This window comes from Mycobacterium sp. 3519A (genome assembly GCF_900240945.1).
In the GTDB taxonomy this organism is placed as follows: Bacteria; Actinomycetota; Actinomycetes; order Mycobacteriales; family Mycobacteriaceae; genus Mycobacterium.
Map to the genome: position 1 here is coordinate 169,019 of NZ_OESG01000012.1, position 109,171 is coordinate 278,189.

The following is a 109,171-nucleotide window of genomic DNA, read 5'->3' on the forward strand; positions in this document are numbered from 1 at the left end:
GACACCGCCACCACCGCCGCCCCCTCCTGCGGGCAATACGTTCCTACACGGACCGCCGCCGCCCGGTGCCCCCGCGCCGCCGCACCCGCCCGCGGATCCCCACGCGCCGCCACCCCTGCCACCGCGCCGCCGCCACCGCCCGCGGATCCCACCGCGCCGCCGCCACCGCCCGCGGACCCGAACGCGCCGCCGCCACCGCCCGCGGATCCGAACGCGCCTCCGCCGCCTGCGCCCGCGCCGCCGTCGGAGCCGGGTCGGGTGGACAACGCCGCGGGCGGATTCAGCTACGTCGTGCCCGCGGGCTGGAAGGTGGCCGACGCCACCCAGTTGTCCTACGGGCAGGCACTGCTGAACAAGATCCCGGCCGAGGCCACCGGGCCCAACGGTCAACCCGCACAGCCGCCGAGCGACACCAGCGTGCTGCTGGGCAGGCTCGACCTGAAGTTGTTCGCAGGCGCGGAGACTGACAACACCAAGGCGGCGCAGCGGCTTGCGTCCGATATGGGTGAGTTCTTCATGCCGTTCCCCGGTACGCGCGTCAATCAGCAGACCGTGCCGCTGAACGCGGGCGGTATGGAGGGCGTCGCGTCGTACTACGAGGTGAAGTTCACCGACACGAACAAGCCCACCGGTCAGATCTGGGCCGGGGTCGTCGGCTCGCCGACCGCGCCCGGCACGCCGCGCGGCCAGCGTGCGCCCGAGCGGTGGTTCGTCGTGTGGCTCGGCACCGCGAACAACCCGGTGCCCAAGGACGAGGCCGTCACGTTGGCGCAGTCGATCCGGCCGTACACGCCGCCGGCTCCGCCGCCGCCGGACCCGAATGCTCCGCCGCCACCCGCGGGCGGAGTGACCGCGCCAGCGCCGGGGCAGAACCCGAATGTGGGCGTGCCGGTTCCGGTCGACCCGAACAGCGCGCCGGGGATGTTGCCGCCGGCCTGACGGCTAGTGGAGTCGGCCCGTTACGGGCCGACCCACGGCGGTTGGCCGTTCAGATTGTTGGCGTCGACGATGAAGCAGGGCAGACTCCCGCCGAATCCCAGGACGCCGACGGTCTGGCAGCGCTGGAACTTGCCGTCGGGCGCGATGGGTCCGTCACAGATCTCACCGCCGCCCCATGGCGTCCAACCGCTTTGGCACCCGGCGTTCGCCGGCGCCGCTAAGCCGATGCCGCTTGCTACCAGTCCGCTGACCGCCAGTGCGACAAGTGCTTTCATTCTTCACCCCTTATTCCGCTGTACCGGTGCGCACACCGGAACCGACGTCCCCGACCCGTTATATCCAGGTTATGCCGTCGTGACCAGTTAGGAATCAGGATTTTCCCGCGGTTTCGGCTGGCGGCCGTTAACCTGCGAAAACCAGGTCATTGACTGGCAGGAGAGCTGCGATGGACGTGTTTGCGGCAACCGAATTCCTCGCCCGTTCCACCACGCTGACGAGTGTCGGGTGGATCGGCTACATCATCATCGGCGCGATCGCCGGTTGGATCGCCGGAAAAATCGTCAAAGGCAGCGGTTCCGGCATCATCATGAACATCATCATCGGCATCGTCGGTGCCTTGATCGGCGGGTTTCTGCTGAGCTTCTTCCTCGACACCGCCGAAGGCGGTTGGTGGTTCACCTTGTTCACCGCCATCCTCGGCTCGGTAATCCTGCTGTGGATCGTCGGCAAGGTCCAGCGAAAGTCGTAGCGGGCGCGCAACACTCGACGGGCGCGCACCATAGGGATATGTCCGCCCCAACCATGAGCGCGTGGCGGGTTCGCCGCCCGGGCCCGATGACCACCCGTCCACTGGACCGCGTCACCGTCGAGGTGCCCCGACCGGGTCCCGGTGAACTCCTCGTCGCGGTGCACGCGTGCGGCGTCTGCCGTACCGACCTGCACGTCGCCGAGGGCGACCTGCCGGTGCACCGGCCAAACGTGATCCCCGGCCACGAAGTGGTCGGGGAGGTCGCCGCGGTGGGCCCGGATGCCGGCGACGAGTTCACCGTCGGCGACCGTGTCGGCATCGCATGGCTGCGGCACACCTGCGGGCAGTGCAAATTCTGCCTCCGCGGCCAGGAGAACCTCTGCGCCCAATCCCGCTACACCGGCTGGGATGCCGACGGCGGATATGCTGAATTCGCTACTGTGCCAGCCGCTTTCGCGCACCATCTGCCGTCGGGCTACTCCGACTCCGAGCTGGCCCCGCTGCTCTGCGCGGGCATCATCGGCTACCGCTCACTGCTGCGGGCGGACCTGCCTGCAGGCGGCAGGCTCGGCATCTACGGGTTCGGCGGAAGCGCCCATCTGACAGCGCAAGTCGCGATCGCGCAGGGCGCGGAGGTGCACGTGATGACCCGCGGGGAACGGGCTCGTGAGCTCGCGCTGTCGCTGGGCGCGGCGTCGGCACAGGGCGCCGATGAGCGGCCGCCCGTGCCGTTGGACGCGGCGATTCTGTTCGCGCCGGTCGGCGACCTGGTGCTGCCCGCGCTCGAGGCACTCGATCGGGGCGGCACGCTCGCGATCGCAGGTATCTATCTGACCGACATCCCTGCGCTGAACTACGACCGGCACCTGTTCCAGGAACGCCAGGTGCGGTCGGTCACCTCGAACACCAGAAGCGACGCGCGTGAGTTCCTTGCCTTCGCGGACCGTCACCACATCGAGGTGACCAGCCCGGAATATCCACTCGCACAGGCCGATGACGCGCTGTCGGATCTCAGCGAGGGCCGCATCGCAGGCGCGGCGGTGCTGCTGGTCTAAAGCGCCGCCAGCGCAGCGCCGAGCCTGCCTGCCAGGTCGCCCTTGCCGTACCAGTAGAACGGGCCGCTGCCGTCCGAGAGCACCCGGCGCAGCCGCGCCATCCCGCGTGCGCTCACCGGCCTGGGAGAGTGCAGGCGCAGCGTGATCCTGTCGATCAACTCCTCGGAGGCCGAAATGTTCCTGGAATGCAACGGAATTCGCGACGAGAACACCGCACCGGAGCGGGCGTCGTTGACCGCCTGCCGCAGCGACCGGGCGATCGCCTCGCGTTCCTGCCGCGACGTCAACCGTGCCTGGTGAGCCGCCAGCGCGCTGCCTGCGACCGGGTTGACTCCAACGGCAAGCTGATGGTCGAACGTGTCGGCGCGCAACCGCGCGGTCACCCGGGCCACAAGTGACGGCCGCGGCGCCGGCGTCCACCGCAGGGCGTCGCTCGCGGCGGACAGGATATCCGGCGAAATCCTGTTGTTCGACATTGTCATCTACCTCTAACCATTCCGTACCGGCTGAAACCTCGTGACTACTAAACAGGCTATACCGGTCATGCGTAACCAGTCAAATTGATTTACCGGTCATGGCCGCGTAGGCTCGCGTCATGACTCCTGAGCCCACGCAATGGCTCGGCGACGACGAGACGAAACCCGCGCCAGGTCCGCTGCGGCTGGTCCAGGCGCTGGTCAACACGGTCGAACTGCCGGACGGAGCGGACCGGCTCGCCGATGCCGCCGACGCCCGACCGTGGTTGATCGACAACCGCCTACTTACTCCCAACGCCGACCTCGCCCCGATCGATCTCGAACGTCTCCGTTCGGTCCGCGAGGCGCTGCGTGCCATGTTGATCCACAACGCCGGCGGGCCGCCACCGAATAACTCGGCGCTGGCCGTGCTGCGGTCGGTCGCCGAACAGGGCAGGGCCCGAGTCGATCTCGGTGACGACGGCCACATCCGGCTCGCCGCGCCCGGCGATTCAACCAACGATCGACTGGTCGACCTGCTGCTGGTCATCCGCGACGCCCAGCGCGACGGGACCTGGGCCCGGCTCAAGGCGTGCGCGAACGACGAATGCCAATGGGCGTTCTACGACAGGGCCCGCAACCACGGCGGCACCTGGTGCGACATGGCCGCGTGCGGCAACAAATTGAAGAACCGCGCGTTCCGCGCGAGAAGCAGGGCTCGCTAGCGCGACAGGTGCCAGACCAGCGCCGCGGCCAGCGCACCCAGTCCGTTCAGCGACCAGTGCAGCGCGATCGGCGCGATCAGGCTGCCGCTGCGCTTACGCAGCCAGGTGAACACGAAACCTGCGACGGCCGTCGCCGCCACCGCCAGCACCACACCGGCGACGGTGCCGAGCAGGCCGCCGCCGAACAAACGGGTGAAGCCGACGTTGCTGCTGGTCAACCCCAGCGAGGTGGCGATATGCCACAACCCGAACAGCAGCGAACCCGCTGCCGCGACTCCGCGGAAACCCCACGCCCGGTTCAGCGCGCCGTGCAGCACGCCGCGAAACGCCAACTCCTCGGGAATGACGGTCTGCAGCGGGATGATGAGCATCGAGGCGATCAGCGCGCCGGACACCGTTGCGTAGTTGTTGTTCAAGAACATCGGCCGCGTCCAGGGCAGCAGCATGCCGATCGCGATCACCGTCAGCACCACCACAACGGCGGCCACCGCGTAGCCTGCGCCGGCCTTCCAGTGCTCGCGGCTCAATCCCAGTTCGGCCCAGCCGAGGCCGCGCGAGCGGACCAGGATCACCAAGCCGACCGCCGCGGCGGGCACGGTCGCGATGCTGGCCCACGGGGTGGTGAAGTGCGCGATCAGATTCGTCAAGACCAACACCACCACGACCACCCCGATGTCGACGTAGGTGCGGAAGTGGTGCAGCGCCGCCAGTTGCCCCACCACGGGGTGGGGAGTGGGTGCGAGGACCTGGCCAGACATTGCGAGCCAGTTTACCGGCGACTGGAGAACTGCGAGTCCCACGTCCAGCCGGAGATCGCGGGGTCGTCTTCGCCGTGCTCGCGGGTGTAGCGACGGGCCGCCAGCCGTGCGTCGAGCATCCGCTGACGCAGCACCGCGGCACGGTTGGCCAGCCCCTCGACCCGGTCGATCACATCGATCACCAGATGGAACCGGTCCAAGTCGTTGAGCATCACCATGTCGAAGGGGGTGGTCGTGGTGCCACGCTCCTTGAACCCGCGGACGTGCAATTGCCCATGATTCGTTCGGCTGTAGGTCAACCGGTGAATCAGCCATGGATAGCCGTGATACGCGAAGATCACCGGTTTGTCGGTGGTGAACAGGGCGTCGAACTCGTGATCCGACAGCCCGTGCGGGTGTTCGGTCTCCGGTTGCAGCCGCATGATGTCGACGACGTTGATCACCCGCACCGCCAGGTCGGGCAACTCACGGCGAAGGATGTCCGCGGCGGCGAGCGTCTCCAGCGTCGGGATGTCGCCCGCGCAGGCCAGCACCACGTCGGGTTCCGCGGTGGCGGTGCCCGCCCACTCCCAGATGCCAAGGCCGCGGGTGCAGTGAGCGATCGCGGACTCCATGTCCAGATACGTCAGGGCAGGCTGCTTGCCTGCGACGATCACGTTGACGTAGTCACGGCTGCGCAGGCAGTGATCGGCCACCGACAGCAAGGTGTTCGCGTCCGGTGGCAGATACACCCGCACCACCTCGGGTCGCTTGTTCGCCACATGGTCGATGAAGCCCGGATCCTGATGCGACGCCCCGTTGTGGTCCTGGCGCCAAACATGGGATGTCAGAAGGTAATTGAGCGACGCGATGGGCCGCCGCCAGGTCAGCTCGCGGTTGCGGGTCAGCCATTTGGCGTGCTGATTGAGCATCGAGTCGACGATGTGCACGAACGCCTCGTAGCAGTTGAACAGCCCGTGCCTGCCGGTCAGCAGGTAACCCTCCAGCCAGCCTTGGCACAGATGCTCCGACAGCACCTCCATCACCCGGCCCTCGGGCCCGAGGTTCTCGTCGTCGTCGTCGACCTCGGCCAGCCACGCCTTGTCGGTGGCGTCGAGCACCGCCGACAGCCGGTTCGACGCGGTTTCGTCGGGACCCATCAGCCGGAACCGGTCCGGGTTGCGGGCGATCACGTCGCGCAGGAAGGTGCCGAGCACGCGCGTCGCCTCGACCGACTCCGAAGCCGGATTCTCAACAGCCACCGCGTAATCCGCGAAGTCGGGCAAGTCGAGATCGCGCAGCAGCAGGCCGCCGTTGGCGTGCGGGTTGGCGCTCATCCTGCGTTGTCCGCTCGGCGCAAGCGCGCGCAGTTCACCGCGCAACGCGCCGTGCTCGTCGAACAACTCCTCGGGCCGGTAGCTGCGCAACCACTGCTCCAGCTGCGCCATGTGCTCAGGGTTGGTGTGCGTCTCGGACAGCGGCACCTGATGCGAGCGCCAGGTGCCCTCCACCTTCTTGCCGTCCACCTCCCGCGGTCCGGTCCAGCCTTTCGGGGTGCGCAGCACGATCATCGGCCACAGCGGCCTGCCCTTCTCGCCGTCCAGCCGGGCCGCCTGCTGGATCGCGCCGATCTGGTCGAACGCTTCGTCCAGCGCGGTGGCCAACTGCTGATGCACGTTGGCGGGGTCGTCACCGGCGACGGTGATCGGCCGATAGCCGTAGCCGTAGAGCAGCGACTCGAGTTCTTCCTGCGGAATCCGCGACAGCACCGTCGGGTTGGCGATCTTGTATCCGTTGAGGTGCAGGATCGGCAGCACTGCGCCGTCGGTCACCGGGTTGAGGAACTTGTTCGAATGCCAGCTCGCGGCCAGCGGCCCGGTTTCGGCCTCACCGTCGCCGATCACGCATGCGACCACCAGGTCGGGGTTGTCGAACGCGGCACCGTATGCATGCACGAGCGCATACCCCAGCTCGCCGCCTTCGTGGATCGACCCCGGTGTCTCGGCGGCCACGTGGCTGGGGATACCGCCAGGAAATGAGAACTGGCGGAACAACTTTCGCATGCCGTCGACGTCCTCTTCGATGCCCGAGTACACCTCGCTGTAGGTGCCCTCGAGGTATGCGTTGGCCACCAGCCCCGGGCCGCCGTGTCCGGGGCCGGTGATGTAGATGACGTTGAGGTCGCGGTGCCGGATGACGCGGTTGAGGTGCGCGTAGACCAGGTTCAGCCCCGGCGTGGTGCCCCAGTGGCCGAGCAGCCGCGGCTTGATGTGTTCGGGCGCGAGCGGCTCCCGCAGCAGCGGGTTGTCCAGCAGATAGATCTGGCCCACCGACAGATAGTTGGCGGCCCGCCAGTACGCGTTGATCAGGTCGAGTTCGGCGTCGGAAAGCGTGGGGGACAAGGCCTGGGCAGTCATCTGGCTCATCATCGTCTCGGCAGGTGAACAACACGTAGGGCCCTAGTACCCGAATCACAGGAACCTACGCATTAGCCTGACGGGCGTGCTGGGATTCGCGGTGCCGCAGTTCGGTGAGTCCGCCCACGCTGATCTGGCGCGGTTCGCGGCCACCGCCGAGCAACTCGGGGCCGACAGCCTGTGGGTCGGCGACCGGCTACTTGCCGCGGTGCATCCGTCGGTCGGCTACGGCGGCGGCGAGGAGATCCCCACGCAGTTCCGCTCCAGCCTGGACCCGTTGGTGGCGCTGACGGTTGCGGCGACGGCCACCAGCAGGGTGCGGCTCGGCGCCAGCGTGCTGGTCGCGCCCTGGTATCCGGCTACCCAGCTGGCGCGCCAACTGACCAGCATCGACGTGATCAGCCGGGGCAGGCTGATGCCCGGTTTCGGCATCGGTTGGTCGCCGGACGAATACCAGGCCGCGCGGGCGCCGTTCACCAGGCGCGGCGCGCAACTCGACGAGGTGCTCGATGCGCTCGATGCGCTGTGGCTGACCGATCCCGTCGAGTTCCGCGGCGACGGCTGGGCGATCCCGCCGTCGTGGGTCACGTTGAAGCCGGTGCAGAAGCCGCGTCCACCCGTCTATCTCGGCGCGGTCAGACCGCCGGGGCTGCGTCGCGTCGGCAGGCGCGCCGACGGCTGGCTGCCCGCAGTGCGGGTGCCTGCGATGTCCGCCGATGACATGGTGTCGATGCTCGCCGCGCAATGGCGCGCCATCGACGATGCCGCGCGCGCGGCGGGTCGCGACCCGGCGGGCATCCACACCTATGTGCGGGTCAATGTCGCAGCAGGCACCCCGGTCGACAAGGTCGCCGACGTGCTGTCGCTGTTGTCCGACAACGGGTACCCCGACGCCTTTGTCGACCTGCTGTACGTGGCCACCGACACCGACGCTCACCTGCAGTGGGTTCAGCGGTTGGTGGCGCGGTGAGGCCGGGACCGCTCGCGGCGCTTCGGGTGCTCGATTCCGGCGGCGCCGAATCCGACGGCGTCGGCCGGTCGTTCGCCGACCTCGGCGCCGACGTGCTGAAGATCGAACCGCCGCAAGGCAGTCCGGCCAGGGGCCAGTCGCCGAGGATCGACGGCACCAGCGTGTCGTTCGCGCTGCAGAATGCCAACAAGCGCAGCGCCGTGCTCGACCCCGACGACGCTCACGACCGCGACTGCCTGCTGGAACTGGCGTCGGCCGCCGACATCGTCGTGGACGGCGGCAATCAACTGGCGGCATACGGAACGTCCTGTGCCGCACTGGCACAACGGTTCGGCCCCCTGGTCGCGTTGTCGGTCCCCGACTTCGGGACCGAAGGTCCCTACGCCTCGTGGCGGGCCCCCGATGCGGTGCTCTACGCGATGTCGACCGCGTTGTCGCGCACCGGGCCGACGGCGGGCACGCCGGTGCTACCGCCGCTCGGAATCGCTTCCGCGACCGCCGCGACGCAGGCCGCATGGGCGGCGCTGGCCGCCTATTACCGCCGGTTACGTTGCGGTACAGGAGAATTCATCGACTTCTCCCGGCTCGAAGGCGTGCTCCAGTCGCTCGACCCGCCGTTCGGTTCCGAGGGTCAGGCCGCCGTCGGGATGAAGAAATCGAGCGAACTGTGGCGGGGTCGGCCCCGCAACCAGCAGATCTACCCGATCTTCGGGTGCCAGGACGGGTATGTGCGGATCTGCGTGCTGTCCCCGCGACAGTGGCGGGGGATGCGTGGCTGGCTCGGAGAACCGGAGCAATTCGCCGACCCGAAGTTCGACACCATCGCGGCGCGCTACGCGGCGTCGAAGGAACTCAATGCGGCGATGGCGGCGTTGTTCGCCACCGAGACGATGGCCGATCTGGTGGCCGAGGGCCAGCGCCGCGGCGTGCCGATCGCCGCCGTGCTCACCCCCGCGCAGGCGTTGGCGTCGGAGCATTTCCGCGCGGTCGGGGCACTGGCCGACATCGATCTCGCACCGGGTGTGTCCGTGCCGGTACCCGTCGGCGCGTTCGTGGTCGACGGCGCGCATGCGGGCCTGACGACGCCCGCGCCGTCGTTGGGTGCCGACGAAGCAACCTGGGGCACAAGACATTTCGCCGCACGCACTGGTGACGCTGCGGTCCAGCGGCCGTTCGACGGGCTGCGGATCCTCGACCTCGGCGTGATCGTCGCGGGCGGGGAACTGGGCAGGTTGTTCGCGGACCTCGGCGCGGAGGTCATCAAGATCGAGAGCGCGGCCTATCCCGACGGTCTGCGCCAGACACCACCGGGTCTGGTGATGAGCAGGTCGTGGGCGCTGACCCACCGCAACGAGTACAGCCTCGGGCTTGACCTGCGGCACGAGGTGGGCGCCGAGATCTTCGCGAAGCTGGTGGCGGGCGCGGACGCGGTGTTCGCCAATTTCAAACCGGGAACCCTTGCCTCACTTGGTTTTTCGTATGACCGGTTGCGCGAACTCAACCCCCGCATCGTGCTGGCGGAGAGCAGCGCGTTCGGTGCGGACGGTCCGTGGAGCGACCGGATGGGATACGGCCCGCTGGTCCGGGCCACCACCGGGGTGACGTGGCTGTGGAGATCACCGGCTGCGCCGCAGGGCTCCTTTTTCGATGCCACCACCGTCTTCCCCGACCACGTGTCGGCGCGGATCACCGCGACCGCGGCGCTCGCCGCGCTGATCGGTCGTGAACGCACCGGAACCGGCGCGCACGTCCACATTTCACAGGCCGAGGTCGCGGTGAATCAGCTCGCCACCGCGTTCGTCACCGCGGAGGCGCGGGCACTGCAGTTGCCGGTGACCGACGACGCCGTGGTGCACGCAGTGTGCCCGTGCGCAGGCGACGACGAATGGTGTGTGGTCTCGCTGCGCGACGACGCCGACCGGGCCGCGCTGGCCACGGTCACCGGTGGCATCGAACTGTCGGAATGGACACGCGCCCGCGACAAGTCAGACGTCGCGCACGCCCTGCAGGCGGCCGGAGTGCCCGCGGCGCCGATGAACCGCGCGGTGGACGTGCTCGCCGATCCGCAGCTTCGATTTCGCAACCTCTACACCGATATGACGCATCCGCTGTTCGAGGCGCCCATGCCCAGCGAGACCGGTCCCGCACCGTATGTGCACATCCCGCCGGCCCAGCTGCGGCCTGCGCCCATGCCCGGCGAGCACACCCGCGAGATCTGCCACAAGCTGCTCGCGATGGACGCCGACGAGATCGACCGGCTGATCGTCGAGGGCGTCGTGTTCGCGACCCTCAAGTGAATCCGTCTTCTCGGCCCGTCAAACTGGAGCCCATGCCCATCGACCCGCGGACTCCGGTGCTCATCGGCTACGGCCAGGTCAACCAGCATGACGACAATCCCGGCGTGGAACCGGTGGACCTGATGGTGGCGGCGGCCCGCGCCGCGGCGGACCCGCGGGTGCTGGAGGCGGTGGATTCGGTCCGGGTCGTCAACGTGCTGTCCTGGCGCTACCGGGATCCTGGCCTGCTGCTGGCTCAGCGGGTGCGGGCGAAGAACGCCGCAACCCGCTACACCGGGGTCGGTGGCAACGTGCCGCAGACACTGGTCAACCAGGCCTGCCTGGACATCCAGGCGGGGCGCGTCGACACCGTGCTGATCGCTGGTGCCGAAACCTGGCGCACCCGAACCCGATTGCGCGCCAGCGGCGCCAAGCCGCAGTGGACGAGTCAGGACGACACCGTCCCGCAGGCCGAGCGGGTGGACGAGGACATGCAGATGGTCGGCGACGCCGACCTCCGGATCAAGCTGGACCGGCCCGCCTATGTGTACCCGATGTTCGAGCAGGCGCTCCGCATCGCGGGCGGCGAATCAGTCGACGAACACCAACGCCGGATCGGTGAACTGTGGTCACAGTTCAGCGGGGTGGCGGCGAAGAACCCACACGCATGGAGCCGGGAGCCGCTGGCACCGCACCAGATCTGGCAGCCGAGCCCGCGTAACCGGATGATCAGCTGGCCCTACACCAAGTTGATGAACTCCAACAACATGGTCGACCAGGGTGCGGCGCTGGTGCTCACCTCGGCGGAGAAGGCGCGTTATCTGCAAATCCCCTCGGAGCGTTGGGTTTTCCCGTACGCCGGGACAGATGCTCACGACACCTATGCGATCGGCGAGCGCGCCGAGTTCTATCGCTCGCCCGCGATCAGAATCGCAGGCCAGCGCGCGCTGCAGTTGGCTGGTATCGGTGTCGACGACGTCGATCTGGTCGACGTCTATTCGTGCTTCCCGTCCGCGGTTCAGGTGGCCGCCAACGAACTCGGGTTGCCGCTCGGCGAACCGGGCAGGCCGCTGACCGTCACCGGCGGACTGACTTTCGCGGGCGGGCCGTGGAACAACTACGTAACCCATGCGATCGCCACGATGGCCGAGCGGCTTGTGGCCAACCCTGGTCAGCGCGCGTTCATCACGGCCAACGGCGGCTACCTGACCAAACACAGCTTCGGGGTGTACGGCACGCAGCCGCCGACCCACGAATTCCGTTGGGAGGATGTGCAGTCCGAGGTCGACCGCGAGCCGACCAGGCACGCAGTCGTCGAGTGGTCGGGGGTGGGCACCGTCGAGACCTGGACCACGCCGTTCAACCGCACCGGCACCGCCGAGAAGGCGTTCCTCGCGGTGCGCACCGGTGAGGACGCACGCGTGCTCGCGGTGATTTCGGACGCCGCCGAGGCCGAGGCCACCGTCCGCGACGACATCGCAGGCGCCAAGGTGCAGGTCAACGCCGACGGCACCGCGAGCCTGCGCTAGCGGATCGTCACGGCGCGTCGACGGGCACGTCGGTGTATTGCGGCGCGTAGCCGTCCGACGAGAACGTGAAACCCTTGCCACTCGTTTCGCTCAGACACGAGACGCCCGACTCCTGCACGTTGCAACGGAACCCCGCCGCCGCCAGGATCCTGTTGAACTTCAACACTTTCGGCGAATCCGAGGTGGCGGCGAACTCGGATTCGTCGAGGGCGACGAACTGCGGATCGCCCTCCTCGTCGACGACGATCGCGTTGGTCGAGTCCGGTTCGCCTTCCACGCCGAGCCCGGACTGCCAACTGCTCGAGGCCTGACAGCCCGCCTTGGTGTGCGTCAGGATGGCGCACTGCCACTTGCCACTCGGCGTGGTGAAGTAATAGCCGGTGGTGTCGCCCTCGTGCTCGACGAAATCGAATGCGTTGACCAGGTGCGCGTTGCTCGGCGGGGCAGATGGCGGCGCGGTGGTGGTGGCGGTGGGCGGGGCAGCGCTGTCCGATGTGTCTGTCCGATGTGTTGACCACGGTCCCGCTTGAACAACCGGCGGCGAGCAGGACGGTCGCGCCAAGCGTGACCAGGCGGTGGCGGATCAAGCGTCTCCCAATGGTTCGCGGGACCGGATCTGCGACTTGATGTCGTCGAGCCCTTCCCAGATGTTCACGTTCATCCCGGCCAGCACCCGGTCGTCGCGGTCGAGCCAGAAGGCGGTGAATTCGCGCTTGGCGACGTCACCGCGGAACACGACTTTCTCATAGTGCGGGGCGTGGCCGACATACTCCATCCCGAGGTCGTACTGGTCGGTGAAGAAGTACGGCAGCTCGTCGTATTCGGCGGGTTTGCCGAGCATGCCTGCCACCGCGACGGCGGGTTGTTTGAGCGCGTTGGCCCAGTGCTCGGTGCGGATCCGGGTGCCGAACAGCGGGTGCTCGGCCGCGGCGATGTCGCCGACGGCGAAGATGTCCTGGTCGCTGGTGCGCAGCGACCCGTCGACCAGTACGCCGCCGTCGCCGACCGCCAGCCCGGCCTGCTCGGCGATGGCGATGTTGGGCGCCGCCCCGACGGCCACCAGGACGGTGTCCGCGTCGACGGATGTGCCGTCGCCGAGTCGCAGGCCGGTCGCCTTGCCGTCCGCGGTGACGATCTCCTGCACCGACGCGCCGAGGCGGAGGTCGACGCCGTGTTCGCGGTGCAGCGCGGCGAACACCTCGCCGAGTTCGCGGCCAAGGGCGGCCATCAGCGGTAGCTCGGCCGTCTCGACGACGGTGACGTCGACGCCGCGTTCGCGGGCGCCCGCGGCCACCTCGAGGCCGATCCACCCGCCGCCGACGACGGCCAGCGAGGACCCCTCGACCAACGCGGAATTCAGCGCGTCAGCGTCGTCGAGGGTGCGCAGGTAGTGGACGCCGGCGGCGTCGGTGCCGGGGATGGGGGGCCGCCGAGGGCGTGACCCGGTGGCCAGCAGCAGCTTGTCGTACCGCACGGTGCTGCCGTCGGGCAGGGAGACGGTGTGGGTGGCCGGGTCGATGGCCGAGACCTCGGTGCCCAGTTGCAGCTCGACGTGGTGATCGCGATACCAGGATGACGGGTTGACGGTGAAGTCGGCGACCGCCTTTTTGCCAGCCAGGTATTCCTTCGAAAGCGGCGGGCGCTCGTAGGGCAGGTGCTCCTCGGCGGCGAACAACACGATGTGCCCGTCGAAATCCTTGTCGCGCAATGCTTCTGCAGCCTTGGCGCCGGCCAGGCCGCCGCCGACGATGGCGAATGTTGACGACGATGTCATGTCAGCTGAGCCTACTCGCCGCCAGCATCTCCTTGAGGGTCCTGGCGTTGCGAATGGCGTGTCCGCCGAGGTCGTTGTTGAAGTAGACGAGCACCCGCCTGCCGTCCGCATCCCATCCGGCGATCCGGTCGGCCCACTGCCGTAGTTCGGTTTCCGGGTAGGAGCCTGCGTACAGCGAATCCTGCGGCGGTCCGTGCATCCTGATGTACACCAGGTCGCTGGTGGCCCGGGGGATGCACCGCAGTCCGGCGCCGCTCATCACGACGTAGGCGGCGCCGTGGCGCTCCAGCATCGCGTAGACGGCCGGGTCGTCCCACGTCGGATTGCGTAGTTCCATCGCGACGGGAATCCAGTCGGGCATCACGCTCAGGAAGTGGTCGAGACGCGCGTCGTCGCGCTCCATGCCCGGATGCAATTGCACCAGCAGCGCCTCGCGCCGCTCGCCGAGCGCCGTCCAGCACCGCTCGAACCGCTCCACCCACGGCTCCGGGGTGCCCAGCCGCCGGTAGTGCGTCAGTCCGCGGTGGGCCTTGACCGACATGGTGAAGCCGTCCGGTAACCGCTGCCGCCATCCGGCAAACGTCGTGTCCTTCGGCCACCGGTAGAAGCTGGCGTTGAGTTCGACGGTGTCGAACTCCTCGACGTAGCGGGCCAGCCGCTTGGCGACCGGCAGTCCCGGCCGGTACAGCACGCCGGCCCAGTGGTCGTAGGACCACCCCGAGGTGCCGATCCGAATCATCTCGGCTGGCGTACCCGGGCTATTTCGGGGGCAAACTCTTGGCGTAATCGACGCCCCGCGTCACCCAGGACAGCAGTTGGCGTTTGGTTTTCACGCCGTCGCCGGCAACCCTGATCCAACCGCGAGTCTGCCGCCCGCCCATCACCATCGGTTCGACGTGGTTACGGCCGAGGTGTTCGTCGGTCTGCTCGGGCGGCACGCGCACCATCAGGCCGCCGTGACCGCTGGCGCACACCGCCATGTTGCCGTTGATCAGGAACGCCAGCCCGCCGAACATCCGCTTCTCGTCGACGCCGCGCTGGGCGGCGATCAGTTCACGGATGCGGTCGGCCAGGTCTTCGTCGTAGGCCATGCCAGGACGTTAGCGCCCGGCACCGACATTCACTGTCCGTCGGCGCTGACGGTCCACGACCCGACCTTGTTGTAGGCCGAGTCATAGATGTCTTGGTTGTCACCGGCTTTTAAGGCATCGAGGTCCTTCATGGCCCCGGCCCAGTACCGCAGTATCCTGCCAAGCTCGGCGCGGACGTCGGAATCGTCAGGCAGGTCGACGTCAAGGGTGAATCTCACGGCTCAGACTTACCCGAACTCGGCGCCCAGCCCAATTTCGGGCCCAGCTTCTCCGCCATGTCGGTGATGATCTGGACGTAGTCTTCCTCGTCGAAGGTGAACGGCAGCGCGAACGCGACCTCGTCGACGCGCTGAAAACCGGGGTTGGCGTAAAGCTGTTCGGCCAGTTCGTCGGAGCTGCCGACGTAGTCGGGGGAGATCAGCGCGCCGCGGGGGCCCTGTGGTGTCTTCGTGCGCTCGAGCCGCTGCTCCCGGTATGCCCGGTACTTGTCGATCTGGCGCGGCGTTGCCGAATCGGTCGGAATGACCACCAAACCCTGTGACACCCGCGCCTTTTCGCCGTCGGGGTGGTGTGCGCGGAACGCGTCGATCTGTTCGGCCTGGATGGAGGCGAAGTCGCCTGCGGTTGCGCCGTCGGCCGTGACGAGATTGCTGGTCATGTAGTTGATGCCCTGCCGGCCCGCCCAGATCGCCGACGACAGCCCGCCGCCGTACCAGACCCGCGACGCCAAACCTGCGGAATGCGGCTGCACACGCTTGGTGTAGTCCTCGATGCCGACCTTGCCCTCGAAGTCGCTCACCGGGTCGCCGCGTAGACACTCCAGCAGCCGCAGCACCCGGTCTTTCGAGAAGTTCTCCAGCTCATGGGTTTCCGGGTACAGCTTGGTCTTGTAGTGCTCGTAGAGCATCGGCGTTCCGACGGACACGCCGGGGTTGACCCGGCCGCCGGAGAGAAGGTCGACCGTCGCCAGATCCTCGGCAAGCCGCAGCGGATTCTCCAGGCCGAGCGGAATGACCGCGGTGCCCAACTCGATGCGGGTGGTGCGTTGACTGGCGGCGGCCATCATCGCGACGGGGGAGGAGATGCCCGGTTGCAGGTGCCGGCACCGCAGCCAGACGCTGTCGAAGCCGAGCGCTTCGGCGCGCTCGATCATCGACAGCGTCTGCTCGTGCCCAGGGCCTGGATCGGCTTCGTCGAACCGGCCGATGGTCAGGAAGCCGAGCTTGCGCAGGGGTCGGGCAGTCATGGTCAGTACAAACTCCCGCGCTCGCGCAGAACTTCCCTAGGCCGCGACGGTGGCCGCCTCGCCCGCAGGCTCCAGTGCCTGCGCGACGATCTCCGCGACGTCGGTCATCGGCTTGACCTCCAGCGCCTCGAGCACATCCGCCGGGACGTCGTCCAGGTCAGGCTCGTTGCGCTGCGGGATGAAAACCGTTGACAGGCCAGCCCGTTGGGCGGCAAGCAGTTTCTGCTTGACCCCGCCGATAGGCAGCACGCGGCCATTCAACGTCACCTCGCCGGTCATGCCGACATCCGACCGCACCTTCCGGCCGGTGGCCATCGAGACCAGCGCGGTCACCATCGTCACGCCAGCCGACGGACCGTCCTTCGGCACCGCGCCCGCGGGCACGTGCACGTGGATGCGGCGGTCCAACGCCTTCGGGTCGACACCCAACTGCTCGGCGTGCGAGCGGACGTAGGACAGCGCGATCTGTGCCGACTCCTTCATCACGTCGCCCAGTTGACCGGTCAACTGCAGACCGGGTTCACCGTCGGTCGACCCGGCCTCGATGTAGAGCACGTCGCCGCCGAGACCGGTGACGGCCAAGCCGGTGGCGACGCCAGGCACCGCGGTGCGTTCCCGCGACTCGGGCAGGAACCGCGGCCGGCCAAGGTACTCAACGAGATCCGGCTCATCGATGATGATCGTGCCGGACTGGGTGGCCAGCTTCGTGGTGACCTTGCGCAGCGCCTTGGCCAGCAGTCGCTCGAACTGCCGCACCCCGGGCTCGCGGGTGTAGTCGGCCGCGATCTTCCGCAGCGCGTCCTCGGTGAGAGTCACCTCGTCCTCGGTCAGCGCCGCCCGTTCGCGCTGCCGGGGCAGCAGGAAGTCGCGGGCGATCGCGACCTTGTCGTCTTCGGTGTAGCCGTCGATCTGGATCAACTCCATGCGGTCCAGCAGGGCCGACGGGATGTTCTCGATCACGTTGGCCGTCGCCAGGAACACGACGTCGGACAGGTCCAGATCCAGTTCCAGGTAGTGGTCGCGGAACGTGTGGTTCTGCGCCGGGTCCAGCACCTCGAGCAGCGCCGCCGACGGGTCGCCGCGGTAGTCGGAGCCCACCTTGTCGATTTCGTCGAGCAGCACGACCGGGTTCATCGACCCGGCCTCACCGATCGCGCGGACGATGCGGCCCGGCAGCGCGCCGACGTAGGTGCGCCGGTGGCCGCGGATCTCGGCCTCGTCGCGCACGCCGCCAAGCGCGACGCGAACGAACTTGCGTCCCAACGCCCTTGCCACGCTTTCACCGAGCGAGGTCTTGCCGACGCCGGGCGGACCGGCCAGCACCATCACCGCGCCGGAGCCACGTCCGCCGACCACCGCCATACCGCGCTGGGCGCGCCGCGCCCGCACGGCCAGATACTCGACGATGCGGTCCTTGACGTCCTCCAGGCCGTGGTGGTCGGCATCCAGGATTTCCCTGGCCGCCGTCAGATCGGCGGAGTCCTCGGTCTTGACGTTCCACGGCAACTCGAGCACGGTGTCCAGCCAGGTGCGGATCCAGCCGCCCTCGGGGCTCTGCTCGCTGGCCCGCTCCAGCTTGCCGACCTCGCGCAGCGCGGCCTCGCGCACCTTCTCGGGAAGGTCGGCGGCCTCGATGCGCGCCCGGTAGTCGTCAGAACCGTCGGGCTCGCCCTCGCCCAACTCCTTGCGGATGGCGGCGAGTTGCTGGCGCAGCAGGAACTCCTTCTGCGTCTTTTCCATGCCCTCGCGGACGTCCTCGGCGATCTTGTCGTTGACCTCCACCTCGGCGAGGTGGTCGCTGTTCCACTCGATCAACGCCCGCAACCGCTCGGCCACGTCCGGCGTCTCGAGCAACTGGCGCTTCTGCACCTGGGTCAGATACGACGCGTATCCGGCGGTGTCGGCCAGCGCGGACGGATCGGTCAACTGGTTGACGAAGTCGATGATCTGCCACGCCTCGCGCCGCTGCAGATAGGCCAGCAGCAGCTTCTTGTATTCGGCTGCCAGCGCGCGGGTCTCGTCGGTCGCGGCGGGCTCGGTGACCTCGGTCACCTCGACCCGCAGGGCCGGTCCCGGCCCGTTGACGCCTGCGCCGATCTGGGCGCGGCTGTTACCGCGCACCACCGCCGCCGTGCCGTCGCCGGCGACACGACCGACCTGCACGATCGACGCCAACACGCCGTACGACGGGTAGCGGTCGTCCAGGCGCGGCGCGATGAGCAGCTCACCGGACTCGCTGGCCCGCGCCGCGTCGACCGCCGCGCGTGCCGCGTCGTCCAATTCGATGGGCACGACCATGCCGGGCAGCACGATCGAGTCGCTAGTGAAAAGGATGGGCACAACACGCGTTGTCTCATTGGCTTCAGCCATGAATCCTCCAAAGTTCAGTCTGATCGACTCAACCCTGCGGTGTGAGGTTTTGTTCCCCACCTCAATCACCCGTCAGGGCGATGCCCGGCCGCGCTACCGGCGGTCACCCTGACCTGCATGTCTGGCTGGCGGCTGCGCGAATTTCACGACGACGACCTCGATCAGGCGATCTCCGTCTGGGATCAGAGTCGTGGCCCCGATGAGCCGCATCCGGTCTTCGGTGTGTCCGAGGTGATCGCCGCCGCGAAGTCGGGGCACCCCGCCGTCGTGGCCGTGGTGGGTGATGAGTTGGTGGGCATGGCGGCGGCGCAGCAGCACGGAGACCGCGCGTGGATTTCGATGGTCGCGTTGAGCAACCGGTGGCGTAATCGCGGCATCGGCAGTGCCCTGCTCGGCGACCTCGAGGTCCGGTTACGCACCCTCGGCGCCCGACGCATCAGCGCACTGCTGCCGGCCGACGCCGCCGGGACTGCAGCCTTGCGCAACTCGGGTTACACCGAGCGATCGGATTTGCGCTACTTCGAGAAACTCGATCACGTCGGGCCGTCGGATGCGGGGCTGCTGGCGGCGCTGGGCGGGCAGGTGATGCCGCATGGCTTGTGGCAGTCGATGGCGGGCATGGAAACCGAGAAGCAGGTCATCGAGCGGCGTATCGTACTGCCGCTTGCCGAACCCAATCTGGCTGAGCGCTACGGCGTTTCGCCGCCCAAGGCGGTCGTGTTGTTCGGACCGCCCGGCACTGGGAAGACGAGCTTCGCCAAGGCCGTCGCCGGCAGACTCGGCTGGCCGTTCGTCGAACTGTTCCCGTCGCGCCTCGCGACCCCCGACGTCGCAATGACCACCGCGCTGCGCGAGGCGTTTGTGAATCTGATGGAACTCGAGGCAGCGGTCGTGTTCATCGACGAGGTAGAGGAGATCGCGGGGTGCCGATCGGGAATCCCGTCCGACCCCGCTCACGGGGTCACCAACGAGTTGCTCAAGCTCATTCCGGCGTTCCGCCAGCACGACGAGCGGTTGCTGATCTGTGCGACGAACTCGGTGCGCTCGCTGGATTCGGCGTTCCTGCGGCACGGTCGATTCGACTACATCATTCCTGTCGGGCCGCCCGACGAGGTGGCACGCGGCGCGATATGGCGGCGTTATCTCGGCGCCAACGCTGACGTCGTGGAGGTGGACAAGCTGGTCGAGGCGAGCGAGATGTTCACCCCGGCCGACATCGAGTTCGCCGCCCGCAAGGGCGCGCAGGCAGTGTTCGAACGCGAGGTCGAGTTCCGTCGCGGTGAAATCGCCTGCACCGACGACTACCTCGCCGCGATCACCGACACTCGGCCCACGTTGACGGCTGAAATGGTCGCCGAGTTCGAAGAGGACATCGCCCAACGCACCCGGTTGTGAGCGCGCCGGAATACAGCTGAGGGGCGAACCGTCGTAGCTGCCATGACCAACACCGTCGTCGCCATCACCGGCGCCAGCAGCGGTATCGGCGAGGCCACCGCGCGTCTGCTCGCAGCGCGCGGCGCCGCCGTCGTGCTCGGTGCGCGGCGCACCGACCGCCTGGACCAGATCGCAGCCGAGATCACCGCCCAAGGCGGCCGCGCCGCCACGGTGCCCGTCGACGTCACTGTCAGAGCGGATCTCGACCGACTCGTGCAAACGGCGGTGGACCGGTTCGGCCGCCTCGACGTGATGGTGAGCAATGCGGGCGTCGCTCATCTCGGCCCGCTCGCCGACGGCGACGTCGACCAGTGGTCGGAGATGATCGACGTCAACCTGCGCGGGGTGTTGTTCGGAATCGCCGCTGCCATGCCGGTTTTCCTGCGGCAGGGCCGCGGCCATTTCGTGACGACGGTGTCGACGGCAGGGCTGAAGATCGTTCCGAGGATGGGCGTCTACGCGGCGACCAAGAATGCGGTGCGCACGGTGCTGGAAGCGCTACGGCAGGAGTCGACGGACGGTGTGGTGCGCACGACGTCGATCTCGCCCGGCTATGTGCGCACCGACTTCAGCAATATGGCGGAGTTCGGTATCGAACCCGACGCCGTCGCGCGGGCCGTCGCGTTCGCGGTCGAACAGCCGCACGACGTCGAGATCGGCGAAATCGTCGTCAGGCCAACGGTTCAGGGCTAGCGCACACAGCAGGGAGCCTGCCGCTCGGGGGTGACGGCAGGCTCCCTGGTTGTGGGTGGCACTCAGGCGGACGCTTGCGCTCCAAGCACCCGCTGGATGTCGGGCTTCATCTGCTGCAACTGCGCACCCCAGTAGCCCCAGCTGTGCGTGCCCGTCGCCGGGAAGTTGAACACGCCGTTGGTGCCACCGGCCGCGATGTAGTTGTCGCGGAAGGTGATGTTGGTCCGCAGCGTGAACCCTTCGAGGAACTGCGCGGCCATCAGGTTGCCGCCGTCGTCACCGACGTCGAGATCCGACGGGGTGCCGGTGCCGCAGTAGATCCAGATCCTGGTGTTGTTGGCCACCAACTGTGCCATGTTCACCATCGGGTCGTTGCGCTTCCACGCCGGGTCGGACGACGGACCCCACATGCTCTCGGCGTTGTAGCCGCCCGCATCGTTCATCGCCAGCCCGATCAGCATCGGCCACCAACCCTCGGACGGGTTGAGGAAGCCGGAAAGCGATGCGGCGTAGATGAATTTCTGCGGGTAGTAGATCGAGTACGTCAGCGCCGTGCTGCCTGCCATCGAGATGCCGACCACCGCGTTGCCGTTCTGCGACACGCCCTTGTTGGCCTCCAGATAGGCGGGCAGTTCCTGGGTCAGGAACGTCTCCCACTTGTAGGTGTAGTCCTGGCCGTTGCCCCGCGACGGCTGATACCAGTCGGTGTAGAAGCTCGACTGGCCGCCCACCGGCATCACGACCGACAGGCCCGACTGGTAGTACCACTCGAACGCCGGCGTGTTGATGTCCCAGCCGTTGTAATCGTCCTGGGCGCGAAGACCGTCGAGCAGATACACCGCGTGCGGGCCGCCGCCCTGGAACTGCACCCGGATGTTGCGGTTCATCGACTGCGAGAAGACATCCAGATACTCGACGGGCAGACCCGGCCGGGAGAACGCGTTGGCAGTCGCCGAACCCCCGACGAAGCCGATCAGCCCGGGCAGGATCGCCGCCGCAACGGCGCTCACCGCCAGTCGGCGGGACCACTTGGTCCGAAACCTCTCCAATAACTTCATAACGGCAACCAACCCACCTTTCATCACTTTCCACAAAGCAATTGCCGTTGCTTCGGGCGTAATGAAACACGCTCAGGCGCGCCTGCCGCTGTCCCGACACAGTGTTGCGAAGTCGCGGTTGGCTAACGATTCCGACTCGGGCCGGACTCGAGAAACCCGGATCTGCGCTGTGACCTGTGGGAAAGCAGTTACGGATGTGACTAGTTGGCGCGGTCGGCCGCGACGCGCCCGAATCGGCGCAACTGGGTCACGTGGTGCGGGGTCAACTCGTCGAGCGAGGTGACGCCGAGCAACCGCATCGTGCGGATGACCTGCGCGGACAGGATGTCGATGGCCCGGTTCACGCCCGCCTCGCCGCCTGCCATCAGCCCGTAGAGGTAGGCACGGCCGACCAGCGTGAAGCGGGCACCCAGCGCGATCGCCGCCACGACGTCGGCGCCGGACATGATCCCGGTGTCCAGCAAAATCTCGGTGTCGCGGCCGAGTTCACGCGCGACCGCGGGCAGCAGGTGGAACGGCACCGGCGCGCGGTCGAGTTGCCGACCGCCGTGATTGGACAGCAGCACGCCGTCGACGCCGAGGTCGACGGCCGCCTTGGCGTCCTCCAGCGTCTGAATCCCCTTGACCACCAACTTGTTCGGCCACTGGGCCTTGATCCACGCCAGGTCCTCGAACGTCACGGTGGGGTCGAACATGCGGTCCAGCAATTCCGCAACCGTGCCCGGCCAGCGATCCAGCGCTGCGAACGACAATGGCTCGGTGGTCAGCAAGTCGAACCACCAGCGCGCCCGCGGTGCCGCGTCGAGCACCGTGCGCATGGTCAGCTTCGGCGGAATCGCCATACCGTTGCGGGTGTCACGCAGCCGCGCACCCGCCACCGGAACGTCGACGGTGACCAGCAGCGTGTCGAAGCCTGCAGTTACCGCGCGCTCGACCAACGCCATCGAGCGGTCCCGGTCTTTCCACATATAGAGCTGAAACCAGTTGCGGCCATGAGGATTTGCCGCCTTGACATCCTCAATCGAACTGGTGCCCATGGTGGAAAGGCAGAACGGGATACCCGCCCTGGCCGCCGCGTGGGCGCCCGCGATCTCACCCTCGGTCTGCATCAGCCTGGTGAACCCGGTGGGCGCGATCCCGAACGGCAGCGCGACATGGTCGCCGAGCACGGTGCGACTCGTGTCGACCTTCTCGACGTCGCGCAGGATGGTCGGGTGAAACTCGATGTCCAGGAACGCCTGTCGGGCACGAGCCAACGACAGCTCTTCCTCGGCCGCGCCGTCGGTGTAGTCGAACGCGGCTTTGGGCGTGCGTCGCTTCGCGATCCGGCGCAGGTCCTCGATGGTCAACGCCGCGTCCAACCGTCGCTGTGTCGCGTTGAGTTGCGGCTTCTTGAAGCCGATCAGTGGGGCCAGTTCGCTGGGCCGGGGCACCCGGCGCTTCATGGTGGCCATCGATCAGTCGGCCGCCAACGCGCGCTGGACGCTGGCCCTTCGCTGTTCGATGGTGCGGCCGATGTCCTGCAGCAGGAGCGGCTTTCGGCCAACCAGTTCTTCGATGTGTTCGCGGTCGATCTGCAAAACGGTCACCTCTTCGAGCGCGTAGGCGGTGGTGGCTGCGGGCTCCCTGGTGAGCGTGGTGCTGCCAAGGAAATCGCCCTCCTCGAGGGTACGCACCGGAACTACGGCGCCGTCATCGCCCATCACGACAAGTCGAACATGGCCGTTCACAACGAACGACATCCGTTTGGGCACCTGGCCCGCCGTCTGGAGGTGCTCGTCGGTGCCGTACCTGGCGAGCCGGACGCGGGGCAGCAACTCCTCCTGCTCGGCCTGCGTCAGCCGCAGCGTCGGGGCGACGATGCGCAACGACGCCTCCAGCCGGTCTCGCGTCTCGAATTCGTCCTCGGCCTCGTCGAGGTGCAACCCGGCGCGCCGCGACGCATACCAGACCCAACGCAGGAAGGTCGCCTGCGCGACGATGTCGTCCGCGGGCGTGCGCAGCGGTATCACCGTCCGATAGTTGAGGCCCCCACCGAATCTGCTGACGGGCATGGCATCGGGACGCAACTGCGGCAGCGCCGCCGCGGTTCTGCTGAGCAACGCGCAGACGTCGTCGGGCGGATCGTCGAGCCCGAACTGGGTGGTGACGACGAGAGAATGGGTGCTCGGCGGACGGCTGAAGTTGGTGAACGACGCGGCGGCCAGCACCGAGTTCGGCATCACGAGCAAACCGCTGCCGGTGTCGATATGGGTTGCCCGCCAGTTCACTTCGACCACCCGCCCGCGCGCGGTCGGGGTCTCGATCCAGTCGCCGAGCTGGAACGGCTGCTCGAACAACACGAACAGGCCGGAGATGATCTGCCCGACGGAGTTCTGCAGGGTAAGGCCGAGCACGATCGACGACACACCCAGTGCGGTGAACAACCCGCCGATGTGCGCACCCCAGATGTAGGCGAGGATCAATCCGACACCGACGGCGATCAGCGCGAACCGCGCGACGTCGAGGAAGATCGACGGAATCCGCCTGCGCCACGAGCCTTCTGGCGCGCCCTGGAACACGGTGGCGTTGGTGCCGGACAGCAGCAGCACGAGAACGACGAAGCCGAACACGGTGGCGACGATGCGCACCGGTGTGGCCTCGCCGGAGATCTGCATCGCTCCGACAAGCAGAATCAGCAGCGCGCCGAGCGGAAGGATGTAGGCGCGCACCAGATAGACCGGGCGCGCGAGTGCGCTGCCCCGTCTGCGCAGCGCGTTCTGTAGCTCGGTGAGCAGCACCAGGCAGATGGGGAAGCCGATCGCCACGCCGGCCGCCCAGTAGAACCAGGGGGAGTCCAGCAGCTCGGTCACGGTTGTCGCTCTGCCAGTCGCCAGATCGGCTGCTCTTCACCGTCGACGGTGATGGCGCCCGCGGACGTGAACGTGCGGGTGTCCCGCATCGCGTCGTAAACCCGTGCGGTGACGTACACCCCTGGCTGCGGCGAGCCACTCTGTACCTGATACGCCAGATTGACGGCCGATCCCCACATGTCGTAGGCCAGGGTGGACCTGCCGACGAGGCCGCTGGTGACGGTGCCGGTGTCGATGCCTGCCCGCAGCTTCAGGTCGTTGCCGGTCTCGGTGTTGAACCGGTCGATGGTGCGTTGCATCTCGATCGCGAAGTCGACGGTGCGCCGCACGTTGTCCAGTCGCGGTGTGCTCAGACCGCAGCTGGCGAGGTATCCGTTGTGCAGCGTCCGGACCTGCTCGACCCCGAGATTCTCTGCGGCGGAATCGAACTGGCGTGTCAGCCGATTCACGATCGCCAGCAGTTCCTCGGAGCTGAGGTCGTCGGAGAGCTCGTCGAGGCCGACGATGTCGGCGAAGATGACCGTCACGTTCTGGTGGTCCTGGGCGATGGTCTCCTCGCCCTGACGGTAGCGCTGGACCACCTGTTCCGGCATCAGCGAGCGCAGCAGTCGGTCGTTCTCGCTGCGCTGCTCGGCGAGCAGGTCCTCCTTGATCGCGAGGTTGCGGCTCATGTCGTTGAACGCCACGGTCAGGTCGCCGAATTCGTCGCGCGATTTCACCGGCAGGGCGACGTCGTAGTCGCCCGCGCTGATCTGCTGGGCGCCCGCTTCGAGTCTGCGGATCGGCCGGACGAACAGTCGCGCCAGCAGCATGGCAGCCAGGCAGACCACGAAGATGATGACGGCCGTTGAGATGACGAGGGTTTGGGTGAACTTGGCGACGGGACCGAACGCCTCGCTGGAGTCGATCTTCGCGATGATCGACCAATGCAGTCCCCGCAAATCGACCGGCGCATACGCCTGCAGGGTTCGGTGGCCCAGATAGTCGTCCTCGATCAGGGTGCCTCGCTGGCCGCGCTGCGCCAACCGGATCGCTTCGCTTTGCACCGGTTGCACCAGCGTCGTGCCGTGCTGGCGGATCGACTCCTCGGCCACGTCCGGCGACGTTCCTGCGTTGATCACGTCGGTCTTGAACTGCTCGGGGTTTTGCAGGAACAACCGCGAATCCGACCGCATCAGGTCGTCCGGGCCCACCAGATAGGTTTCACCGGTCGCACCCATGCCTGCCTGTTGCCACTTCCGGTTGACCGTCATCAAATCGTTGATCTTGGAGATCGGAAACTGCAGGGCCAGAACGCCTTCCACCCGCCCTGGCGGGCCAACGGGCGACACCATCCACGCGGTCGGCTCGTCAGCGGGCTGGTAATCGCCGAAATCGGTGACCCCGACATAGTCCACGGCGTGTGTCGCCAGCGCCTTGGTGTAGGCGTCGTGCAGATCGTTCTCCCGGTACGGCCCGTTGAGGATGTTGGTGCCGAGGTCGACTCCCTTGTACGCGCTGTAGACGACGTTGCCGCGGGTGTCGAGCAGCAACGCGTCCTCGAACGAGAAGCGCAGCACGATTTCCCTGAAGAACTCGTTGAACCGGGCGTTCGCGGCCGACCACGCGCTGCCGTCGCCTGCGTCGTCGAACCGGATGGCCTGATCCCAGTTCGCGAATCGGGTGGTGTAGTTGGCCTGCAGATACTTCTGCGCGTTCGTCGTCGGCAGCAATCCGGTGATGTCGATCTGGCTTCCGGTCTGCGCCTCTTCGGCCTTCTCGAACTGGTTCTTGTAGTAGTCGAGCACCGACTGCCACTGCGGCGGACTGACCGCCGCGTTGTTGAGTTGGTCGAATGCGGCCGTGAACGCCTCGATCGCCTCGGTGGTGGTCGCGCCGCGCGTGTAGACGACGAGCGAGTCCTCCAGGTCGTTGAACTTCGCCTCGAGTTGTCGCGACTGCGACTCGCGGATCTCGGTGAGCCGGTCGAACGCCGCGGCGCGCAGGGAACTGCGCCCGGATTGAAAGCCGATGGCGCCGACCACGGCGGCCGACAGGATGCTCGTCACCAACAGCATCACCAACAGCTTGGACTGGATGCTGATCCGCGACATGATGCGACGGCGCAGGTTGCGGCCCCTCGGCGCGGGCGCCGATTCGGATTCGACGGGGGCTTCCGCGTCGGTGGTTGTCGTCATTGAATCCCGAACCTTAGCCTGCAAAACTTGCCGATGACATGGCAGTGGGGAAATCGTTCGATCTAGGTCGCTTCGTCGACGCCCAGGACCGCGTGTACGACACTGTGGTCGCCGAACTCCGCGACGGCGCCAAACGCACTCACTGGATCTGGTTCATCTTTCCCCAGTTGCGCGGTCTCGGCCGCAGCGGCACCGCCCAGCACTACGGCATCGGCTCACTCGACGAGGCGCGTGCGTATCTGGCGCATCCGGTGTTGGGGCCGCGGCTTCGCGAGTGCACTCGCCTGGTCGCTGCGATCGACGGCCGCTCGGTCGACGAGATCTTCGGCTGGCCCGACAACATGAAGGTGCGCTCGTCGATGACGCTGTTCGCCCGGGCAACTGACGACAACGCCGATTTCCGTGGCGTGCTCGACAAGTTCTACGTCGGCGAAGAGGACCCCGCCACCCTGGAGCTGCTCAACGCGGCGCGATGATCAGCCAGCCGTGCGGCGGCACCTCGAAGTCAGTGGCCACCGACTGCGGCGGGGCACCCGAACCGGCGATCACCTGACCTTGGTCAAACCCGACCTGCACCCGCATCGGCGCATCGTCGATGTTGAGCGCGACCACGAGCACGTCGGAACCGTGACGGGTCGCATAGACGTACTGCGTGTTGGTCAGCTGCAGCGGTGCCGTCCTGGCGGTGTGCAGCCACGGGTGGCGGCGGCGCAACCCGATCAGGTACTGGTGCAACCGGAAGACGTCGTGGCCGTGTTCGTCGACACCCATCAGCGGGGCGGTGAATTCCGGCCGCACCGCGTCGTCGCCGCCGAACCGCTCTTCCTTGACGCCGCGGTAGCCGGCCTCGTCACCGGAGTACACGCTCGGCGTGCCACCCGTCGTGAACAAGAGCACGAGCGCGTGCTCGAGGTGGCGGGTGTTGTCCAGCCGGCTGGCGATCCGGGTGACGTCGTGATTGCCGATGAACGTCATCGGCACGAAGTCGTCGAGAAACTCGTTGTGCCGCACCAACGCCCAGTCCAGCTCGTGGAAGTTGCCGTCGTTGAGGCTGCTCCAGATCGCCTTCCACAGCTCGTACTGGGTGACCGAGTCGAAGCCGGAGTCGCGCACCCGCGCCGAGTAGTCGCCATGGATCACTTCACCGACCACCCAGCAGTCGGGGAACTGCTCGCGGACCCGGGGGAGCACCGCGGCCCAGAACCGGTCGGCGACGGCGTAGGCGGCGTCCAGGCGCCACCCGTCGGCGCCGCGGCGCAGCCAGTGCGTCATCACGTCGACGGTGTAGGCGATCACGTCGGGGTTGTCATGGTCGAGTGCGATCAGTTCGCCATGTCCTTCGAACGTGTCGAAGTCGTTGCCGCGCTTGCGAAACCAGTCGGTGTGCGCGAAGTCGGTCGCGACGTGATTGAACACGCCGTCGAGCAGCACCCGCAGTCCGCGCCTGCGGGCCTCGGCGATCAGGTGGTCGAAGTCGCCGTCGTCGCCGAGGCGGGGGTCGATGCGGTAGTGATCGACGGTGTCATAGCCGTGCGTGCGCGAGGCGAAGATCGGTCCCAGCGCGATTCCTGACGCACCCAGTTCGATGGCGTGGTCGAACCAGTCGACGATGCGGCGCAGCCGGTGTTCGTCGGTGGTCGGGGGCGCGTCGGCGGGATACGCACCGACGAAGCCGAGCGGGTAGACCTGCCACCAGATGACGTGTTCGACCCAGCCCGGTTCGGTCATGGTCGAAACTTCGCCTCGTACAAGGCTTTCATCGGGTCGGCCAGTTCCGGAGCGGGACCGTCGACGGTCAGTCCCGGCGCGACGGCGTTGACCGGCAGCGGCGCGACGGGTGGCGGTGGCGCGCCCCATTCGGCCAGCCATTGGGTCAGTTGCTGCGATGACGCGGCGTAGACGATGCGGCCCAACCCGACCCATGCGTGTCCCGCCGAGCACATCGGGCAGTGTTCACCGGAGGTGTACACGGTGGCACGGGCCCGCTGCTCGGGCGTCAGGTTGTCGACGGCCCAGCGGGCGATCGCGAATTCCGGGTGCCGGGTGTGGTCACCGTCCTTGACGCGGTTGCGGTCCTCGAACAGGGTGACCCCGTCGCTGTCGACCAGGATCGAGCCGAACGGTTCGTCGCCGTCGTCGAGGGCCACCCGCGCCAGGTCGACGCAGCGGCGAAGGCGTTCGAGGTCGTCGTCGCTGATCGCCACAGGCCGGAGTCTACGCAGCCACCGGTTCGCGCCGCCGCGACCGGGTCAGCGGGTAGCACGCCAGCCCGATCAGCAGCGCGCTGAAGTGGCCGACGTTGGTGAAGTCGCGTCTGACGGCCAGCACGGCCGCGAAGACGGCGACCGCGCCGACGACGTAGGGCCACCGCCACCGCCGCGGAATGTGGTACGTCAGCACGCCGACGATGCCGACCACGAAATAGCTCACGCCGATGTCTCTGGCGTCGATGAGCCGTGGCGAGGTCAGCGCCTCCTGGATGCGCCAGTACAGGTAGCCCTCGCTGAGGTAGGTGGCCAGGACGTGGCTTGTGATGCCGACGGTCAGCCACCGCAACGGCCCCAGCCAGCGCTCGGCCGGTGCGACGAAGAGGGTGAACACGATGAGATAGGGCCACCAGTACCGGCCGTCGATCCACAGCAGGCTCTGGATCAGCACCCGGATCGGATCGGTGCCGAGGTGGTGCAGGTTCGTCGACTCCTTCTGCAGCAGCGCGTGCAGGTGCCTGGCCGGGATGGTGTGCTGAATGATCGTGGTGACCAGCAGCACGACCAGCCACGTATAGGTCAGCGGCGCCGATTTGACGAAGCGCCACATGGACTTCAGTGACATACGTCGAGTCGGCATGCGCAGGACGCCAGGATCGGCACGTCGGCCCGCGCCTTGAGCAACTCGAGGCTCTGCCCGACGATGGCGGCCTCCTGGGTACGGCCCAGCCGTTGCAGGCATTCGTGGTAGCCGTGCAGGCTCCACACGTTGCCGGGGTGCTGGCATGGCCGGGCCAGCGTCGGGTCGAGGCCGAGGTCGGCGGCGTACACCTGCGCGGCTTCCTCGACGCGGCCCTGCTCGAGTAGCAGCGCACCGTAGGCGTGCCGAGTCGGTTGCATCCAGCCCCACGGCTCGTCGTAGGGGAGCGCATCGTCGAGTTCGATCGCGCGGCGCAGATGGGCGAACGCGCCGTCGAAATCGCCTTCGCGGTATTTGATTTCGCCGTCAAGCATCTCACCCGCGATCGCCAGGATGTCGCGGGCGGTGTTGTTGAACAAGTATCGGCTGTCGGGTATCCGGGCGTTGGCCGCGGCGAACGCCTCCCGCTCGGCGTGCGCCTGCGGTAGCTGGCCCTTGGCGGCGTGCGCGACGCCGCGCCCGTAATGGATGGTCGCCGTTGTGCTGCAATACAATCCGACATCGTCGGGCAGCGGTAGGGCCACCAACTCGTCCCAGCGGCCGAACCGGACCAGCACGTGAACCTTCAACGGCACGAACGCCTCCAGCCAGTCGGCCATCGGCGGCGATTCGATCGCCAGCAGCTCCGGCGTCAGCTGTGCTGCGAGTTCTCCGGCGGCGTCGAACGCCGCCCGCGAATTACCCTCGAACATCGCCGAGTACACGATGAAGTGCAGATTGTGCGCCCGGTACAGCGAGTAGAAGTTGAGCGGGCCCTCACGCTCGACGAACTTCCTATCGGCTTGCACCGCCGCAAGATTCGCGACGACCGAGTCGCGATAGTTGCCGCACAGCACGTCGATATGGCTCGGCATGTGCTGGAGGTGTCCAGCGTCGGGCACCAGGCCGCGCAGCAGATCCGCGGCGGGCAGCGCCTCCTGCGGGGCGCCCGACATCTCCATCGTGTGCAGGTACAGGTGCAGGACGCCCGGATGTGCGCGGCCCGCGGGGGTGGCCAGCGCGTTGTCGAGGATCCGCTTGGCCTCGACTACCCGCGACCCCGGTGCAGGTTCACCGGTTCTGGTGTCCCACAACGCCCAAGCCGTGATGTTTACCAGCGCGTCGGCGGCCAACGCCTGGACGTCGATGTCGTCTGGATACGCCTGCGCCAGCGCGACCATCGCGTCGGCGTAGGCCGCGTGCCCGGCCTGCAGCCCGTCGGTGTCGTCGGGATCGTCGGTGGGGAAGCGGGCCTGCAGCGCCTCGATCAGCCCGTGTTCGACGGCCGATGCCCGGCCCTTGGCGGCCAGGCCGAGTTCCATCCGCGCCCGCGCCAGCGACGCCGACAGGTCGACGGGATCGAAAGCCTCCCACGCCTTGTTGTAGTTCGGGCCGACCGAGTAGGCGATGCCCCAGCGGGCCGCCGCCAGGTCGGGGTCGAGGTCGAGGGCGCGCTCGAAACACCGGATCGCCTCGTCGTGGTTGAACGCGTAGGCCCAGACCATGCCGCGGTCGAACCACACCTGCGCCTGTGGCGACGGCGTCTCAATCGGCCGGTGATACGACCCCAGGTCGTAGTAAGAATCGGTCACGGTCGATGAAACGCTCATAGACCGCACGATAATTCACTCGCATCGCGGTTGCGGTGATTGCGAGCAAGCATCCCGCAGCGCCCCAGAGCACCAGTGTGACAAGCGGCGTCTGCACCCCGTTACCGCCGAAGTAGCAGACACTTCGCAGCAGCGAGACCCCGGAACCCTGCGGCACAATCGCGGTGAACGTCGAATAGAAACCCGACAGCAGCGGTCGACCCACCGGACCGGCGGCGGCAGCGTTGCCGACGACGACCAGGAATGCGGTCAGCGCCAGCGACGCCACCGAACCCAGGGCGGCAGCCACGCCGGTGATCGCCCCGGCGACGGCCATCGAGTACAGCCACAGCGCGCCGAACACCTGCCAGGTGTGACCGGTCAGCGCGCCGAGACCCCCGCCGACGTACCCGGTCCCCGCGCCCGCCAGCACTGCCGAGAACCCGGCCAGTGACGCCGTCCGCAGCACGAACGCCAGCGGCGTTCGGACGGCGCCCATCAGCCGTCCCAGCAGTGTTGCGCCGACCGACGCGCCGATCGAGATGAAGATGATCGCGTAGAACTCGACGGTGCCGGACGGGTCGCCCGCAGAGGCAGGCGCGACGTCCTCGACGACTGCGGTCAACCCGGCCTTCGCGGCGATGCCGCGGCCCACCGTCTCGGCGGCGGTGGCGACGCTCTTACCGCCTCCGCCCGCGACGTAGATCTTCAGCGCCCCGCCGGGGACGACGGCGAGCGCGGCGTCGGTCTTGCGCTCGTAGACCTGGTCGCGAGCGGCGGCGGCGTCACCGACTTCGGTGACCGTCAGCGTGTCCTGACCGCGGATGCCGTCGACCAGTTGCGGCGGGCCCGCCACGGCGAGCGACATGTTGTGCAACGTCGGCTTGGCGAATGCACCGGAGTAGCTGGCGATCATGGCCAGCACGAACAAGGTCAGCCCGGCAAGGGCGAGCGCCACTGTTCGGATGGCGGCGCGGTCGCGCACCGGATGCCGTTCGGCGGCTTGGTGTTTAGCCATTGTCTGGTTCCTTCGAAGTTGCGAGTAGTGCGTTGACGGTGTCGAGCGCGGCGCGGACACGGCCGCCGAGATCGGTCGCTTCCGGCTCCTCCATCCAGTCCCGCAGCACCTCCATGAACCCGCCGACCAGGAATCGGCTGACGGACTCCGGCGTGAGGCCTGCGATCGGCGACACCACCGGCATGCCATGCGCGGCAATCTCTCCGCATGCGGGCAGCAGTTCGGCGCGGAACGCCGTGACGACCCGTTGGGTGACCGCGCTCGGCACGATGTTGCGGTACATGGAGCGGTGTTCGGCGGCGAAGTCGAACAGTCGCGCGATGCGGGCGCGGGCATCACCGCTGATGTCCGCGGTCGCGGCGGCGAACGCCACGGTGAACGCATTCGCGACGGCGTCGTCGCGGTCGGCGAAGTGCTGGTAGAACACCTGCCTGCTCACCCCGGCGCGAGCAACGATGTCGCCGACGGTCAACGCGTCCACGGGCCGCTCATGGGCCAGCGCGAACGCGGCGTCGCGCAGCAGGGTTCGGACCCGTTCCGCGCGGGGGTCGACGCTGTTCGTTCGAGCGGCCACCCGAGCAGCCTAGAAGACTTCGTAGACAGATGACTACGAAAATTTAGGTAATCTAAGACAAATTTCGGGGGTCGGTGTGGCGGCCGTTACCTCAGAGGGTGTGCAGCACGGCGGTCGCGACCGCGAGCACGAGCCCGACCACGGCGGCCGCCATGTCCTTGGCGCCGTCGGACGCCCGCAGATGAAAGGCGAGGGCTCCGATCGACAGCAGCGCCAGCCCGATCGCGGCGGCGATGCCGATCGGCGCCCAGATCAGGCCGACGAGCGCGCCTGCCACACCGGCGAGTTCGCACACGCCGATCAGCCGCCACTGCATCGGCTTGACACCGAGGTGGTCGCGGATGGCCAGCGACTGCGCAACGCCCAGCAACTTGATGCTGGCGGCGAACGTGAACAGCGCCGCAAGCAGGATCGTCACGACTACGGTGGCGGTGTCCATCACTTACGCAGAGTAAGAGGCCGAAGTGTTGCAGACAATTCTCAACTATCTGGGCGTCGCGGTGTTCGCGTCGTCGGGGGCAACGGTCGGCGTCCGCAAAGGCTTCGACCTGTTCGGCATCGCGGCGCTGGGAGTGGTCACCGGAGTCGGCGGCGGCGTGCTGCGCGATGTGTTGCTCGACATCATGCCGCCGACCTCGATCCAGAATTGGCCCAACATCACCATCTCGCTGATCGCCGTCGCGATCGCCACGCCCCTTGCCCACCTCGTGGTGCGGATGAACACGGCGGTGCTGGTGCTCGACGCGATCGGGATGGGTGTGCTCGCCACGTCCAGTGCGGCGATCGCCGTCGATGCCGGCGCCAGTTGGTTCGCGGCGGGGCTCATCGGCATGGTGGCCTCGATCGCGGGCGGTGTGGTTCGCGACGTGCTCGCCAACGAGGTCCCGTTGGTGATGGGGCCTGACGAGTTGTACGCGGTTCCCGCGTTACTGGGCGCAGGGACGTACGTCGCGATCGACTACGTCGGGCCGCAATGGGTGGCGATCATGGTCGGCTCCACTGTTGCGACGGCACTCCGGTTGGCGGGCATGGCGTTTCACTGGCGGCTGCCGACAGGCCCGCGCGCGTTGATCAATCCGGCGCCAGGCAGTACCGAATAGGCCAGGCAGACGATGCCGAAGAACACGTAGCCCAGCGCGACTTGGGGATTGGCCGCCCACGCCACCTCTGGCGCATGGATCAGGCCGATGAACGACAACACCGCGCCGACGAAGGATGCGATGGCGGCATAGCGGAACTTCTTGTCGAGGATGTACGTCACCATGGTGCCCAGGATCAGCCCGACGAGCACCGCACCCTCGCCAAGGGTCTGCAGTCCCTCGTACACGACGCCGGCCTTGTTGAGCGCGTCGAGACCCACCGTCGACGCCGAGGTGCCCGCCGCATTCAACGCGTTGTCGATCAGCCCGCTCGCCCACTGGGCGAGGTTCGGCAGCAGTGCGGCGACCACCGCGACGGCGTGCAGTCGCGGCACCGCCTGGAAGGCCTGCGCGCCGATCAGCAGGCCGATGTAGAGCAGGATCGGCACGATCGCAGGCACCGGGAGCAGCGCGTCCAGCACCCCGAAAAGGCCGAGGAAACACAGGATTCCGATCACCACGCCGCTGGCCAGCGAGTAGTTGGCGCGTCCGCCGGCGTCTTTCCATCCGGGGTGCCCGATGTAGACCGCGGGCGGGAACGGAGAGCCGAACGCCGACCCGATGACCGCACCGGCGCCGTCGGCCAGCAGCACGCTGCGCAGGTTGAAGTTGTCACCCGCCGCGGCGGCGCTTTCCACGTTGCTCATCGCTTCGGTGAAGTTGTAGACGCCCAACGGGATCGCGGTGCCGAGCAGCGGCGCCAGGTTCGACAATCCGTGGAAGAGCAGATCCAGACGCAGGTCGGGGATTCCGATCGCGATGTCCGAAATCGCCTGGCCCACATCGGGAGCGGACATGAAGCCGCCGATCCAGCCGATCGCGGTGCCGACGAGCAGCGCCGCCAGTCCGACCGGAATGCCGAACGGCAACTTCACGTCGGTGAAGAAGCCGATCAGGATGATCGCCATCACGGGCAGGCCGATCCAGGCCGCCTCCCACATCTGCGCGGCGGGACGCATGGAGATGAATGTGATCGAAATGCCTGCCAGGGTGCCGAGCATGGCTGCGCGCGGGGTCAATTGGCGGATGTACGGGCCGACGAACGCGCCGATCATCACGATCACACCGATCATGAACGCCCACGCCAAACCGGCCGACCACGCCTGGATCGGATCCTTGGTGTTCAGGTACACCGGCAGCATCACGACGAACACCACGATGAACATGTGCGGCACACTCGGCCCGTAGGGCAGCGCGGTGACGTCGTCGCGGTTCTCCTTGCGCGCCAGGCGGCGAGCCAGGAACGTGTAGTACAGGTTGCCGAGGACCAACGCCACGCCGAGTGCGGGCAACACCGTGCCGAGCACATCGCCCGCGGGCACCGCGACAACGCCGATCATCAAACCGGTCAGCGTCAGGACGTTGACCAGGATGTTGAAACCGAGTCCGAAGAACGCGTTGGTGTCGCCGCGGGTCCACAGCGGCAGTGCGGCCCTCGGCGGGTCGGCGGGCGGCTTGGTGATGTCGGTGGTCATCCCGGATCCTCTCAGGCGGCGGTGGTGGTCAGCGCGTGCAGCGCGGGGATCACGGCGGAGGTGTCGGCGACCCAGCCGAAGATGCCGCCCTGCGCCTTGATCATTTCCAGCCCCACGCGCTGGAACTCGGGGAAATACGAACCGACGCAATCGGATACGACCAGGCACTCGTAGCCGCGGTCGTTGGCCTCGCGGGTGGTGGTGTGCACGCACACCTCGGTGGTGACGCCGGTGATCAACAGTTGGGTGATCCCGGCCGCGGCGAGGATGTCCTGTAGTTCGGTGGCGTAGAACGCACCCTTGCCCGGCTTGTCGATGACGACCTCACCGTCGACGGGGGCGAGTTCGTCGACGATGTCGTGGCCGTACTCGCCCCGGATCAGGATGCGGCCGTACTTGCCCTCGTCGCCGATGCGCTTCGACGGTGCACCGCGGTTGAGCTTGGCCGGTGGGCAGTCGGACAGATCGGGTTGATGACCTTCCCGGGTGTGGATCACCATGACGCCTGCCGCGCGGGCCGCCGCGATCAACTCGGCCAGCAGCGGCACGACCTTGAGCAGTTGGTCCACGTCGTTGCCGAGGCTTTCCCCGAAACCGCCGGGCAGCAGGAAGTCCCGCTGCATGTCGATCACGATCAGGGCCGTCCGGCCGGGGATCAGCGGGAAAGCTGTTGGCTCGGCCTGCACCTCGACGGGGTTCATACGCGCTCCTGGGTGACGGTGGATCCGGGCGATGTGACCGCGTTGCGTGGTTCGTCGAGGATCTGGGCGGCCAACTGCAGCACGGTGTCGTCGGTCTGCGCGGCACCGAGAAGCATTGCGCTGCAGGGCCGCCCGTCCGCGGTGATGCCGACGGGAACGGCGATCCCCAGCAGGTCGAGCAGGTTGCCGAAGTGCGTGTAGTGGCCGAGCATGGTGTTGCAGTCGATTGGTTGCGCGAGCACCTGATCGACGGTGACCGTCGTCCCGATGGTCGGCACCACGAGCACGTCCATGTGTTGCCACAGGCGGGTGACGAGGGCCTTGAGTTCGGCGAGACGCTGCAGCGCGGCGAACGCGTCGACCGCGGTGTACTTCTGCCCGCCCTGCAGGATTTCCCTGACGACGGGATGGATGGAGTCCGGTTGGGCGGCAAGGAAATCGCCGAACACCACCAGCCGCTCGGCGACCCACGGACCCTGGTAGAGCAGTGCCCCCGCGGCGAGGAACGGCTCGAGCGAGACGTCGACAACGGTGACGGTGCGGCCCAAATGCTCGCGAAATGCGAGGTGGGCCCGACGCATCTCGTCGTCGCCGAAGAATTCGAGTTCGTCGGCGGGCGGCAGGCCGAGCCGGATCGGTGCACCGTCGTAACGGGGACCCCGGTCACGCGACCACGGATCGTCGTCGTCGCGTCCGGCCATCACGTCGAACACCCGGTCGACATCGTCGATGGAGCCCGCCATCACGCTGATGCAGTCCAAGGATTTGCACGCCGGAACCAGGCCGGCGGTGCTGATCAGTCCGCGGGACGGTTTGAAGCCGACCACACCGTTGAGCGCGGCGGGCACCCGGCCGGACCCGGCGGTGTCGGTGGCGACCGCGAAGGGCACCTGACCGAGCGCGACGGCCAGCGCGGAGCCCGAACTCGAGCCGCCGGAGATCATCTCGTTGCCGTACACGCTGCGCGGAATCGGGTACGGCGTGCGGGTGCCGTTCAGTCCGGTGGCGAATTGGTCCAGGTTCGTCTTGCCAACGTAGAGCGCCCCCGCGTCGAGCAGGCGGCGCACCACGGATGCGGTCGCCGTGGCGGTGTAGGCGTAGTCGGGGCACGACAACGTGGTTGGCACGCCCTCGACGTCGATGCTGTCCTTGACGCCGAACGGCACGCCATAGAGCGGCAAAGTCCGTGCGCCGGGCCGGTTTTCGATCTGTTGGGCGGCGGCAAGCAGTTGCTCGCGGGGCACCGTCGATATCCAGGTGCCGTCGTCGCCGCGGGCCGCGATGGCGTCGGCGACCCTGGCCGCCGTCTTGGTGGGCGAGCCGGTGCCGCCCGCGTGTGACGCGAGGATGTCGGCGACCGACGGCCCGACGGACGGTCCACGCGCGACATCAGCCATGCCTGTCGATTCTCGACAGCTGGATGGCGGACGTGGGTCGTGCGTGTGTCGATTGTGTTAGCTGTGCAGTTCGGTGAACTCGACGAACGGCAGCACCGTTTTCAGCCAGGCGTCCGGTTCCGACGAGAACACCACGTGGCCCGTGGGGAACGTCTCGAACTCCGAACCGGGGATGGCTGCCTGCACGGCTTTGCCCCATCGCGGCGGCGCGGTGAAGTCCTTGGCGCCCCAGGTGATCAGTACCGGCGCGGTGATCTGCGCGGCCCGCGCGCGCAGATCGTGGCCGGGGTCGGTGAAACTCGCCCACAGCGCGGCGGCGGTGCGCGCACCCGAGGATGTCTTCGCGCGAGCCAGCACCCGATCGACGACGGCGCGATCGGCTGGAGTCTTCGCCCGCATGTATGCGCGGACGAATGCGGGGAAGACGGCCGTTATCACCGCAGGCCGCCCCAGCACGCCGCAGCCCAACCGGGTGAACACGCTGTGCGGGGTGAAGCCGCCGGTGTTGACGAGCACGACGCCCGCGACGCGGTCGGGCCGGTCCAGCGCGAGGCGGCACGCGGCGTATCCGCCGACCGAGTTGCCGACGACCACCGCGCCGGTCAGATCGAGCCGATCGGCGAATTCGACCAGCAGATCACCGAATTCGACGGCGCGCAGCGGGGTTTCGGGCAGGGGAGACTCACCGTGCCCGGGCCAGTCGAGCGCAATCACACGGCGGCCGCTGCCGAGTGACGCGGCGACCGGCGCGTAGTCGGTCCGGTCGTGTAGCGCCGCGTGCAGCAGCACGATGGGCGGTCCGGAGCCCTCGTCGGAGTAGGAAACAGTGCCGAACGAAGTGTGCATCGTCGCCATCAGCGCGCCCTTTCATTGACCGGTCGGTCGGTCAGTTACACTAGCGCACGTGGAAGTGGTGAACAAGAGAGCGGCGGCCGCCCAGCAGACGCGGGCGAACCTGATCGAGACGGGACTGGCGCTGGCCGAGGAGTTGGGGCTGGAGGGCCTGTCGGTCAACGCGGTGGTCGCGGGCGCAGGCGTGTCGAAAGGCACGTTCTTCCACCATTTCCCGGATCGGGTGTCGTATCTGGTGGCGCTGCACCGCCGCTTTCACGACGTGTTGTTCGCCGAGATGATGGCGATCATCGGCGACATGCCGCCCGGCAAGAAGCGGCTTGCGGCGGCCGCCGACGCGTATCTGGACGGCTGCCTGCGCGACCGCGGGGTCAAGGCGCTGCTGCTCGAGGCGCGCGGTCATCTACCGATCGCCGAGGAAGTGACCCGACGCAACAGGATGAGCGTCGACGTGGTGGCGGCCGACTTCGAGGCGTTGGGGGCAGAGCATCCCCGACAATCGGCGCGGCTGTGGATCGCGGCAACGGCGGAATGCGCGTTGATGGAACTCGAACTCGGTCACCGTGATTCGGCCGCGCGGGGTGCGCTCAACGCGCTGGTGCGATGAGCCAGCGGTCGAGCCATCGGGACAACGTCGCGCCGTCGTCGGGTCCCCCCGCGGCGGCAAGGTAACCGTCGGGCCGGACCAGCAGCCAGCCGGCAGGCATGGCGTCGATGGATACGTGGCGCAGCGCGATGGTGTCGTGCCACGGCTCGTAGGCCTCGGGCACCGGCGACCCGGTGACGAACAGGGTGAGGGTGGACAGGTCGAGCAGGTCGTAGAGCCTGCCGTCGCCGACGCGCAGATCGGGCACCCGGTCCCCGGCGTGCAGCGCGCCGATCTTCCCGCCGCCCTTGGCGATCGGGCACGCCCGGTAGCTCGCGGCCACCTGCCCGAGCCGCGGCGCGGCCTTGTCCTGTACCCGCGAGCGAGCCAGCACCATCGGCGCCAGCCGCGTGATGGCGGCGTGCACAACCGGATTGGTCGAGTTGAAGGCCGTGGTCGCGCGCTCGGTCATCCGGACGAGTTGGCGGATCACCGGAAGCCGGTCGGACTCATACGTGTCCAGCAGGTGCTCTGGCGCCCGGCCGTTGAGCACCATTGCGAGTTTCCAGGACAGGTTGATCATGTCCTGGATGCCTGCGTTCATACCCTGTCCGCCCGCGGGACTGTGGACGTGGGCGGCGTCGCCGCCGAAGAACACGCGGCCGTGGCGCAGCGTGGTCATGTGACGGCTGTTGATCCGGAAGCGCGAACTCCAGTTCAGGTTGTACAGCTGCGCGGGCAGGTGCACGGTGCGGTCGTAGAGCTTTTGGATGTCCTCGAGCGTGGGCTCCGCGGTGTCACCGGTGACGCCGTCGGGATCGGTGGCCATGAAGCGGAACCGGCCGTCGCCCATCGGGAAAACGGCGAGGAAACCGTTGCGGGCCAGGAAGATCGACAGTTGGTCCTGCAGCACATCGCCCGCGAGGTGCAGGTCTCCGAGCACGTAGTTGTGCGTCAGCGATCTGCCGACGAACGGCAGGCCGAGCGACTTGCGGATGTGGCTGTGCGAGCCGTCGGCGGCGATCAGGTAGGACGCGTCGAGGGCTTCCTCGGATCCGTCGCCGCTGCGAAGCACCGCGCACATGCGGCCGGAACGCTGCGTCAGCGCGGTCAATGCGACGCCACGCTCGATCTTCACGCCCTGCCGGTTGACCTGTTCGGTGAGCAGGCGTTCGGTCTCGGACTGGGCGAGCAGCAGCACGTAGTTGAATTCGCTTGGCATGCGGTGCAGTTCGATGGCGGCGATGCGGTCACCACCCGAGTAGAGCGCCGTCCGGTTGGCGCGGTTGCCCAACCGGACGAGCTCGTCGCCGACGCCGCGAACGCGTAGTAGTTCGATGGTGCGGGCCTGGATGCCGAGGGCGCGAGAAGTGAGGGAGCGGTCCGGCGCGCGATCGACGATGCGGACGCCGATGCCGAGACGGGACAACTCGAGTGCGGCCGTCAGACCGGTGGGACCGGCGCCGACGATCAGGACGGGCCGGTCAGCAGAGGAGGTCATGGCGACTCCTTCCGAGCAAGTCAACGACTGGTGACTTAGACGGTAGGCCGCCCGGCTGGCTATGTCAACGGCCGGTGACTTATCCTCGTGCCATGGCATCGCCCCGTAACCGCAATGCGGCCCAGACCCGCGCCGACATCCTGGCCGCTGCACGCCGGCGGTTCGGTTCCGACGGCTACGAGCGCACGACACTGCGGGCGGTGGCCGCCGACGTCGGCATCGATGCCGCGTTGGTGATCCGGTACTTCGGCAGCAAGCAGGACCTGTTCGCGGAGGCGGCGGACTTCACCCTCGACCTGCCCGACCTGTCGGAGGTGGACCCCGATGGTGTGGCAGATGCGTTGCTGCCCAGCTTCTTCGCGGTCTGGGAAGATGATCCGACGTTCGTGGCGTTGCTGCGCGCGGCGATGACGAGTCAGACGGCGGCCGACACCATGCGCAAGATCTTCGCCAGCCAGGTCGCGCCGAAGTTGGCCGTCGTCACGCCCGACCATCCCGCCCAGCGCGCCGGCCTGATGGGTGCGTTCGTCATCGGGTTGGCCGCCACGCGCTACGTGCTGGCCAATCCCGCGGTCGCCGATCTCAGCCACGACGAGCTCATCGGCTGGGCACGTCCGGTGATCCGCCAGCTGCTGGTCGGCCCCGCACCGGGCTGACTCGACACCCGCTTTAGAACATGTTCTAGTTCAGAGGTGCTGGACTGGACTCTGGAAAACCTCAGCGCCGACGACGTGGCCCGGTTGCGGTCGATATACGAGCCCCTCACGGAGTCCGTGCGGGCGCTAATCGACGCCACGATTCGCACCGAGGTCGGCGCCGACGCGGTGGCGGCTGCCAAGGCGGAGATCGACGCGGCCACCGCGCGGTTGCGCAGCGAGCAGGTCGACGGTTCATTCGGCATCCGGTTCACCGCGGACGGCGATCAGATGCCGTGGGGCAATGTCGTGATCGGCGTGCGCAATCCGGTCGCGCCGCCGCTTGTGATCGAGCAGAGCGATGACGGTGGCGTATTCACCGACTTCTATCTGGGCGCGGCCTACGAAGGTCCGCCGGGCCATGTCCATGGGGGAGTCGCGGCGCTGGTGCTCGACCATGTTCTCGGTGCGGCGGCCAGCAGCCCGGACAAGCCGCGGCTCACCGGCACCATCACACTGCGCTACGTCCGGACTACCCGGCTCGGCGAACTGCGGGCCGAAGCCAGGATCGCCAGGACCGAAGGTGTGAAGACCTACGCCGTCGGCCATCTCGCCGACGATCAAGGCGTGACCGTCGAAGCCGAGGGCGTGTTCATCCAACCACGTTGGGCCCGTGACTAATTCGGCGGTGGGTCGGTGTTGCCGTGGAGGAGTTCTTCGGGGTGGTGGGCGTGGTTGGTGTCGGGTGGGCGGGTGCCGTCGGTCCAGGCCAGTCGGCCGGTGTCGGTGACGCTGGTGCGGTAGTGGCCGTCGGTGACGAGTTTGTGGTCGGGTCCGCAGGCGAAGAACAGGCAGTCGGCGTCGGTTTGACCGTCCGGTGACCAGTCCGGGCTGTGGTGCACCTCGCAGAAATAGCCCGGTGCGGTGCAGCCGGGGCGGGTGCAGCCGCCGTCGCGTAGGTAGCAGATGATGCGCTGATCGGCGGTGGCCAGGCGGGTTTGGCGGCCCAGATACAGCGGGCGCTCACTGTGGTCGTCGAACACCCCCAGATAGTGCAGCCCGCCCGCGGCGGCCATCCGGATCAGCTCACGCATCGGCAACCACGTGTCCCCGCCGGTGCGCGCCGGAGCCGGCATCGGCACCGCCGGATCACTGATGGCGCGGGCGGCCTGGTCGAGTTCGGCGGCGGTGGTGCGTGCGATCACCGTCACCGGGATCCCGCGATGTGACCCCAACCCACCCGAGGCGATCCCCGCCTTCAGGCCGAGTTTGAGACCGTCGTGGCAGCGTTGGGCGGGGGTGCGTTCATCGCGGGTTTCTTCGATGCTGCCGTCGGGCAGGTGGCGGCCCGGGCGCACCGCCGCCGAACAGGTCTCCATATAGGCCCGGGTTTCCGGATCGACGTAGCCGTGCACTTTCGACATGCCATCGCGGCCCTGCGGACCCAACACCAGCGCGCGCTTGCGCGCCCGGTCGCCCTCGGTGAAGTCGCCGTCGGGGTTGAAGATCTCATCGATACGTTTGGCCAGTTTCTTGACGATCTCGGCGTCGGTCTTGACCGCCTCACCCACCAGCGACGCTTCCACCTCGTCACGATCGGCGGCCGAAACGTTGGCCGGTAAACCCTTGATGGCTTTGGCGATGGCCTTGACGTGATCGACACCGATCTGCCCGCCGGTCAATGCGGCGGCCACATACGGCAGCACCGGCGCCAACGGCGGCCCGGACAGTTGGCGGCGCGGCGTGAGTTTGGCGGCGGTTTTGATTCGGGATTTGACCTCACCGGGGGTGATCCGCAACCGCGCGGCCAGACTGTTGACCATCCGCGGGGCCATCCTCGGTTCATCGGGCGGGTCGGCGATCTGCCCGACAAACCGATACATCAACCCCCGATTAACCCGCTCCTGTGTCTCCAATGCCTCGACCATCTCGACACGAAACTCATTGCCCACCTCCCCGGAAGGCAACCGGCGCATCTCGGCATGAGCGGCATCCACCTGGGCAACCAACAGCCGAAACCGCTGCCGCGCCGCCTCCCCACTGATGAATTCGCCCATAACCCAACGCTATCCACCACCACCGACCCACCACAGACCCCAACGCAGCATCTGTGGATAAAACAAGGCCTGGGGATAACCACCCGGAAATGTCACACCCCAGTGCTAGGTAACTGCCGGCGCATGGCGACGCCGAGCGCGCCCCGGCCCTGACCTGTCACCACGAATCCTTTGCGCAAGTAAAGGCGCATCGCCGGATTGCGTTGGTGAACGTTCAAGGTGAGTGCCTCATGCTCGCCCCTACATCGCTCGATCAGTGCGTCGATCAGCGCTCCGCCGACCCCACGTCCCCGCATCGCCGGCATCACCCCGATCGCGATCTCAGGCAGTGCCAAGCCGTTCGCGCCCATGAGGAGCAGCGGGTCATGGACGAACGTCCACACCGCGCCGACACTCGCTCCCAAAGCTTCTGCGACGACGACGGTGTCGCCGCTGCCGGGTAGGAGACTTCGAATCGACGATGAACGCGGTGTCCTCGGAAAAGGCGCGACGCAGCCACACCACGGTGTTAGGAGGCCGTCGGTTCACGGCTGGCAGTGATGTCGGCCAGACTTCTGGTGATCGCCCCGATCTCGGCAACCAGCACCCGGGCCGCTGCGTTGTCGGCCGCCAACCCCGCACCCTGCTGGCGCACCTGCTGATTCGCCGCGGTCAACTCGTCGATGTCGACGGTCCACGGCGTGGCGGCAGTGGGCGGTCCGCCGCGCAGCGCGTCGACGTAATCATCCACGGCGGCAATGAATTCCGGCGTCAACGCCGTCGACGGCTCACCGGTCAAGCTGGCTTCCAACGCGGTGCAGGCACTGGTGACGGCATTCAGCGCTGCACGATACGAGCGCAGCCACCGCCGCAGTTCTCGTGAATCCGTCCCGGCCGCACCGGATGCCGCCTCGAACGCCGCACGCGCCCGGAACGCCCGCTGCCACGCCGACGACAGCGCTTCGGCGGGATGATCAAGCTCGTGCACGAAGGCCTTGATCACCATTGCCGCATAGTCGATTTCCGACTTCAACAGCTCGCCTGCGCGCTGATGCAATCGGATCAGGCCATGATCCGGCAACACGACATGGGCAACCACCGCCAGCCCGCCGCCGATGATGACCGCGAACAACAGGTCCTCGACCGCCTCGCCGTGCGCCCCCGCCGGGTTGATGTCGAGCAGGAACGAAACCGCGGCGGCCAGCGCCGCGCTCACCGCGAGATACCCGTACCGCGTCATCGCATACGTCAGCGCCAGGAAGAGCGCCGCCACCACTGCGGCCGACGACCCGACGGGTTGCCACAACATGGTGAACATAGACGCGACAACAATTCCCAGCGCGATGCCCGCCACCCGCCCGATGCAGCGCGTGTAGGTGTGCGCGGTCTCCGGGCGCAGCACCATCAACACGGTCAGCGCGATCCAATGACCGTGTCCGACAAGACCGTAGCGGCCCGCAGCCACAGCCAACGCGGTGGCCACGGACAGCCGAACCGCGTGTCGGAACACCGGCGACGTCCCTGTCAGGTGCTCACGAACCACCGCGGCGGCGGCCTGCATCGAGCCGATCAGGTCGGGTCTGCGGAACTCGCCGAACCGCGACGCGAAAGCCTCGTGAAGTTGTTGTGAAAACCGCTGCACAACAGCCGAATACGGCTCGGAAACCGACGCCGCCGCGGCATCGACTCGGGCCAGCGCGTACTCGGCGTTGCGCTGTGCGCTGTAGTTGTGACTCGCGATGGCGTCGAGGAACTCTGCTGCAGGCGTCAGCGCCGCTGCCACCGCTTCGTCACCGCCGCGTAGTGCGCTCAGCGTTGCGGTGATCCGCTCAGGCAGCCGGTAGCCGCCGTGGTAGGCCAGCGGACGCCGAATCGCGTCGCTGTCCACGAACGCCTCCCGCAGCCAGGTCAGCGGCGCGCTGCCCACCGAGGCGTCGGGCTCGGCCGCGATTCGCCGCGCGTCGGCCGCCAAGTCCTGGTAGGCCCGCGTCAGCGCCTCGCGTTGTCCCCGCCAGCGCTGCGGCGGCCAGACCGCGATGAGCGCGGCCTGAATGCAGCCCGCGCCGATGGTCAACACCGTCGGCAGCAGCACCCCGCTCGGCGACGGTGTCACGGGTGGCGAGATCACCAGCAGCGCCGTGCCAGCCGCAGCGACCAGGGCCGGCTTACTGCCGAGCGCCCACTGCATGGCCGCCGCGAAGGACCAGACCGCGACGACGGCGACGAACACCGCGTCGTAAGCCGCGGTCATCGCGCCGAGGAACACGACGACACCCAGCTGCACGGCCACCACGATGACGAGCGGCACCCGACCGGCGGGGCTGTCCTGCATCGCGATCGCTCCCGCGATCGCCGCCGCGCCGCAGGCCCAGACCGCCGCCATCGGTGCACCGGACGCCAGCGCGACGGCCGCAACCGCGAGCAGGCCGAGCAGGCTGCGCGCCACAGCGCCGAAGTCCGGCGTGGTCAACCGCAGCGCCCGGGCCCATCCGCGGCCCCCCGGGGTGATCACGCCGCCGCCGGTGGTCATCCGACCATTTTGACCCCAATGAGCAAGACAACCGGTCAACACACGCATCAAAATTTGCCCGAAATTACCGGGCCGTCAAATCCTTTGCGGCACAGGACATGCTGAACTTCACCTGAATACGCCCACGTGAAAGGGTAATTCGAGGTACGGTCTGCTCACCGCATCACATTTCCCGCCGGAGGTGCCGATGGCCGACAACGCCAATGGTGTTGCTGGTTTTCAATCGATATCCCGGACCCCGCGGTTTTTACGCCGTCACGTCTCGTTCGACCTTTGCGCGCGACGGCGCCGTCTGTCCGACGAAGGAAGGGAACACACATGAGTACGGCCGCCGAGCGTGCCGCCCAGCTGGACCTCGTTGCCCGGCTCAAGTCCGCGTATCCCGAGCTTCCCGACGCGCCGACGCCCGACATGTTGGACCACGGGCGCATCACCGCGTATCTGAAGCCCGTTCACGACGTGGGCGGCGAGCCCGACGCGCCGATGAAGTACGAGAACAAACAGTACGAGCTGTGGGAGCACATGACCTACGTCATGTGTGAGGTGCTGGGGTGGCGGGGCATCTGGCTGTCGGAGGAGCGGCGCCGCATCGGCAACGTCGACGTCGGCCGGGCCGAGTATCTCGGATTGCCGTACTACGGCCGCTGGTTGATCGCCGTTGCGCGTGTACTGGTGGAAAAGCACCACATCGGCCTCACCGAGTTGAGCGAGCGGATGGCTGAGGTCAAGCAGCGCTATGCCGGCGGACTCGACGGGAAAACACTGGACGCCGAACCGAAGTCAGCAGGTGACGGGTCGAATGTCAAGCGCAACAAGCACGCCGAGGAAGCCGAAGGAAAAGGCGATCCGCAGTGCTATGCGGGTCAGGCGGACCCGGCCAAGTTCAAGGTCGGCGACCCGGTTGTGGTGCGCGAACTTCCGGTGATCTTCTACACCCGCACCCCGGAGTACGTCCGCGGCGCCAAGGGGGAGATCGAGGCGGTCGCGTACGAAAGCCCCGCCGCCGAGGACGAGACCTGGGACCGCCCCGCGAAACCGGAATGGTTCTACGTCGTGAAGTTCAACATGGCCGACCTGTTCTACGGCTACACCGGAACCGCTGACGACGTCATCTCCACCGAAATTCCCGAACACTGGCTCGAAGCCGCGAAATAAGCCGCGCAGGAAGGATTTTGCATGACAGAGCATGACCACGATCACGACCACGAGCGCACCGTCGCGCCGATGGTCGATGAGATCACCGACTTCGAGGTCCTCGAGATCGCGCTGCGCGAACTGTGCATCGAGAAAGGCATCTTCACCGCCGAAGAGCACCGCGTGATGACCGAGTTCGCCGAACAGATCGGCCCCACGCCGGCGGCACGCCTGGTGGCCAAGGCGTGGCGGGATCCCGAGTTCAAGAAACTGGCCCTCGCCGAACCGATGACGGCCAGTAAGGAGGTCGGTGTCGACTGGCTGCACCCGACCGGCTGGGGGACACCCAGTGACTTCACCGCGTTCCAGATCTTGGCCGACACCCCGACGCTGCACAACGTGATCGTGTGCGCGCTGTGTTCGTGTTATCCGAGGCCGATCCTCGGCAACTCACCCGAGTGGTACCGCACTCCGAATTACCGCAGGCGCCTGGTGCGTTGGCCGCGGCAGGTACTGGCGGAGTTCGGCCTCTACCTTCCCGACGAAATCACAGTGCACGTACAGGATTCCAACCAGAAGCACCGGTTCATGGTGATGCCCTTGCAGCCGGAGGGCACCGAAGACTGGACCGAGGACCAACTGGTCGAGATCATCACGCGCGACTGCCTGATCGGTGTGGCGTTACCCAAGCCGGGCGTCACCACCAACGTCATCACCGCCACCAGGCCCGCGGTCCACCCGGGGAACGCCGGATGACAGAGCGCCCCGAAATCCTGCAGGAGATCGTCGAACGCAACCAGATCTGGCCGGTGATGGCGGCCAAGTGGGGCGTCGAGAACCCGGTGCCGCCGTGGAAAACCAGCCTTGACGGGTTGTGCGATGCGCTGGACCGCGCGTCGTGTGAGCAGAACGTGCCCAATTTCAAGGAGCGTCGCGACGAGGAGGACCAGCTGTCGGCCACCCTCTACGCGAACCTGCCGTATCCGGAGAACCAACTCGTCGCGCTGGCGCATTCGTTGTTGGAGCGCGGCATCATCGACGAGGCGGAACTGAAACAGCGGCTCGTCAGCATCCGCGAAAGGCTGGAGGCGTAGCTTCGTCCCGTGGAGAAAGTGGTCATCACCCTCCGCGGGGCCGACCCGGACGAGGCGTGGTGCAGTCGCTTGCGCGGGGACGTCGCCGCTGAATTGCTCGACCTCGGCGTGCCGGGGCTGGCCGTCAACGTGCGCGACGACGCGGTGCGTGCGTCGTTGATGACGCTGACGACGCTGGACCCGCCGGTGGTGGGCTTCGTGACGTTGTGGACGGAGCAGTCCTACGGCGACCAGGTGCGCACCGCGATCGCCCGGCTGGAGAAGGAGTGCGACCAGGTGGCCGGCTACCTGGTCACCGAATCGGTGCCGGTGCCGCCGCCGCACACCGCCGAAGGCGACCGCACCCCCGGCCTTGCCAACGTCGCGCTGTTGCGGCGGCCCGCCGATCTCGACGAGCCGACCTGGCGACAACGGTGGCACCTCGACCACACTCCGGTCGCCATCGCCACCCAGTCGACATTCGGCTACACCCAGAACAAGGTGGTGCATCCGGTGACGGCGCAGGCCCCCACGATCGACGCGATCGTCGAGGAACTCTTCCCGATCGAAGCCGTCTCCGATCTGCACGCGTTCTTCGGCGCCGCCGACGACGAGGATCTGCGCGACCGGATGGAGCGAATGGTCGCCAGCACCACCGCCTTCGGCGCCAACCGCGATGTCGACACCGTGCCGACAAGCCGGTACGTGTTCCGGACACCTTTTGCCAGAAAGGGATTCAATGACGACGCTTGACGATGCGGTCGCATTGGCCGCCGACGAGAGCGGGCTCGCGATCGTCTCGACGCTGCGCGCCGACAGCACAATCCAGGCTTCACTGGTCAACGTCGGCAAGCTGCCGCATCCGGCCACCGGTGAGGAGGTGCTCGGATTCGTCACGTACGGCAAGGTGAAGCTGGCGAATCTGCGGGCCCGCCCGCAGCTGACGGTCACGTACCGCAAAGGTTGGATGTGGGCGACGGTGGAGGGCCGCGCCGAGCTCGCAGGCCCTGATGATCCCGCGCCGTGGCTCGCCGACTCCGAGCAACTGCGGCTGCTGCTTCGCGAGGTGTTCACCGCCGCGGGCGGAACGCACGACAACTGGGACGAATACGACCGGGTGATGGCAGAACAGCGCCGCACCGTGGTCCTGATCGCACCCACCCGCGTCTACAGGAACGGCTGACACATACGCTGCAGGCGTGGTGCTGCAGATCTCCGACGAGAACCGGGTGCGAACGCTCACCCTGAACCGGCCAGAAGTGCTCAACGCGTTCAACGAAGAGCTGTACGAGGCGACCGCCGTGGCACTGCGCGAGGCCGCCGCCGATCCCGACGTGGCGGTGGTGCTGCTGACCGGGGCAGGACGCGCGTTCTCGGCGGGCAACGACCTCAAGGAGATGCAACGGCGCATCACCGACCCCGAGTTCAACGCGCAGGGCAGCCACTTCACCGCAATGATCGAGGCGCTCGCCGACCTGCCCAAGCCGCTGATCTGCGCGGTCAACGGTGTCGGAGTCGGTATCGGCGCAACGGTTCTCGGCTACGCCGACCTCGTCTTCATGTCCTCGACGGCGCGGTTGAAGACACCGTTCACCAGCCTGGGCGTTGCGCCTGAGGCGGCGTCGTCATATCTGTTGCCACAGCTGATCGGCAGGCAGAACGCGGCCTGGCTGCTGATGTCGTCGGAGTGGGTCGACGCTGCCGAGGCGCACCAGATGGGACTGGCATGGAAGGTGTGCGAACCCGACGACCTGCTTGCGCAGGCGGGTAGACACGCTGAAATCCTTGCCTCCCGGCCGATTTCGAGTCTGATGGCGGGCAAACAGACGATCGTCGAACCGACTCGCGGGGGGATCGCCGCGGCGACCGCACGCGAGATCGCACACTTCGCCGAACTGATGGGCGCCGCGGCCAACGCCGACGCGCTGGCCGAGGTCACGCAGAAGAGAACCTAGTGGCTGACGGCTTCGGAGGGCCGATTCGCGTAGTGGGCTTCGATCATCGCGCGCAACGTGCGACGGCAGCGCCCGCAGTCGCCGCCCGCACCGCAGGCCTCGGCGATCTGTTTTGACGTCTTCGCACCGTTCGCCACTACCTCGCTGACCACGTTGCTGGTGGTCCCGGTGCAAAGGCAAACGAACATGGCGATCAGACCCGCTCGCCGATGCTCATCAGATGGGCGAACCTGCCGACGAACTGCGTGGGGTAGGCGCCGAAGCCGGCGCTGGACATCCACTCCGCGGCGGCGTCGGGATGGTCGATCCAGGCCCGCGCGCTGAGCTCGTCGGAAATCTCCTGGAGGATCATCACTTCGCGCCCATCGTCAAGTGCCTGGTATACCCAAATCTTGCGAACGCCACCGCTTTTGAACCGATCGAGGCCGTCGTGCACTTTCGCCATCAGAGTCGGCACGTCGTCGACGGACGCCATCACGCCCACCACCACCCGGCCGATGTGGCCTTCGGGCGACCCGCCGTCGAGGTCGATCTTCTCCACCACTTCACCGCCGAAGATGGGCGGGATGTCGTCGGCACCCGAGATGTTGAACCATTCGAATATCGCAGGGGACCGCAACACCTCTCGAATCGAGCCGGCCCGACGAATACCGATCGTCACCAAAACCCGACCGGGTTCCCAAATGGACGTGTACAGCACCACATGATGAGCGCCGATAGCGGCCAACGGCTCTTCGTGTTTGTTAAGCCATTTCCACATCCGGTCGACGTCGTCGACGCGGAAATCGCAGGCGAGAATGAGTAAGTGTAATTCGTACTCACTCATCGGGTTTCCCTGTCTGCTCGAGGCCGCGCGTAGGTGTTAGTGCAGTCTAACCTTACTTAGCGTAGGCAGTCCAGAGCCGTCGCGCGATCCACATGTCCGTTGCTGCGGATCGACCGTGACACAATGGAAAACACGCCGTTTTCCAGCCAATATGGTGGGCTTCGGGGTCACGTCTGCACTAGATTGGGGTGGCACTACGGACAGCGAAGCTCGATCAGGCCCACACGTTGCTTAGGAGCGACCATGCAAGGCGATGCCGACGTTCTGAAACTGCTCAACGAGCAGTTGACAAGCGAACTCACGGCGATCAACCAATATTTCCTGCACTCCAAAATGCAGGCGAATTGGGGATTCACGGAAATCGCCGAGCACACCCGTAAAGAATCTTTCGAAGAAATGCAGCATGCGGAATCGATCACCGACCGCATTCTCATTTTGGATGGGCTGCCGAATTATCAGCGGCTGTTCTCACTGCGGGTCGGCCAGACCCTGCGCGAGCAGTTCGAAGCTGATCTGGCCATCGAGTACGAGGTGATGGCGCGCCTGAAGCCGGGCATCGTGATGTGCCGCGAGAAGGAAGACGCCACCACGGCCAACCTGTTCGAGAAGATCCTCGCCGACGAGGAAGAACACATCGACTACCTCGAAACCCAGCTGCAACTGATGGACAAGCTGGGCGAACAGCTCTACCTCGCGCAGTGCGTATCGCGGCCGCCGTCGTCGCTATAGCCCCGGTTTCGCATCCACGCACGCGGTAACTCCTGAGCCTGTCGGACCGCGGCCGTAACTTCTATAGCCTATCTAACGATATGGCTGGCGGAACGGTCGTTGGAGAGAGGCAGGTATGACAACCGCGGACCCCGAAGCGGGCGGCGCACTGATCAGTCCGCAGCGGCGCAACCTGATCTTCGTCGCTGTGCTGCTGGGCATGCTGTTGGCGGCGCTGGACCAGACGATCGTCGCGACCGCGTTGCCCACTGTGGTCGCCGACCTCGGCGGCGCAGGCCACCAGTCCTGGGTGGTGACGAGCTACCTGCTGGCGTCGACGATCGTCACCGCGATCGTCGGGAAACTCGGCGACCTGTTCGGCCGCAAGATGGTGTTCGCCGCGGCGATCGTGTTCTTCCTCGTCGGGTCGGTGCTGTGCGGTCTGGCCGGGTCGATGACCATGTTGGTCGCGTCGCGCGCACTGCAGGGTGTCGGTGGCGGCGCGATCATGGTGACCGCCACCGCGCTCATCGGCGAGGTGATTCCGCTGCGCGATCGCGGCCGCTACCAGGGCGCGCTTGGCGCGGTGTTCGGCGTCACGACCGTGATCGGCCCGCTGCTCGGCGGCTTCTTCACCGACCACCTCACCTGGCGCTGGGCGTTCTGGATCAACGTCCCGGTGGCCGTCGTGGTGTTCTTCGTGGCGATCGCGGCGATACCCGCGCTGGGCCGCACAGGCAGGCCGGCCATCGACTACGCGGGCATTCTGTTCGTCGGCCTCGGCGCGTCCGGGCTCACGCTCGCGACCAGTTGGGGCGGCGGCGAATACGCATGGGGCTCGCCGATGATCATCGGGCTGTTCATCGCATCCGCGGCCGCGTTGGCGATTTTCGTGTGGGTGGAAACCCGTGCGGCAGAACCGATCCTGCCGATCCGGCTGTTCAGCGACCGGGTGTTCGCGGTGTGTTGCGTGCTGTCGTTCATCGTCGGATTCGCGATGCTGGGCGCACTGACCTTCCTGCCGACGTTCATGCAGTTCGTCGACGGCGTTTCTGCGACGGTGTCGGGGCTGCGAACGTTGCCCATGGTCGCGGGCCTGCTGCTGACGTCGATGGGCAGCGGTGTGCTCGTCAGCCGCACCGGCCGCTACAAGATCTTCCCGGTCGTCGGGACCGCGGTGATGGCGCTGGGATTCGTGCTGCTGTCGCGCATGGACGCGGGCACGCCGATGGTGCTGCAGTCGGTGTATCTGTTCGTGCTGGGCACCGGCATCGGCATGTGCATGCAGGTGCTCATCCTGATCGTGCAGAACACCGCCGACTTCACCGACCTCGGCGTGGCCACGTCGGGCGTCACGTTCTTCCGGACCATCGGAAGTTCCTTCGGCGCAGCCATTTTCGGGTCGCTGTTCGCCAACTTCCTGCAGGACCGGATCGGCCATGCGCTCGCCGAGAGTGGGGCACCACCCGCGGCCGCACAGTCCCCGCAGGTGCTTCACCAGCTACCGCACGAGGTCGCGGCGCCGATCGTGACCGCCTATGCGGACTCCCTCGACATGGTGTTCCTGTGCGCGGCGCCGGTGGCGCTGGTCGGTTTCGTCGTCGCGTGGCTGCTCAAAGAGGTCCCGCTGCGCGAGATGGATGCGGTCAACGCCGTCGACCTCGGCGAGGGCTTCGGCATGCCCAGCAGCGACTCGCCGGACAAGGTGCTCGAGATCGCGATCGGCCGGATGATGCGTCAGTCACCCGAGGTCCGGTTGCGCAACATCTGCGAAAGGCCGGGTTGCAGCCTCGACATCGCGCGACTGTGGGCGCTGGTCCAGATCTATCGGCACAACCAGGCGTTCGGCTCCGCGCGACTGACCGACATCGCCGACCGGCTGCGGGTGCCGTGCGAGGTCCTCGAGCCGACGTTCGACCGCCTGGTCGAAACCGGATACGCGCTGCGGACCGGGGACCTGCTGTGGCTGACCCAGGCGGGCGCCGCCCAGGTCGACGCGGTGTCCTCGGCGTTGATCACCAAGATCGTCGAGAAGCTGGCCTCGTCGCAAACTTTCGAGGGCAGGCCGGACCGCGCCGCGGTGGAGGCCGCGCTGGAACGCATCGCGCACCGGATGCTGGTGCAGCGGGACTGGGACGACGAGCGGGCTCAACTCGCAACGGTGGGCTCACAGCAAAGCTGATATGCGCCAACGATGGCAATCACGCGGCGCTGGCGCGGACGCTTCGGGTATGGAAACTCACCGACAAGAACCCCGGGCTGGACGAATCGACCTCCTGGCACCTCACCACCAGGCCGGTCGGTATCTCCTCAGCTCGACCGCCGACGATGTGCACCCGCCGCTGTATTACCTACTGCTGAAGGCTTGGCTGTCGCTGCTCAGCAGCAACCCGTGGACGTGCCGGGCAGCAACGCCGACCGTGTCCGGCTCTTCCGACTCGTACCGCAAAATTAGAACGTGTTCCAATTTTGTCGGCTCACGCGTACCATTCGGCCATGAGCCGAATTGGATCTTTCGCTGACGACGACGCGGCCGCCTGGGTGGCGAAGTCCCCGGACATCGGTGTCGCCATGGCCGGATTCACCAACGCGGTGTACACCAAGAATCGACTGCCGATGCGGGTCCGCGAGTTGGCCCGAATGGTCATCGCGCTCGACAACGAATGCGTGGTGTGCCAGAACACCCGCGACTCCGAGGGCATCGCCGCCGGTGTCGACGAGGACCTCTACGACCATGCCGCCGAGTGGCGGACGTGGCCGGGGTACAGCGCCCAGGAGCGCATCGCGGCGGAGTTCGCCGAACGCTTCGCCAGTGACCACACCGGTCTGCGGGACGACGAGGACTTCTGGGCCCGCTGTGGCGAGCACTTCAGCGACGAACTGTTGACAGATCTCGCTCTGTCGTGCGCGATGTGGCTCGGCATGGGCAGGATGCTGCGCACGCTCGACATCGGTCAAAGCTGCAAGATCACGCTGTAATTCGCGCCGCCGCATTGGACAATGGCTGTCATGGCAGCCAAACCGCTAGCCGCCGCTGCGATCGCCCAACTGGAAGCCGACGGGGTCGCCACGCTGATCGGGACGGTCGTCAACCCGGCGGGCCTCATCCACGCCAAGACCGTGCCGCTTCGGCGGATGGGCACATTCGCCGATCCAGGCCTCGGCGCCAGCCCGGTCTGGCACGTGTTCGCCATCGACCAGGTCGGCACCGTCTTCGGCGAACGAACCGGAGTCGTGGGGGACCAGCGGATCCGGATCGACCTGGGCGGGCTCCGCATCCTCGGCGACGGATTGGCTTGGGCACCAGGCGCTTTCTTCGATCAGGACGGCACCCCCGATCCGTACTGCACCAGGGGCGCGTTGAGCCGGATCGAGGCCCGGCTGGCCGAGGCGGGCATCGATGCGGTGGTCGGCCACGAGATGGAATTCGTTCTTGTCGGGCCCGACGGCAGTCAACTGCCGTCGCATCTGTGGGCGCAGTACGGGCTGGCCGGAGTGCTCGAGTTCGAGGGCTTCGTCCGGGACGTGACCAACGCTGCGGCGGCATCTGGTGCCGCCGTCGAACAGTTCCATCCGGAGTACGGCCGCAACCAGTTTGAGATCTCGCTGGCACCACTGTCACCCGTCGCCGCCGCGGATCAGTTGGTGCTGATGCGCATCATCATCGGCAGGGTGGCCCGGCGGTACGGTCTGCGGGTCAGCCTGTCTCCGGTGCCGTTCGCGGACAGCGTCGGATCCGGTGCACATCAACACTTTTCGATGAAGCGCGATCAGACGCCGCTGTTCTCCGGCGGGGCGGGGGCAGGCGGGATGACCGCGGAGGGGGAGGCCGCCACCGCCGGTCTGCTCGCTGGGCTGAGCCAGGCCCAGGGCGGGCTGTCCGGTTCGGTGGTGTCCGCCGGTCTGCTCGCTGGGCTGAGCCAGGCCCAGGGCGTGCTGTCCGGTTCGGTGGTGTCGGGTTTGCGCATGCAACCCGGCCTCTGGTCGGGCGCGTACGTCTGCTGGGGCACCGAAAACCGGGAAGCCGCGGTGCGATACCTGATCGCCGGTCCGAGCAATCCGCAGGGCGCCAACGTGGAAGTGAAGGTGATCGACCCGTCGGCCAATCCGTATCTCGCGACCGCCGCCATACTCGGTCTCGCGCTCGACGGCATCGAACGCAAGCTGACCCTGCCACCGGAGACCACCGTCGATCCGGCCAAGCTGACCGACGAGCAGCGCGCCAAGGCGGGCACCAAACTGCTGGCCGCCAAACAGGCCGACGCCCTTGACGCGCTCGACCAATCCGCTTTGATGCGCGGCATTCTCGGCGACGAGGTGGTGGACGCCGTGCTCGCGGTCCGGCGCTACGAGCAGGACACGTACGGCAACCTGGCCGACGAGGAACTCGCCGAGAAGTTCCGGCTGGCCTGGAGCGTGTGAGAGCGTGTGACCTTTGACCCTCCTGGCTGAGCACATCGAGAACGTGCCGCTGGTCGACCATCACGTGCACGGCTGCTGGCTAACCGCACCTGACCGCGCCCGGTTCGAGAACGGGCTGAACGAAGCCAACACCGAACCTCTCGCCGACTTCGATTCGGCGTTCGACACCCAACTCGGGTTCGCGGTCCGCGCGCACTGCGCACCGCTGCTGGGGCTGCCGCGGCACGTCGACGCCGATACATATTGGAGCCGCCGCAGCCGACACTCCGAAGACGCGCTTGCCCGACTGTTCCTGTCACACGCCAAGGTGTCGGATTGGCTGGTGGACACCGGGTTCGGCGACGGCGTAGCCGATCTCGACGTCGTCGCCGACCTGTCCGAAGGATACGTACACGAGATCGTCAGGCTGGAATCGGTGGCCGAGGCCGCCGTGGCCGCGGACGAAGACTATGCGTCGGCGTTCACCAGGATCCTGGAGGAGCGGGCCGCCACGGCGATCGCCACCAAGACGATCCTTGCCTACCGCGGCGGTTTCGACGGTGACCTGACCGAACCCACCGCCGAGGAGGTAGCGCAGGCGGCCAGTCGATGGCGTGACAGCGGTGCGCCCCGGTTGACCGACCGGGTGCTGTTGCGGTTCGGCCTGTATCAGGCGTTGCGCCTTGGCAAGCCCCTGCAATTCCACGTCGGGTTCGGCGACCGCGACTGCGATCTGCACAAGGCGAATCCGCTGTATCTGCTTGACTTTCTGCGCACCAGCGGAGACACCCCGATCATGCTGCTGCACTGTTACCCATACGAACGCGAGGCCGGGTATCTGGCGCAGGCCTTCAACAACGTCTACCTCGACGGCGGACTGGCGATCAACTATCTGGGTGCCCGCTCAGCGTCGTTCATCGGCCGCCTGCTCGAGATGGCGCCGTTCCGCAAGATCCTGTATTCGTCGGACGCATTCGGCCCTGCCGAACTGCATTACCTCGGGGCGCGGTTGTGGCGCGACGGAATACGTTATGCCCTACAGGGTTTCGTCGACGCGCGAGAATGGAGCGAAGCCGACGCGATCCGAGTGGTGGACCTGATCGCACACGGCAACGCGAACCGCGTCTACGCGCTGGCCTGATCCGGTCAAACCAGGCCGGTGGCGTCGAAAACCCACGACATATCGGCCGTGGCGAAGTTCTCCAGCCAGGACGGCGGTGCGAAGTTCGTCAGACCGCCCATGTCCCAGTAGTCCTTCCACAGCGTGATCTTGCCGTTCTCGACCTTGTGCACTGTGACGAACGGCAACGTGGCGGTCTCACCGGTGGGCCAGACCCACGTCTCGGAGTGCTCGTACATCACGTCGGTACCGTTGGTCAGCAGCAGGCCGTCGTGGTTTTCGTAGTGCGACAACCCGTCCCACGCGATTCGGATCCGCTTCTCGATGTCGTCGGGGCCCCGCGCGGCCGCCGCGGGCCCCACCGGTACGTCGAAGTAGATGCAACCGTCGGCGAGGTACGTCTTCGCCGCCTCGAAGTCGCGAGATGACAGCGCTTTCCACAGGTTGCGAACTGTATCCTCAACCGACACTGGTCAACTCGCTTTCTGCGAGGGCGGGAGCCTTGTGCGCGGCACGCAGGAAGCGGCCCGTGCGCCGGGTGCCGACGAGGTCGGTCGGCGCACCGTCGAGGAACACCAGGCGGCCGCCGACGAACACCGCTTTGACCGTGTCGTCGTTGCGGTTGACCATTCGCGAGAGTCCGCCGTACTGCTCGACTTCGGCTTCGGCGTAGCCGTCGAGCGTCGAGTCGAGCCGTTCGGGGTCGACCACGACGAGGTCGGCGCGGTCGCCGAGGCGCAGATGGCCGGCGTCGATCCGGTACCAGTCGGCCAGTTCACCGGTCAGCCGGTGCACGGCCTGCTCGACCGTCATGAACGGTGTGCCGGCCCGCTGCGCGTCGTAGACGTGCCGCAGCAGTCGTAGACCCATGTTGTAGAAGGCCATGTTGCGCAAGTGGGCTCCGGCGTCGGAGAACCCCATCTGGATGCCGGAGTCGCGGGCCAGCTTCTCGAGCACCTCGGGCCGGTGGTTGGAAATCGTTGTCCGCCAACGCAACGCCCTGCCGTGTTCGAGCACCAGGTCGAGGAACGCATCGACTGGGTGCAGGCCGCCGCGATCCCTGCCCACTTCACCGAACGATTTACCGATCACCGACGCATCCGGGCACTCGACGATCTCGGTGTCGAAGAAGTCGCGCTGCCATACCCGTATCCCGAACTTGCTCTCGTAGTCCTTGCGGAACCGGCGGCGATACGCCTCGTCGCGCATCAGACCGTTGCGTTCGACTTCGTCGCGCAGGTGCAGCGCGGCCGCGCCCGCACCGAACTCCTCGAAGACCACGAGGTCGATGCCGTCGGCGTACACCTCGAACGGCACCGGCAGGTGCTGCCAACGGAAGTTGCCGCCGAGCCTGTTGACCATGCGCGCGGCCGGTCCCAGCGCGTGGATGCTGTAGGGATTCGACTTCACATCCGCGGCCGAGAGCAGGCTGGTCTTGAGCGGGTTGCGGAAGATGCCGAGCGACTGCGCCAGCTGCGATGCCAGGTTCAGCGGATTCTGAATGTCGGGGCCGGACTGCAGGACTCGGCCCGCGCGCCGCAGGATGGATTTCAGCCTGCGCAGTTCACGCGGTTTGGCGTACGTCGAAGGCAGCGTGCGTGATCGGCACACCTCGCCGTCGAGCTTGTCGAAAAGCAGTTGCTGCGAGGACATGCCGACGAAACCCGCGCGCAGCGCGTCGTCGAGCATCCGCTCCATTCGCGCCTGCTCTCCTCGGGTGGGACGGTCGTCTTTTCTCGTCGCGCGGTCGAGTCCCATGGTGGCTGCCCGCATGTCGGAATGGCCGATGAACGCGGCCAGGTTGGGGCCGAGTGGACGCGCCTCGAGCGCCCGGATGTATTCGTCGGCGTTGGTCCACGTCTTGTGGCTGTCCACCGCGGCGATGACGTGCTCGCGGGGGATCGCCTCGACACGTCCGAAGATGTCGCCCGCGTCCTGGCCGTCGACGTAGATGGTCGACAACGAGCAGGACCCGAGCATCACCGTCGTCACGCCGTGGCGCAGCGATTCGGAAAGCGACGGACCGTTCAGTACCTCGACGTCGTAGTGGGTGTGGATGTCGAGCATGCCCGGCAACACCCACTTGCCGGTCGCGTCCAGCACGCGCGGGCAGTCCGTGGCGTCCAACTCGTCCGGCGAGATCGCCACCACGTGGCCGTCGCGGATGCCGATGTTGCGCACCGCCGACGGCGCGCCGGTGCCGTCGAACCAGCGGCCGCTCGCGATGATGGTGTCGTAGGTCACCAAGTCATCGAACAGCGCCTGCCGGTGGGTGTCAACGAAATCGGTGAACAGATTTTTCGAACTGTCTACTTTGGCCGCTGAGCTGCGATCATAGCTCCGCCCAGCCGTCCGGCTGGTGGCCGTCGATGTCGGTGACGCCGTATTCGCGAGCCAGTTGGGCGGAGGTGACCGAGCGCTGATTCCAGCGTGCCCTGGCCTCGTCGGCGGCCAACGCCGCGATGCCTCTGCCGACGAATCTCGGCGACTCCGACACCGCGAAGCCGGGCGGAGCGGTCGGGCCGTCGGAGCGCAGCGGATCCAGCGCCATGTGCCAGTTCTCCTCGGTGACACCCCAGTTGTCGAGCATCATCTCCGAGCGCAACCAACCGGGCGTGACGGCCACCGCGGTGGCGCCGAAGCGTGCCAGTTCGTGGCCAAGGCTGTAGCCGAGCCTGTTGACCGCGACCTTGGACAGGTCGTAGAAGACCGAGATCCGGTAGGTGTGATCGTTGTAATCCTTTGTGCCGTCGGTGACTTCGACGTGCAGGCCGCCCGGCCGCGTGACGAGCAACGGCAACAGGCAGTGCGCGGTGATCAGGTGAGTGCCTACGCCGAGGTCGAGGATCCGAAGGCCGTCGTCGAGGTCGTGTTCCCAGATCGGGCGGTTCCATGTCGGCGGGCCGCCCTTGAGCACCTCGGCGCCCCAGATGTCGTTGACAAGGATGTCGATGCCGCCGTACTCGTCGCGCACGCGATCCGCCAGCGCCTGCACCTGTGCGACGTCGAGGTGATCCACCTGCATCGCAATGCCGACGCCACCCAATGCGGTGACCAGTTCGGCTGTCTCCTCGATGGTTTCCGGACGGTCGTAGTCGGACTGGCCGTTGCCCGCCACGCTGCTGCGACCGGTGCAGATCACGGTCGCCCCCGCCTCACCGAGCGCGGCGGCGATACCCCGTCCCGCTCCCCGGGTCGCGCCGGCGACAAGTGCCGTGCGCCCGCGCAGCGCATCTGCATCCGGCGTCCAGTTCATGAGGGCATACTCGTCGAATGTGACCCCGCTACAGCGCTATATCGCCGAAGAAATCGCCACCGATCATGTCGACGGGTTGTTGTCCCGGCGCGAAGCCCTGCGCAGGCTCGCGTTACTCGGAGTCAGTACTGCCGCGGCCAGCGCGCTGATCGCGGCGTGTAGTGAGAACAAGACCGCGACGTCCAACCCGCCGGTGACGTCGAGCGCTCCTGCCAGTGCGCCGACGATGCCGCCCGGATCGGCCAAGGCGTTGCCCACCGCGCCGATCACCTGGGCCGGTCCGCAGGGTCAACTGCAGGCGGCGTGGGCCGAAGCGCCGAACGCGAAGGGCGGGATTCTCGTCATCCACGAGAACAAGGGCCTCACCGACTGGGTCCGCTCGGTGGCGGGCCGGTTCGCGGGCATCGGGTACTCGGCGTTGGCCATCGACCTGCTGTCCGGGCAGGGCGGCACCGCGAAGTTCACCGACCCGGCGGAGGCCACTGCGGCGCTTGGCAAGATCCCGCCGCAGGAGTTCGTCGCCAACCTCAAATCCGGGGTGGGGGAGTTGGCGCGTCGGACGCCCGGCAAGAAGCTCGCGATCGTCGGGTTCTGCATGGGCGGCGGCCTGACGTGGCAGCTGCTCGCCGCGGGTGCAGGCGACCTGGCCGCGGCCATGCCGTTCTACGGGCCCGCTCCCGACAACCCCGACTTTTCGAACTCGAAAAATGTTGCGGTGCTTGCGTTTTACGGTGAACAGGATCAGCGCGTCAACGCCACCGAACCGGTCGTACGGGCAGCGCTGGAGAAAGCCGGGATGGTGCACCAGCTCGTCACCGAGCCGAACGCCAACCACGCGTTCTTCAACGACACCGGTGACCGCTACAACGCGGCCGCGGCCGACGACGCGTGGCGCCGCGTGCAGGACTGGATGACGCAGTACGTGGGCTAGTTACTTCCGCGAGCAGACGCAAAGTGCGCCATTTCGTCGGCGTGTCGGGGACTTTTGCGTCTGCTCACGGTAATTAGCCCGCGCTAGTTTGGCCGGGTGGCCGAGGACACCGAACGCACCAGAAGCCTGTGGTTCGCGTTGCTGCTGACCCTGGCCAACGGGTTCCTCGACGCCCACACCTACATCTCCCGTGGCGGGGTGTTCGCCAATGTGCAGACCGCCAACGTGATCTTCGGCGCCATCGACACCTCGAAGCGGGAGTGGGCGATGGCGCTGGCTCACCTGTGGCCGCTGCTCGCGTTCATCGCGGGCGTCGGGTTGGCGTCGCACATCAAATCCGGCCGGGCGGAACGGTTCGTCGCCAGGCCGCTGGTCTGGACGATGGCGGTGCAGGCCGTCGCGCTTGCCGTCATCGGCTTCGTCCCGGCATCGGTCCCGCATAGCTATGTCACCGTGCCGATCTCGTTTCTGGCCGCGATGCAGATCGGCCTGTTCCGCAACATCGGCGAACTGGCTTATCTGCCGGTCGCCACCACCGGCAACCTGATGCGATTCGTCGAGGCGGGCTACGCCGGCTTCGTCGACCGGCGACCGGATCAGCGTCGGGCGTTCGGGGTGTACGGCGCGCTGATCCTGACGTTCGCCACCGGCGCGCTCGTCGGGGCGTACGCCAGCAGGGCGTGGGGAGTGCACGCGATCTGGCTACCAGCCGGGTTCCTCGCGGTGACGCTGTGTTTGTTCATCATCGATGAAGGCCACCTTCGGTGATCTACCATCCGAAGATGCTCCGGTTGCCGACGATCCTCGCCGCCGCGGCGCTGGCGCTCGCGGGTACCACACCGGTGGCAACCGCAGAGCCGAGCCCGCCGCCGTGTCAGTACACCTTGTCACCGCCGCAGGTGGTCCAGCTGTCGGGAACGAACGTCGTGACGTCCACGCTGTCACTTGCGGCCTGCGATCAATCCGTGGCGTACCAGACCGTCGCGTGTGTGCAGTTGCAGGGCAGCGACGGTCCCGGCCAGTGCGCGCAGCAGGTCGGCATTCTCACCGCGCAGGTGTTCTACCAGCCGTATCGGCCTGGTGCGACGTACACCGCGACCGGCAGGGGATGCGCGAACACCGGCAATCCACCACAGCCGGTCTGCAAGCCGATGGGCCCGCTGACCGCAACGCTGTAGCCGCTCACGCGGCGACGAAGCGCACCTTCGGGCCGGGGTTGAAGCGGTATCCACGCCCCCGGATCGTCGTCAGCACTTCCGCGTATGGGCCGAGCTTGGTGCGCAGCCGCCGGACGTGGGTGTCGACGGTGCGCAAGGACACCTCACTTCCCGGTGCCCGGTCGCGCCACACCCGGTTCACCAGTTCGGTGCGCGACACCGGTCGTCCCGGCACCGCGGCCAGGTAGCACAGCAACTCGAATTCGCGGTAGGTCAGCCGCACCCGGTCACCGTCGATGCGCACCTCGCGCATGATCCGGTCGATGGTCAGCCCGGTGGGCGGGACGGTGGGCTTCGCCGCCGCGGCGGCGACCACGGCCTTGTGCGCGCGCACACCCGGCACCGATCGGACGATCACCTGGGCATAGTCGTCAGCCAATTGTGCTGTGCGGCTAGGCAAGTCGGCGGGCGTCGCGGGCACCTCGAGCACGAGCAGCACCCGGACGGTGTCGGCGCGCGGCATCGGGGGCCGCTGTGCCCCTTGGTACACACCAACACTGTGGCGGTAGCGATTTGCCGGGCACAGGGTTTACTTCGCGGTGAGCGCAATTCAGAACGCCGCCAGCACCTGCCCGGCATAGGTGGTCGTGATGAATTCTCGGGTGGACTCGTCGTTGAGCGCCTGTGCCAGCGCATTGACGACCGGGCTTCGACAGTTGTCCGGCCTGGCCACCAGATACTCCGCGTACACCGGATTGCCCCGATCGCAGTGCAGCGCCGTCCCGGTGTCCACACCCCACTCCATCGCCTGGTTGCCGAACAGGAACACCACATCTGCGCCCGCCCCGCTGCGCCCGCCCGTATCGAAATCTTCGCGCAGCTCGCCGAGCAGCCAGCTGGCCAGCTCTTTGAGCACCAGCCGGCGCGGATTCGACCGCACGTCACCGACGCTGGTCAATCCCCGCCGCGACGGCGCGCATTCGATCAGTCCCAGCTGCTCGAGCATGACCAGTGACCGGTCGATGTTGACCGGATCCGACGGCAGCGCCACCTCGGCATACTCGGGAATCGCGTCGACCTCAGGAATCCACGTCGAGTACAACCCGAACGGTTCGATGTGCACCGGCACCAGCGGCACCAACCCGTTGCCGGTGCGGCGGTTGAAATCCTCGAGGAACGGCAGGTACTGGAAGAAGTTCGCATGCAGCCGGCCGCCTGCCAGCAGATCGTTGGGCTCGTCGAAGCTCTCGAAGATCTCGATCTGCAGGTCGATGCCTTGGCCGGCCAGCGGCTCGCGGACGAAGTCGAGGATCTCGGCGTGCGGCACAGGCGTGGCCCCCACCCGCAGCGGGCGTTTGCCTCTGCCGCCAACGGCGCGCACCGAGCTGCTCACGCCGCGAACACTACCGGCGCACACGAATGTGTCCAATTGTGACGACATATGACTCACGGTGACTCCAGATCTGGTGTCGCCCAACGCGTTTTCCTACCGTCGGGCCAACTTCCACCGATAGGACGGTCAACCATGTCCGAAACCACCGCCACATCAGAGGCTTTGGGGGAGCATCCGTCCCCGCCGCGGCGCCAACTGACGGGCAACCTCGGTGTGCCCGCGATCGTGTTCATGGTCGTCGCCGCGGCGGCGCCGTTGGGCGTGATCGGCGGCGTGGTGCCGCTGGGCCTCGCCTCGGGCAACGGTGCGGGATTCCCCGCGACGTTCATCGCCTCGACGGTGATACTGCTGTTCTTCGCCGTCGGATTCACGGCGTTGACACCGTACGTCGAGGAGGCCGGCGCGTTCTTCTCTTACGTGCGTACGGCATTGGGATTCCCCGCAGGCATCGGCATCGCTTTCGTCGCGTTGGTGAGCTACGTGGCGATCGAGGCAGGCGTGTACGGCCTCCTCGGACCCGCGGGCGGTGCCGTCGTCGAATTGTTCGGCGGGCCCGCGCTGCCCTGGTGGCTGTTCGCGGCGGTCGCGTTCGTCGTCACCGCGTTCCTGGGCTACCGCAACATCCAGTTGTCCAGCCAGGTGCTGGCGGTGCTGCTGACCGCAGAGATCGCCATCGTGTTGGTGCTCGACGCGGTGATCGTGGCCCGCGGCGGTGACCACGGCTTGTCGACGGGCATCATCAATCCCGGCGTGATCTTCTCCGGATCCGTGGGCATCGGCCTGCTGTTCGCACTCATCAGCTTCGTCGGCTTCGAGGCCACTGCGATCTTTCGCGACGAGGCCCGCACGCCCGAACGCACCATCCCGCGCGCCACCTACGCCGCCCTGATCCTCATCGGCGTGTTCTACGCGGTGACCAGTTGGGCGCTGGTGTCCGGATGGGGCGACGCGGAAGCGGTCAGCAGGGCCACCGAGTCGGGCAGCACCTTCCTGTCCGACACCGCGCAGCGCTACATCGGCGTTGTCGGCAACGACATCATCACGGTGCTGTACTTCACCAGCCTGTACGCCTGCATCCTGTCATTCCACAACGTCGCGTCTCGCTATGTCTTCGCGCTGTCGCAGCGCGACGTGCTGCCCGCGTCGCTGAGCTATCCGCACGCCAAACACGGTTCACCGCACCAAGCTTCGCTGTGGATCTCCGGTGTCGTCGCGGTCAGCGTCGTGCTTGCCGTGGTCTTCAAACTCGACCCGGCCGCGCAGTTCTACACCTGGTTCGCCGGCGCCACCACGGTCGGATTCGTCGTGTTGCTGATCGCCACCAGCGTGGCCGTGCTGGTCTACTTCGCCCGCGACCGCCGCGGCAACTCGCAGTGGCGGGTGCGCATCGCGCCGCTGCTGGGCCTGGTCGGGTTGGCGGGCGCGCTGATCCTGATATTGGCCAACCTGAAGGATCTGGTGGGCGGGTCGAGCGTGCTGGCGTGGGTGATCGTCGGCCTGCTGGTCGGCGCGTTCGCGGTCGGCGCCACGGTCGGCACCAGGGTCGTCAAGGCGTCGTCATGACGCAGACGGTCGACACCTCGGCGCCAGAACGCGATCTCCTGCAAGGCATCGCGGACGGATCGCTGACCGAGATCGAGGTGGCGTGGAGCGATCCGTTCGGCCACGCTCAGGGCAAGCGGATACCCGCCGCGCAGTTCCTCGACCGCGCCAAGGGCCACGGGTTCGCGTTCTGCGAGGCCTCGTTGGGCTGGAACACCGACGGAACCGTCATCGACGGCCTCGGCCTGACCAACTGGGCGGGCGGCTATCCCGACGTATACGCGGTACCCGACTTCAACACCTTCCGGCCGCTGCCATGGCGGCGCGGTGTCGGCCACGTCATCTCCGATATCGTTGCGCACGACCGGAATCCGTCGCTGTTGGACCCGCGTGCGGTGCTGAAGCGGGTGCTGGCCCGACTGGCCGAACTGGGCTACACCGCGAAGGTCGGCGTGGAACTCGAGTTCTATCTGCTGAACGCGGACGGGACACCGTTTCAACACGACATCCACGCGTACTCGCTGGAGAACGCCAACGCGCTCGACCCGCTGATCACCGACCTGAACGAAACGCTCGGCGCCTTCACCCGGTTGGAGGGTATCCAGACCGAGTACGGGCCCGGCCAGGTGGAGACCAACCTGGTCTACACCGACGCGCTGGCCGCGGCCGACGATGCGGCGCGGCTCAAATACGCCGCGAAGGAGGTGGCGCGCAGACACGGCAAGGTTGCCAGCTTCATGGCCAAGCCGTTCTCCGAACACTCCGGCAGCTCGCAACATCTGCACATCTCGTTGTGGCGCGACGGCGCAGCGGCTTTCGCGCCGGACAACGGCGTCGAGAACGAGATCGCATTGCACGCGATCGCAGGCCTGCTCGAACATCTGCCGTCGATCACGTTGTTCGGCGCGCATTCGGTCAACGCGTACCGCCGGTTCGTGCCCGATTCGTTCGCCCCGGCAACGGTGACATGGAGCCGCGACAACCGCAGTGCGGCAGTGCGTTCGCTGATCGAGGGTGCGGCCACGCGGATCGAACTGCGCAGCGGCGCATCGGATGCCAACCCGTACTGGTTGGTCGCATCGGCGCTGGCGGCAGTGGTCGCGGGTCTGCAGGCGCGGCGCAGGCCGCCGGAATCCGAAGGCGGCAACCTGTATTTCACCGGCACCCCGCTGCCCGAATCGCTCGGCGTCGCGCTGGCGCTCGCCACTTCGGACGACACCATCCTCGAGATCCTAGGCGCCGAGTCGGTGCGTGATTTCGCCGCCATCGCGCGCAGTGAGTGGCAGCAGTATTCAAATCACGTCAGCGACTGGGAGCGCCAGCGCTACCTGACCAGTTCATGAGCGGCCCTCGGTTCGGCGTGTGGGCGCCGGTGTACGGCAACCACGGCGCCCGCAACCACCCGGACGATGCGCCGGATGCCGGCTACCGTCGCAACCGCGACCTGCTGATCCGCGCGGAGCAGGCCGGTTTCGACTCAACCCTGTTGGCGCAACACGTCATTCACCCCAGCAATGTCGAAGACGACGTGCTCGAGACGTGGTCGACGCTGGCCGCGCTGGCCGAGGCCACCAGCCGCATCGAACTCATCGGCGCCATCAAGCCGCTGCTGGTCAATCCGTTGGTGTTCGCCAAATTGGCGGCGAACATCGGCGAGATCTCGGCGGGCAGGCTTGCGATCAACGTGGTCAGCGGATGGTTTCTGCCTGAACTCGAAGCGCTCGGCCTCGACGCCGCCGACCACGACGACCGTTACGCGTACACCAGGACGTGGCTGGAGACCGTGCTGGACCTGTGGGCGGGAAAGCAGGTCGACATCGCAGGCCGCGGCGGCCAGCCTGCGCTCGTCCGTCCGATACCGGATCAACCGCCGCCGGTGTACTTCGGCGGCGAGTCCGAACCGGCACGTGCGCTGGCCGCGCAACACGCCGACGTGTTCTTCATCAACGGGCGGCCGCTGGCCGACACCATCGAGGTGATCGAGGATCTGCGGGTTAGGCCCCGCGACCGTGCCCCGTTGCGGTTCGGGTTGTCCGCCTTCGTGATCGCACGCGAGACGGAAGCCGAGGCGACGGCCGAACTGCAGCACCTGCAGTCGCTCGTCGACGCCGAACGCAGACCCGAGATCTCGTCTGGCACCGACCCGAAGACCCAGATGTACAAGGTGCTTTCGGGCACCAGCAGGGTCGGCTCCAACGGCGGCACATTGGCCGGCCTGGTCGGCAGCTACCGGCAGGTGATCGAGCGGATCGAAGCATTCCACACCGCGGGCGTCGAACTGTTCATGCTGCAGTTCCAGCCGCTGGACGCGGAACTGGACCGGTTCGCCGACAAGATCATTCCGCACTTTCGCTAGGAGAAGACAAGTGACCCTCGAAGCAATCGGGGCGCGCCCCGCGTTTTCCGAAGAGCCGCTCGGCGGTTCGGTAGCAGACCGGTTGGCCCGGCTGGCTGACATCGTCGAGGACCTGCGCCGCGACGACGCCGCCGCCGAGCGGGACCGCGTCCTCCTTTACGGCGCGGTCGAACGCCTGCGCCACGCAGGACTGCTCAGCCTGCGGGTGCCGACCCGCTACGGCGGGCCTGGCGGTAGGGCACGTGACGTCATCGGTGCCGTCGTGCAGATTGCCCGCGGCAGTTCGAATGTGGCGCAGTCACTTCGGGCGCATTTCGGATTCTCCGAGCGGCTGCTGAGCAATCGGGCCAACGAGGCGGAACGCCTACAATGGTTTCCCGTCGTCAACGCGGGGGTGGTGTTCGGCAACGCGATCACCGACGCCAACGGCAAGGCGCCGGCAAGCTCCGACACCACGCTGCTGGCCGACGCCGACGGCGTGCTGCGGCTCAACGGTTACAAGTTCTATTCCACCGGAACACTGTTCGCCGATCTGATCGCGGTGTCCGCCGTCGACGCCGACGGCCGAGACCTGCAGGCGATCGTGCCGACCGACCGCGCCGGCGTCGAACTCTTCGACGATTGGGACGGATTCGGCCAGCGCCTCACCGCCAGCGGGGGCACGCGGTTCACCGACGTCGCCGTCGAACCGGCCGAGGTGACGACGGTGTCCGACGGCAAGCATCTGGGGCATTCCACCGCGTTCCTGCAGCTGTATCTGGCGGCGGTGGCGGCCGGTATCGCGCACGGCGTGTCCGACGACGCGGTGGCGTACGTGCGGACGAAGGCGCGTCCCGCGTCGCATTCGCTAGCCGATACGGCGTCAGAGGATCCGTTCATCCTCGCCGCGGTGGGCGACATCGCCGCCAACGCGGCCGCAGCCGAAGCGCTGGTGCTGTCGGCCGCCGCCGCGATCGATGCCGTGGTGGACGCAGGTGGGCAGGCCGATCCGGACGCACTGGCCGACTTGTCCGTCACGGTCGCCAAGGCACAGTTGGTGGCGGAACGGCTGACCCTGGCCGCGGCGGAGCGGCTGTTCGACACCGGGGGAGCGTCGGCGACCGCCCGCAAGCTCAATCTCGACCGGCACTGGCGCAACACCCGGACGCTGGCGAGCCATAATCCGTTGGCGTACAAGGCGTACGCCGCCGGTAACTACGCGGTCAACGGTGTCTGGCCGCCCGCCAACGGCTACTTCTGACCGATTGTCGCCAGAGTCGAACTGAACCAATCCGATTCGGGAACCGTGTCTCTGCCGTAGGCCAATCGAGAGGGGTCACGATGAAGAGATTCGGGATGTTCTGGGTGGCGATGTGTCTGGTCGCGGCGTTGACCACGGCGTGTGGCGGGTCAGCCGACACCGCCAAGGAGTCCCCGACGACCACCGCTCCCGCCGCCGCAAGTGCCGCCACGATCACGATCGCCGATATGAACTACGGCCAGCCCGTCACGGTGCCCCCGGGCGCCACGATCACCGTCAAGAACAACGACTCCGTGGAGCATTCGGTGACCTCGGATGCGGCGGACAAGTTCAGCACGGACATCGACGGCAACGAGCAGGGCACGCTGACCGCGCCGACCGAACCGGGCGAGTACGCGTTCCACTGCAAGTATCACCCGTCCATGCACGGCACACTGATCGTCAAGTAGCCCTTGGGGAGAAGCGCTCCCAGGCCGACTGGCGCGTCATGTTCAACGCCGCGCCGATCCGTGCCCATGACACGCCACGGTTCCGCAGTTCGCTGACGCGCTCGCGCAGCCCGGCGTCGATGTTGGCTGCCGAGGCCGCGATGACCGGTAGTCGCTGCAGCAGTTTGTCGTCGGACAAGCCGGCCCATTCGGGCAGTGCGGGCGGTTCGGCGTGGGTGGCGTTCGCGATGACGTCCACGCACAGGTTCACGCATTCGTCGCAGATGTAGACCCCCGGCCCGGCGACGAGCTTGCCGACTTCGGTGTGCGGCTTACCGCAGAAGTTGCAACGTAGTTCGACCGACGCCATGTTGTCAGGCTAATCCTGACAGCGGTTTAAGGCGGCCATCTCCAGGGCATCCGGCGCAATTAGCGGGTTCGTCAACAAAACGGAAGGAGCCGTCATGGCTACCAACACCGTGATCGGGATCATCGTTGCGGTGGTCGTCGCGATCGCCCTCATCGCACTGGTTGTCTATCTGGCGCGAAACGCGCGCAATCGGCGCAGGCAGGCGCACGCCGAACAGATCCGAGAGGAAGTCCACCGCGACTCCCGCCACGTCGAGAAGCGCGAGGCCATCGCCGAAGAAACCCACGCCAAGGCGCGTGCTGCGCAGGCGGAGGCCGACGCGAAGGCGGCCGAGGCGGCCAGGCTGCAGAGCGCCGCAGCGCAACACCGGGACGCGGCGACGACGTCGCGTGAGGAACTCGAGGCGCGTCGACAGCATGCCGACAAGATCGATCCCCGGCGCACCGACGCCGAGCAGATGCAGCCCGATACGCCGCAGCAGCAACCCCAGCAGCCGCGCAGGTGACACCCGGTAAAGCGGCCGCGGTGCTGTTCGACATCGACGGCACGTTGGTCGACTCGAACTATCTGCATGTGTACGCATGGCATCGGGCGTTCCACGAAGCCGGCGTCGACGTCGAGGACTGGCGGATCCACCGGTGCATCGGCATGGACGGCTCAATGCTGGTGAAGTCCCTCGCCGAGGACTCCGTCGAGGACACCCGGTCGAGGCTGAAGGATCTGCATTCGCGCTACTACAAGCAGACCGCGTCGCTGCTGCGGCGGCTGCCGGGGGCACGTGAATTGCTGGAAGCCGTCGACGCGCTCGGTCTGCAGATCGTGTTGGCGACGTCGGCGCCCGCAGACGAACTCGCGATTCTGCGGGAGGTGCTGGCGAGTGACGATCTGGTGTCGGCGGTGACCTCGTCGAAGGACGTCGACACCGCCAAACCGCAGCCCGACATCGTCGGCGTCGCACTCGAACGTGCCGGCGTAGACGCCTCTGGTGCCGTGTTCGTCGGCGACGCGGTGTGGGATGTGGAGGCCTGCAACCGGGCGGGCGTGCCGTCAATCGCCCTCCTCAGCGGCGGCGTGTCCCGCGGCGAGCTCGAAAACGCCGGTGCACAAGCCGTTTTCGAGAACGCCGCCGAGCTGCGCCGGCAGCTTGACGACACGCTGATCGCCAAGCTCGCCGGTTAGGTTCAGCGCAGCGCATACCTCAGCACCGCGCCGATACCGTCCTTCGGCGCGATGCGCTCGTCTGTCCGGACCAGCGCCGCGCCGGTGGACACCGCGAGCATCGGCAGCGCCTCGTCGGCGCGCAGAACCTGCGTGGGTGCCGTTCCCAACTCGCTGAGCACGTTCTCGTTTGGCGCGACGGTGGCGATGTCGTCGCCTGCGACCACCGTGGCGTCGCCGATGTCACCGATGATCAGCGTCTCGACGGCGCCTGCCCGCAACGCGGCGGTCACTCCGTCCAGGCCCTCCGTGGCCAGCCCTGAGCCACTGCCGATGCCGGTCTGAAACTGTTGCGCCGCTTAGTCTATCACGGCGATGCGGCGGCGCTGGAATTCCTGGCCGATCTCGTGCTGCAACTGCTCGTCGTCGAATCCGCTGTGCCGTGCGCCGACCGACAGTTCCACGGCGCGCGACGCTACCCGATCGGGGAGGTCCTTGACGAAATCGCTGCGCGACTGCACTTCGCCGACGACGAAGACGACCTGCGGATCGATCTTGTCGACCAACGACGTCAACTGCTCGGCGACCTCGCGGATGTTCTTCTGGCGCGCACCCTCGGCCGTGCGCTGCGGATCTCCGTAGCCGGGCGACTCGGCGGAGGACGCCTTGTGCACGGGATAGCCGTCGCCTTCGACGGTGGTGCCGGTGACAGCGCCGCCACGATGGATGGTGAAGTCGCCGCCCTCGTGGTCGACGGCGACGACGACGTAGGTCGGGTGCTCATCGCCGTGCTCGATCACCGGCACGATGTACGGCAGCGGCGACACCCGCACCGTCGGGCCCGCGGGCCGGATGAGGTGCTCGTTGACCAATACGCCGTCGGCACTGGCGACCACCGCGCGCCCGCTGCGACCGACGGCGGGACGCCCCTGGGCGATGGCCGATCCGATGTTCTCTGTGAGGGCCGGATCGGCGCCCTGCTGTTCGAGTTGTTCACGCAGCGCCCGCCATTTGAGGTCGAGTTGCGCGTCCGCGTCCTCGGTGTTGTGTGAATCGTCGAAGTACACGGAGCCGTAGGGGCCGTGGGAGGTCAGCAGTGAGTGGAATCGTTCGGAACGCATGCCTCCAGGGTTACCCGCCGAGCAGCTGACGACACAGGTCGTCGGCCAGCCATTCCTCGAACCGCGCCGCGGTCCAGCCCCGCATCCGGACCAGCCGGTCGAACAGTGTCGGATCGGTGGCCAGCCACACCAGGTCGACGGCCTCCTCGAAGGTGAGGTCGCCGGTCAGTGCGTCGAGATCGCGCAGTCTGTCGACCACCTTGCGGGCGTCGACGAGGCGGCGGCGGTGGGCGTTCTCGATCACCGCGCGGGCGGCCGGGTCCATACCCGCGGCCACTTCCACAGCGCCGTACAGCGGCGCGACGCGACCGCCGACCGCGGTGATCGAACGCGCCAGCCCGGTCAGCAACACCGTGGGATCACGCTGTTGCAGCAGGTCGCGCATCTCGGTGCGGTCGGCCACCGGAAGGGGCTCGTCGTCGCCGGCCACCGCCCAGTCGACCGCAGTGGTGAGCAGTTCGAGCTTGCTTCCGACCGCGGTGAACACCGTCTTACGGCTGACGCCTGCGGCTTCGGCGACCGCGTCGACGGTCGTCGCGCCGTAGCCGTTTTCGACGAACAGTCGCGCCGCGGTGGCCACGATGCGGCGTCGGGTCTCGACCGCCTGGGCGGCCCGCAGGTCGGATCGGTACTCGCGCTTGACAGCGGCAGCCATCTAGGTAACCCTTGGTATATTCATTACACTATAGGTTACCTCAATTGGAGCGGACGTGCGAACAGTCGTGACGGGGGCGGGGCCGACCGGGTTGGTCATGGCGATCGGGTTGGCCCGCCGGGGCCGTGAGGTGATAGTGGTCGACCGCGACCCCGGCCCGCCGCCCGGAAATGACGACGTGTGGCATCGCAAGGGGGTGATGCAGTTTCAGCATGCGCACACGTTCCGGCGTCAGGTCGTCGATGCGCTCGGCACCGAGATGCCCGATGTGCTTGACAGCCTCGTCGCCGCAGGCGCGCAACTGGCCCAAAGCGCCGACGGCAGACCGGTGGCGATGTTGTGCCGCCGGGCCACCTTCGAGCGGGTGTTACATGCGCACGCGGCCACGCAACCCGGCGTCACGCTGAAATGTGGGCACATCGACCGCGTCGAGCGGGACCGCGGCAGCGTCGTCGGCGTCTCGGTGGACGGCGTGACGGTGCCGTGCGACTTGGTGATCGACGCGTCCGGGCGGTCCAGCCGATTCACCGACGGCATCCGGCCGCAGGCCGAGGGCGAGGACTGCGGCGCGGTGTACGTCACGCGGCAGTATCGGCTGCGCGACCCCGCCGACACCGGGCCGATGAACTCCCCGATCGGCCTGTCGCTGAGCCTGTCCGGCTATCTGGCCATCGCGTTCCTGCACGACAACGGCGCGTTCTCCATCACGTTCACCCATGACGGCACAGACAAGCGGCTGCGGATGATGCGTCACGACGAGGTGTTCGACGACGCGGTGCGGACCATTCCGCGGCTGTCCAAATGGATCGATCCGACTCGCGCACAGGCGGTTTCACGCGCGCTTCCCGGCGGACGGCTGTACAACAGCTACCGGGGACAGCTCGATGCGGCGGGCCGGCCCGCCCTGCCCGGGCTGATCTCCGTCGGCGACGCGGTCTGTACGACCACGCCGTTGGCGGGCCGTGGGGTCGCGCTGGCGTTGATGCAGGCGCGCGCGCTGCTCGGGATACTCGACCACGAGGGTGCCGACATAGCCGCGGCCACAATGCAATTCGACGGCTGGTGTACCGACCACATCCGGCCGTGGTTCGAGGACCACCGGTACACCGACGCCGACCGGATGCGGAGATGGGCGGGCGGCGACGTCGACCTCGGCCATCGCCTGCCGTCCGATTTGATTGTGGCTGCCGCCGCCGTCGACCACCGACTGGCCGACCTCGCCAGCGGCTACGCCACGATGGACGCACTGCCCGCGAGCCTGGGCCCTGCCCATGCCGGTGCCCGCGACATCTACGCGGGCGGCTGGCGCCCGCCGGTCGCCGACGGGCCGAGCAGGGCCGAACTCAGCGAGGTGGTGTCCAGGACACCGGCAGCCGCTTGATGCCGTGAATGAACGCCGACTGCAGCCGATCTGGTTCCTCGGTGGCGGTGATGTCGGGTATCTGCCGGTGCAGTTCCTCGAACGCCAAGGTGATCTCGCGGCGAGCCAGGTTGGCGCCGAGGCAGAAATGCGCACCGCCGCCGCCGAATCCGACGTGCGGGTTGGGGTGGCGCCGCACGTCGAACCGCCACGGGTCGGCGAACTTCGACTCGTCGCGATTGGCTGACCCGTACCACAGGGTGACCTTCTCACCGGCGCGCAGTTCGACGCCGCCCAACTCGGTGTCGCAGGTGGTGGTGCGGCGCATGTAGGCCACCGGGGACGCCCACCGGACGATCTCCTCGACGGCCGTCGGCGCCACCTCGGGATAGTTCGACCACCAGTCGTCGCGCTGTTCGGGATGCCGGCTCAGCGCGAGCACGCCGTGGCTGATGGCGTTGCGGGTGGTCTCGTTGCCCGCGACGACAAGCAGGATGAAGAACGACGCGACCTCCGCCGACGTAAGCCGTTCGCCGTCGACCTCGGCCTGCACCAGGCTGGTGGTCAGGTCCTCGCCTGGGTGGGCACGCCGCTCGTCGGCAAGCGCCGACGCGAACGCACCGATCTCGACGGCGACGTTGAAGAACTCGTCGGGGTCCGTCGCGATGTCGGGGTCGCCGAAGCCCAGGATCACGTTCGTCCAGTGGAAGACCCGTTCGTGGTCCTCCTCGGCGATGCCCATCATGTCGCAGATGATCTGCAGCGGCAGCGGGCCGGCAAGTTGCGCCACCACTTCGCCGGTGCCGTCGGGATGGTCACGGACCATCGCTTCGACCAACCGGCGCGCGCGGTCCCGCACCGAGTCCTCGATCAGCGCCAGCACCCTTGGCGTGAACGCGCTGCGGACGATGTTGCGCAAGCGGGTGTGCCGTGGGTCGTCCATCGCGATCATCGAGCCGAAGTATTCCGCCAGGTCCGGGTTCTGGTCGCCGATCACGATGCCTTTGGCGGAGCTGAAGATCTCCGGGTGGCGGCTGGCGTAGAAGACGTCGTCGTAGCGGGTGACCGCCCAGTGACCGGCGACTTCGAGCGTCGGGTCCACGACGTAGGCCGGGTGAAAGGAGATCGGCGCCTCGCGGCGCAGAGTGGCGAACGCGCCGTCGCGGATGTCGTCGTCGAGCGCCCAGAACTCCCATGACCCGAGGTTGACGTCGGAGAGCGGCACATCCGGGGGAGCCGTCCCGTTCACGCGCGCCGCGATACCCACGACCCCGAGAGTAGGGTCCGGCCGGGCCGCCGTCACGGATATCTGAAACATGTTCCAATTCGCTGGCCGGCGTGGTAGCACCGAACGGTGCGTAACCCACATGCAGGGCAACCGTTTACGACGTCCGACGAGCAGATCGCCGAGGCGCTGCTGGACGTCAGCATCCCGACGCTGATGCTCTCGCTGGTGCACATGTCGGGTGATCCGGGGCTGATCCGCGGTGAACTCAAACCCGCGGGCGTGTTCCTCAACGAAGTGCAGGGCTTCATGTCCGAGGAGGACAAGGCCGCGGTCCGCAAGATCGCGCTCGAGGTGATCGCCGACTACCGCGACCGCGGCTGCCCGGAACCCGAACCGATCGGGCCGGAGCTACTGCAGGAGATGATGCAGTGGCTGGTTTGCGAGCCGGTGCCGCCGGAGTACGTGCCGATGCTGCTCGAGGAGATGGAACTCGACGGCAGGGACAGTCGAGCGGTGCCGGGCACTCCGACTGATTTCCCGGTGGTGGTCATCGGCTGCGGGGAATCCGGTCTGCTGGCCGGCATCCGGCTCAAAGAGGCGGGCATACCGTTCACGATTGTGGAGAAGAACGCGGGCGTTGGCGGAACCTGGTGGCAGAACACCTATCCGGGCGCCCGGGTCGACGTCGGAAATCACTTCTACTGCTACAGCTTTGAGCCCACCGACCAGTGGACCCACTTCTTCGCCGAGCAGCCCGAACTGCAGGCCTATTTCCAGGCGGTGCTGGACAAGCACGACATCGGCAGGCATGTGCGGTGGGAGACCGAGGTGACCGAAGCGGTGTGGGACGACGACACCGCCACCTGGACGGTGTGGGCCCGCGACCGCAGCGGAGCGACGACGACGCTCACGGCGCGCGCGGTGATCAGCGCCGTCGGACAACTCGACCGGCCGAACGTGCCGGACATCAGCGGACAGCAGACGTTCGGGGGCCCGGCGTTTCACTCGTCGCAGTGGGACCACTCGGTGGATCTGCGCGGTAAGCGTGTTGCGCTGATCGGCGCGGGCGCAAGCGGTTTCCAGATCGCTCCCGCGATCGCCGACACGGTGGAGCAGTTGACGGTGTTCCAGCGCACCGCGCAGTGGATGTTCCCGAATCCCAACTATCACGAACCGGTCGGGCCGGGGGTGCAGTGGGCGTTGCGGCATCTGCCGTTCTACGGCCGGTGGTACCGGTTCCTGCTGTTCTGGCCGGGCTGCGACAAGGGTTTGGCCGCCGCCTACGTCGACCCGGACTATCCGGAGCAACAGAATGCGGTCAGCGAGATCAACGAGCTCACGCGGATCATGTTCACCGAGTGGATCAGCAGTCAGGTCGGCGACGACGCCGAGTTGCTGGCCAAGGTGCTGCCCGACTACCCGGCGACGGGCAAACGCACCCTGCAGGACAACGGAAGCTGGCTGCGGACGCTGACCCGCGACAACGTCGAACTGGTCAGGACAAGCATCGACCACATCGAATCCGACGCGGTCGTGGACGCCGACGCAAACCGCTATCCGGCCGATGTCATCCTGTACGCCACCGGATTTCAGGCGACCAGGATGCTGTGGCCCATGAAAATCGTTGGGCGCGGTGGCGAGGTGCTGGCCGAGCGGTGGGGGGAGCGGCCGTCGGCCTTCCTTGGCATCACCGCGCCCGGTTTCCCGAACTTCTTCTGCATGTACGGCCCAGGCACCAACCTGGCCAGCGGCGGCAGCCTGATCTTTCATTCAGAATGCCAAATGCGTTACATCACACAGTGTTTGGAGCTGCTGATCGACGGCGGGCACCGCTGGATGGAGCCTACTGAAGAGAGGACCGCCGACTGGGTCGACCGCACCCAGGCCGAGATGCGCAAACTGGTGTGGTCACAACCGTCGATCAAGCACTCGTTCTACAAGAACCGCTTCGGCGAGGTCTACGGCCTGAGCCCATGGCGACTCGTCGACTACTGGACCTGGACGCGCGTACCGAACCCCGACGACTTCGTTTTCCGGTAACCCCTTCCGCGCGAGCAGACGCAAAGTGCCCCGACACGCCGCGAAACTGGAGCACTTTACGTCTGCTCGCCGAAAGAAATTACGCCAGTTCCCAATTCATGTTCTTGGCGAACGCGCGGGCGTCGTCGGACAGCGTGCCCAGTTCGTGGCAGCGCTTGACGTAGCCCTGGATCATCATCAGGAAGTTCATCGGATTGTACGCGTCTTCCTCGTAGCTCCACTTGCCGTCGCCCGCATACTCGAGCACGGTGATCACCGCCGCGCCGTGCACACTGCCGTCGCCGGGGTCCTTCATCGTGTTGATGTTCTTGAAGATGACCCAGCCCTTGTCGGTGTCGATCGAATACCACTCCACCGGATAGGACGGCATCTCGCTGCCGGGAAACTGGTTCATGGTCGAGACGATCCACTCGCGGATGGTGTCGCGGCCCTCCATGTTCCCCAACGCGTGCTCGACGTATTTCGCGTCCTCGGTGAAATGGTCGGCGTAGCTTGCCCAGTCCCATGTCTTGCCGACCTCGACCACGTCACGCTGATACGCCGCAAACGCGTCTTCGAGTTCCTGCCGTGACCACTGACCCATCCGATCTGTTTACCAGCCGGGGTGGCTGTGGCGGAGCGGTTTCAGGACACCGTCAACGTGCGCATCGTCGCCCACAGCTCGTGCCACGACTGCTGTTGTCCCGTCAGCAGATACGCGTGCATGCCACCGCCGACGTCATCGACTGTCTGCACCGTGTCGAACCGCTGGCGCAGATCACCGGGATCACGCCCGATGTAGAGCAGCGTGTCGTGGCCCTCGGTCGGCGGCGGGAAGTATCCGTAGCTGCGGTTGGTGCCGTAGGACGGCGGCCGCCACAGCTATCACCAGCACCAGGCACAGCAGCACGACCTGGAATTTGGTCAATGCCGCGACGCCGACGACCGCCCCGAGCGCGAGCAACAACCGGTCGTCGCGCACCCGCACCCAGCGCACCAGTAGCCAGATCGCCAACAACCACTTGGCGGGTTCGCGCGCACAGGGCGTCAGCCAGTGGCCGAACAGTGTGGTCCAGACCCCTGTCGCCTGCGCCGCCGCGGTGAGTGCCTGCGCGCGCCGGTCGCACCCGAGTTCGCGGGCGATGAGACCGGCAAAGACGACCCCGGCCGCCGTCGCCAGTACAACCGGTATCCGAAGCGCGGTCAGCGAATCCGGCGCGACTGTGTCCGCCAACGCGGCCAATACCGGCGCCAGCGGAGGCTGATCGGCGGAACCCCAGTCCAGGTGATAGCGCCCGATCGCCAGCATGTACACCTCGTCGAACCAGTAGCCGCGACCCAACATGCTTGCCGCGCAATGCAATACGGTCGTGACGGCGGCTATCGAAAGCACCGCGGCCGCGGCGAACGGTTCGGTCCTCCTGCCGCGACTGACGTCGGCTATGACTTCGGTCACGCACCTCCACGTTACCGGCCCAAGATCGCGGCGAGCAATCACCGATCGGCGCGTCGCCTGCATGTCTTGCAGTCACCGCAAAACACTGATGTGCCAATCACATCCGTTGGTAACGCTGCAGCTGCACATCCCGATATGCACACGGGAGCTAACGGTTTGCGTTTCTCCGGTTTGGAAAAGAATAGTGACGGCTTGGCGCCGGATTCGGCGTCGAAGTTGCAAGTTGGGAGTCGATAACGATGGGGCTGTCTAAGTTCGTCTCAGCAGCCATGATCGTCGGTGCGCTCGGATTCGGAGCCATCGGGCCGGGCGGGGCCGTCGCGTCCGCCGACCCGGTAGCGCCTGCGCCGTTGAAGCCACATGACGATTTCTGCCCGCCCTTCTGTGGCGACGGTAACGGCCGGGGCAATGGTCACGGGCACGATGACTATTGCCCACCGTGGTGTGGCGACGGCAATCACCACGCCGACTGGGACAAGGGTCCGTGGTGGGCGAACAACAAGCACGACTGGTGGGACGACCGCAGGGGTGCGCCACCGTGGGGCTGGGGCCCACCGCCGGCGTTCCAGTGGGCAGGCGGCCCGCCGCGGCCGTTCAACTACTGGGGCTATGACGTCAACCCGGTGTGGGATGACGGCTTCCACCAGTGGGGCTTCTGGCTGTTCGGCCTCTGGGTCCCCGTCTTCGGTATCGGGGTTCAGTAACCTGCGTCAGCCACCCTCGGGCGCTTCGACAACGGCTTTGATGCGCTCGAGGGTGGTTCGCATATCGCGGATGTTGCGGCGCTGGCGTAGCTGACCGCCCAGGATCCCGAACAGCGTCGTGAAGAGGCTTTCGGGCATCTTGAACGACTCGGTCACCTCGGTGCCGCCCTCGACAGGGCTGAGCCGGTAGTGCCAGGTGTTGGCCGCCTTGTCACCGACCAGCACGTCGAAACCGAATTCGCGACCAGGCTCACACGCGGTCACCCGGCAGGTGGTCCAGTACACCGGTCCGATCTCGTTGCGCTTGACGTGGCCGCGGAAGCGTGCGCCGAGCGCGGGACCTGTTGCGCCGTCGAGCCATTCGGCCTCCATCACTTCGGGCGAGAACTTGCCGGTGTTGCGGACGTCGGCGATGAGGTCCCATACCTTGTCCGCGGGCGCAGCCATGGTCACGGTTGCCGATCCTTGCATGGTCATCTCCTTCTTCAGCGCGGCATCTGCGGGCCGAGCGAATAAACGTGATCGGGCGTCAGCTCTTTGGTGATCGCGGTCGCCAAGGCCGTGCTTGCTTCACCGCCGCGGTACCCGACGTCGGTGTTCGTCATGATCACCAGCGACGTCTGCTCTTCCGGCAGGTACACCACGACGGTCTGATATCCGGGCAGGCTGCCGTTGTGACCGATCCACCCGCCGAGATCGAAGATGCCAAGGCCGTAACCGTCCTGAGGCGGCATCCCGGGGGAGCCGACCGTCTGCAACCGTTGCTCCTGCATCTGCGGGGTCAACAGCTTTCCGGTCGCCAACGCGACCGACCAGGCGCGCATATCGTCGAGCGTGGAGATCATCGCGCCTGCGGCCCACGCCCACGACGGGTTCCAATCGGTGGCGACGGCCTCCTTGCCGTCCGCGCCTTCGGTGTAGCCCTGCGCATGCGGATCGCTGAACTCGTTGCCCGCCGGAAAGCTGGTGTGGTTCAACCCCAATGGCGTCAGGATGTGGTTTCCGATGTAGTCGGCCAGCGGCTCTCCGCTGACTTTTTGCACCACCAGGCCGATCAGGACCGTGTTGGTGTTGCTGTACTCGAACTTCTGCCCGGCAGGGAACTGATTCGGTTGCGCGAAGGCGTAGGACAGCAGTTCGCGCGGCGTGAAGGCACGGTGCGGATCGGCGAATATCGCCTGCTGGAACTCTGGTGACGCGCTGTAGTTGAACAACCCGCTCTGCATCCGAGCCAACTGCCGCAACGTGATCCGGTCGCCAAGCGGTACGCCGTCGACGAACTCGGCGACCAAGTCGTCGAGGTTCAGCTTTCCCTGATCGGCGAGTTGCAGGAGCGCGGTGACCGTGAACGTCTTTGTGACACTGCCGATTCGACTGTAGAAATCGGCCCGCATCGGCGCCTGTGTCGCCTTGTCGGCCACCCCGAAGGCGCGGACATAGTCACCGTCCGGCCCCCAGATGCCGACGATGGCGCCGGGCACCGCCGCGGCCGACATGGCCTGATCGACAGCAGCGTCGAGGCGCTTGGCAAGCGCGTCGGCGATCGGCTTGGCGGGCGCGGGACTGCTACCGGTCGGCTGCGGCGGCGGTGATTGGCCGCAGCCACAGGTCGTCAGCAGCAACGCAGCCGCGATCGCGAGCGCACATAGCCGAGCAGTCATCGCCCGCCAGATTATGCGCTGCAGTGCTAGCGCTCAGCCGATTCGTCCTCCGGCAGGTCATGTCGTACGACGCGGACCTGCCCGCGCGCCAGGCAGGCGGCGTATCCGTGGTGTTTGCCATAGAGCTCCCATGCGGTGCGGTGCTGGTCGCTGTGCGCGTGGATCTCGTGGCCGTCGGAGAACCCTAGGTGCAGGCTGCCGTCCTCGTCCCAGCTCGCATGGGTGCAGACCGAGCCCGCGAAGTCGAACAGTGCCCGTTCGACAGGCCTGGCGGCCCTCGGATCGATCAACACCGCCTCCTCGTCGTTACGGGCGGTCTTGGGCAGCGTGAGATAGAAGGGCACCGAGATGACAAGTTCGTTGTCGTCGAGGTTGAGCACCAGTCCACCGCGAAACATGATCCGCTGAACCACACAGCCCCGGATCCACGGATCGCTCATTTTTTCACTTTCGTCCCTTCAGGCAACTGGGCACAAGGGTTCTGGCCGCCTTTCCGTAGCATCGGGTCGTGAAGATTCGGTTCGGCATCGGACTGGGCGCGGACACGGGTCCGGAACAACTGGCCGGCATCGTCGACCATCTGGAGGCGACTGGCATCGACTCGCTGTGGTTCTCGGAGTTGGTGTATTCCAAGGCCGTCGACCCGTTCGTCGGGATGGCTTTCGCGTTGGCCAGGACGACGAAGTTGAAGGTCGGCACGTCCGTCGCGGTGTTGCCCGGCCGGCACCCGGTGCTGGTGGCCAAACAGCTGGCGTCGTTGGCGGCGCTGGCGCCCAAGCGGGTGCTGCCCGTGTTCGGGCTGCGCTCGGCGATACCCGCGGAGCGTGAGATCTTCGTCGTGCCCGACGGCGAACGCGCGGCCGTCTTCGACGAATCGCTGCGGCTGTTGAGATCGGTTCTGGAACAAGACGATGTCGCGTTCGAGGGCGAGTACTTCGCGGTCAGCGCCGCCGACGTCGAACCGCGCCCGGTCAAGCCGCTGGACCTGTGGCTCGGCGGTTCGGCACCTGCGGCGCTTCGCCGCCTCGGGCAACTCGGCGACGGATGGCTCGGCAGTTTCCTCACCCCCGACGCGGCGCGCGGCGGCCGGGAGCAGATTCTGCGCGCCGCCGCCGCGGCAGGCCGCGAAATCGAACCTGACCACTTCGGCATCAACCTCGCTGTGTGCGACGGGGACGTGCCTGGCGCGCTGGCGGCAGCGGTCAGGCGGCGTCGGCCGGACGTCGATCCCGCCGAGTTGATCGCGAGCGATTGGCCACAGTTACACCGTCAACTGGACGGCTATCTGGCGGCGGGGTTGACCAAGTTCGTGATCCGGCCCGCCCTGCACGCGGACGTCTCCGCGTTCATCGACCGGTTCGTGGCCGAACTGGGTCCGCGGCAGAACTGAGCGGTCGGTGAACCCCGCCGATGGTGCCTTCGTGTCAAGAAGTATGCGACGCAGATTTTCGCGACTGACCCGATCACTCGTGTTGAGCGGGGTCGCTGCCCTGACGTTCGGCTTGATCAGTGCACCCGCGGCGGTTGCCGACGACCGGCTGCAGTTCACCGGGACGACGTTGTCGGGCGCGCCGTTCTCCGGATCGAGCCTGGCGGGTAAGCCCGCGGTGTTGTGGTTCTGGACGCCGTGGTGCCCGTTCTGCAACGCCGAGGCGCCGAACGTCAGCCAGGTCGCCGCGGCCAATCCCAAAGTCACCTTCGTCGGGGTGGCGGCGCGCTCCGACGTGGCGGCGATGCAGGCCTTCGTCTCGAAGTACAACCTGAACTTCACCAACCTCAACGACGCCGACGGATCGATCTGGGCCCGCTACAACGTCCCGTGGCAACCGGCCTACGTCTTCTACCGGTCCGACGGATCGTCGACGTTCGTGAACAACCCCACCTCGGCCATGCCCGCCCAGGAGTTGTCCGACCGGGTCGCGGCGCTGGCCTAGCTGTACTGACCTGAGAGGTTAGGTACACGGCTGGCTGGTGGTTGACCCCCGAGTGCTGTGTGGCCGCGGTGGTGATTGTAGTTGTGCAGCCACCGTGGGTACTCCTGGCAGCGCTGTTCGTCGCTGGTGTACAACCGGGCGTAGGCCCACTCATCGGCGAGGGTCCGGTGGAATCGCTCCACCTTCCCGTTGGTCTGCGGCCGATACGGCCGTGTGCGGCGATGCTCGATGTCGTCGCCCAGCGCCTTGCGGAAGGCGTGTGACCGGTAGCAGGATCCGTTGTCGGTCAACACCTTTTGAACAATGATTCCTTGCTCGATGAACCATGCGTTGGCGCGTCCCCAGAACTCGGACGCGGTCTCCTTGCGTTCGTCGGCCAGCATCTCGGAGTAGGCCAGCCGCGAATGCGCGTCCAGAGCCGTGTGCAGGAAGTGGTAGCCCCGCACCGGATTGCGGTACTTACTGCGCCGTCCCGAACTCTTATCGGCTTGCGTGTTGTGCTTACCTGCCTGCCGGCCCAGCATGCGCCAACCGCCGCCGGCGGGGATCTTGCCCAGCTTCTTGACATCGACGTGCACGAGATCACCACATGCGGCCGATTCCATGCGCCGCACCACGCGCCCGGTCGCGCGGTCGAGCCAACGCAGTTTGGCAATGCCGTAACGGCGCAGCACGTTGTGCACCGTGGAGACGTTCAACCGCAGCAGGTAGGCGATCCGGGCCGGCCCCCACCGTCGGGTGACACGCACCCCGATGACGCGCCGCTCTGTCCGTACCGGCGTGCGATTGGGGCTGTGATGCGGCCGTGAGCTGCGGTCGGCCATCCCGGCCTCGCCCAGCTCGAGATAGCGATCCACCCACCGACAGACGGTGGTCACCGACACCTGGAAGCGTTCAGCCGCGCGACGACGCGACCACCCGTCATCGACGACGCATTGAGCCAGCCGCAGACGACCGGTTTCGGACAGAGGGGCATTACGGTGAACCACGAAGACCTCCGAGATCGGTGAGCGTTCCTAGACAGCTCGCACTCCACTCGGAGGTCTTCGTCTTGTCACCTCACCACGCCGTCACCAACGTCCGTGGTCAGTACACCTAGCCGCGGCATGGATCAAGACCTGCTGGGCTTGGCGTTCGCCGCGGGCCTGGTGGCGGCGCTGAACCCGTGCGGATTCGCCATGTTGCCCGCATATCTCGCTCTTGTGGTGCGCGGCGAGGACACCAGCAGGCGCACCGCGGTGGCGCGCGCGGTGACCGCCACAGCGGCGATGGCGCTCGGCTTCATCGCGGTCTTCACCGGGTTCGGTTTGCTCACGGTGTCGGTGGCCTCGACCGTGCAGCGGTACCTGCCGTACGTCACCACGGCGATCGGTATCGGCCTTGTCGCCCTTGGGGTTTGGTTGCTCGCCGGACGCGAATTCACCCCGCTGCGCCCGCTGGCGCGTGGCGCGCGCGGGGCGCCGACGGCGCGACTCGGGTCGATGTTCGGCTACGGCGTCAGCTATGCGATTGCGTCAGTATCGTGCACCGTCGGGCCGTTTCTGGCGGTCACCGCCGCGGGGTTGCGCAGCGGTTCGGCCGTCGGCGCGGTAGCGGTGTACCTGGCCTACGCAGCTGGTTTCACCCTCGTGGTCGGCGTGCTGGCCGTGGCCGCCGCGGTGACCGCCTCGACCGTCACGGCGCGGATTCGCCGAATCATGCCGTATGTCAACCGCATCAGCGGCGCGCTGCTCGTCGTCGTCGGCGGCTACGTCGGCTATTACGGGTTCTACGAGATCCGGCTGTTCGGCGGCAACGGCAGCCCCGAAGATCCGGTGATCGGGGCGGCTGGCCGGGTGCAGGCTGCGATCGCCGGCTGGGTGCACCAGCACGGCGCGTGGCCGTGGTTGGCCGCGTTGGCGGTGGTGGTGGTCGCGGCGTTTAGTGTGCGCGCGAGATATCGCCGTGCAGATCGGGCCACGGCGGGCGACGAATCATAGCGACGCCCGCCAGTGCCGAGGCGACCAGTCCGACCAGGACGCCCATCATCGCGACGCGGCCGGCGTCCACGGCGGGCACCCACGACGCCTTGCCGTCCTTGATCACGTAGATCCCCGCGGGACGGGCATCAGCGCCGCGCGTGACCGGGATGACCGTTGACCCGTCAGGGGTCTGGTAGGCCTCCCCGAATACGCCCGTCGCGGCGGCGTCGAGAGCGGCGACGGGTTCTCGTGCCTCGCGAAGATTCATGGTCTCCTGCTTACTACACAGGAAGGAGGCTCGCGATGGTGATTGTCGCGGGACACGTCGTGGTCGACCCGAAACAACGCGACGACTATCTCGCCGGCTGCGTGGAGGTGGTTCGTCAGGCGCGCCGCACCGCGGGCTGCCTTGATTTCTCGATCGCGGCGGACCTGCTGGAGCCGGGCCGGGTCAACATCTTCGAACGGTGGGAAACGCAGGCCGCGGTCGAAGCCTTCCGCGGTTCCGGTCCCAGCGACGAACAGGGTGCGGCGATCGAAGCGGGCTCGGTCGCCGAGTACGACGTCGAAGGTGAGCGCAGCCTCTTCTGAAACCTCATGCACCGCAATAGGAATGCGTCGAATAGTCGAGCCCCTGCCGGTACAGCGGGTCGAGCGTGCGTGCGACGGCGACGGCGGCTTTGGCGTCGTCGAGGGTGCGCAGGCAGTCGGGGGAGTGCAACACCGGAGACTGGACGGCGATCTGCTCGACCATCTGAGCGTTCAACCGGTCGATGACGTCTCGTGACGCGGTCAGGTCGGGCGCTTGGGCGGGCGCCGATCCGGGGTCGAGCTTCCACTGGCCGAAGCGGGTGTACTCGATGCCTGTGGTCGCGTCGATCTGATCGGTGAAAATCCGCCTGACGTACCCGCTGTCCACACCTCTGCGTTTGGCGTCGGCGGCCACGGTGGACAACACCTGTTCGACACGTGGCGGGTCTTCGATCGAACCGCCTTTGATCCACTTGGTCGCCGCCACCGGGTCCGCCGTCTGCAGCCGTTGAGCGGCCGCATCCACCAGTGCCACCAGAGGATTGGCGTCGTCGCCCCGCGCGGGCGCCATCGGCAGCATCGCGAAGGCCACCGCGGCACACAGAGCGGTCGCGCAGGGTCGGACGGCGTCACCGAATTTCATGATTCTCCTTCTGCAGCTAATGGTTTCGCGGTTGCCGACGCGACCGCGGCGGCGTTTGAGCAAACCGCCTCGCGTCGCAGTCGATCGACATAAAATTGGTCGACGGGGCGTCGAAGGGGGACAGCCATGACCGTCACAACAGAACCCAGGTGCCTGCACACGCTGCTCGACGAACTCGGGGTCAAACACGTATCGGTGGAGAAGCAACTGCCTGCGCTGCGGGCCTGGCTCGCCACCCACACCCCGAGCCAACCTCTCCGAGTCAGCATGTGCTGCAACGGCTATGGCCTGCTGCTCAAGGAGTCGTCGGCCATCCACAACTGAGTTCTCAGCGGTCGAACTCCGATTCGTCGTCAGGGACGGCGATGGCCTGCTCGATCAGATCGGCTTCGTTGGCTTCCCACCCCCGTCCGGTCGCGACGCGATCCGCCTCGAGCCACGTGTCGTCGTCTTCGGCGAAAGCGATGTCGTCAGGGGTGGTCATGACCGGCCTCCGTCCCGTCCCCGAGTATCCGACTATCCAGATCGGTGCCGCGCGTCCGCCGCTTCCTGTTCGGCGGGCGTGACGACGACTGCATCCGGGCCCGGATACACCGTAGCGGTGTGATCGGTGCTCAGCCACCGGACCACATACGGCGGTGACCCGTCGTCCGAACGGACCTCGGTGATGACGCCGCGCCGATCGTGCTGCTCGACAGTGGTTCCCTTGACCACCAAGTAATCGCCGACTTTGGCTTTCATCGTTCGCTCCCTTCGGCTCCGGTCGTTTTCGATTGTCCCCCCATTCCGGTGTAACTGAGTGGAGTTGGCCCGCGATTAACCCGTTGTCGGGACGACCTAAGTAGGACCATGAACATTTCTCACCAGGCAACGAACAAATGGGTCCGCCGACTGTCGGCGGCAATCATCGCGGCGGCGTTGCTGCCCGCACTGATCGGCATCACCGGAGGGACTCCGACCGCGAACGCGGCGGTCGAGGTCCTGAGCGTTCCCTCGCCCTCGATGGGACGCGACATCACCGTCCAGTTCCAGGGCGGCGGCCCCAGGGCCGTCTACCTGCTCGACGGTCTGCGCGCCCGCGACGACCGCAATGGCTGGGACATCGAGACCGGCGCATTCAGCTGGTTCGACGGCTCAGGGGTTTCGGTCGTGGCGCCCGTCGGCGGCATGTCGAGCTTCTACACCGACTGGTACCGGCCCGCGGTCGGCAACGGCACCACACAGACCTACAAGTGGGAGACGTTTCTGACCTCGGAACTGCCCGCCTGGCTGGCCGCGAACAAGGGTGTCAGCGCGACAGGCAACGCCGTTGTCGGCCTGTCCATGTCCGGGAGCGCGGCGCTGATCCTGGCCGCCTATCACCCCGGCCAGTTCGTCTACGCCGGTGCGCTGTCGGGCTTTTTGAATCTGTCAAAGGGGCTGTGGCCCGTGCTGGTCGGCATCGCGATGGGCGACGCGGGCGGGTTCAACGCGCTCGACATGTGGGGCCCGTACGGCGGGCCTGCCTGGCAGCGCAACGACCCGATGCTGCAGATCGGCCGGCTGGTGTCCAACGGCACCCGCATCTGGGTGTACAGCGGCAACGGCAATCCCACGGATCTCGATGCCGGGCTTGGCAATGCGCAAATTCCCGCGCAGTTCCTCGAAGGCCTGACCATCCGCACCAACAAGGACTTCCAGGCGGCGTATACGCGGGCCGGCGGGAGCAACGGCGTGTTCAACTTCCCGCCCAACGGCACACACAGCTGGGGCTACTGGGGCGGTCAGTTGCAGGCCATGAAACCGGACATCCAGCGGGTGCTCGGCGCGACGCCTGCGGCCTGACCGGTCACAGGTCGCGCGACCAGAATTCGCCGACGAGGTCGTGTCCGAAGCTGTGATGCGGCTCGCTGCGGTCGCATCGGAAGCCCGCCCGCTGGTAGATCCGGCGGGCGGCGAGCAGGACGTCGTTGGTCCACAACGTGATTCGGCGATAGCCGGCCCGCCGGGCGAACCGCAGGCATTCGTCGACCAGTCGGGTGCCCACCCCGCTGCCGCGCGCTGAAGGCTCGACGAGCAGCAGTCGCAGCTGTGCGGTGGCTTCCTCGTCGGGGTGGTTCGTGCAAAACACACAGCCGACCCGCTCGCCGTCCAGCTCGGCGATCCACGCCGCTTCGCGTCTGACGTCGTTGCGGTCGGCGAAGTCGGCAACGATGCGGGCCACCAGCGCCTCGAACGTCGCGTCCCAGCCGTACTCCGTGGCGTACCGGTGGCCGTGCCGCTCAACCACCCAACCGAGGTCTCCCGGCGCCGGCGCGCGAAGCACCAAACCGGTCCGGGGTTGCGCATCGCCCAGCGCGCGGCGGATGCGCGCCATCGAGGAAACGAGATCCGCACGCCGGCCCTCGTCGAGCGGCGCCAACATCGTTGCGATCGCGTCCGCCTGCAACCGGTCCAGCTTCTCGAAGGCGCGCCGACCGTCCTCGGTCAACCGCACCACCTGACGCCGCGCATCGACCGACGACTTTTCCCGCGTCACCAAGCCCGACGCGGTGAAGTTCGACAGGATGCGGCTGAGGTAACCGGCGTCGAGCCCCAGGTCGCCGCGCAGGTCGGCAACCGCGGCGTGGTCGCGATTCGCCAGTTCGAACAACACTCTGGCCTCGGTCAACCCGAACGCCGACCCGACCAGGTCGGGCTGCAGCAGACCCAGCACCCTGGTGTAGAAGCGGTTGAAGCCACGGACATCGTCGACCGTCTCAGACATAGTTGACATCGTCAAACGATTCATTGACTTTGTCAACAGTATGGTGTCCGGCCGGAGGCTGAGAACTCTTCACACCGATTGTGCGTACACTGCCCTCACGACGGGGGTGGCTCTCGAAACGCGCGGAGCCCGGACCATTTCAATAACAAAAGCCAAAGGCTGACCTTGCCAGATACCACGAGTGACACACAGAGTTTGAGGCCGCACTTCGAGAACGTGCAGGCGCATTACGACCTGTCCGATCAGTTCTTCCGGCTGTTTCTCGACCCGACGCAGACCTACAGTTGTGCATATTTCGAGCGCGACGACATGACGCTCGAAGAAGCCCAGATCGCCAAGATCGACCTGTCCCTCGGCAAGCTGGGCCTGCAACCCGGTATGACTTTGCTGGATATCGGCTGTGGGTGGGGGGCGACGCTGAACCGCGCCCTGGAGCGCTACGACGTCAACGTCATCGGCCTGACCCTCAGCGAGAACCAGAAGGCCCATGTCGAGCAGACGTTCGCGGCGTCGAAGAGCACGCGCACCAAGAAGGTGCTATTGCAAGGCTGGGAGCAGTTCGACGAGCCCGTCGACCGGATCGTGTCGATCGGCGCGTTCGAACACTTCGGCCGCGACCGCTACGACGACTTCTTCAAGAAGGCCTTCCAGCTGCTGCCGAACGACGGCGTGATGATGCTGCACACGATCATCAAGCCCACCGATGACGAGTTCGTCGCAAGCGGTCTGCCACTGACCATGAAGCTGCTTCGCTTCTCGAAGTTCATCATGGACGAGATCTTCCCCGGCGGTGACCTGCCCAAGTTCAACGTCGTCGTGGAGCAGGCGGAGAAGGCCGGTTTCGAACTGACCAGGGCGCAGCGCCTGCGCGAGCATTACGCGCGCACGCTGGAGATCTGGGCGGACAAGCTTGCGGCCCGCAAGGATGAAGCCATCCAGCTTCAGTCTCAAGAGGTCTACGACCGGTACATGAAGTACCTGACCGGCTGCGCCGAGTTGTTCCGCAACGGCTACACCGACATCTGCCAGTACACCCTGGTCAAACGCTGATCAGGCGGTAGCGCCCACTTTCTCGATCGCGGTGATGACCGCATCGGGTGCGTCGAGCGAGACGAACGTCCTTGCCTCGGGTACCTCGATCAGCTCACAGTTCGGGAACAGTGCGGCCAACCGCCTGCCGAGGGCCGGTGTGAACGCGCGGTCTCCCTGACCCCACACGATGGTCACGGGTTTGGTGAAGTGCCCGAGCCGAGTCGAAACGTCGACCAGGTCGGTCTTGGCGACGTTGCGCAGCAGCGTGGCGAGATCGCGGCGGATGCGGACATCGGTGCGCGCCGGCTCCACCCAGGCGGCGGTGAGCTGTGGGTCCGGGCGGACCAGCAGGCCGTACCCGAGCGGTGAGTGCCGCAGGGCCTTGATCCGCATCTGCTCGAACAGCAGCTTGATCGAGACGGGTCCCCGCAGCAACGCGAAGACGGCGGTGAACGGGAACGGCGGGAACTTGTCGAACGCATCGCAGTTGGTCAGCACCAGCCTGCCGATCCGGTCCGGATAGCCGTCGACGACCAGTTGGCACAGGCCACCGCCGGTGTCGTTGCCGACGAGCGTGACGTCCGAGAGGTCGAGCGCCTCGATGAAGTCGCGGATGAGCGTCGCGACCCCGTGCGGCGACAGCACCGCTGCATCCGTGACCGGAGTGACGTGGGAACCCAGCGGCCAGTCCGGCAAGTAGCAACGGAAACCCTGACGCGCCAGCCCCTCAGCCACCCGGTCCCACAGTCGGCTGTCGACAAGAATGCCGTGCACGAACACCACCGGCGGGTGCGGTGAGTCCTGCGGGCCCAACACGCGGTAGTCGATCGTTGCCTGGTCCAGCGCGACCTGTGGCATTTTCGCTATCCTTTCCATCACACTTACAAACACTTGGTATGAAAGTTACGTGCAGGCTGTATGAAAGTCAACGACGAGGTGGTGCCGGTCCGGCGCACCCAGGCCGAACGCACCGCCGCGACGCGCGCGGTTCTGCTTGAGGCTGCCCGAAAGTTGTTCGCCGACAAAGGCTTTGCGGACGTGTCGACGCAGGCCATCGTGGCCGCGGCCGGCGTGACACGCGGCGCGCTGTACCACCAGTTCGACGACAAGGCGGCGTTGTTCGCATCGGTCTACGAGGAGGTCGAACGCGATCTGGTCACCGACATCGCCCGGCAGATCGCGGAGTGCCAACCGGCCGACGCGCTGGCGGGCATGCGACTGGGGGCTCGGCTTTTCCTCGAACGTTGCTCGGCGCCCGACGTCGCGCGCATCGTGCTGATCGACGCGCCCGCGGTGCTGGGCTGGGAGCGGTGGCGTGCGGTCGGGGTCAAGTACGGCCTCGGGGTGATCGAGGGCATGTTGGCGCACGCGGTTGCCGAAGGGGCCATCCCCGACCAGCCGCTGCGGCCGGCCGCCCACGTGCTGCTCGGGGCGCTGGACGAGGCGGCGCTGTTCGTCTCCCGCGCGGCCGATCCGGATCAGGCGCGCACGGAGATGGAGGCGCTCTGCGACCGGTTGATCAGCGGGATCGCGGGTCGGTAGGCCGCGATGACCGGCCGGCTGACCTCGTCGCGAACCGCCGTGCTGGTGTTGTCGGCCTTCGCGGCGGTGCTGGCGGTGACAGCGGGCCTGCTCTGGCTCACCGGCCGCGACGACGACGAGGTGTCGGTCCAGGGCGAGCCGATGACCGATGCGCAGTCCGTCGGGCAGGTGCTGACGTCGGCGAGGCAGATCCGCGGCATCGCGGATTTACAGGACGTTTCCGGCGGCTATGCGTTCGTGTCGTGCCAGAACGAGACCGAGCCGCCGTATCAGGCCGTGATCTATCTCAACTTTGCTCTGCCGCAGAACAATTCGGTGAAGTACCTGCGCGACGTGGCTGCTTCGCTGACGGCGCACGGCTGGACGCCCGCCGCTTCGACGGCCGAGCACTTCGGTCAGAAGCTGACCAGGGACGGGGTCACGGCGATCTTCTATCGCAACCTCGACGACCACGGCTTCGCCACCATGAAGCTCTATGGCGAATGCCGCAACACCGCCGACCATCGCAACGACAACCCCGTCTGGCGCGAGGTGACCGATCAGCTGGGCTGAGCGGCCAGGCTGCGCTGCAGCAGCACGGTGTCCAGCCATCGGCCGTGCTTGAAGCCGACCCGGGTGAGCCTGCCCGCGTCGACGAATCCGCGATCGCGGTGCAGCGCCAGCGATGCCGCGTCGCCGCTGTCGACGATCACCGCGATGACCTCGCGGACCCCCGCGACCGCGCAATGCTCGAGCAGCGCGTCGAGGAGTCGGCCGCCGACCCCGCGGCCCGCGGCGTCCGGCGAGACGTAGATGGAGTCCTCCACAGTGTGCCGGTAGGCGGGCCTGCTCTTCCACGGCCCGCAATAGGCGTAGCCGACCACCCTGCCGTCCAGCGTCGCTGTGAGGAACGGCAGACCCGCATCCCGCACGCCGCTAAACCGACGTCGCCACTCCGCCGCGTCCGGTGCGACGAGCTCGAATGTCGCGACGCCGGCCTGCACGTAGTGGGCGTAGATTGCGCCGACCGCGTCCAGGTCGTCGGGATCGGTCGGTCTGATCACCGGATCAGACTGGCGGACAACCGTTTCCGGGCTGTCAGCAGGCAACGGGATGCGACTGGCAGTACGGCGTCGTGCCACGGAAGCGGTAGCGGTGACTGGCTACCCAGCGGTACACCGCGTCCTGGACGAACCGGATACCTGGGGTGCGGTAGATCAGCAGCGGCAGGTGGGTGCCGAGCGCGACCGACCAGGCTGCGGCCCACGCCTCAGCGCCGGCGTAGACGGCGCCGGAGTCGTCCAGCCACCGCATCGCCTGCAGCACCTCGTCATCTCTAATTCCCAGTCGCGCGGCCACGCCAGGGCTCTGCAACGGCTCGGTCACGACGTTGCCTGTCCTGTCGTGCCTGACGAGAAAGTAGACCGACCGCGTGCACATGCCGCAGGCCCCGTCGAAGAACAGGACTCCGTTCATAGGTTCATTGTTCACTTGGGCGCCAACTCCGTCACCGCCTTCTGCGCGGATATGACGGATGTCATCCTCAGCACGCTGTCACCGGCGTACAGGGCCGTGTGGTCGACCACCGATTCCGGCATGTCGACCGTCGGAGTGATGGGGGAGAAGAACGGCAGTATTCGCGTCTGCATGCGCAGCACCGACCCGACCGCCCGGTCAGGGAACCTGGCGAGCTTGCCGCTGCCCGCGTTGATCATTCGCGGCAGCAACCGGGCCCGCCCGTCGCCGCGACACCACCGCTCGGTCGCCGCGTTGGCCACCACACGGTGCGCCAGCGGCCAGCCCATTCCGAACAGCGTCGTCCGAATCGTCTTGTCCGCATTCAGGATTCGGCGTTGATACGCCGGATGCGCGCGGGACTCGTCGGTCAGCAGGAACCTGGTGCCAGCCACCACCCCTGCGGCCCCGGCGGCCATCGCCGCACGGGTGTCCTCGGCGGTCGCCACACCGCCCGCCAGCAGCACCGGCCTTCCCCGAGCCACCGCGAGCGCGCGGGGCAGGAAGTCCAGCGCGGGGGTTGTCCCGGAGAGATGCCCGCCTGCCTCGCCACCCTGGGCGATCAGACCGTTGGCGCCGCAACTGCACGCCCGCTGCGCTTCCTCCTCGGTGCCGACCATGACGAATACGAACACGCCTTGTTCGGAGAGTCGCTGGACCAGATTGCGGTCCATCCCAAACGCGATGACGGCCACGTCGATTCGCGATTGGATGCACACCTCGACGTGCTTGCGGCGGACGAACGGCATCAACAGGTTGACCGCCACTGCGCGGTCGGGGACGGCGTCGCGCACGTCGCTGATGGCGGTGCGCAACTGCGCGGGTGGCAACAGGCCGAGCGTTCCAAGGCCTCCGGCGGCAGCCACCGCCGCGGCCAACTCGGGGCCGGCGAGCCCACCGCCCATTCCCGCCTGCGCGACCGGCACGTCGACGCGGAGCCGATCTAGCAGGTCCACGAGATCTACCTTGCCGGCGGTCCGGGTTTCGCCGAAGCGGCGTCACGGCGGCGCGCGGCCATGCCTGCGAGCGCTTCGAACACCACGCGGTGCGCGGCGTTGACCGTCAGTTCCGCGTGGTCGTAGGCGGGCGCCACCTCGACCACGTCGACGCCCGCGACGTCGTGCTCGTAGCAGAGTTGGCGCACCATCCTCAGCAGGTCGGCGCTCGTGATGCCGCCGGGTTCGGGGGTGCCGGTGCCGGGGGCGTGCGCCGGGTCGAGTACGTCGATGTCCACGGACACGTAGAGCTTGTCGGCTTTGGCGAGCGCCTCGCTGACCGCGTCGCGCATCACCGCTTTGAATCCGCGGTCCCAGATCTCCTGCATGGTGTGCCACGTCATGCCCTGTTCGAGCATCCACTCGAAGGTGTCCTGCGGTGGCCAGTATCCGCGCAGGCCGACCTGGACGAAGTGGGTGCCCGGCACTGCACCTGACTCGATCAGCCTGCGCATCGGGGTGCCGTGGCTGGCCAGGTTGCCTTCGATCTGGTCGGCGGTGTCGGCGTGCGCGTCGAAGTGCACGATCCCGACGTTGCCGTACCCGTGCACGTCGGCGACCGCGGTGGCGGCCGGCCATGTGATCGAGTGGTCGCCGCCGAGGATCACCGGAACGACGCCCCGCGACGCGACTGCATGGACGCGCTCGCGAATGTTGTTGTGCGACACCTCGGTTTGGCCGTGTGGGCAGTACGCGTCGCCGAAGTCGACGACCTCGAGCCAGTCGAAGATCTCCAACCCGAGGTCGAGATGGTAGGTGCCCGGTTCATAGGCGGTGGCGCGGATCGCGCGCGGCCCGAACCGGGCGCCTGGCCGGTTCGTGGTGGAGATGTCGAACGGTGCGCCGACGATCGCGACGTCGGGTCGCCACGACTCCAACTGCCCGACCTCGGTGAGGAACGGGCGGTGCCCGAAGGACACCATCCCGGCGTAAGCCAACTCGAGTTGCTCGGCCATGCCGGGCGGTAGCTCGCGTTGGTGATCGTGATCGTGGCCCATGCCAAAACCGTACCGCTCACACCTGCAAGGGTTTGGCCAACGCGTCGCGCAGCCTGTCGGGGATCGGCCGCTTGGCCCAGTCGTCCGTCGACACCACCACGTAGGTGTTGCGTCCGCGGACAGCGGTGTGTTCGGCCGCCTCGCCGGTGCTCCGCAACACGGTGAATCCGAGCGTGAAACTGGTGGTTCCGATCCGCTCACAGTGCACGGCAACGCGCACCGCATCGCCCCAGCGAACCCCTGCCAGATAATCGATGTCGCTGTGCACGACCTGAATGTCGTGTCCGGAGCGGATCAGTCCCGGGTAGGTGACACCGAGGTGTTCGAGAAAGCCGGCGCACGCCTCGTCAAACCAGGTGAGGTAGTGGCCGTTGAACACCACGCCCTGCTGGTCGATTTCCGCGTAGCGCGGCACCACCGGGTACGAGTACACCGTCACGGCCTCACATGAGAAGGTTTGCTGTAGCGCCCATCCGTTGTGGTTGGCGACGCTACCATCTTCGCGTGACCGGCAGCGACCGTTGGCAGGCGCCGACCCCGGCCACCGATGGGCGCCAGCCGCGGCGGCAGCCGGAGGACACCGTTGAGCGCCGGATCACGTGGTGGCAGCGGGCCTTGCGGTGGATCGCGTGGCTGACGTTTCTCGGCCTTGCGGTCTTCAACTCGCAGAGCGTGTACTTCTCGCCTCTGGAGTGGCTGGCACTGATCGCCGCGATCGCGATCAGCATCTGGTGTATGGCGAAACCGCTTGGCGGACCGAAGTACGAACTGCGCGAGCCGACTCATCTGCTCGGCGCGTTCGTGTCCCGAACCAGTTGGGGGTTGGTGTTGTTCGGCGGGCTGCTCACCCTTGGCGGGATCGCCGGTGCGATGGCCGCGATCTACGACGTGTCGACCGGACGGGCCACGGTCGGTGAGGTGTTCACGGACATCGGCGTCTTCATCGAGGGCTGGATCGCCGAGATGATCGCTCCGACCTATGACGCCGAACTGGAGAAGACGCACGCCTACGCATTGTTCATCCTGTTGATTCCCGGCCTGCTGCTGCTGTTCGTCAACTTGGCACCATTCGTCAAGCGGGGCATGGAGTTTCAGGTTCATCCCGACGGTTCGGTATCGGTCCGAAGCGGCGGGGGCTGGGCATCGCTACTGGATTACGAGTATTCGTCGGTTTCAGCCGACGGCACCACCATCACCTTCACCCCGCCACCCGGCGGCCCGGCGGCGGTGGTGCTGCCGCAGGGCCGGGTGTTCTCCCGGCAATACGGCGTGCGGCTGCCGGCGAAGGTCAGCGCCGAGTTCTTCCGTCGGCTGCTGGCGGGCAGGGGTTTCCACGTCGACTCCGAGTCGGCGGCCAGCAGCAGCTTCACCGCGACCAGGTCATGATCAGCCGATCGGGCAGACTGGTCCGGTGCAGCTGGTAACCATCGACGACATTCGCGCCGCCGCCGAACTGGTCCGCCCCTACATCCTTCGCACGCCGTTGGTGCCCGCGGGCTGGGCCGATGACGACCGCCCGTTGTGGATCAAGCCCGAGAACCTGCAGTCGATCGGCGCGTTCAAGGTCCGCGGCGCGTTCAACGCGATCGGGCACCTCGACGAATCCGTGCGGACCCGCGGCGTGGTCGCATATTCGAGCGGCAACCACGCGCAGGCGGTGGCGTACGCGGCGGCGGTCTACGGCGTGCCCGCGCACATTGTGATGCCGGCGGAGACACCCGACATCAAGGTGGCGGCCACCCGCAGCCACGGCGCCGAGGTGGTGTTGTGCGGTGCGGGCCAGCGCGAGAAGGTGGCCGAAGAGGTCCTCGAGCGCACCGGCGGGGTGCTGGTGCCGCCGTTCGACCATCCGGACGTCATCGCCGGGCAGGGCACCATCGGCCTCGAGATCGCCGAGGATCTGCCCGCCGTCGACAACGTGATCGTTCCGGTCAGCGGCGGGGGACTGGCGTCGGGCATCGGCACCGCGATCAAGGCGCTCTGTCCCGATGCCCGGGTGTTCGGCGTCGAACCGGAGTTGGCGGCCGACGCCGCCGAGTCCCTTCGCGCCGGGCACCGGGTGGACTGGACCATCGAGGATAGGAACCGGACCATCGCCGACGGCCTTCGGTCACAACCGTCCGAGTTGACGTTCGCACACCTGCAGAAGGTGCTCGACGATCTGATCACGGTGTCGGAGAACGAGATTCGCGATGCCGTGCGTGAACTCGCGCATCGCGCGCATCTGGTGGCCGAACCCAGCGGTGCGGTGGCGTTGGCGGCCTACCGAAAGGGCGCGACGCCGGCCGGTCGCACCGTGATCGTGCTGTCCGGCGGCAACATCGAACCGCAGATGCTGAGGGAGATCCTGGCGGGCTGACTCAGGCTGCCGGGAACGGAATCACCAGGGGCACAGCGATATCGCACCGCTGGTGCACAGAGTGCATCCACGCGTCCTGTTCCGCGGCGGCCTTGAGGTACCGGCGCCGGCCCGCCCACCCGCAGGAGCAGGCGGCCTCCGAACGGCCGAATCCGTAGTTGCGCACCGCCACCACGCCGTGTTCGACGGCGTCGGCCCGCGGCGGGTCGCCGATGTCTATCGCGTCAATCGGTGCAGCTATCGACATCGGTCAACCTCCTCCGCGATCCGATTCCCATGCTGACCTCGGCGAAGGGCGATTGCGGTTTCGGTCAGATCACGCTTTGGCCACGCCGCCGCTAGTGCACGCCCTGAATCAGTCGGCTGATCCACGGCGCGATGGCGAAGGCCACTACACCGACCAAAATTGCTACGGCGCCGATGATTCCGAAGTAGGCGAATTCGTGCGCGGGATCGTAGTACCGGGCCAGCACGCCTGACATCGAGGTGCCGAGGCCGACCGAGAAGACCGCCATGATGCCGACGACGAGCAGAAACATCAGGAAGGCCAGACCCGCCCCGATCACGCCGTAGGCGAACTTACGCGGCGTGGTCGGCGCCCGGTTACCCAGTCGCGTCCACATGATCGCGAAAAGTGGTGACAGCGCGATGATCCAGACGGTTCGATGGATCCGATCCAGTTCGACGGTGCGGTCCATCCGAAGGTCGACCAGTTCATCCGTTCGTCCGAGTACACCGCGGGCACGACCACGCCGCCGTAGAACACGGTGCGTTCCATGCCGAGCAACCGGTCGGCGATCCAGCCGCCCGGTAGTAGCCGAGGATGGTGAGCATTCCGTAGAAGGGGAAGCGCTCCCACAACTCGACGCCGAAGAGGTTGGCCCCCTCGGACGGCACGTGGCGGATCGCGTCAATCGTTTCGTCGGCAAATAGACCACGATGGGATGCGCAGGACTTTCTTGGGGCACAGCACATTTCGATTTTCGCGCAACCGGCGGTCGCGCAACGCCCGATGAGCCTGCGGCGCCGGGTGCAGGTAGTGTCACCCCGACAGGTGGACGTCCGAAGGGGTGTGAGTGGACGCCGTACTCGGCTTATCGGTAACGCCGTCCGCCGTCGGCCTGGTCCTTGTCGAAGGGCAGGACGCCGACGGCGCCACGATGGACCGCAATGCGTTCGAGGTGGGATTCCGGGGCCGGTGCGACGCCGTCCAGACCTCTCGACAGGCGACGGCCGCGGTGCGGCGCAGTGAGGCGATCGCGCTCACGTCCGGTCATCGGCTGCACTCGATCGGGGTGACCTGGAGCGACGACGCCAACGCCGAGGCCTCGCTGTTGCTGAAGTCGTTGACCGACTCGGGGTTCGACAACGTGGTGCCGGTCCGGCTGCCCGAGGCCACCGAGGCGTTGGCCCGCGGCATCGCAGAGGTCATCGGTTTCGGCACCACCGCGGTGTGCGTGCTCGAGCCCGAAACCGTGATCACGTTGATCGTGCACCTGCGCGACGGCGCGGTGCAGACGTCGGTCAATCGCAGGATCGTCAGCGAGGACGACCTCATCCGCTGGTTGAGCAGCCTGTTCGCCCGGGCCGACTGGCAGCCCGAGGCGCTGGTCATGGTCGGCTCCGGTGGCGATGACGAGTTGATGCCCGTCCTCGAGGAAGCGCTGGCTGTACCGGTGTTCGCGCCGGCAGAAGCGCAACTCGCTCTCGCGCGGGGCGCGGCGCTGGCCTCCGCGCAGAACGTCGACTTCAGCCACCTCGACGATGCCCACCACTTCGGCGAGCAGCCCGCTGCGCAGCCCCGTCGCCGGCAGCTCGGCCAGGCGGGCCCGCTGGCGTTATTGGTGGCCGGGGTGCTGACGTTCACGGTCTCCGCATCGGTCGCGGTCAGCCTGCAGCTGGTTCCCAAGCGGGACAACGCCACGGCGGAACCACGGCCCGCAGCCAAGGTCACCCAGGAGACGCCGGCGGACGTCACGCGGTACCAGGCGCCGGTCGCCGTCGCGCCGCCCGCACCGGTCGTCGAAGAGGTGCCCCCGCAGCCCGAACCGCCGGAGGCGCCGCCCGCGGAGGACCCACCGCCGGTCTACAGCGAGACACCCGTCAGCCTCCCGGAGGCACCCGCGCCCGTGCCGGACACGCCCCCGGCCGACGGTGTGCCACCCGATCCCGCGGCTGTGCCCGCGCCGCCCGCCGACGGGCCTTTGCCGCCGGAGCATGCGGCCCCGCCGGTGCCGCCCCCTCCGGACGTTGCGCCGCCCGCCGATCCGGCGGCGGTTCCGCCGTCGCCGGACGCCCCGCCGGTGCTCCCGCCCGCCTGATCCGCGCGGATACTCTCGCAGACGTGCAGGTGCTTCGGGTGACGCTGCGCGTCGCCATCGTGGTGGCAGTGGCTCTCGCCCTGGTCGTGGTGGCGACGTCAACGCGGTCGGGTCTGCTGTGGCGACTCAGCACGTTCACCTATCAAGCCAATGTGCTCGCCGCCGGGTACTACGTGTGGTCGCTCGCGTGGCCGCGCGCGGACGCCAGGGTGGGACTGCGCGGCGCGGTGGTGCTCTACGTGTTGATCGCGGGCGTCATCTGGAATCTGTTCCTGACCGAACGCAGCATGGGTTACACGCCGGCGAACTTGCTGTTGCATGTCGTCGTTCCCGTGCTGGCCCTGACCGATTGGCTGTTGGTCGGCCGGGATCAGGCGCAGGTCCGGTGGTGGCAACCGGTGGCGTGGTTGGTCTATCCGACGGCATATCTGGTGCTGGCGCTGCTCGTGCTGAACCACGTGGGCAGGCGTGCGCCGTACTACTTCCTCGACCCGGGAAGCATCGGTACGGCGTCGGTGGTCGTGAACATCTGTGTGCTCGCCTGCGGTGTGCTCGCACTCGGTTACACACTGCTTGGCATCAACCGCGCCGTAGCCCTTGTGCGTTGACGCGACATGCGAACCGGGCCTGACTTGCAGCTTCCCGGGGATTCGACGGCGGCCAACTAGGATGGAAGCTTGCTGAGGTGTCCACCACGGAGGAATTGTGAAAGTGCGTAGAGCCGTTCGTAATCTGCTTGTCGTGTTGGGGATTGCAGCAATCGCCCTCGCCGAATCCGTCACCACCGGTGCGGCGAGCGTCACCACGCCCACTGACGTCGTGAGCATCACCCCCGCGTCCGGCCAGAAGGTCGGCGTGGCGATGCCGGTGACGGTGACGTTCGCCCAGTCGATCGCCGACCGTGCAGGCGCCGAACGCACCATTTCGTTCAGCTCTCCCGCGACTCCCGCCGGTTCCTTCAGTTGGCTCAATGATCGTGTCGTGCAATGGAATCCGTCGGGGTTCTGGCCCGCTCACTCGACCATCATGGTGACCGCGGGCGGCGCGAAGACATCCTTCGAGACCGGTACTACGACAGTCGGCGTCGCGGACGTCAACGCGCACACGTTCACCGTCAGCATCGACGGCCAGGTGGCGCGGCAGATGCCCGCATCCATGGGCAAGCCGAAGTTCCCGACGCCGAAGGGCACCTTCTCGGCGCTGGAGAAGCAGTCCGTCGTCATCATGGATTCGCGCACCATCGGCATTCCGTTGTCGGATCCCGAGGGTTACAAGCTGACCGTCAACAATGCCGTTCGCGTCACGTGGGGCGGCGTCTATGTCCATTCCGCGCCGTGGTCGGTGGCGTCACAGGGCAATTCGAACGTCAGCCACGGTTGCATCAACCTCAGCCCCGACAATGCCGCGTGGTACTACAACACGGTGAACATCGGGGACCCGATCATCGTCCAGTAGCGCTACGCGACATCGGCGTGCAGGTTCTTCGCGGTCGGTGATGTCGCGACGGTGGCGATGTCGGGGTAGGTGCCGAGCACCCGGTCGGCGGTGCCCGAACTGGTCACCGTGAACCAGTAGTGCTCGTTCTTGAAGTGGTGATTGCGGTGATTACGCCAAACCGCCCGATACACAGCGGTTTTCGGTTTGTAGTCGCTGTGGATGAGGTAATGGGTCCATTCGTAGACCAGCCCCATCGCGGCGATGAACACGAGGTAGGTCAGTCCCATGCCGAGGCGCGGGAACGCCAGCAGTGCGACGGCGACGGTGAGCGGAAGCACCCACGACACAAGCGATTTCCACGGGATGAAGATCAGTGGGACGTTGCGTGGCTCCATGTGGTGGGCCCGGTGTTCGCGGGCGAGCAGCGGATCGACGGTCAGCCTGCCGACCCGCTTCGGCCGCCAGTGCAGGATGAACACGTGAATGATCCACTCGAAGAACGGAAACAGCGCGACCATCACCAGGGGCACCAACACGTCGCTGACCTGCCAGTCGCCGACGACGATCCGCGCGGTCAACGTCGCGACGAAGACGACGCCGATCATCCAGGGGGACGGGTGTTTCCAGAACTCGCGGCCGGCATCGGCGAGGGTGAAGCCTCTGCGGGTGGGCCGGTCGGTCGAGGTGGTCATCGCTGCTCCTTCAGATTGTCGATAACGCTCAGCAGCACCGTGGTGGCGGGTTCGAGCAGGTCCTGTGCGGCCGTGCGCGCGCGCGGCGGATCGCCCGCGGCGATCGCGTCGACGAGTTCGCGGTAGGCGTCGGGTCGGCCGACCTCGTCCGCCATCACGGTGGCCAGCGCCGCGAGCGCGGGCTCGTACGTCGCGCGCAACGTGTTGTACATCAACCGGAACGCGATCGAGTCCGCGCCGTCGACGATGTGGTCCCAGAACGTCAGCGCCAGACGCTGTTGCTCGACGGGATCCTTCTCGTCCGCCAACTTTGCCAGCACGTCGTCGAGAAGCCCCGCGAGTTCCTGCGGGCGACGCGCCGCCGCCAACTCGGCGACCTTGGGCCCGTTGTGAAGTCGGGTTTCCAGGATGCTGCGCACGACGGACAGGTCGAGTTCGCCTGCGCGGATCAGCAGCCGGGGGAGCAGGTCGAGTCCGGCGTGTCTGCGGAAGTCACGCACGGTGGTGGCGTCGCCCTGCCGCACTTCCACCAGGCCTGCGGCGGTCAGCCGCTTCAGTGCCTCGCGCACGGCGGGGCGCGACACCCCGAGCACCTCGGCCAGCCTGCGCTCGCTCGGCAGTGCCTCGCCGGGTTGCATTTCGCCGCTGAGCACCTCGGTGACGATCTGCTCGAAGACGTCCTCGGGCACCGAGCGGCGGTTCACCGGTTGCAGGGCCATGTCCGCAGCTTGCCAGCCAGACAGGCCAGAGGTCAAGTGGTCTTACCAGTTGCCCAGCTCGGGCGAACGCTACACGCGCGAGAGCTGTACCTTCATCGCCTCGGCCAGTGCGAGCAGCCCCGACATCGGCCGGACCATCACCGTGAACTCGCTGATCGCGCCGTGCTCGTCGAGGCGGATGAAGTCGCATCCTTCGATCTGCTTGTCGCCGACCCTGGCCTCGAAGACCAGCGCGTGGTCGCGTGCGTCCTCTGCACCGATCTCGCGGACGTAGCGGAAGTCCTCGAACACTGCGATCACGGCTTCCAGGATGCGGCGCACCGCGTCGGCCCCGTGGTACGGCTTGTACACGGCGGGGCTGCGAAACACCACGTCATCGCGCATCAGAGCGACGGCCGCGTCGATATCGCGCGCTTCGATGGCGCGACGGAATGGGTGCACCACTTGACCACCTCAATAGTCAATTAGTTGAATAGGTGCAAATTACACTAACCGGTGCTGGGGAGGCTGTCCAGATGGCATTGCGCCACGCCGTGCTGGCCGCGCTGTTGGAGGGCGAGGCGTCGGGTTATCAGCTCGCCAAGCGTTTCGACGTGTCGGTCGCCAACTTCTGGTCGGCGACGCCCCAGCAGCTGTATCGCGAACTCGACCGACTCCAAGCCGACGGGCTCGTCGAGGCGCGCCTGGTGCGCCAGCAGCGCAGACCCGACAAGCGGGTGTTCACCCTCACGGCGGCGGGCCGCGCGGAGCTGGCGGACTTCACCGGCACGCCCGCCAAGCCGGTGGCGATGCGCGACGAATTGTTGGTCAAGCTCCAAGCCGTCGATGTCGGCGATGCGGATACGGTCGCCGCGCAGCTGACGGCCCGCCTGGACCGGGCGCGCGTGAAGCTGGCCCGCTACGACCGGCTACTCGTCGACATGCTCGACGGCCGTGACGCCGACGATTTCGAATTCGACGCCGAACGCATCGGCCCGTATCTGACGCTCATGGGCGGGCGCATGTACGAACAGGCCAACATCGACTGGTGCACCGCCGCGCTCGACGTGCTCAGCAGGAGGCTTCGATCCTGAAGGTCGCGGTCACTTCCTTGCCCGGGTTGTCGCTGAAGCTGCCGTCCGCAGATCCGGTGATCGTGTACTTGCCACCGACCCCGGTCACCTCGGCCTTGCCGATGTCGCCCCAAGACGTACCTGAGAACCCGCCAAAGTCCTTGAAATCGACCGATTTGACGGTGACCTCGTCTCCGGTGCCGATGACCGCGGTGAAACTCTTGTCTTTCTGCGGGGTTTCGATGGTCCATGCCCACCCCGTCTGTGAACACGTCACCGCGTGCGGGTTTCCGGTGTCCCTGCCGTCAATAGTCACCTTCGCGGTGGTACCGCCGAGCGCGGCCGGCTGCCCACCGCAACCGGCGAGCGCCACCACGAGCGCCGCCGCGGTCACCATCATGTGTCGGGTCTGCATGCCGCCTGACTCTATTACCCGCGCAGCGCCGCGGCGGTCATTTCGTCCGCGGGAAGAAACGCCTCGATGCTCAGTTCGGCGGCGGTCAGATCCAGCGCGGTGCCGAACGTCGTCACGGTGCTCAGGAACGTCAGCACCTGCCCGTCCTTGGCGTACAACTCCAGCGGCACCGCGACACCGCCGAGGTCGCGCGTTTCCGCCAAACCGCCTGGGTAGGACTCGATCTCGGCGAGAAGCGCGGCCAACTCGGCCGAGCCGCTGACCGCGGCCTCACGCCGCAACCGGTCGATCAGGTGATGACGCCACTGCCCGAGGTTGCGGATACGCGGCGCCAGGCCCTCGGGATGCACGGCGATGCGCAGCGCGTTCGGCCGCTCCAACAGGTGCGGCGCGACACCGTCGAGCAGCACCGCGGCGCCGGCGTTGGCGTGCACGATCTGCCAACCCCTGTCCACCACCACACACGGAAAAGGGTTGTAGGCGTTGAGGACCCGCTCGACGCCGTCTCGTACGGCCGCCATGTCGGGATCGTCCAACGACCGTTCGCGGTAGACCGGTGCCAGGCCCGCGGCCATCAGCAGTTGGTTCTGCTCGCGCGGCGGCACGTCGAGCACGTCGGCCAGCCGCAGCACCATCTCCCGGCTGGGTGCCGAGCGGCCCGTCTCGATGAAGCTGACGTGCCGGGCCGAGACGTCGGCCTCGATGGCGAGATCGAGTTGGGACAGCCGGCGGCGCTGCCGCCATTGACGCATCAGCGAGCCGAACGGCGGGCTCTGGACGAGGGTGGTCACGCGCCCAGTGTCGCGTACCGTGCGAAACCGCGGCCACTACCTGTCAGGTAATTGCACTGCTTACCTACGGGCGGGACCGTGTGAGCATGAGGACCGAGCAGAACATTCCCCGGTGGCTGCGTTTCGTGCTGATCTCGGACCGCGCGGGGTCGTCGTGGTACATCGGCGCCGGGTTCTTCTTCGCGCCTGTGCTCGCCGTGCTGTCCCCGTGGCCGATGCTGACCGCGGTGTGCTGGGTGCTCATCGGCCTGGCCGGGCTGTGGCTCGGCCTGCTCGGCATCGCGATGGCCACGGGCCTTGCGATCGTGCTGCGGTCGGGCGCCGAGGTACCCGAGGACTACTGGCGCTCGATCATCGACTACCCAACGGCTAGCTCGCGGCCCGACTGTTCCCGGTGTAGTCGACCTGCCAGTGCTTGATCCCGTTGAGCCAGCCGGAACGCAGCCGCTCCGGCGGGGAGATCGGCGTCAGGTTGGGCATTTCGTCGGCGATCGCGTTGAAGATCAGGTCGATCGTCATCCGCGCGAGGTTGGCGCCGATGCAGTAGTGCGCGCCGGTACCGCCAAACCCCACGTGCGGGTTGGGGTCTCGCAGAATGTCGAACGTGTACGGATCGTCGAACACGTCCTCGTCGAAATTCGCCGAGCGGTAGAACATCACCACCCGATCACCCTTCTTGATCTGCACTCCGGACAGCTCGGTGTCCTCGAGCGCGGTGCGTTGGAATGAGGTCACCGGCGTCGCCCACCGGACGATCTCGTCGGCCGCGGTGGCTGGGCGCTGGGCCTTGAAAAGCTCCCACTGGTCCGGGAATTCGGTGAACGCCATCATGCCCTGGGTGATGGAGTTGCGCGTGGTCTCGTTGCCCGCGACCGCGAGCAGGATCACGAAGAAGCCGAACTCGTCGTCGGTGAGCTTGTGGCCCTCGACGTCGGCCTGAACCAGTTTGGTCACCAGGTCGTCGCCGGGGTTCTTGCCGCGTTCCGCGGCCATCTGCATGCCGTACATGATGAGCTCGACGGAGGCGGCCGTCGGATCGTTTCTGGCGTATTCGGGGTCCTGGTCGCCGACCATCTGATTCGACCAGTCGAACAGCTTCATCCGGTCCTCCTGGGGAACGCCCATCAGACCGGCGATCGCCTGCAGCGGCAGCTCACACGACACCTGTTCGACGAAATCACCCGACCCCTCGGCCGCGGCGCGCTTGACGATATCGTGCGCCCGCACGCGCAGCTCTTCGCGCAGTGATTCGATGGCCCGCGGAGTGAATGCCCGCGAGACGATCTTGCGCAGGTGCGTGTGATGCGGGGCGTCCTGGTTGAGCAGCACCACCTTGCCCGCCTCCAACGACGCGGGATCGGCCTCGTCGCGATACCGCGGCAGCGCGGTCTTCTTGTTGCTTGAGAAGACGTCGCTGCGGCGGGAGATCTCCTTGACGTCCTTGTGCTTGGTCACCACCCAGTAGCCCTCGTCGCCGAATGCGAGATTGCCTCTCTCCTGCTTCTGCCACCAAATCGGGGCCACCTTGCGCATGTGCGCCAACTCCTCGATGGGCAGCCGCTCGGCGTAGATGTCGGGGTCGGTGAAGTCGAAGCCGGGGGGGAGGTCCGGGGACGGCATAAATGCACTCCTCGATGACGTTGTCTAGTGCTCTATCGCATTGCTACACCACAGTTGGGGGGCGGTGCGGGCGGTTACGGCAATCTCCGAGTGAAACGCGTTCCCGAGCCTAAAATATCCATTAACTCCCTTGGTCACAGCTATCCCAGGTGTAACAATTTTGTCGGCCAAACGGAAGCACCCTGTAGCACCGGCTCAACGCGCTCACGGGAAGGGGGCCTCGGGTGAGGATCAGCAGCGAGACGATGGCGCTCACCATTGCGTCGACAGCGCTCGGAATGGCATTGACACTTGGCGCGCCGCAGGCGTTTGCCGATCCTGTCCCACTCCCTGGGCCCGCACCCGTCGACCCGGCGATCCCGACCCCCGCACCGCCTCCCGGGCCTGCGCCCGACGGCACCGTCCAGGCCGCGGCGGGCGCCCTGCCGACGCCTCCGGACGGCACGCAGCATCTGTCGAGCCCGGAGAACCTGCCGCCGGGCACCACCGATACGCCCGACCCGAATCAGAACCGCGGGTCGTATCTGCGCGACCTGTGGCACGCCTATCAAACCCAGGAGATCACCGGGCGCGACGCGCTGCTGCTGCTGACGCAGCGGCCGATGAACGCCACTCCCGTCCCGCCCGCCGGAATGCCGGTGAATCCGACCCCGCCGCTGGCACCGGCCGACGCGGCGCCGCCCGCGCCCGCGCCTGAACCGGAACCAGCACCACCGCCGCTGTTCCCGTGGTTGGCGCCGCCGCCGCCGCCCGCGCCCTGATTCAGGCGCGCAGTCGCTGGGCTGCCTGAGCGAGGAGATCGCGGACCACGCGTACGTGCACTGGTTCCGTGACCGCCCACACTGCACGCGCGAGCAGGTTCCGCTGCGCCACCAAGGTCGAGAAGATCAGCGCACCGTCGTCTTTCTTGAGCAGCAGTTCGCCGGGCATTCCGATGCGCGAGTCGGCGCCGAGGAGCACATGCTCCGGCGTCGATCGCCGGACCTGCCAGCCGAGCACCGAACCGTCCGACCCGCCTGCCACCTTCAACCCGATGGCCGACCAGCCGGACAACAGCTGGGCGCGAACGGCGGGCGGCGCGCCCTCCAGGACGCCGCGCATCAGGTCCTCCGGGCTGTCGTCCCCGCTGTGGTCGAAGACGAAGGCGTCGCTGTAGTCGATGCGGGGCAGCGTGCTCAACGCCAGCACCGTTGGGGGGACGTCGATTTGACGCACATCAGTGGTCATCGGTTGACCTCCATTGCCATGTGCCACGCGCGCCCGACGTCACGCAGCATCAGCGGATAGACGATGAAATGCCGAAACGGCGCGATCGCCACCAGGTACGCCGTGCCCAGGACCCCGTTCGGTTTCACCAGGATCGCCATCTGGCCGCGGTGGCCGCCCGCACCGTCGGACACCCAGCCGACGTGCAGGACACCGTGCACGGTCCGGTTCGCGATCTCGAGGGCGAACTCGTCGTCGGCGACGTAGAGCGGCGTGAACGCGTCTGTATCGAAATGCACTGAGGTGTTGGCTATTTCGGCTGGCACGCGGTCGCGCAGGCTGGGCACCCTGGTCCCGAGACCCGAATCCTGACCGTCGAGACCGAACAGTCGGCCGAGCGTCCATCGGACGGCGAACAATCCACGCACCACCGTCGAGGTGCGTGCGGGATCGAAAGTGGCCATCAAATGCACCAGGCGAGGGAAATCGCCCCGGCCGCCGGGCGTGGGCAGAGCCCACACGTCGAGAACACGGAAATCACTGGCAATGGCGTGAATTCGCCACGGCCGCGAGGTGTGTTCGGTCGTGTCGAGGTGCGCTGAACCAAACATACAGTACTGTATGCTTGACGACGGATCGGCGTCAAGCCCTGTCGAAAGTGAGACGTGATGGTCGCCCAGACCCGCACACCGCGCAGTGCGTGGATCGACGCCGGACTGCAGGCGCTCGCCTCCGGCGGACCGGACGCGGTTCGGGTGGACCTGCTGGCGAAATCGCTCGGCGTCACCAGGGGCGGCTTCTACTGGCATTTCGCCAGCCGTCAGGTGTTCCTGGACGCGCTGCTCGACGCGTGGGAGCACGCCAGCACCGACGAAGTGCTCACGCGTGTGGAGGCCGAGGGAGGCGACGCCCGAACGAAGGTGCGCAGGGCGGGCATGCTGACGTTCTCGGCCGACCTACTGCCGATCGATCTCGCGGTGCGCGACTGGGCCAGACGTGACCGCTCGGTGGCCAAACGCCTGCGCCGCGTCGACAACAACCGAATGGCTTACCTGCGAACGATGATCGGCACGTTCAGTGACGATCCCGACGACGTGGAAGCTCGCAGCCTGCTGGCCTTCTCGCTCGCCATCGGCAGCCATTTCATCGCCGCCGACCACGCTGGCCGCAGCCGAGGGCAGGTGCTGAAGCGAGCGACGCAGCGACTGCTGACCTAGCCGATCGCCGCAGTGGCCACAGCCTCGATGCGCGCCGGGACGTGCTTGTGCCATGGCGTCCCCGCGAACGCGTCGCGCCACTCCGATGAGGTGAGCGAATTCGGCGCCACCCCAGGGATTGTCGCGCGACCGTCGGCGTCGATGTAATCCACGCCGAACCCGTTCGGTAGCGACGCGTGGCCGGGCAGCATCGCCTCGCTGATCTCCACGCTCGCCTCGGCGCTGCCCGCGGCCGTGGTGATCCGCGCGCGGCCCCCGTCGGTCAGGCCGAGCATCTGCGCGTCCTCGACGCTGACCCGCAGTGCGCCGTCGGCATCGCGCTTGCGCCAGGCCGGGTCACGCAGGATGTCGTTGGCCGTGTAGGCCCGCCGCTCGCCTGCGGACAGCACGATGGGGAACTCGGGTGAGGTGAACGCCGTCGGCGCATCGGCCAGTCGGCGCATCTCGTCGAGCATCTCCGGCATGTCCAGCGCGATCTTGTGATCGTCGTGCGCCACCAACCGCCAGTCGTCGTCGTATTCGTGCGCGGTGAACGTCACACCGGACCGACCCGCGAGGATCGCCTCGAACAGCGCATTGCCGTCCGCGTGGCCCGCACGCGCAACCGCGTCCGGATACTTCATTGCGGCCTTCTGCGCCAGACCCCACAGCGCCGCGGCGCCTGCGAGCCCGTCGGGCAGTGTCGGCCCGAGCGTTTCGTACAGGACGAACGGCAGCACCTTGGCGAACAGCGGATTGGCGGCGACCGC

122 protein-coding genes and 4 pseudogenes (2 of these 126 cut by a window edge) are annotated in these 109,171 nt (G+C 67.0%); 57 read left to right on the plus strand and 69 right to left on the minus strand.

From position 1 onward, the window contains the following. Together C1A30_RS35960 and C1A30_RS02940 are read left to right on the plus strand one after the other, a co-directional pair. Positions 1–70, plus strand: a pseudogene (locus C1A30_RS35960) (APA family fibronectin-binding glycoprotein) (its annotated part extends 110 nt beyond the left edge of the window); the annotation flags it as partial. Continuing rightward, positions 64–939 (plus strand): annotated as a pseudogene (locus C1A30_RS02940) (APA family fibronectin-binding glycoprotein); the annotation flags it as partial. The pseudogenes C1A30_RS35960 and C1A30_RS02940, both read left to right, overlap by 7 nt. Positions 940–959: 20 nt before the next feature. Here C1A30_RS02940 and C1A30_RS02945 read toward each other — a convergent pair. Then, a complete protein-coding gene (locus C1A30_RS02945) occupies positions 960–1,214 on the minus strand; it encodes a hypothetical protein (protein ID WP_101946782.1) in 255 nt (84 codons plus the stop codon). 170 nt (positions 1,215–1,384) lie between these two features. Here C1A30_RS02945 and C1A30_RS02950 point away from each other — a divergent pair, with 170 nt between their 5' ends. Then, positions 1,385–1,687 (plus strand): GlsB/YeaQ/YmgE family stress response membrane protein, encoded by a 303-nt coding sequence (locus C1A30_RS02950; protein WP_101946783.1) that lies wholly within the window; start codon positions 1,385–1,387, stop codon positions 1,685–1,687. 38 nt (positions 1,688–1,725) lie between these two features. After that, complete coding sequence (locus tag C1A30_RS02955) at positions 1,726–2,742, plus strand: zinc-binding alcohol dehydrogenase family protein (RefSeq protein ID WP_101946784.1); 1,017 nt, start codon at positions 1,726–1,728, stop codon at positions 2,740–2,742. Here the strand turns inward: C1A30_RS02955 and C1A30_RS02960 are convergent. Then, complete coding sequence (locus C1A30_RS02960) at positions 2,739–3,218, minus strand: hypothetical protein (protein WP_101946785.1); 480 nt, start codon at positions 3,216–3,218, stop codon at positions 2,739–2,741. The genes C1A30_RS02955 and C1A30_RS02960 overlap by 4 nt on opposite strands. A 119-nt stretch (positions 3,219–3,337) precedes the next feature. On the opposite strand from C1A30_RS02960, the gene C1A30_RS02965 reads away from it, so the two are divergent. Next, positions 3,338–3,922, plus strand: a complete 585-nt coding sequence (locus tag C1A30_RS02965; protein WP_101946786.1) for a CGNR zinc finger domain-containing protein — start codon at positions 3,338–3,340, stop codon at positions 3,920–3,922. Here the strand turns inward: C1A30_RS02965 and C1A30_RS02970 are convergent. Beyond that, a complete protein-coding gene (locus C1A30_RS02970) occupies positions 3,919–4,680 on the minus strand; it encodes a CPBP family intramembrane glutamic endopeptidase (protein ID WP_101946787.1) in 762 nt (253 codons plus the stop codon). The genes C1A30_RS02965 and C1A30_RS02970 overlap by 4 nt on opposite strands. Before the next feature lie 11 nt (positions 4,681–4,691). Next, positions 4,692–7,076, minus strand: coding sequence for a phosphoketolase (locus C1A30_RS02975; protein WP_101947593.1), 2,385 nt, complete (start codon positions 7,074–7,076; stop codon positions 4,692–4,694). Between the two features lie 85 nt (positions 7,077–7,161). On the opposite strand from C1A30_RS02975, the gene C1A30_RS02980 reads away from it, so the two are divergent. From C1A30_RS02980 to C1A30_RS02990, 3 genes are read left to right on the plus strand one after another with little or no spacing between them, the layout of a single operon-like run. Continuing rightward, positions 7,162–8,046, plus strand: a complete 885-nt coding sequence (locus C1A30_RS02980) for a TIGR03619 family F420-dependent LLM class oxidoreductase (protein WP_101946788.1) — start codon at positions 7,162–7,164, stop codon at positions 8,044–8,046. Next, positions 8,043–10,343 (plus strand): CoA transferase, encoded by a 2,301-nt coding sequence (locus C1A30_RS02985; protein ID WP_101947594.1) that lies wholly within the window; start codon positions 8,043–8,045, stop codon positions 10,341–10,343. Before C1A30_RS02980 ends, C1A30_RS02985 begins: the two co-directional genes overlap by 4 nt. A gap of 32 nt (positions 10,344–10,375) precedes the next feature. Beyond that, positions 10,376–11,851 carry an acetyl-CoA acetyltransferase gene (locus C1A30_RS02990; protein WP_101947595.1) on the plus strand — a complete coding sequence of 492 codons (1,476 nt, stop codon included), beginning with the start codon at positions 10,376–10,378 and terminating at the stop codon, positions 11,849–11,851. Positions 11,852–11,858: 7 nt separating this feature from the next. On the opposite strand, the gene C1A30_RS02995 is transcribed toward C1A30_RS02990, so the two are convergent. Genes C1A30_RS02995 through lon form a run of 7 tightly spaced genes read right to left on the minus strand, consistent with a single transcriptional unit; the run spans position 11,859 to position 18,332 of the window. Next, on the minus strand, positions 11,859–12,413 hold the full coding sequence (locus C1A30_RS02995) for a hypothetical protein (protein WP_101946789.1): 555 nt from the start codon (positions 12,411–12,413) through the stop codon (positions 11,859–11,861). Between the two features lie 21 nt (positions 12,414–12,434). Next, entirely contained in the window at positions 12,435–13,625 is a 1,191-nt protein-coding gene (locus C1A30_RS03000) for an NAD(P)/FAD-dependent oxidoreductase (protein WP_101946790.1), read from the minus strand. A 1-nt stretch (position 13,626) separates the two neighbouring features. Further along, positions 13,627–14,364 (minus strand): DUF72 domain-containing protein, encoded by a 738-nt coding sequence (locus C1A30_RS03005; protein ID WP_101946791.1) that lies wholly within the window; start codon positions 14,362–14,364, stop codon positions 13,627–13,629. A gap of 19 nt (positions 14,365–14,383) precedes the next feature. After that, the gene (locus C1A30_RS03010) at positions 14,384–14,716 is read right to left on the minus strand and encodes a TfoX/Sxy family protein (RefSeq protein ID WP_101946792.1); all 333 of its coding nucleotides are present in this window, start codon (positions 14,714–14,716) and stop codon (positions 14,384–14,386) included. Between the two features lie 29 nt (positions 14,717–14,745). Beyond that, a complete protein-coding gene (locus tag C1A30_RS03015; RefSeq protein ID WP_101946793.1) occupies positions 14,746–14,934 on the minus strand; it encodes a hypothetical protein in 189 nt (62 codons plus the stop codon). Continuing rightward, positions 14,931–15,962, minus strand: coding sequence for an LLM class flavin-dependent oxidoreductase (locus C1A30_RS03020; protein WP_200828141.1), 1,032 nt, complete (start codon positions 15,960–15,962; stop codon positions 14,931–14,933). Before C1A30_RS03020 ends, C1A30_RS03015 begins: the two co-directional genes overlap by 4 nt. A 36-nt stretch (positions 15,963–15,998) precedes the next feature. After that, positions 15,999–18,332: an endopeptidase La gene (gene lon / locus C1A30_RS03025; RefSeq protein WP_101946794.1), complete on the minus strand. Its 2,334-nt coding sequence runs from the start codon at positions 18,330–18,332 to the stop codon at positions 15,999–16,001. Between the two features lie 117 nt (positions 18,333–18,449). On the opposite strand from lon, the gene C1A30_RS03030 reads away from it, so the two are divergent. Together C1A30_RS03030 and C1A30_RS03035 are read left to right on the plus strand one after the other, a co-directional pair. Then, a complete protein-coding gene (locus tag C1A30_RS03030) occupies positions 18,450–19,727 on the plus strand; it encodes an ATP-binding protein (RefSeq protein ID WP_101946795.1) in 1,278 nt (425 codons plus the stop codon). 42 nt (positions 19,728–19,769) lie between these two features. Further along, the gene (locus C1A30_RS03035) at positions 19,770–20,459 is read left to right on the plus strand and encodes an SDR family oxidoreductase (RefSeq protein ID WP_101946796.1); all 690 of its coding nucleotides are present in this window, start codon (positions 19,770–19,772) and stop codon (positions 20,457–20,459) included. 62 nt (positions 20,460–20,521) lie between these two features. Here the strand turns inward: C1A30_RS03035 and C1A30_RS03040 are convergent, their stop codons facing one another. From C1A30_RS03040 to C1A30_RS03055, 4 genes are all read right to left on the minus strand, one after another. Next, positions 20,522–21,517 carry an esterase family protein gene (locus C1A30_RS03040; RefSeq protein ID WP_101946797.1) on the minus strand — a complete coding sequence of 332 codons (996 nt, stop codon included), beginning with the start codon at positions 21,515–21,517 and terminating at the stop codon, positions 20,522–20,524. A gap of 200 nt (positions 21,518–21,717) precedes the next feature. Beyond that, complete coding sequence (locus tag C1A30_RS03045) at positions 21,718–22,962, minus strand: alpha-hydroxy acid oxidase (protein ID WP_101947597.1); 1,245 nt, start codon at positions 22,960–22,962, stop codon at positions 21,718–21,720. Between the two features lie 12 nt (positions 22,963–22,974). Then, a complete protein-coding gene (locus C1A30_RS03050; RefSeq protein ID WP_101946798.1) occupies positions 22,975–24,369 on the minus strand; it encodes a mechanosensitive ion channel domain-containing protein in 1,395 nt (464 codons plus the stop codon). Next, positions 24,366–26,546, minus strand: a complete 2,181-nt coding sequence (locus C1A30_RS03055; protein WP_101946799.1) for an adenylate/guanylate cyclase domain-containing protein — start codon at positions 26,544–26,546, stop codon at positions 24,366–24,368. Before C1A30_RS03055 ends, C1A30_RS03050 begins: the two co-directional genes overlap by 4 nt. A gap of 38 nt (positions 26,547–26,584) precedes the next feature. Between C1A30_RS03055 and C1A30_RS03060 the strand changes: the two genes are divergently transcribed. After that, on the plus strand, positions 26,585–27,022 hold the full coding sequence (locus C1A30_RS03060; protein ID WP_101946800.1) for a DUF1810 domain-containing protein: 438 nt from the start codon (positions 26,585–26,587) through the stop codon (positions 27,020–27,022). Here the strand turns inward: C1A30_RS03060 and C1A30_RS03065 are convergent. The 7 genes from C1A30_RS03065 to C1A30_RS03095 form a co-directional block, all read right to left on the minus strand. Next, positions 27,006–28,274: an alpha-amylase family protein gene (locus tag C1A30_RS03065; protein WP_101946801.1), complete on the minus strand. Its 1,269-nt coding sequence runs from the start codon at positions 28,272–28,274 to the stop codon at positions 27,006–27,008. The genes C1A30_RS03060 and C1A30_RS03065 overlap by 17 nt on opposite strands. Further along, positions 28,271–28,750 carry a nucleoside deaminase gene (locus tag C1A30_RS03070; RefSeq protein ID WP_101946802.1) on the minus strand — a complete coding sequence of 160 codons (480 nt, stop codon included), beginning with the start codon at positions 28,748–28,750 and terminating at the stop codon, positions 28,271–28,273. The genes C1A30_RS03065 and C1A30_RS03070 overlap by 4 nt, the downstream gene beginning before the upstream one ends. A gap of 10 nt (positions 28,751–28,760) precedes the next feature. Next, a complete protein-coding gene (locus C1A30_RS03075) occupies positions 28,761–29,378 on the minus strand; it encodes a rhomboid-like protein (protein ID WP_235009625.1) in 618 nt (205 codons plus the stop codon). Then, positions 29,369–31,042, minus strand: coding sequence for a tetratricopeptide repeat protein (locus C1A30_RS03080; RefSeq protein ID WP_101946804.1), 1,674 nt, complete (start codon positions 31,040–31,042; stop codon positions 29,369–29,371). The genes C1A30_RS03075 and C1A30_RS03080 overlap by 10 nt, the downstream gene beginning before the upstream one ends. Continuing rightward, complete coding sequence (locus C1A30_RS03085; protein ID WP_101946805.1) at positions 30,978–32,039, minus strand: hypothetical protein; 1,062 nt, start codon at positions 32,037–32,039, stop codon at positions 30,978–30,980. Before C1A30_RS03085 ends, C1A30_RS03080 begins: the two co-directional genes overlap by 65 nt. Next, the gene (locus C1A30_RS03090) at positions 32,032–32,613 is read right to left on the minus strand and encodes a TetR/AcrR family transcriptional regulator (protein ID WP_101946806.1); all 582 of its coding nucleotides are present in this window, start codon (positions 32,611–32,613) and stop codon (positions 32,032–32,034) included. Before C1A30_RS03090 ends, C1A30_RS03085 begins: the two co-directional genes overlap by 8 nt. A 91-nt stretch (positions 32,614–32,704) precedes the next feature. Next, positions 32,705–33,052 carry a DoxX family protein gene (locus C1A30_RS03095; RefSeq protein ID WP_101946807.1) on the minus strand — a complete coding sequence of 116 codons (348 nt, stop codon included), beginning with the start codon at positions 33,050–33,052 and terminating at the stop codon, positions 32,705–32,707. Positions 33,053–33,077: 25 nt separating this feature from the next. Between C1A30_RS03095 and C1A30_RS03100 the strand changes: the two genes are divergently transcribed. Beyond that, positions 33,078–33,713 (plus strand): trimeric intracellular cation channel family protein, encoded by a 636-nt coding sequence (locus C1A30_RS03100; protein ID WP_101946808.1) that lies wholly within the window; start codon positions 33,078–33,080, stop codon positions 33,711–33,713. Here C1A30_RS03100 and C1A30_RS03105 read toward each other — a convergent pair. The 4 genes from C1A30_RS03105 to C1A30_RS03120 are packed head-to-tail and all read right to left on the minus strand — an operon-like array spanning position 33,650 to position 38,180. After that, on the minus strand, positions 33,650–35,227 hold the full coding sequence (locus C1A30_RS03105) for a regulator (protein ID WP_101946809.1): 1,578 nt from the start codon (positions 35,225–35,227) through the stop codon (positions 33,650–33,652). The genes C1A30_RS03100 and C1A30_RS03105 overlap by 64 nt on opposite strands. An 11-nt stretch (positions 35,228–35,238) precedes the next feature. Beyond that, entirely contained in the window at positions 35,239–35,928 is a 690-nt protein-coding gene (locus C1A30_RS03110) for a cysteine hydrolase family protein (RefSeq protein ID WP_101946810.1), read from the minus strand. After that, on the minus strand, positions 35,925–37,325 hold the full coding sequence (gene atzF, locus C1A30_RS03115; protein ID WP_101946811.1) for an allophanate hydrolase: 1,401 nt from the start codon (positions 37,323–37,325) through the stop codon (positions 35,925–35,927). Before atzF ends, C1A30_RS03110 begins: the two co-directional genes overlap by 4 nt. A gap of 57 nt (positions 37,326–37,382) precedes the next feature. Then, entirely contained in the window at positions 37,383–38,180 is a 798-nt protein-coding gene (locus C1A30_RS03120) for an alpha/beta fold hydrolase (protein ID WP_101946812.1), read from the minus strand. 49 nt (positions 38,181–38,229) lie between these two features. Between C1A30_RS03120 and C1A30_RS03125 the strand changes: the two genes are divergently transcribed. Beyond that, complete coding sequence (locus C1A30_RS03125; protein WP_101946813.1) at positions 38,230–38,784, plus strand: TetR/AcrR family transcriptional regulator; 555 nt, start codon at positions 38,230–38,232, stop codon at positions 38,782–38,784. On the opposite strand, the gene C1A30_RS03130 is transcribed toward C1A30_RS03125, so the two are convergent. After that, a complete protein-coding gene (locus tag C1A30_RS03130; RefSeq protein ID WP_101946814.1) occupies positions 38,765–40,264 on the minus strand; it encodes an FAD-dependent monooxygenase in 1,500 nt (499 codons plus the stop codon). The two genes, C1A30_RS03125 and C1A30_RS03130, sit on opposite strands and share 20 nt — an antisense overlap. Positions 40,265–40,356: 92 nt before the next feature. Here C1A30_RS03130 and C1A30_RS03135 point away from each other — a divergent pair, with 92 nt between their 5' ends. After that, entirely contained in the window at positions 40,357–40,920 is a 564-nt protein-coding gene (locus tag C1A30_RS03135; RefSeq protein ID WP_101946815.1) for a TetR/AcrR family transcriptional regulator, read from the plus strand. A 36-nt stretch (positions 40,921–40,956) separates the two neighbouring features. Further along, complete coding sequence (locus tag C1A30_RS03140) at positions 40,957–41,580, plus strand: PaaI family thioesterase (RefSeq protein WP_101946816.1); 624 nt, start codon at positions 40,957–40,959, stop codon at positions 41,578–41,580. Here the strand turns inward: C1A30_RS03140 and C1A30_RS03145 are convergent. The 3 genes from C1A30_RS03145 to C1A30_RS03155 form a co-directional block, all read right to left on the minus strand. Continuing rightward, entirely contained in the window at positions 41,577–42,956 is a 1,380-nt protein-coding gene (locus tag C1A30_RS03145) for an HNH endonuclease signature motif containing protein (protein WP_101946817.1), read from the minus strand. The two genes, C1A30_RS03140 and C1A30_RS03145, sit on opposite strands and share 4 nt — an antisense overlap. 92 nt (positions 42,957–43,048) lie before the next feature. Beyond that, positions 43,049–43,411 carry a GNAT family N-acetyltransferase gene (locus C1A30_RS03150; RefSeq protein ID WP_101946818.1) on the minus strand — a complete coding sequence of 121 codons (363 nt, stop codon included), beginning with the start codon at positions 43,409–43,411 and terminating at the stop codon, positions 43,049–43,051. Positions 43,412–43,464: 53 nt separating this feature from the next. Further along, positions 43,465–45,465: an FUSC family protein gene (locus C1A30_RS03155; protein WP_101946819.1), complete on the minus strand. Its 2,001-nt coding sequence runs from the start codon at positions 45,463–45,465 to the stop codon at positions 43,465–43,467. Between the two features lie 318 nt (positions 45,466–45,783). On the opposite strand from C1A30_RS03155, the gene C1A30_RS03160 reads away from it, so the two are divergent. The 6 genes from C1A30_RS03160 to C1A30_RS03185 are packed head-to-tail and all read left to right on the plus strand — an operon-like array spanning position 45,784 to position 49,627. Then, a complete protein-coding gene (locus C1A30_RS03160) occupies positions 45,784–46,620 on the plus strand; it encodes an SH3-like domain-containing protein (RefSeq protein WP_101946820.1) in 837 nt (278 codons plus the stop codon). 21 nt (positions 46,621–46,641) lie between these two features. Then, positions 46,642–47,355, plus strand: a complete 714-nt coding sequence (gene scnC / locus C1A30_RS03165) for a thiocyanate hydrolase subunit gamma (RefSeq protein ID WP_101946821.1) — start codon at positions 46,642–46,644, stop codon at positions 47,353–47,355. Continuing rightward, positions 47,352–47,693 (plus strand): thiocyanate hydrolase, encoded by a 342-nt coding sequence (locus C1A30_RS03170; RefSeq protein WP_101946822.1) that lies wholly within the window; start codon positions 47,352–47,354, stop codon positions 47,691–47,693. The genes scnC and C1A30_RS03170 overlap by 4 nt, the downstream gene beginning before the upstream one ends. A 9-nt stretch (positions 47,694–47,702) precedes the next feature. Beyond that, on the plus strand, positions 47,703–48,425 hold the full coding sequence (locus C1A30_RS03175; protein WP_101946823.1) for an EthD domain-containing protein: 723 nt from the start codon (positions 47,703–47,705) through the stop codon (positions 48,423–48,425). Further along, entirely contained in the window at positions 48,412–48,855 is a 444-nt protein-coding gene (locus C1A30_RS03180) for a TIGR03618 family F420-dependent PPOX class oxidoreductase (protein ID WP_101946824.1), read from the plus strand. The genes C1A30_RS03175 and C1A30_RS03180 overlap by 14 nt, the downstream gene beginning before the upstream one ends. A 16-nt stretch (positions 48,856–48,871) precedes the next feature. Next, positions 48,872–49,627 carry an enoyl-CoA hydratase/isomerase family protein gene (locus C1A30_RS03185; RefSeq protein WP_101946825.1) on the plus strand — a complete coding sequence of 252 codons (756 nt, stop codon included), beginning with the start codon at positions 48,872–48,874 and terminating at the stop codon, positions 49,625–49,627. On the opposite strand, the gene C1A30_RS03190 is transcribed toward C1A30_RS03185, so the two are convergent. Both C1A30_RS03190 and C1A30_RS03195 read right to left on the minus strand, forming a co-directional pair. After that, the gene (locus C1A30_RS03190; protein ID WP_101946826.1) at positions 49,624–49,815 is read right to left on the minus strand and encodes a bacterioferritin-associated ferredoxin; all 192 of its coding nucleotides are present in this window, start codon (positions 49,813–49,815) and stop codon (positions 49,624–49,626) included. The genes C1A30_RS03185 and C1A30_RS03190 overlap by 4 nt on opposite strands. Positions 49,816–49,820: 5 nt before the next feature. Next, entirely contained in the window at positions 49,821–50,453 is a 633-nt protein-coding gene (locus tag C1A30_RS03195) for a fatty-acid--CoA ligase (RefSeq protein WP_101946827.1), read from the minus strand. A 243-nt stretch (positions 50,454–50,696) separates the two neighbouring features. Between C1A30_RS03195 and bfr the strand changes: the two genes are divergently transcribed. The 5 genes from bfr (at position 50,697) to C1A30_RS03220 (ending at position 56,703) form a co-directional block, all read left to right on the plus strand. Then, on the plus strand, positions 50,697–51,182 hold the full coding sequence (gene bfr, locus C1A30_RS03200) for a bacterioferritin (protein WP_067803232.1): 486 nt from the start codon (positions 50,697–50,699) through the stop codon (positions 51,180–51,182). A 115-nt stretch (positions 51,183–51,297) separates the two neighbouring features. After that, positions 51,298–53,343 (plus strand): MDR family MFS transporter, encoded by a 2,046-nt coding sequence (locus C1A30_RS03205; RefSeq protein ID WP_101946828.1) that lies wholly within the window; start codon positions 51,298–51,300, stop codon positions 53,341–53,343. Positions 53,344–53,657: 314 nt separating this feature from the next. Continuing rightward, on the plus strand, positions 53,658–54,140 hold the full coding sequence (locus C1A30_RS03210; RefSeq protein ID WP_101946829.1) for a carboxymuconolactone decarboxylase family protein: 483 nt from the start codon (positions 53,658–53,660) through the stop codon (positions 54,138–54,140). A gap of 21 nt (positions 54,141–54,161) precedes the next feature. Continuing rightward, complete coding sequence (locus tag C1A30_RS03215) at positions 54,162–55,583, plus strand: glutamine synthetase family protein (RefSeq protein WP_101946830.1); 1,422 nt, start codon at positions 54,162–54,164, stop codon at positions 55,581–55,583. Positions 55,584–55,596: 13 nt separating this feature from the next. Then, positions 55,597–56,703 (plus strand): amidohydrolase family protein, encoded by a 1,107-nt coding sequence (locus C1A30_RS03220; RefSeq protein WP_101946831.1) that lies wholly within the window; start codon positions 55,597–55,599, stop codon positions 56,701–56,703. A 5-nt stretch (positions 56,704–56,708) separates the two neighbouring features. On the opposite strand, the gene C1A30_RS03225 is transcribed toward C1A30_RS03220, so the two are convergent. The 3 genes from C1A30_RS03225 to C1A30_RS03235 all read right to left on the minus strand — a co-directional run bounded on the left by C1A30_RS03225 (position 56,709) and on the right by C1A30_RS03235 (position 59,938). Beyond that, the gene (locus C1A30_RS03225; protein WP_101946832.1) at positions 56,709–57,152 is read right to left on the minus strand and encodes a nuclear transport factor 2 family protein; all 444 of its coding nucleotides are present in this window, start codon (positions 57,150–57,152) and stop codon (positions 56,709–56,711) included. Then, positions 57,142–58,926, minus strand: a complete 1,785-nt coding sequence (locus C1A30_RS03230; RefSeq protein ID WP_101946833.1) for an amidohydrolase family protein — start codon at positions 58,924–58,926, stop codon at positions 57,142–57,144. Before C1A30_RS03230 ends, C1A30_RS03225 begins: the two co-directional genes overlap by 11 nt. An 88-nt stretch (positions 58,927–59,014) precedes the next feature. Next, positions 59,015–59,938, minus strand: a complete 924-nt coding sequence (locus tag C1A30_RS03235; protein ID WP_101946834.1) for an SDR family oxidoreductase — start codon at positions 59,936–59,938, stop codon at positions 59,015–59,017. A 19-nt stretch (positions 59,939–59,957) separates the two neighbouring features. Here C1A30_RS03235 and C1A30_RS03240 point away from each other — a divergent pair, with 19 nt between their 5' ends. From C1A30_RS03240 to C1A30_RS03250, 3 genes are all read left to right on the plus strand, one after another. Continuing rightward, a complete protein-coding gene (locus C1A30_RS03240) occupies positions 59,958–60,869 on the plus strand; it encodes a dienelactone hydrolase family protein (protein ID WP_101946835.1) in 912 nt (303 codons plus the stop codon). A 96-nt stretch (positions 60,870–60,965) separates the two neighbouring features. Then, a complete protein-coding gene (locus C1A30_RS03245) occupies positions 60,966–61,637 on the plus strand; it encodes a YoaK family protein (RefSeq protein WP_101946836.1) in 672 nt (223 codons plus the stop codon). Between the two features lie 14 nt (positions 61,638–61,651). Further along, positions 61,652–62,047, plus strand: a complete 396-nt coding sequence (locus tag C1A30_RS03250) for a hypothetical protein (protein WP_200828142.1) — start codon at positions 61,652–61,654, stop codon at positions 62,045–62,047. A gap of 4 nt (positions 62,048–62,051) precedes the next feature. Here C1A30_RS03250 and C1A30_RS03255 read toward each other — a convergent pair whose 3' ends face one another. Beyond that, positions 62,052–62,576 carry a winged helix-turn-helix domain-containing protein gene (locus tag C1A30_RS03255; protein ID WP_235009627.1) on the minus strand — a complete coding sequence of 175 codons (525 nt, stop codon included), beginning with the start codon at positions 62,574–62,576 and terminating at the stop codon, positions 62,052–62,054. Between the two features lie 60 nt (positions 62,577–62,636). Continuing rightward, positions 62,637–63,419, minus strand: coding sequence for a MetQ/NlpA family ABC transporter substrate-binding protein (locus C1A30_RS03260; protein ID WP_235009628.1), 783 nt, complete (start codon positions 63,417–63,419; stop codon positions 62,637–62,639). Between the two features lie 132 nt (positions 63,420–63,551). On the opposite strand from C1A30_RS03260, the gene C1A30_RS03265 reads away from it, so the two are divergent. The 5 genes from C1A30_RS03265 (at position 63,552) to C1A30_RS03285 (ending at position 69,006) form a co-directional block, all read left to right on the plus strand. Further along, a complete protein-coding gene (locus C1A30_RS03265; protein ID WP_101946840.1) occupies positions 63,552–64,982 on the plus strand; it encodes an APC family permease in 1,431 nt (476 codons plus the stop codon). Next, the gene (locus tag C1A30_RS03270) at positions 64,979–66,304 is read left to right on the plus strand and encodes a glutamine synthetase family protein (RefSeq protein ID WP_101946841.1); all 1,326 of its coding nucleotides are present in this window, start codon (positions 64,979–64,981) and stop codon (positions 66,302–66,304) included. The genes C1A30_RS03265 and C1A30_RS03270 overlap by 4 nt, the downstream gene beginning before the upstream one ends. After that, on the plus strand, positions 66,301–67,317 hold the full coding sequence (locus C1A30_RS03275) for an LLM class flavin-dependent oxidoreductase (RefSeq protein WP_101946842.1): 1,017 nt from the start codon (positions 66,301–66,303) through the stop codon (positions 67,315–67,317). The genes C1A30_RS03270 and C1A30_RS03275 overlap by 4 nt, the downstream gene beginning before the upstream one ends. 10 nt (positions 67,318–67,327) lie before the next feature. Next, on the plus strand, positions 67,328–68,557 hold the full coding sequence (locus C1A30_RS03280; protein ID WP_101946843.1) for an acyl-CoA dehydrogenase family protein: 1,230 nt from the start codon (positions 67,328–67,330) through the stop codon (positions 68,555–68,557). A gap of 80 nt (positions 68,558–68,637) precedes the next feature. Then, entirely contained in the window at positions 68,638–69,006 is a 369-nt protein-coding gene (locus C1A30_RS03285) for a cupredoxin domain-containing protein (protein ID WP_101946844.1), read from the plus strand. Here the strand turns inward: C1A30_RS03285 and C1A30_RS36415 are convergent. Further along, positions 68,999–69,355 (minus strand): ClpX C4-type zinc finger protein, encoded by a 357-nt coding sequence (locus C1A30_RS36415; RefSeq protein ID WP_101946845.1) that lies wholly within the window; start codon positions 69,353–69,355, stop codon positions 68,999–69,001. The genes C1A30_RS03285 and C1A30_RS36415 overlap by 8 nt on opposite strands. Positions 69,356–69,449: 94 nt before the next feature. On the opposite strand from C1A30_RS36415, the gene C1A30_RS03295 reads away from it, so the two are divergent. Both C1A30_RS03295 and C1A30_RS03300 read left to right on the plus strand, forming a co-directional pair. Further along, positions 69,450–69,860, plus strand: a complete 411-nt coding sequence (locus C1A30_RS03295) for a hypothetical protein (protein WP_235009629.1) — start codon at positions 69,450–69,452, stop codon at positions 69,858–69,860. Then, positions 69,857–70,534, plus strand: coding sequence for an HAD family hydrolase (locus C1A30_RS03300; RefSeq protein WP_235009630.1), 678 nt, complete (start codon positions 69,857–69,859; stop codon positions 70,532–70,534). Before C1A30_RS03295 ends, C1A30_RS03300 begins: the two co-directional genes overlap by 4 nt. A 2-nt stretch (positions 70,535–70,536) precedes the next feature. Here the strand turns inward: C1A30_RS03300 and C1A30_RS03305 are convergent. Together C1A30_RS03305 and C1A30_RS03310 are read right to left on the minus strand one after the other, a co-directional pair. Further along, positions 70,537–71,634, minus strand: a pseudogene (locus C1A30_RS03305) (hypothetical protein). Between the two features lie 10 nt (positions 71,635–71,644). Continuing rightward, the gene (locus C1A30_RS03310) at positions 71,645–72,289 is read right to left on the minus strand and encodes a TetR/AcrR family transcriptional regulator (RefSeq protein ID WP_101946846.1); all 645 of its coding nucleotides are present in this window, start codon (positions 72,287–72,289) and stop codon (positions 71,645–71,647) included. Positions 72,290–72,344: 55 nt separating this feature from the next. Between C1A30_RS03310 and C1A30_RS03315 the strand changes: the two genes are divergently transcribed. After that, on the plus strand, positions 72,345–73,670 hold the full coding sequence (locus C1A30_RS03315) for an NAD(P)/FAD-dependent oxidoreductase (protein ID WP_101946847.1): 1,326 nt from the start codon (positions 72,345–72,347) through the stop codon (positions 73,668–73,670). Here the strand turns inward: C1A30_RS03315 and C1A30_RS03320 are convergent. Further along, positions 73,633–74,916 (minus strand): cytochrome P450, encoded by a 1,284-nt coding sequence (locus C1A30_RS03320; protein ID WP_101947600.1) that lies wholly within the window; start codon positions 74,914–74,916, stop codon positions 73,633–73,635. The two genes, C1A30_RS03315 and C1A30_RS03320, sit on opposite strands and share 38 nt — an antisense overlap. An 87-nt stretch (positions 74,917–75,003) precedes the next feature. On the opposite strand from C1A30_RS03320, the gene C1A30_RS03325 reads away from it, so the two are divergent. Beyond that, positions 75,004–76,917: an NAD(P)/FAD-dependent oxidoreductase gene (locus C1A30_RS03325; protein WP_101946848.1), complete on the plus strand. Its 1,914-nt coding sequence runs from the start codon at positions 75,004–75,006 to the stop codon at positions 76,915–76,917. Positions 76,918–76,996: 79 nt separating this feature from the next. Here the strand turns inward: C1A30_RS03325 and C1A30_RS03330 are convergent, their stop codons facing one another. After that, positions 76,997–77,500, minus strand: coding sequence for a nuclear transport factor 2 family protein (locus C1A30_RS03330; protein ID WP_101946849.1), 504 nt, complete (start codon positions 77,498–77,500; stop codon positions 76,997–76,999). A gap of 183 nt (positions 77,501–77,683) precedes the next feature. After that, the gene (locus C1A30_RS03335; protein WP_235009631.1) at positions 77,684–78,352 is read right to left on the minus strand and encodes a glycosyltransferase family 39 protein; all 669 of its coding nucleotides are present in this window, start codon (positions 78,350–78,352) and stop codon (positions 77,684–77,686) included. A 239-nt stretch (positions 78,353–78,591) separates the two neighbouring features. Here C1A30_RS03335 and C1A30_RS03340 point away from each other — a divergent pair, with 239 nt between their 5' ends. Beyond that, positions 78,592–79,056, plus strand: a complete 465-nt coding sequence (locus tag C1A30_RS03340) for a hypothetical protein (protein WP_101946851.1) — start codon at positions 78,592–78,594, stop codon at positions 79,054–79,056. A gap of 6 nt (positions 79,057–79,062) precedes the next feature. On the opposite strand, the gene C1A30_RS03345 is transcribed toward C1A30_RS03340, so the two are convergent. From C1A30_RS03345 to C1A30_RS03355, 3 genes are read right to left on the minus strand one after another with little or no spacing between them, the layout of a single operon-like run. Beyond that, the gene (locus C1A30_RS03345) at positions 79,063–79,527 is read right to left on the minus strand and encodes an SRPBCC family protein (protein ID WP_101947601.1); all 465 of its coding nucleotides are present in this window, start codon (positions 79,525–79,527) and stop codon (positions 79,063–79,065) included. 14 nt (positions 79,528–79,541) lie between these two features. Continuing rightward, the gene (locus C1A30_RS03350) at positions 79,542–80,717 is read right to left on the minus strand and encodes a serine hydrolase (RefSeq protein ID WP_101946852.1); all 1,176 of its coding nucleotides are present in this window, start codon (positions 80,715–80,717) and stop codon (positions 79,542–79,544) included. 26 nt (positions 80,718–80,743) lie between these two features. Further along, positions 80,744–81,157, minus strand: coding sequence for a DUF6188 family protein (locus C1A30_RS03355; protein WP_101946853.1), 414 nt, complete (start codon positions 81,155–81,157; stop codon positions 80,744–80,746). Between the two features lie 68 nt (positions 81,158–81,225). Here C1A30_RS03355 and C1A30_RS03360 point away from each other — a divergent pair, with 68 nt between their 5' ends. Next, positions 81,226–82,107, plus strand: coding sequence for a TIGR03854 family LLM class F420-dependent oxidoreductase (locus tag C1A30_RS03360; protein ID WP_101946854.1), 882 nt, complete (start codon positions 81,226–81,228; stop codon positions 82,105–82,107). Positions 82,108–82,150: 43 nt separating this feature from the next. Then, entirely contained in the window at positions 82,151–82,651 is a 501-nt protein-coding gene (locus C1A30_RS03365) for a protein disulfide oxidoreductase (protein WP_101946855.1), read from the plus strand. Here the strand turns inward: C1A30_RS03365 and C1A30_RS03370 are convergent. Beyond that, the gene (locus C1A30_RS03370; protein ID WP_101946856.1) at positions 82,648–83,640 is read right to left on the minus strand and encodes an IS481 family transposase; all 993 of its coding nucleotides are present in this window, start codon (positions 83,638–83,640) and stop codon (positions 82,648–82,650) included. The two genes, C1A30_RS03365 and C1A30_RS03370, sit on opposite strands and share 4 nt — an antisense overlap. A 117-nt stretch (positions 83,641–83,757) precedes the next feature. On the opposite strand from C1A30_RS03370, the gene C1A30_RS03375 reads away from it, so the two are divergent. Further along, on the plus strand, positions 83,758–84,630 hold the full coding sequence (locus C1A30_RS03375) for a cytochrome c biogenesis CcdA family protein (protein ID WP_101946857.1): 873 nt from the start codon (positions 83,758–83,760) through the stop codon (positions 84,628–84,630). Here C1A30_RS03375 and C1A30_RS03380 read toward each other — a convergent pair. Then, positions 84,572–84,880 carry a hypothetical protein gene (locus C1A30_RS03380; protein ID WP_101946858.1) on the minus strand — a complete coding sequence of 103 codons (309 nt, stop codon included), beginning with the start codon at positions 84,878–84,880 and terminating at the stop codon, positions 84,572–84,574. The genes C1A30_RS03375 and C1A30_RS03380 overlap by 59 nt on opposite strands. 35 nt (positions 84,881–84,915) lie before the next feature. Here C1A30_RS03380 and C1A30_RS03385 point away from each other — a divergent pair, with 35 nt between their 5' ends. Beyond that, complete coding sequence (locus C1A30_RS03385) at positions 84,916–85,203, plus strand: putative quinol monooxygenase (RefSeq protein ID WP_101946859.1); 288 nt, start codon at positions 84,916–84,918, stop codon at positions 85,201–85,203. 4 nt (positions 85,204–85,207) lie between these two features. Here C1A30_RS03385 and C1A30_RS03390 read toward each other — a convergent pair whose 3' ends face one another. Then, positions 85,208–85,786, minus strand: a complete 579-nt coding sequence (locus tag C1A30_RS03390; protein WP_101946860.1) for a chorismate mutase — start codon at positions 85,784–85,786, stop codon at positions 85,208–85,210. A 126-nt stretch (positions 85,787–85,912) separates the two neighbouring features. On the opposite strand from C1A30_RS03390, the gene C1A30_RS03395 reads away from it, so the two are divergent. Next, positions 85,913–86,110, plus strand: a complete 198-nt coding sequence (locus tag C1A30_RS03395; protein WP_101946861.1) for a hypothetical protein — start codon at positions 85,913–85,915, stop codon at positions 86,108–86,110. A gap of 4 nt (positions 86,111–86,114) precedes the next feature. Here C1A30_RS03395 and C1A30_RS35725 read toward each other — a convergent pair whose 3' ends face one another. Beyond that, on the minus strand, positions 86,115–86,270 hold the full coding sequence (locus C1A30_RS35725) for a hypothetical protein (protein ID WP_200828144.1): 156 nt from the start codon (positions 86,268–86,270) through the stop codon (positions 86,115–86,117). A 32-nt stretch (positions 86,271–86,302) separates the two neighbouring features. Further along, entirely contained in the window at positions 86,303–86,527 is a 225-nt protein-coding gene (locus C1A30_RS03400; protein WP_067803338.1) for a DUF1918 domain-containing protein, read from the minus strand. A 108-nt stretch (positions 86,528–86,635) separates the two neighbouring features. Here C1A30_RS03400 and C1A30_RS03405 point away from each other — a divergent pair, with 108 nt between their 5' ends. After that, positions 86,636–87,610, plus strand: coding sequence for an esterase family protein (locus tag C1A30_RS03405; RefSeq protein WP_101946862.1), 975 nt, complete (start codon positions 86,636–86,638; stop codon positions 87,608–87,610). A 4-nt stretch (positions 87,611–87,614) separates the two neighbouring features. Here the strand turns inward: C1A30_RS03405 and C1A30_RS03410 are convergent, their stop codons facing one another. Next, positions 87,615–88,532 (minus strand): helix-turn-helix domain-containing GNAT family N-acetyltransferase, encoded by a 918-nt coding sequence (locus tag C1A30_RS03410; protein ID WP_200828145.1) that lies wholly within the window; start codon positions 88,530–88,532, stop codon positions 87,615–87,617. A 165-nt stretch (positions 88,533–88,697) separates the two neighbouring features. On the opposite strand from C1A30_RS03410, the gene C1A30_RS03415 reads away from it, so the two are divergent. Beyond that, on the plus strand, positions 88,698–89,582 hold the full coding sequence (locus C1A30_RS03415) for a cyclopropane mycolic acid synthase family methyltransferase (RefSeq protein ID WP_101946864.1): 885 nt from the start codon (positions 88,698–88,700) through the stop codon (positions 89,580–89,582). Here the strand turns inward: C1A30_RS03415 and C1A30_RS03420 are convergent, their stop codons facing one another. Further along, on the minus strand, positions 89,583–90,422 hold the full coding sequence (locus C1A30_RS03420) for an alpha/beta fold hydrolase (RefSeq protein ID WP_101946865.1): 840 nt from the start codon (positions 90,420–90,422) through the stop codon (positions 89,583–89,585). 60 nt (positions 90,423–90,482) lie between these two features. Here C1A30_RS03420 and C1A30_RS03425 point away from each other — a divergent pair, with 60 nt between their 5' ends. Further along, positions 90,483–91,106 (plus strand): TetR/AcrR family transcriptional regulator, encoded by a 624-nt coding sequence (locus tag C1A30_RS03425; RefSeq protein ID WP_101946866.1) that lies wholly within the window; start codon positions 90,483–90,485, stop codon positions 91,104–91,106. A gap of 6 nt (positions 91,107–91,112) precedes the next feature. Next, a complete protein-coding gene (locus C1A30_RS03430) occupies positions 91,113–91,658 on the plus strand; it encodes a hypothetical protein (protein ID WP_101946867.1) in 546 nt (181 codons plus the stop codon). On the opposite strand, the gene C1A30_RS03435 is transcribed toward C1A30_RS03430, so the two are convergent. From C1A30_RS03435 to C1A30_RS03455, 5 genes are read right to left on the minus strand one after another with little or no spacing between them, the layout of a single operon-like run. After that, complete coding sequence (locus tag C1A30_RS03435; RefSeq protein WP_235009632.1) at positions 91,646–92,149, minus strand: GNAT family N-acetyltransferase; 504 nt, start codon at positions 92,147–92,149, stop codon at positions 91,646–91,648. The genes C1A30_RS03430 and C1A30_RS03435 overlap by 13 nt on opposite strands. Positions 92,150–92,183: 34 nt before the next feature. Then, positions 92,184–92,561, minus strand: a complete 378-nt coding sequence (locus C1A30_RS03440) for a thiol-disulfide oxidoreductase DCC family protein (RefSeq protein ID WP_101946868.1) — start codon at positions 92,559–92,561, stop codon at positions 92,184–92,186. An 11-nt stretch (positions 92,562–92,572) separates the two neighbouring features. Next, positions 92,573–93,556, minus strand: a complete 984-nt coding sequence (locus tag C1A30_RS03445; protein ID WP_101946869.1) for a nitronate monooxygenase family protein — start codon at positions 93,554–93,556, stop codon at positions 92,573–92,575. Between the two features lie 5 nt (positions 93,557–93,561). Further along, positions 93,562–94,593 (minus strand): agmatinase, encoded by a 1,032-nt coding sequence (speB, locus tag C1A30_RS03450; RefSeq protein WP_101946870.1) that lies wholly within the window; start codon positions 94,591–94,593, stop codon positions 93,562–93,564. Positions 94,594–94,609: 16 nt separating this feature from the next. Further along, positions 94,610–95,032, minus strand: a complete 423-nt coding sequence (locus C1A30_RS03455; protein ID WP_101946871.1) for a thioesterase family protein — start codon at positions 95,030–95,032, stop codon at positions 94,610–94,612. A gap of 65 nt (positions 95,033–95,097) precedes the next feature. Here C1A30_RS03455 and C1A30_RS03460 point away from each other — a divergent pair, with 65 nt between their 5' ends. Beyond that, the gene (locus C1A30_RS03460) at positions 95,098–95,979 is read left to right on the plus strand and encodes a hypothetical protein (RefSeq protein WP_101946872.1); all 882 of its coding nucleotides are present in this window, start codon (positions 95,098–95,100) and stop codon (positions 95,977–95,979) included. A 25-nt stretch (positions 95,980–96,004) separates the two neighbouring features. After that, on the plus strand, positions 96,005–96,952 hold the full coding sequence (locus tag C1A30_RS03465) for a threonine/serine dehydratase (protein WP_101946873.1): 948 nt from the start codon (positions 96,005–96,007) through the stop codon (positions 96,950–96,952). A 1-nt stretch (position 96,953) separates the two neighbouring features. On the opposite strand, the gene C1A30_RS03470 is transcribed toward C1A30_RS03465, so the two are convergent. Continuing rightward, the gene (locus C1A30_RS03470; RefSeq protein WP_101946874.1) at positions 96,954–97,199 is read right to left on the minus strand and encodes a hypothetical protein; all 246 of its coding nucleotides are present in this window, start codon (positions 97,197–97,199) and stop codon (positions 96,954–96,956) included. A gap of 91 nt (positions 97,200–97,290) precedes the next feature. Next, positions 97,291–97,697 (minus strand): annotated as a pseudogene (locus tag C1A30_RS03475) (MFS transporter); the annotation flags it as partial. A 331-nt stretch (positions 97,698–98,028) separates the two neighbouring features. Between C1A30_RS03475 and C1A30_RS03480 the strand changes: the two are divergent. From C1A30_RS03480 to C1A30_RS03490, 3 genes are all read left to right on the plus strand, one after another. After that, the gene (locus tag C1A30_RS03480) at positions 98,029–99,273 is read left to right on the plus strand and encodes a hypothetical protein (RefSeq protein WP_101946875.1); all 1,245 of its coding nucleotides are present in this window, start codon (positions 98,029–98,031) and stop codon (positions 99,271–99,273) included. A gap of 23 nt (positions 99,274–99,296) precedes the next feature. Beyond that, complete coding sequence (locus C1A30_RS03485) at positions 99,297–99,881, plus strand: Pr6Pr family membrane protein (protein WP_235009633.1); 585 nt, start codon at positions 99,297–99,299, stop codon at positions 99,879–99,881. 124 nt (positions 99,882–100,005) lie between these two features. Continuing rightward, positions 100,006–100,728, plus strand: coding sequence for a L,D-transpeptidase (locus tag C1A30_RS03490; RefSeq protein WP_304442186.1), 723 nt, complete (start codon positions 100,006–100,008; stop codon positions 100,726–100,728). Positions 100,729–100,730: 2 nt separating this feature from the next. Here the strand turns inward: C1A30_RS03490 and C1A30_RS03495 are convergent, their stop codons facing one another. From C1A30_RS03495 to C1A30_RS03505, 3 genes are all read right to left on the minus strand, one after another. After that, positions 100,731–101,402 (minus strand): sterol desaturase family protein, encoded by a 672-nt coding sequence (locus C1A30_RS03495; protein WP_101946878.1) that lies wholly within the window; start codon positions 101,400–101,402, stop codon positions 100,731–100,733. Beyond that, positions 101,399–102,121, minus strand: a complete 723-nt coding sequence (locus tag C1A30_RS03500) for a FadR/GntR family transcriptional regulator (RefSeq protein ID WP_101946879.1) — start codon at positions 102,119–102,121, stop codon at positions 101,399–101,401. The genes C1A30_RS03495 and C1A30_RS03500 overlap by 4 nt, the downstream gene beginning before the upstream one ends. A 69-nt stretch (positions 102,122–102,190) precedes the next feature. Then, positions 102,191–102,565 (minus strand): nuclear transport factor 2 family protein, encoded by a 375-nt coding sequence (locus tag C1A30_RS03505; RefSeq protein WP_101946880.1) that lies wholly within the window; start codon positions 102,563–102,565, stop codon positions 102,191–102,193. Positions 102,566–102,636: 71 nt separating this feature from the next. On the opposite strand from C1A30_RS03505, the gene C1A30_RS03510 reads away from it, so the two are divergent. After that, on the plus strand, positions 102,637–103,194 hold the full coding sequence (locus C1A30_RS03510) for a PadR family transcriptional regulator (RefSeq protein WP_101946881.1): 558 nt from the start codon (positions 102,637–102,639) through the stop codon (positions 103,192–103,194). Here C1A30_RS03510 and C1A30_RS03515 read toward each other — a convergent pair. Continuing rightward, positions 103,172–103,588, minus strand: coding sequence for a lipoprotein LpqH (locus tag C1A30_RS03515; RefSeq protein ID WP_101946882.1), 417 nt, complete (start codon positions 103,586–103,588; stop codon positions 103,172–103,174). The genes C1A30_RS03510 and C1A30_RS03515 overlap by 23 nt on opposite strands. 14 nt (positions 103,589–103,602) lie before the next feature. After that, on the minus strand, positions 103,603–104,340 hold the full coding sequence (locus C1A30_RS03520) for a helix-turn-helix domain-containing protein (protein ID WP_101947603.1): 738 nt from the start codon (positions 104,338–104,340) through the stop codon (positions 103,603–103,605). Between the two features lie 125 nt (positions 104,341–104,465). Here C1A30_RS03520 and C1A30_RS03525 point away from each other — a divergent pair, with 125 nt between their 5' ends. After that, complete coding sequence (locus C1A30_RS03525) at positions 104,466–104,798, plus strand: hypothetical protein (protein ID WP_101946883.1); 333 nt, start codon at positions 104,466–104,468, stop codon at positions 104,796–104,798. On the opposite strand, the gene C1A30_RS03530 is transcribed toward C1A30_RS03525, so the two are convergent. After that, positions 104,749–105,999, minus strand: a complete 1,251-nt coding sequence (locus C1A30_RS03530; RefSeq protein ID WP_101946884.1) for a cytochrome P450 — start codon at positions 105,997–105,999, stop codon at positions 104,749–104,751. The two genes, C1A30_RS03525 and C1A30_RS03530, sit on opposite strands and share 50 nt — an antisense overlap. Before the next feature lie 224 nt (positions 106,000–106,223). On the opposite strand from C1A30_RS03530, the gene C1A30_RS03535 reads away from it, so the two are divergent. After that, positions 106,224–106,760, plus strand: a complete 537-nt coding sequence (locus C1A30_RS03535; RefSeq protein WP_235009634.1) for a hypothetical protein — start codon at positions 106,224–106,226, stop codon at positions 106,758–106,760. A gap of 1 nt (position 106,761) precedes the next feature. On the opposite strand, the gene C1A30_RS03540 is transcribed toward C1A30_RS03535, so the two are convergent. Both C1A30_RS03540 and C1A30_RS03545 read right to left on the minus strand, forming a co-directional pair. Then, positions 106,762–107,226 carry a DUF2867 domain-containing protein gene (locus C1A30_RS03540; protein WP_142392535.1) on the minus strand — a complete coding sequence of 155 codons (465 nt, stop codon included), beginning with the start codon at positions 107,224–107,226 and terminating at the stop codon, positions 106,762–106,764. Then, positions 107,223–107,816: a DUF2867 domain-containing protein gene (locus C1A30_RS03545; protein ID WP_101946886.1), complete on the minus strand. Its 594-nt coding sequence runs from the start codon at positions 107,814–107,816 to the stop codon at positions 107,223–107,225. The genes C1A30_RS03540 and C1A30_RS03545 overlap by 4 nt, the downstream gene beginning before the upstream one ends. A 57-nt stretch (positions 107,817–107,873) precedes the next feature. Here C1A30_RS03545 and C1A30_RS03550 point away from each other — a divergent pair, with 57 nt between their 5' ends. Continuing rightward, positions 107,874–108,422 (plus strand): TetR/AcrR family transcriptional regulator, encoded by a 549-nt coding sequence (locus C1A30_RS03550; protein ID WP_101946887.1) that lies wholly within the window; start codon positions 107,874–107,876, stop codon positions 108,420–108,422. Here the strand turns inward: C1A30_RS03550 and C1A30_RS03555 are convergent. After that, positions 108,419–109,171, minus strand: the 3' end of a protein-coding gene (locus C1A30_RS03555; protein WP_101946888.1) for a molybdopterin-dependent oxidoreductase. 1,494 nt of this gene lie beyond the right edge of the window; only the last 753 of its 2,247 coding nucleotides appear in the window; its start codon lies off the right edge, out of view — the gene reads right to left on this strand; the stop codon is at positions 108,419–108,421. The genes C1A30_RS03550 and C1A30_RS03555 overlap by 4 nt on opposite strands.

What these genes read in the sequence shown, in the direction of transcription:
- C1A30_RS03410 (WP_200828145.1), bottom strand. Translation starts at nt 88,532, where the DNA reads ATGTCTGAGACGGTCGACGATGTCCGTGGCTTCAACCGCTTCTACACC.
- C1A30_RS03060 (WP_101946800.1), top strand. Translation starts at nt 26,585, where the DNA reads ATGGCAGTGGGGAAATCGTTCGATCTAGGTCGCTTCGTCGACGCCCAG.
- C1A30_RS03180 (WP_101946824.1), top strand. Translation starts at nt 48,412, where the DNA reads ATGACGACGCTTGACGATGCGGTCGCATTGGCCGCCGACGAGAGCGGG.
- C1A30_RS03420 (WP_101946865.1), bottom strand. Translation starts at nt 90,422, where the DNA reads ATGCCACAGGTCGCGCTGGACCAGGCAACGATCGACTACCGCGTGTTG.
- C1A30_RS03035 (WP_101946796.1), top strand. Translation starts at nt 19,770, where the DNA reads ATGACCAACACCGTCGTCGCCATCACCGGCGCCAGCAGCGGTATCGGC.
- C1A30_RS02965 (WP_101946786.1), top strand. Translation starts at nt 3,338, where the DNA reads ATGACTCCTGAGCCCACGCAATGGCTCGGCGACGACGAGACGAAACCC.
- C1A30_RS03155 (WP_101946819.1), bottom strand. Translation starts at nt 45,465, where the DNA reads ATGACCACCGGCGGCGGCGTGATCACCCCGGGGGGCCGCGGATGGGCC.
- C1A30_RS03105 (WP_101946809.1), bottom strand. Translation starts at nt 35,227, where the DNA reads ATGACCACCGACATCACCAAGCCGCCCGCCGACCCGCCGAGGGCCGCA.
- C1A30_RS03085 (WP_101946805.1), bottom strand. Translation starts at nt 32,039, where the DNA reads ATGGCTAAACACCAAGCCGCCGAACGGCATCCGGTGCGCGACCGCGCC.
- C1A30_RS03430 (WP_101946867.1), top strand. Translation starts at nt 91,113, where the DNA reads ATGACCGGCCGGCTGACCTCGTCGCGAACCGCCGTGCTGGTGTTGTCG.
- C1A30_RS03380 (WP_101946858.1), bottom strand. Translation starts at nt 84,880, where the DNA reads ATGAATCTTCGCGAGGCACGAGAACCCGTCGCCGCTCTCGACGCCGCC.
- C1A30_RS03030 (WP_101946795.1), top strand. Translation starts at nt 18,450, where the DNA reads ATGTCTGGCTGGCGGCTGCGCGAATTTCACGACGACGACCTCGATCAG.
- C1A30_RS03390 (WP_101946860.1), bottom strand. Translation starts at nt 85,786, where the DNA reads ATGAAATTCGGTGACGCCGTCCGACCCTGCGCGACCGCTCTGTGTGCC.
- C1A30_RS03160 (WP_101946820.1), top strand. Translation starts at nt 45,784, where the DNA reads ATGAGTACGGCCGCCGAGCGTGCCGCCCAGCTGGACCTCGTTGCCCGG.
- C1A30_RS03405 (WP_101946862.1), top strand. Translation starts at nt 86,636, where the DNA reads ATGAACATTTCTCACCAGGCAACGAACAAATGGGTCCGCCGACTGTCG.
- C1A30_RS03340 (WP_101946851.1), top strand. Translation starts at nt 78,592, where the DNA reads ATGGGGCTGTCTAAGTTCGTCTCAGCAGCCATGATCGTCGGTGCGCTC.
- C1A30_RS03195 (WP_101946827.1), bottom strand. Translation starts at nt 50,453, where the DNA reads ATGAGTGAGTACGAATTACACTTACTCATTCTCGCCTGCGATTTCCGC.
- C1A30_RS03285 (WP_101946844.1), top strand. Translation starts at nt 68,638, where the DNA reads ATGAAGAGATTCGGGATGTTCTGGGTGGCGATGTGTCTGGTCGCGGCG.
- C1A30_RS03400 (WP_067803338.1), bottom strand. Translation starts at nt 86,527, where the DNA reads ATGAAAGCCAAAGTCGGCGATTACTTGGTGGTCAAGGGAACCACTGTC.
- C1A30_RS03550 (WP_101946887.1), top strand. Translation starts at nt 107,874, where the DNA reads ATGGTCGCCCAGACCCGCACACCGCGCAGTGCGTGGATCGACGCCGGA.
- C1A30_RS03065 (WP_101946801.1), bottom strand. Translation starts at nt 28,274, where the DNA reads ATGACCGAACCGGGCTGGGTCGAACACGTCATCTGGTGGCAGGTCTAC.
- C1A30_RS02945 (WP_101946782.1), bottom strand. Translation starts at nt 1,214, where the DNA reads ATGAAAGCACTTGTCGCACTGGCGGTCAGCGGACTGGTAGCAAGCGGC.
- C1A30_RS03355 (WP_101946853.1), bottom strand. Translation starts at nt 81,157, where the DNA reads ATGAGCGATCCGTGGATCCGGGGCTGTGTGGTTCAGCGGATCATGTTT.
- C1A30_RS03510 (WP_101946881.1), top strand. Translation starts at nt 102,637, where the DNA reads ATGGCATTGCGCCACGCCGTGCTGGCCGCGCTGTTGGAGGGCGAGGCG.
- C1A30_RS03530 (WP_101946884.1), bottom strand. Translation starts at nt 105,999, where the DNA reads ATGCCGTCCCCGGACCTCCCCCCCGGCTTCGACTTCACCGACCCCGAC.
- C1A30_RS02970 (WP_101946787.1), bottom strand. Translation starts at nt 4,680, where the DNA reads ATGTCTGGCCAGGTCCTCGCACCCACTCCCCACCCCGTGGTGGGGCAA.
- lon (WP_101946794.1), bottom strand. Translation starts at nt 18,332, where the DNA reads ATGGCTGAAGCCAATGAGACAACGCGTGTTGTGCCCATCCTTTTCACT.
- C1A30_RS03395 (WP_101946861.1), top strand. Translation starts at nt 85,913, where the DNA reads ATGACCGTCACAACAGAACCCAGGTGCCTGCACACGCTGCTCGACGAA.
- C1A30_RS03295 (WP_235009629.1), top strand. Translation starts at nt 69,450, where the DNA reads ATGGCTACCAACACCGTGATCGGGATCATCGTTGCGGTGGTCGTCGCG.
- C1A30_RS03190 (WP_101946826.1), bottom strand. Translation starts at nt 49,815, where the DNA reads ATGTTCGTTTGCCTTTGCACCGGGACCACCAGCAACGTGGTCAGCGAG.
- C1A30_RS03010 (WP_101946792.1), bottom strand. Translation starts at nt 14,716, where the DNA reads ATGGCCTACGACGAAGACCTGGCCGACCGCATCCGTGAACTGATCGCC.
- C1A30_RS03270 (WP_101946841.1), top strand. Translation starts at nt 64,979, where the DNA reads ATGACGCAGACGGTCGACACCTCGGCGCCAGAACGCGATCTCCTGCAA.
- C1A30_RS03425 (WP_101946866.1), top strand. Translation starts at nt 90,483, where the DNA reads ATGAAAGTCAACGACGAGGTGGTGCCGGTCCGGCGCACCCAGGCCGAA.
- C1A30_RS03145 (WP_101946817.1), bottom strand. Translation starts at nt 42,956, where the DNA reads ATGGGCGAATTCATCAGTGGGGAGGCGGCGCGGCAGCGGTTTCGGCTG.
- C1A30_RS03365 (WP_101946855.1), top strand. Translation starts at nt 82,151, where the DNA reads ATGCGACGCAGATTTTCGCGACTGACCCGATCACTCGTGTTGAGCGGG.
- bfr (WP_067803232.1), top strand. Translation starts at nt 50,697, where the DNA reads ATGCAAGGCGATGCCGACGTTCTGAAACTGCTCAACGAGCAGTTGACA.
- C1A30_RS03000 (WP_101946790.1), bottom strand. Translation starts at nt 13,625, where the DNA reads ATGACATCGTCGTCAACATTCGCCATCGTCGGCGGCGGCCTGGCCGGC.
- C1A30_RS03120 (WP_101946812.1), bottom strand. Translation starts at nt 38,180, where the DNA reads ATGGCGACGATGCACACTTCGTTCGGCACTGTTTCCTACTCCGACGAG.
- C1A30_RS03375 (WP_101946857.1), top strand. Translation starts at nt 83,758, where the DNA reads ATGGATCAAGACCTGCTGGGCTTGGCGTTCGCCGCGGGCCTGGTGGCG.
- C1A30_RS03500 (WP_101946879.1), bottom strand. Translation starts at nt 102,121, where the DNA reads ATGGCCCTGCAACCGGTGAACCGCCGCTCGGTGCCCGAGGACGTCTTC.
- C1A30_RS02975 (WP_101947593.1), bottom strand. Translation starts at nt 7,076, where the DNA reads ATGACTGCCCAGGCCTTGTCCCCCACGCTTTCCGACGCCGAACTCGAC.
- C1A30_RS03075 (WP_235009625.1), bottom strand. Translation starts at nt 29,378, where the DNA reads ATGTCACTGAAGTCCATGTGGCGCTTCGTCAAATCGGCGCCGCTGACC.
- scnC (WP_101946821.1), top strand. Translation starts at nt 46,642, where the DNA reads ATGACAGAGCATGACCACGATCACGACCACGAGCGCACCGTCGCGCCG.
- C1A30_RS03470 (WP_101946874.1), bottom strand. Translation starts at nt 97,199, where the DNA reads ATGTCGATAGCTGCACCGATTGACGCGATAGACATCGGCGACCCGCCG.
- C1A30_RS03250 (WP_200828142.1), top strand. Translation starts at nt 61,652, where the DNA reads ATGCTCCGGTTGCCGACGATCCTCGCCGCCGCGGCGCTGGCGCTCGCG.
- C1A30_RS02990 (WP_101947595.1), top strand. Translation starts at nt 10,376, where the DNA reads ATGCCCATCGACCCGCGGACTCCGGTGCTCATCGGCTACGGCCAGGTC.
- C1A30_RS03330 (WP_101946849.1), bottom strand. Translation starts at nt 77,500, where the DNA reads ATGGGTCAGTGGTCACGGCAGGAACTCGAAGACGCGTTTGCGGCGTAT.
- C1A30_RS03545 (WP_101946886.1), bottom strand. Translation starts at nt 107,816, where the DNA reads ATGTTTGGTTCAGCGCACCTCGACACGACCGAACACACCTCGCGGCCG.
- C1A30_RS03135 (WP_101946815.1), top strand. Translation starts at nt 40,357, where the DNA reads ATGGCATCGCCCCGTAACCGCAATGCGGCCCAGACCCGCGCCGACATC.
- C1A30_RS03525 (WP_101946883.1), top strand. Translation starts at nt 104,466, where the DNA reads ATGAGGACCGAGCAGAACATTCCCCGGTGGCTGCGTTTCGTGCTGATC.
- C1A30_RS03130 (WP_101946814.1), bottom strand. Translation starts at nt 40,264, where the DNA reads ATGACCTCCTCTGCTGACCGGCCCGTCCTGATCGTCGGCGCCGGTCCC.
- speB (WP_101946870.1), bottom strand. Translation starts at nt 94,593, where the DNA reads ATGGGCCACGATCACGATCACCAACGCGAGCTACCGCCCGGCATGGCC.
- C1A30_RS03275 (WP_101946842.1), top strand. Translation starts at nt 66,301, where the DNA reads ATGAGCGGCCCTCGGTTCGGCGTGTGGGCGCCGGTGTACGGCAACCAC.
- C1A30_RS02955 (WP_101946784.1), top strand. Translation starts at nt 1,726, where the DNA reads ATGTCCGCCCCAACCATGAGCGCGTGGCGGGTTCGCCGCCCGGGCCCG.
- C1A30_RS03205 (WP_101946828.1), top strand. Translation starts at nt 51,298, where the DNA reads ATGACAACCGCGGACCCCGAAGCGGGCGGCGCACTGATCAGTCCGCAG.
- C1A30_RS03055 (WP_101946799.1), bottom strand. Translation starts at nt 26,546, where the DNA reads ATGACGACAACCACCGACGCGGAAGCCCCCGTCGAATCCGAATCGGCG.
- C1A30_RS03345 (WP_101947601.1), bottom strand. Translation starts at nt 79,527, where the DNA reads ATGCAAGGATCGGCAACCGTGACCATGGCTGCGCCCGCGGACAAGGTA.
- C1A30_RS03235 (WP_101946834.1), bottom strand. Translation starts at nt 59,938, where the DNA reads ATGAACTGGACGCCGGATGCAGATGCGCTGCGCGGGCGCACGGCACTT.
- C1A30_RS03540 (WP_142392535.1), bottom strand. Translation starts at nt 107,226, where the DNA reads ATGACCACTGATGTGCGTCAAATCGACGTCCCCCCAACGGTGCTGGCG.
- C1A30_RS03440 (WP_101946868.1), bottom strand. Translation starts at nt 92,561, where the DNA reads ATGAACGGAGTCCTGTTCTTCGACGGGGCCTGCGGCATGTGCACGCGG.
- C1A30_RS03210 (WP_101946829.1), top strand. Translation starts at nt 53,658, where the DNA reads ATGAGCCGAATTGGATCTTTCGCTGACGACGACGCGGCCGCCTGGGTG.
- atzF (WP_101946811.1), bottom strand. Translation starts at nt 37,325, where the DNA reads ATGGCTGATGTCGCGCGTGGACCGTCCGTCGGGCCGTCGGTCGCCGAC.
- C1A30_RS02950 (WP_101946783.1), top strand. Translation starts at nt 1,385, where the DNA reads ATGGACGTGTTTGCGGCAACCGAATTCCTCGCCCGTTCCACCACGCTG.
- C1A30_RS03095 (WP_101946807.1), bottom strand. Translation starts at nt 33,052, where the DNA reads ATGGACACCGCCACCGTAGTCGTGACGATCCTGCTTGCGGCGCTGTTC.
- C1A30_RS03310 (WP_101946846.1), bottom strand. Translation starts at nt 72,289, where the DNA reads ATGGCTGCCGCTGTCAAGCGCGAGTACCGATCCGACCTGCGGGCCGCC.
- C1A30_RS35725 (WP_200828144.1), bottom strand. Translation starts at nt 86,270, where the DNA reads ATGACCACCCCTGACGACATCGCTTTCGCCGAAGACGACGACACGTGG.
- C1A30_RS03495 (WP_101946878.1), bottom strand. Translation starts at nt 101,402, where the DNA reads ATGACCACCTCGACCGACCGGCCCACCCGCAGAGGCTTCACCCTCGCC.
- C1A30_RS03020 (WP_200828141.1), bottom strand. Translation starts at nt 15,962, where the DNA reads ATGACTGCCCGACCCCTGCGCAAGCTCGGCTTCCTGACCATCGGCCGG.
- C1A30_RS03080 (WP_101946804.1), bottom strand. Translation starts at nt 31,042, where the DNA reads ATGAGCGTTTCATCGACCGTGACCGATTCTTACTACGACCTGGGGTCG.
- C1A30_RS03215 (WP_101946830.1), top strand. Translation starts at nt 54,162, where the DNA reads ATGGCTGTCATGGCAGCCAAACCGCTAGCCGCCGCTGCGATCGCCCAA.
- C1A30_RS02960 (WP_101946785.1), bottom strand. Translation starts at nt 3,218, where the DNA reads ATGTCGAACAACAGGATTTCGCCGGATATCCTGTCCGCCGCGAGCGAC.
- C1A30_RS03385 (WP_101946859.1), top strand. Translation starts at nt 84,916, where the DNA reads ATGGTGATTGTCGCGGGACACGTCGTGGTCGACCCGAAACAACGCGAC.
- C1A30_RS03350 (WP_101946852.1), bottom strand. Translation starts at nt 80,717, where the DNA reads ATGACTGCTCGGCTATGTGCGCTCGCGATCGCGGCTGCGTTGCTGCTG.
- C1A30_RS03515 (WP_101946882.1), bottom strand. Translation starts at nt 103,588, where the DNA reads ATGCAGACCCGACACATGATGGTGACCGCGGCGGCGCTCGTGGTGGCG.
- C1A30_RS03110 (WP_101946810.1), bottom strand. Translation starts at nt 35,928, where the DNA reads ATGAACCCCGTCGAGGTGCAGGCCGAGCCAACAGCTTTCCCGCTGATC.
- C1A30_RS36415 (WP_101946845.1), bottom strand. Translation starts at nt 69,355, where the DNA reads ATGGCGTCGGTCGAACTACGTTGCAACTTCTGCGGTAAGCCGCACACC.
- C1A30_RS03040 (WP_101946797.1), bottom strand. Translation starts at nt 21,517, where the DNA reads ATGAAGTTATTGGAGAGGTTTCGGACCAAGTGGTCCCGCCGACTGGCG.
- C1A30_RS03520 (WP_101947603.1), bottom strand. Translation starts at nt 104,340, where the DNA reads ATGCGTCAATGGCGGCAGCGCCGCCGGCTGTCCCAACTCGATCTCGCC.
- C1A30_RS03045 (WP_101947597.1), bottom strand. Translation starts at nt 22,962, where the DNA reads ATGAAGCGCCGGGTGCCCCGGCCCAGCGAACTGGCCCCACTGATCGGC.
- C1A30_RS03170 (WP_101946822.1), top strand. Translation starts at nt 47,352, where the DNA reads ATGACAGAGCGCCCCGAAATCCTGCAGGAGATCGTCGAACGCAACCAG.
- C1A30_RS03005 (WP_101946791.1), bottom strand. Translation starts at nt 14,364, where the DNA reads ATGATTCGGATCGGCACCTCGGGGTGGTCCTACGACCACTGGGCCGGC.
- C1A30_RS03265 (WP_101946840.1), top strand. Translation starts at nt 63,552, where the DNA reads ATGTCCGAAACCACCGCCACATCAGAGGCTTTGGGGGAGCATCCGTCC.